At 58.7% G+C, this 114,835-nt stretch carries 104 protein-coding genes, 2 tRNA genes and 4 rRNA genes (2 of these 110 running past the window's edge); 64 read left to right on the top strand and 46 right to left on the bottom strand.

What is annotated here, in order from left to right; translation table 11 throughout:
* The 5 genes from BLW70_RS05925 to BLW70_RS05905 form a co-directional block, all read left to right on the top strand.
* Positions 1–157, top strand: the end of a protein-coding gene (locus BLW70_RS05925) for a GntR family transcriptional regulator (RefSeq protein ID WP_074872406.1). It extends 554 nt beyond the left edge of the window; only the last 157 of its 711 coding nucleotides appear in the window; its start codon lies beyond the left edge, outside the window; it ends in the stop codon at positions 155–157.
* A gap of 678 nt (positions 158–835) precedes the next feature.
* Entirely contained in the window at positions 836–1,612 is a 777-nt protein-coding gene (locus BLW70_RS05920; RefSeq protein ID WP_074872404.1) for a DUF3050 domain-containing protein, read from the top strand.
* A complete protein-coding gene (locus BLW70_RS05915) occupies positions 1,609–2,538 on the top strand; it encodes a diiron oxygenase (protein ID WP_074872402.1) in 930 nt (309 codons plus the stop codon). Before BLW70_RS05920 ends, BLW70_RS05915 begins: the two co-directional genes overlap by 4 nt.
* 13 nt (positions 2,539–2,551) lie before the next feature.
* On the top strand, positions 2,552–5,968 hold the full coding sequence (locus tag BLW70_RS05910) for a non-ribosomal peptide synthetase (RefSeq protein WP_074872400.1): 3,417 nt from the start codon (positions 2,552–2,554) through the stop codon (positions 5,966–5,968).
* A 22-nt stretch (positions 5,969–5,990) separates the two neighbouring features.
* Positions 5,991–6,458, top strand: coding sequence for an SRPBCC family protein (locus BLW70_RS05905; protein ID WP_074872399.1), 468 nt, complete (start codon positions 5,991–5,993; stop codon positions 6,456–6,458).
* A 56-nt stretch (positions 6,459–6,514) separates the two neighbouring features.
* Here the strand turns inward: BLW70_RS05905 and BLW70_RS05900 are convergent, their stop codons facing one another.
* Positions 6,515–8,395 (bottom strand): methyl-accepting chemotaxis protein, encoded by a 1,881-nt coding sequence (locus BLW70_RS05900; protein ID WP_074872397.1) that lies wholly within the window; start codon positions 8,393–8,395, stop codon positions 6,515–6,517.
* Between the two features lie 314 nt (positions 8,396–8,709).
* On the opposite strand from BLW70_RS05900, the gene BLW70_RS05895 reads away from it, so the two are divergent.
* The 3 genes from BLW70_RS05895 (at position 8,710) to BLW70_RS05885 (ending at position 12,813) form a co-directional block, all read left to right on the top strand.
* Positions 8,710–9,210 (top strand): sigma-70 family RNA polymerase sigma factor, encoded by a 501-nt coding sequence (locus BLW70_RS05895; protein WP_074872395.1) that lies wholly within the window; start codon positions 8,710–8,712, stop codon positions 9,208–9,210.
* Positions 9,210–10,223, top strand: a complete 1,014-nt coding sequence (locus BLW70_RS05890) for a FecR domain-containing protein (protein WP_074872394.1) — start codon at positions 9,210–9,212, stop codon at positions 10,221–10,223. The genes BLW70_RS05895 and BLW70_RS05890 overlap by 1 nt, the downstream gene beginning before the upstream one ends.
* Positions 10,224–10,311: 88 nt before the next feature.
* Complete coding sequence (locus tag BLW70_RS05885) at positions 10,312–12,813, top strand: TonB-dependent siderophore receptor (protein WP_074872392.1); 2,502 nt, start codon at positions 10,312–10,314, stop codon at positions 12,811–12,813.
* A gap of 162 nt (positions 12,814–12,975) precedes the next feature.
* On the opposite strand, the gene rrf (BLW70_RS05880) is transcribed toward BLW70_RS05885, so the two are convergent.
* From rrf (BLW70_RS05880) to BLW70_RS05840, 8 genes are all read right to left on the bottom strand, one after another.
* A 5S ribosomal RNA gene (gene rrf, locus BLW70_RS05880) occupies positions 12,976–13,091 on the bottom strand.
* Positions 13,092–13,197: 106 nt separating this feature from the next.
* Positions 13,198–13,313, bottom strand: a 5S ribosomal RNA gene (gene rrf / locus BLW70_RS05875).
* A gap of 173 nt (positions 13,314–13,486) precedes the next feature.
* Positions 13,487–16,378, bottom strand: a 23S ribosomal RNA gene (locus BLW70_RS05870).
* A 248-nt stretch (positions 16,379–16,626) separates the two neighbouring features.
* Positions 16,627–16,702: transfer RNA gene (locus BLW70_RS05865), tRNA-Ala, on the bottom strand.
* Between the two features lie 30 nt (positions 16,703–16,732).
* Positions 16,733–16,809: transfer RNA gene (locus tag BLW70_RS05860), tRNA-Ile, on the bottom strand.
* 82 nt (positions 16,810–16,891) lie between these two features.
* A 16S ribosomal RNA gene (locus BLW70_RS05855) occupies positions 16,892–18,430 on the bottom strand.
* The 16S, 23S and 5S rRNA genes sit together here with 2 tRNA genes alongside, the layout of an rRNA operon.
* Before the next feature lie 641 nt (positions 18,431–19,071).
* Complete coding sequence (locus tag BLW70_RS05845; RefSeq protein WP_074872390.1) at positions 19,072–20,292, bottom strand: CaiB/BaiF CoA transferase family protein; 1,221 nt, start codon at positions 20,290–20,292, stop codon at positions 19,072–19,074.
* A gap of 13 nt (positions 20,293–20,305) precedes the next feature.
* Positions 20,306–21,487, bottom strand: a complete 1,182-nt coding sequence (locus BLW70_RS05840; protein ID WP_008154475.1) for an acyl-CoA dehydrogenase — start codon at positions 21,485–21,487, stop codon at positions 20,306–20,308.
* Positions 21,488–21,644: 157 nt separating this feature from the next.
* Here BLW70_RS05840 and BLW70_RS05835 point away from each other — a divergent pair, with 157 nt between their 5' ends.
* The 11 genes from BLW70_RS05835 to BLW70_RS05785 all read left to right on the top strand — a co-directional run bounded on the left by BLW70_RS05835 (position 21,645) and on the right by BLW70_RS05785 (position 31,745).
* The gene (locus tag BLW70_RS05835; protein WP_074872388.1) at positions 21,645–22,544 is read left to right on the top strand and encodes a LysR family transcriptional regulator; all 900 of its coding nucleotides are present in this window, start codon (positions 21,645–21,647) and stop codon (positions 22,542–22,544) included.
* A gap of 435 nt (positions 22,545–22,979) precedes the next feature.
* Positions 22,980–24,101 (top strand): Re/Si-specific NAD(P)(+) transhydrogenase subunit alpha, encoded by a 1,122-nt coding sequence (locus tag BLW70_RS05830; protein ID WP_074872386.1) that lies wholly within the window; start codon positions 22,980–22,982, stop codon positions 24,099–24,101.
* Between the two features lie 15 nt (positions 24,102–24,116).
* Positions 24,117–24,440: an NAD(P) transhydrogenase subunit alpha part 2 gene (locus BLW70_RS05825; protein ID WP_003187010.1), complete on the top strand. Its 324-nt coding sequence runs from the start codon at positions 24,117–24,119 to the stop codon at positions 24,438–24,440.
* Positions 24,440–25,876, top strand: a complete 1,437-nt coding sequence (locus tag BLW70_RS05820) for an NAD(P)(+) transhydrogenase (Re/Si-specific) subunit beta (protein ID WP_074872384.1) — start codon at positions 24,440–24,442, stop codon at positions 25,874–25,876. The genes BLW70_RS05825 and BLW70_RS05820 overlap by 1 nt, the downstream gene beginning before the upstream one ends.
* Before the next feature lie 180 nt (positions 25,877–26,056).
* Positions 26,057–27,550, top strand: coding sequence for an acetyl-CoA hydrolase/transferase family protein (locus BLW70_RS05815; RefSeq protein ID WP_074872382.1), 1,494 nt, complete (start codon positions 26,057–26,059; stop codon positions 27,548–27,550).
* Positions 27,551–27,869: 319 nt separating this feature from the next.
* The gene (locus BLW70_RS05810; RefSeq protein WP_008154465.1) at positions 27,870–28,085 is read left to right on the top strand and encodes a DUF1127 domain-containing protein; all 216 of its coding nucleotides are present in this window, start codon (positions 27,870–27,872) and stop codon (positions 28,083–28,085) included.
* Between the two features lie 258 nt (positions 28,086–28,343).
* Positions 28,344–28,553 carry a DUF1127 domain-containing protein gene (locus BLW70_RS05805; protein ID WP_074872381.1) on the top strand — a complete coding sequence of 70 codons (210 nt, stop codon included), beginning with the start codon at positions 28,344–28,346 and terminating at the stop codon, positions 28,551–28,553.
* A 143-nt stretch (positions 28,554–28,696) separates the two neighbouring features.
* On the top strand, positions 28,697–29,014 hold the full coding sequence (locus tag BLW70_RS05800; RefSeq protein ID WP_074872379.1) for a DUF2388 domain-containing protein: 318 nt from the start codon (positions 28,697–28,699) through the stop codon (positions 29,012–29,014).
* Positions 29,015–29,121: 107 nt separating this feature from the next.
* A complete protein-coding gene (locus tag BLW70_RS05795; protein ID WP_074872377.1) occupies positions 29,122–29,439 on the top strand; it encodes a DUF2388 domain-containing protein in 318 nt (105 codons plus the stop codon).
* Positions 29,440–29,466: 27 nt separating this feature from the next.
* The gene (locus BLW70_RS05790) at positions 29,467–29,787 is read left to right on the top strand and encodes a DUF2388 domain-containing protein (RefSeq protein WP_074872375.1); all 321 of its coding nucleotides are present in this window, start codon (positions 29,467–29,469) and stop codon (positions 29,785–29,787) included.
* Positions 29,784–31,745 carry a DUF7844 domain-containing protein gene (locus BLW70_RS05785; protein ID WP_074872373.1) on the top strand — a complete coding sequence of 654 codons (1,962 nt, stop codon included), beginning with the start codon at positions 29,784–29,786 and terminating at the stop codon, positions 31,743–31,745. The genes BLW70_RS05790 and BLW70_RS05785 overlap by 4 nt, the downstream gene beginning before the upstream one ends.
* Before the next feature lie 110 nt (positions 31,746–31,855).
* Here BLW70_RS05785 and trpA read toward each other — a convergent pair whose 3' ends face one another.
* On the bottom strand, positions 31,856–32,668 hold the full coding sequence (trpA, locus tag BLW70_RS05780) for a tryptophan synthase subunit alpha (RefSeq protein ID WP_074872371.1): 813 nt from the start codon (positions 32,666–32,668) through the stop codon (positions 31,856–31,858).
* The gene (gene trpB, locus BLW70_RS05775) at positions 32,668–33,903 is read right to left on the bottom strand and encodes a tryptophan synthase subunit beta (protein ID WP_074872370.1); all 1,236 of its coding nucleotides are present in this window, start codon (positions 33,901–33,903) and stop codon (positions 32,668–32,670) included. Before trpB ends, trpA begins: the two co-directional genes overlap by 1 nt.
* A 122-nt stretch (positions 33,904–34,025) precedes the next feature.
* On the opposite strand from trpB, the gene BLW70_RS05770 reads away from it, so the two are divergent.
* Positions 34,026–34,919, top strand: a complete 894-nt coding sequence (locus tag BLW70_RS05770; protein ID WP_074872368.1) for a LysR family transcriptional regulator — start codon at positions 34,026–34,028, stop codon at positions 34,917–34,919.
* Here BLW70_RS05770 and BLW70_RS05765 read toward each other — a convergent pair.
* Complete coding sequence (locus BLW70_RS05765; RefSeq protein ID WP_074872366.1) at positions 34,916–35,242, bottom strand: ElaB/YgaM/YqjD family protein; 327 nt, start codon at positions 35,240–35,242, stop codon at positions 34,916–34,918. The genes BLW70_RS05770 and BLW70_RS05765 overlap by 4 nt on opposite strands.
* Before the next feature lie 155 nt (positions 35,243–35,397).
* On the opposite strand from BLW70_RS05765, the gene BLW70_RS05760 reads away from it, so the two are divergent.
* The gene (locus tag BLW70_RS05760; RefSeq protein ID WP_008027736.1) at positions 35,398–35,613 is read left to right on the top strand and encodes a dodecin; all 216 of its coding nucleotides are present in this window, start codon (positions 35,398–35,400) and stop codon (positions 35,611–35,613) included.
* Between the two features lie 121 nt (positions 35,614–35,734).
* Positions 35,735–35,959, top strand: coding sequence for a DUF1161 domain-containing protein (locus tag BLW70_RS05755; RefSeq protein ID WP_074872364.1), 225 nt, complete (start codon positions 35,735–35,737; stop codon positions 35,957–35,959).
* Positions 35,960–36,023: 64 nt separating this feature from the next.
* Here BLW70_RS05755 and BLW70_RS05750 read toward each other — a convergent pair whose 3' ends face one another.
* Positions 36,024–37,025 carry an LLM class flavin-dependent oxidoreductase gene (locus BLW70_RS05750; RefSeq protein ID WP_074872362.1) on the bottom strand — a complete coding sequence of 334 codons (1,002 nt, stop codon included), beginning with the start codon at positions 37,023–37,025 and terminating at the stop codon, positions 36,024–36,026.
* Between the two features lie 242 nt (positions 37,026–37,267).
* Between BLW70_RS05750 and BLW70_RS05745 the strand changes: the two genes are divergently transcribed.
* Positions 37,268–37,699 carry an OsmC family protein gene (locus BLW70_RS05745; RefSeq protein ID WP_008152515.1) on the top strand — a complete coding sequence of 144 codons (432 nt, stop codon included), beginning with the start codon at positions 37,268–37,270 and terminating at the stop codon, positions 37,697–37,699.
* Between the two features lie 156 nt (positions 37,700–37,855).
* Entirely contained in the window at positions 37,856–38,089 is a 234-nt protein-coding gene (locus tag BLW70_RS05740) for a DUF1161 domain-containing protein (protein ID WP_074872359.1), read from the top strand.
* A gap of 6 nt (positions 38,090–38,095) precedes the next feature.
* Here BLW70_RS05740 and BLW70_RS05735 read toward each other — a convergent pair whose 3' ends face one another.
* Complete coding sequence (locus BLW70_RS05735; RefSeq protein WP_074872356.1) at positions 38,096–38,518, bottom strand: PA0061/PA0062 family lipoprotein; 423 nt, start codon at positions 38,516–38,518, stop codon at positions 38,096–38,098.
* A 40-nt stretch (positions 38,519–38,558) separates the two neighbouring features.
* Complete coding sequence (locus BLW70_RS05730) at positions 38,559–38,981, bottom strand: PA0061/PA0062 family lipoprotein (protein WP_074872354.1); 423 nt, start codon at positions 38,979–38,981, stop codon at positions 38,559–38,561.
* A 59-nt stretch (positions 38,982–39,040) separates the two neighbouring features.
* On the opposite strand from BLW70_RS05730, the gene BLW70_RS05725 reads away from it, so the two are divergent.
* Positions 39,041–40,117: an aminopeptidase gene (locus tag BLW70_RS05725; RefSeq protein WP_074872353.1), complete on the top strand. Its 1,077-nt coding sequence runs from the start codon at positions 39,041–39,043 to the stop codon at positions 40,115–40,117.
* A gap of 124 nt (positions 40,118–40,241) precedes the next feature.
* Here BLW70_RS05725 and BLW70_RS05720 read toward each other — a convergent pair whose 3' ends face one another.
* A complete protein-coding gene (locus BLW70_RS05720; protein ID WP_074872351.1) occupies positions 40,242–40,892 on the bottom strand; it encodes an HAD family hydrolase in 651 nt (216 codons plus the stop codon).
* A 26-nt stretch (positions 40,893–40,918) separates the two neighbouring features.
* The gene (locus BLW70_RS05715) at positions 40,919–41,464 is read right to left on the bottom strand and encodes a gamma carbonic anhydrase family protein (protein ID WP_074872349.1); all 546 of its coding nucleotides are present in this window, start codon (positions 41,462–41,464) and stop codon (positions 40,919–40,921) included.
* Between the two features lie 62 nt (positions 41,465–41,526).
* Here BLW70_RS05715 and prlC point away from each other — a divergent pair, with 62 nt between their 5' ends.
* The 3 genes from prlC (at position 41,527) to BLW70_RS05700 (ending at position 46,079) form a co-directional block, all read left to right on the top strand.
* On the top strand, positions 41,527–43,605 hold the full coding sequence (gene prlC / locus BLW70_RS05710) for an oligopeptidase A (RefSeq protein WP_162842848.1): 2,079 nt from the start codon (positions 41,527–41,529) through the stop codon (positions 43,603–43,605).
* The gene (locus BLW70_RS05705; protein ID WP_074872347.1) at positions 43,602–43,889 is read left to right on the top strand and encodes a YheV family putative zinc ribbon protein; all 288 of its coding nucleotides are present in this window, start codon (positions 43,602–43,604) and stop codon (positions 43,887–43,889) included. The genes prlC and BLW70_RS05705 overlap by 4 nt, the downstream gene beginning before the upstream one ends.
* Positions 43,890–44,003: 114 nt before the next feature.
* A complete protein-coding gene (locus BLW70_RS05700; protein ID WP_074872346.1) occupies positions 44,004–46,079 on the top strand; it encodes a M3 family metallopeptidase in 2,076 nt (691 codons plus the stop codon).
* On the opposite strand, the gene BLW70_RS05695 is transcribed toward BLW70_RS05700, so the two are convergent.
* Complete coding sequence (locus BLW70_RS05695; RefSeq protein ID WP_074872344.1) at positions 46,057–46,701, bottom strand: phosphatase domain-containing protein; 645 nt, start codon at positions 46,699–46,701, stop codon at positions 46,057–46,059. The genes BLW70_RS05700 and BLW70_RS05695 overlap by 23 nt on opposite strands.
* A gap of 277 nt (positions 46,702–46,978) precedes the next feature.
* On the opposite strand from BLW70_RS05695, the gene BLW70_RS05690 reads away from it, so the two are divergent.
* From BLW70_RS05690 to BLW70_RS05680, 3 genes are read left to right on the top strand one after another with little or no spacing between them, the layout of a single operon-like run.
* Positions 46,979–47,719: a gluconate 2-dehydrogenase subunit 3 family protein gene (locus BLW70_RS05690; RefSeq protein WP_074872343.1), complete on the top strand. Its 741-nt coding sequence runs from the start codon at positions 46,979–46,981 to the stop codon at positions 47,717–47,719.
* A gap of 2 nt (positions 47,720–47,721) precedes the next feature.
* Positions 47,722–49,506: a GMC family oxidoreductase gene (locus BLW70_RS05685; RefSeq protein ID WP_074872341.1), complete on the top strand. Its 1,785-nt coding sequence runs from the start codon at positions 47,722–47,724 to the stop codon at positions 49,504–49,506.
* A gap of 12 nt (positions 49,507–49,518) precedes the next feature.
* On the top strand, positions 49,519–50,820 hold the full coding sequence (locus BLW70_RS05680; protein WP_074872339.1) for a c-type cytochrome: 1,302 nt from the start codon (positions 49,519–49,521) through the stop codon (positions 50,818–50,820).
* A 66-nt stretch (positions 50,821–50,886) separates the two neighbouring features.
* Here BLW70_RS05680 and BLW70_RS05675 read toward each other — a convergent pair whose 3' ends face one another.
* On the bottom strand, positions 50,887–51,192 hold the full coding sequence (locus tag BLW70_RS05675) for a hypothetical protein (protein ID WP_074872337.1): 306 nt from the start codon (positions 51,190–51,192) through the stop codon (positions 50,887–50,889).
* A 197-nt stretch (positions 51,193–51,389) separates the two neighbouring features.
* Between BLW70_RS05675 and BLW70_RS05670 the strand changes: the two genes are divergently transcribed.
* The 3 genes from BLW70_RS05670 (at position 51,390) to BLW70_RS05660 (ending at position 55,043) form a co-directional block, all read left to right on the top strand.
* Entirely contained in the window at positions 51,390–52,448 is a 1,059-nt protein-coding gene (locus BLW70_RS05670; RefSeq protein ID WP_074872335.1) for a PA0069 family radical SAM protein, read from the top strand.
* A 243-nt stretch (positions 52,449–52,691) separates the two neighbouring features.
* Entirely contained in the window at positions 52,692–53,423 is a 732-nt protein-coding gene (locus BLW70_RS05665; RefSeq protein ID WP_033059830.1) for a carbonic anhydrase, read from the top strand.
* Positions 53,424–53,513: 90 nt separating this feature from the next.
* A complete protein-coding gene (locus tag BLW70_RS05660) occupies positions 53,514–55,043 on the top strand; it encodes a SulP family inorganic anion transporter (RefSeq protein ID WP_074872333.1) in 1,530 nt (509 codons plus the stop codon).
* Positions 55,044–55,086: 43 nt separating this feature from the next.
* Here BLW70_RS05660 and BLW70_RS05655 read toward each other — a convergent pair whose 3' ends face one another.
* On the bottom strand, positions 55,087–55,737 hold the full coding sequence (locus tag BLW70_RS05655) for a hypothetical protein (protein WP_008152480.1): 651 nt from the start codon (positions 55,735–55,737) through the stop codon (positions 55,087–55,089).
* A gap of 371 nt (positions 55,738–56,108) precedes the next feature.
* Between BLW70_RS05655 and coxB the strand changes: the two genes are divergently transcribed.
* The 4 genes from coxB (at position 56,109) to BLW70_RS05635 (ending at position 60,555) form a co-directional block, all read left to right on the top strand.
* Entirely contained in the window at positions 56,109–57,236 is a 1,128-nt protein-coding gene (gene coxB, locus BLW70_RS05650) for a cytochrome c oxidase subunit II (RefSeq protein WP_074872331.1), read from the top strand.
* A gap of 82 nt (positions 57,237–57,318) precedes the next feature.
* Positions 57,319–58,911 carry a cytochrome c oxidase subunit I gene (gene ctaD, locus BLW70_RS05645; RefSeq protein WP_074872329.1) on the top strand — a complete coding sequence of 531 codons (1,593 nt, stop codon included), beginning with the start codon at positions 57,319–57,321 and terminating at the stop codon, positions 58,909–58,911.
* A gap of 165 nt (positions 58,912–59,076) precedes the next feature.
* On the top strand, positions 59,077–59,634 hold the full coding sequence (locus BLW70_RS05640; RefSeq protein ID WP_074872327.1) for a cytochrome c oxidase assembly protein: 558 nt from the start codon (positions 59,077–59,079) through the stop codon (positions 59,632–59,634).
* A gap of 33 nt (positions 59,635–59,667) precedes the next feature.
* A complete protein-coding gene (locus BLW70_RS05635; RefSeq protein WP_074872326.1) occupies positions 59,668–60,555 on the top strand; it encodes a cytochrome c oxidase subunit 3 in 888 nt (295 codons plus the stop codon).
* 3 nt (positions 60,556–60,558) lie between these two features.
* Here the strand turns inward: BLW70_RS05635 and BLW70_RS05630 are convergent, their stop codons facing one another.
* Positions 60,559–60,762 (bottom strand): twin transmembrane helix small protein, encoded by a 204-nt coding sequence (locus BLW70_RS05630; RefSeq protein ID WP_008152470.1) that lies wholly within the window; start codon positions 60,760–60,762, stop codon positions 60,559–60,561.
* A 70-nt stretch (positions 60,763–60,832) separates the two neighbouring features.
* Here BLW70_RS05630 and BLW70_RS05625 point away from each other — a divergent pair, with 70 nt between their 5' ends.
* The 5 genes from BLW70_RS05625 to BLW70_RS05605 are packed head-to-tail and all read left to right on the top strand — an operon-like array spanning position 60,833 to position 64,741.
* On the top strand, positions 60,833–61,573 hold the full coding sequence (locus tag BLW70_RS05625) for an SURF1 family protein (protein ID WP_074872324.1): 741 nt from the start codon (positions 60,833–60,835) through the stop codon (positions 61,571–61,573).
* The gene (locus BLW70_RS05620; protein WP_074872323.1) at positions 61,539–62,132 is read left to right on the top strand and encodes a hypothetical protein; all 594 of its coding nucleotides are present in this window, start codon (positions 61,539–61,541) and stop codon (positions 62,130–62,132) included. The genes BLW70_RS05625 and BLW70_RS05620 overlap by 35 nt, the downstream gene beginning before the upstream one ends.
* A gap of 10 nt (positions 62,133–62,142) precedes the next feature.
* Entirely contained in the window at positions 62,143–63,222 is a 1,080-nt protein-coding gene (locus BLW70_RS05615) for a COX15/CtaA family protein (RefSeq protein WP_074872321.1), read from the top strand.
* The gene (gene cyoE / locus BLW70_RS05610; protein ID WP_074872319.1) at positions 63,210–64,109 is read left to right on the top strand and encodes a heme o synthase; all 900 of its coding nucleotides are present in this window, start codon (positions 63,210–63,212) and stop codon (positions 64,107–64,109) included. The genes BLW70_RS05615 and cyoE overlap by 13 nt, the downstream gene beginning before the upstream one ends.
* Positions 64,106–64,741 carry an SCO family protein gene (locus BLW70_RS05605; protein ID WP_074872317.1) on the top strand — a complete coding sequence of 212 codons (636 nt, stop codon included), beginning with the start codon at positions 64,106–64,108 and terminating at the stop codon, positions 64,739–64,741. The genes cyoE and BLW70_RS05605 overlap by 4 nt, the downstream gene beginning before the upstream one ends.
* Positions 64,742–64,915: 174 nt before the next feature.
* Here the strand turns inward: BLW70_RS05605 and BLW70_RS05600 are convergent, their stop codons facing one another.
* The 3 genes from BLW70_RS05600 to BLW70_RS05590 form a co-directional block, all read right to left on the bottom strand.
* Positions 64,916–65,689, bottom strand: a complete 774-nt coding sequence (locus BLW70_RS05600; protein ID WP_074872315.1) for a MetQ/NlpA family ABC transporter substrate-binding protein — start codon at positions 65,687–65,689, stop codon at positions 64,916–64,918.
* Positions 65,690–65,768: 79 nt separating this feature from the next.
* Positions 65,769–66,443, bottom strand: a complete 675-nt coding sequence (locus tag BLW70_RS05595; protein WP_074872313.1) for a methionine ABC transporter permease — start codon at positions 66,441–66,443, stop codon at positions 65,769–65,771.
* A complete protein-coding gene (locus tag BLW70_RS05590; RefSeq protein WP_074872312.1) occupies positions 66,443–67,450 on the bottom strand; it encodes a methionine ABC transporter ATP-binding protein in 1,008 nt (335 codons plus the stop codon). Before BLW70_RS05590 ends, BLW70_RS05595 begins: the two co-directional genes overlap by 1 nt.
* 263 nt (positions 67,451–67,713) lie before the next feature.
* On the opposite strand from BLW70_RS05590, the gene katE reads away from it, so the two are divergent.
* Complete coding sequence (gene katE / locus BLW70_RS05585; protein WP_074872310.1) at positions 67,714–69,852, top strand: catalase HPII; 2,139 nt, start codon at positions 67,714–67,716, stop codon at positions 69,850–69,852.
* Between the two features lie 121 nt (positions 69,853–69,973).
* Here the strand turns inward: katE and BLW70_RS05580 are convergent, their stop codons facing one another.
* Genes BLW70_RS05580 through zur form a run of 4 tightly spaced genes read right to left on the bottom strand, consistent with a single transcriptional unit; the run spans position 69,974 to position 72,776 of the window.
* Positions 69,974–70,690 carry a PA5502 family lipoprotein gene (locus tag BLW70_RS05580; RefSeq protein WP_074872309.1) on the bottom strand — a complete coding sequence of 239 codons (717 nt, stop codon included), beginning with the start codon at positions 70,688–70,690 and terminating at the stop codon, positions 69,974–69,976.
* Positions 70,691–70,727: 37 nt separating this feature from the next.
* Positions 70,728–71,516, bottom strand: coding sequence for a zinc ABC transporter permease subunit ZnuB (znuB, locus tag BLW70_RS05575; RefSeq protein WP_074872307.1), 789 nt, complete (start codon positions 71,514–71,516; stop codon positions 70,728–70,730).
* The gene (gene znuC / locus BLW70_RS05570; protein ID WP_074872306.1) at positions 71,509–72,294 is read right to left on the bottom strand and encodes a zinc ABC transporter ATP-binding protein ZnuC; all 786 of its coding nucleotides are present in this window, start codon (positions 72,292–72,294) and stop codon (positions 71,509–71,511) included. The genes znuB and znuC overlap by 8 nt, the downstream gene beginning before the upstream one ends.
* Complete coding sequence (gene zur, locus BLW70_RS05565; RefSeq protein ID WP_074872304.1) at positions 72,294–72,776, bottom strand: zinc uptake transcriptional repressor Zur; 483 nt, start codon at positions 72,774–72,776, stop codon at positions 72,294–72,296. The genes znuC and zur overlap by 1 nt, the downstream gene beginning before the upstream one ends.
* Before the next feature lie 66 nt (positions 72,777–72,842).
* Here zur and BLW70_RS05560 point away from each other — a divergent pair, with 66 nt between their 5' ends.
* A complete protein-coding gene (locus BLW70_RS05560) occupies positions 72,843–73,763 on the top strand; it encodes a zinc ABC transporter substrate-binding protein ZnuA (RefSeq protein WP_074880420.1) in 921 nt (306 codons plus the stop codon).
* A 119-nt stretch (positions 73,764–73,882) separates the two neighbouring features.
* Here the strand turns inward: BLW70_RS05560 and BLW70_RS05555 are convergent, their stop codons facing one another.
* Positions 73,883–74,833: a homoserine kinase gene (locus tag BLW70_RS05555; RefSeq protein WP_046044879.1), complete on the bottom strand. Its 951-nt coding sequence runs from the start codon at positions 74,831–74,833 to the stop codon at positions 73,883–73,885.
* Between the two features lie 58 nt (positions 74,834–74,891).
* Positions 74,892–75,182, bottom strand: a complete 291-nt coding sequence (locus tag BLW70_RS05550) for a DUF2782 domain-containing protein (RefSeq protein WP_074872303.1) — start codon at positions 75,180–75,182, stop codon at positions 74,892–74,894.
* 74 nt (positions 75,183–75,256) lie between these two features.
* Here BLW70_RS05550 and polA point away from each other — a divergent pair, with 74 nt between their 5' ends.
* Entirely contained in the window at positions 75,257–78,028 is a 2,772-nt protein-coding gene (gene polA, locus BLW70_RS05545; RefSeq protein WP_074872301.1) for a DNA polymerase I, read from the top strand.
* A 302-nt stretch (positions 78,029–78,330) separates the two neighbouring features.
* Here polA and yihA read toward each other — a convergent pair whose 3' ends face one another.
* Positions 78,331–78,972 (bottom strand): ribosome biogenesis GTP-binding protein YihA/YsxC, encoded by a 642-nt coding sequence (gene yihA, locus BLW70_RS05540; protein ID WP_074872299.1) that lies wholly within the window; start codon positions 78,970–78,972, stop codon positions 78,331–78,333.
* A gap of 191 nt (positions 78,973–79,163) precedes the next feature.
* Between yihA and BLW70_RS05535 the strand changes: the two genes are divergently transcribed.
* From BLW70_RS05535 to BLW70_RS05500, 7 genes are all read left to right on the top strand, one after another.
* Entirely contained in the window at positions 79,164–79,454 is a 291-nt protein-coding gene (locus BLW70_RS05535; protein WP_074872298.1) for a c-type cytochrome, read from the top strand.
* Between the two features lie 46 nt (positions 79,455–79,500).
* Positions 79,501–80,112, top strand: a complete 612-nt coding sequence (locus tag BLW70_RS05530; RefSeq protein WP_074872296.1) for a c-type cytochrome — start codon at positions 79,501–79,503, stop codon at positions 80,110–80,112.
* Positions 80,113–80,312: 200 nt separating this feature from the next.
* Entirely contained in the window at positions 80,313–80,954 is a 642-nt protein-coding gene (locus BLW70_RS05520) for a thiol:disulfide interchange protein DsbA/DsbL (protein WP_074872292.1), read from the top strand.
* A gap of 14 nt (positions 80,955–80,968) precedes the next feature.
* Positions 80,969–81,847, top strand: coding sequence for an endonuclease/exonuclease/phosphatase family protein (locus BLW70_RS05515; RefSeq protein ID WP_074872291.1), 879 nt, complete (start codon positions 80,969–80,971; stop codon positions 81,845–81,847).
* A complete protein-coding gene (locus tag BLW70_RS05510; protein ID WP_074872289.1) occupies positions 81,844–83,910 on the top strand; it encodes a GGDEF domain-containing protein in 2,067 nt (688 codons plus the stop codon). The genes BLW70_RS05515 and BLW70_RS05510 overlap by 4 nt, the downstream gene beginning before the upstream one ends.
* 103 nt (positions 83,911–84,013) lie before the next feature.
* Positions 84,014–84,796 (top strand): N-acetylmuramoyl-L-alanine amidase, encoded by a 783-nt coding sequence (locus tag BLW70_RS05505; RefSeq protein ID WP_074872287.1) that lies wholly within the window; start codon positions 84,014–84,016, stop codon positions 84,794–84,796.
* Positions 84,797–84,867: 71 nt separating this feature from the next.
* A complete protein-coding gene (locus tag BLW70_RS05500; RefSeq protein ID WP_074872286.1) occupies positions 84,868–86,481 on the top strand; it encodes an EAL domain-containing protein in 1,614 nt (537 codons plus the stop codon).
* Between the two features lie 12 nt (positions 86,482–86,493).
* Here BLW70_RS05500 and BLW70_RS05495 read toward each other — a convergent pair whose 3' ends face one another.
* Positions 86,494–88,284 carry a KinB sensor domain-containing domain gene (locus BLW70_RS05495; RefSeq protein ID WP_074872284.1) on the bottom strand — a complete coding sequence of 597 codons (1,791 nt, stop codon included), beginning with the start codon at positions 88,282–88,284 and terminating at the stop codon, positions 86,494–86,496.
* Between the two features lie 10 nt (positions 88,285–88,294).
* Positions 88,295–89,641 (bottom strand): sigma-54-dependent response regulator transcription factor AlgB, encoded by a 1,347-nt coding sequence (algB, locus tag BLW70_RS05490; RefSeq protein ID WP_074872282.1) that lies wholly within the window; start codon positions 89,639–89,641, stop codon positions 88,295–88,297.
* Between the two features lie 436 nt (positions 89,642–90,077).
* Here algB and BLW70_RS05485 point away from each other — a divergent pair, with 436 nt between their 5' ends.
* From BLW70_RS05485 to BLW70_RS05465, 5 genes are all read left to right on the top strand, one after another.
* Entirely contained in the window at positions 90,078–90,365 is a 288-nt protein-coding gene (locus tag BLW70_RS05485; protein ID WP_074872280.1) for a hypothetical protein, read from the top strand.
* An 80-nt stretch (positions 90,366–90,445) separates the two neighbouring features.
* Positions 90,446–90,610, top strand: a complete 165-nt coding sequence (locus BLW70_RS05480; protein ID WP_003177151.1) for a DUF1328 domain-containing protein — start codon at positions 90,446–90,448, stop codon at positions 90,608–90,610.
* Between the two features lie 2 nt (positions 90,611–90,612).
* Positions 90,613–91,077 (top strand): inhibitor of vertebrate lysozyme family protein, encoded by a 465-nt coding sequence (locus BLW70_RS05475; RefSeq protein WP_074872278.1) that lies wholly within the window; start codon positions 90,613–90,615, stop codon positions 91,075–91,077.
* Between the two features lie 707 nt (positions 91,078–91,784).
* Positions 91,785–93,116: a glutamate/aspartate:proton symporter GltP gene (gene gltP, locus BLW70_RS05470; RefSeq protein ID WP_074872276.1), complete on the top strand. Its 1,332-nt coding sequence runs from the start codon at positions 91,785–91,787 to the stop codon at positions 93,114–93,116.
* 221 nt (positions 93,117–93,337) lie between these two features.
* A complete protein-coding gene (locus BLW70_RS05465; RefSeq protein WP_074872274.1) occupies positions 93,338–94,567 on the top strand; it encodes a nucleoside recognition domain-containing protein in 1,230 nt (409 codons plus the stop codon).
* A 138-nt stretch (positions 94,568–94,705) separates the two neighbouring features.
* On the opposite strand, the gene BLW70_RS05460 is transcribed toward BLW70_RS05465, so the two are convergent.
* The 9 genes from BLW70_RS05460 to BLW70_RS05420 all read right to left on the bottom strand — a co-directional run bounded on the left by BLW70_RS05460 (position 94,706) and on the right by BLW70_RS05420 (position 105,157).
* A complete protein-coding gene (locus tag BLW70_RS05460) occupies positions 94,706–95,347 on the bottom strand; it encodes an ABC-type transport auxiliary lipoprotein family protein (RefSeq protein ID WP_074872273.1) in 642 nt (213 codons plus the stop codon).
* The gene (locus BLW70_RS05455; RefSeq protein WP_074872271.1) at positions 95,344–96,282 is read right to left on the bottom strand and encodes an MlaD family protein; all 939 of its coding nucleotides are present in this window, start codon (positions 96,280–96,282) and stop codon (positions 95,344–95,346) included. Before BLW70_RS05455 ends, BLW70_RS05460 begins: the two co-directional genes overlap by 4 nt.
* 1 nt (position 96,283) lies before the next feature.
* Positions 96,284–97,087 (bottom strand): ABC transporter ATP-binding protein, encoded by an 804-nt coding sequence (locus tag BLW70_RS05450; RefSeq protein ID WP_074872269.1) that lies wholly within the window; start codon positions 97,085–97,087, stop codon positions 96,284–96,286.
* Positions 97,084–98,232, bottom strand: coding sequence for an ABC transporter permease (locus BLW70_RS05445; protein WP_074872268.1), 1,149 nt, complete (start codon positions 98,230–98,232; stop codon positions 97,084–97,086). The genes BLW70_RS05450 and BLW70_RS05445 overlap by 4 nt, the downstream gene beginning before the upstream one ends.
* A gap of 54 nt (positions 98,233–98,286) precedes the next feature.
* On the bottom strand, positions 98,287–99,315 hold the full coding sequence (locus tag BLW70_RS05440) for a DUF5924 family protein (RefSeq protein WP_074872266.1): 1,029 nt from the start codon (positions 99,313–99,315) through the stop codon (positions 98,287–98,289).
* 237 nt (positions 99,316–99,552) lie between these two features.
* Positions 99,553–100,929: a M16 family metallopeptidase gene (locus BLW70_RS05435; protein WP_074872265.1), complete on the bottom strand. Its 1,377-nt coding sequence runs from the start codon at positions 100,927–100,929 to the stop codon at positions 99,553–99,555.
* Positions 100,930–101,124: 195 nt separating this feature from the next.
* On the bottom strand, positions 101,125–102,783 hold the full coding sequence (locus tag BLW70_RS05430) for a Na/Pi cotransporter family protein (protein WP_074872263.1): 1,659 nt from the start codon (positions 102,781–102,783) through the stop codon (positions 101,125–101,127).
* Between the two features lie 213 nt (positions 102,784–102,996).
* Entirely contained in the window at positions 102,997–103,764 is a 768-nt protein-coding gene (locus tag BLW70_RS05425) for a TerC family protein (protein ID WP_074872261.1), read from the bottom strand.
* Between the two features lie 85 nt (positions 103,765–103,849).
* Positions 103,850–105,157: a CitMHS family transporter gene (locus BLW70_RS05420; RefSeq protein ID WP_074872260.1), complete on the bottom strand. Its 1,308-nt coding sequence runs from the start codon at positions 105,155–105,157 to the stop codon at positions 103,850–103,852.
* Positions 105,158–105,476: 319 nt separating this feature from the next.
* Between BLW70_RS05420 and BLW70_RS05415 the strand changes: the two genes are divergently transcribed.
* Positions 105,477–105,878 carry a GFA family protein gene (locus BLW70_RS05415; RefSeq protein WP_074872258.1) on the top strand — a complete coding sequence of 134 codons (402 nt, stop codon included), beginning with the start codon at positions 105,477–105,479 and terminating at the stop codon, positions 105,876–105,878.
* Positions 105,879–105,883: 5 nt separating this feature from the next.
* On the opposite strand, the gene BLW70_RS05410 is transcribed toward BLW70_RS05415, so the two are convergent.
* The gene (locus BLW70_RS05410) at positions 105,884–106,210 is read right to left on the bottom strand and encodes a DOPA 4,5-dioxygenase family protein (RefSeq protein ID WP_074872256.1); all 327 of its coding nucleotides are present in this window, start codon (positions 106,208–106,210) and stop codon (positions 105,884–105,886) included.
* A gap of 82 nt (positions 106,211–106,292) precedes the next feature.
* Here BLW70_RS05410 and BLW70_RS05405 point away from each other — a divergent pair, with 82 nt between their 5' ends.
* The gene (locus tag BLW70_RS05405; RefSeq protein ID WP_074872254.1) at positions 106,293–106,964 is read left to right on the top strand and encodes an NAD(P)-dependent oxidoreductase; all 672 of its coding nucleotides are present in this window, start codon (positions 106,293–106,295) and stop codon (positions 106,962–106,964) included.
* Here the strand turns inward: BLW70_RS05405 and BLW70_RS05400 are convergent.
* On the bottom strand, positions 106,951–107,901 hold the full coding sequence (locus tag BLW70_RS05400; protein WP_074872252.1) for a choline sulfate utilization transcriptional regulator: 951 nt from the start codon (positions 107,899–107,901) through the stop codon (positions 106,951–106,953). The genes BLW70_RS05405 and BLW70_RS05400 overlap by 14 nt on opposite strands.
* A 114-nt stretch (positions 107,902–108,015) precedes the next feature.
* Here BLW70_RS05400 and betC point away from each other — a divergent pair, with 114 nt between their 5' ends.
* The 3 genes from betC (at position 108,016) to BLW70_RS05385 (ending at position 112,207) form a co-directional block, all read left to right on the top strand.
* Entirely contained in the window at positions 108,016–109,530 is a 1,515-nt protein-coding gene (gene betC, locus BLW70_RS05395; protein ID WP_074872250.1) for a choline-sulfatase, read from the top strand.
* A 16-nt stretch (positions 109,531–109,546) separates the two neighbouring features.
* A complete protein-coding gene (gene choX, locus BLW70_RS05390; protein WP_074872249.1) occupies positions 109,547–110,467 on the top strand; it encodes a choline ABC transporter substrate-binding protein in 921 nt (306 codons plus the stop codon).
* A gap of 171 nt (positions 110,468–110,638) precedes the next feature.
* Positions 110,639–112,207 (top strand): SulP family inorganic anion transporter, encoded by a 1,569-nt coding sequence (locus tag BLW70_RS05385; protein ID WP_074872247.1) that lies wholly within the window; start codon positions 110,639–110,641, stop codon positions 112,205–112,207.
* 89 nt (positions 112,208–112,296) lie between these two features.
* Here the strand turns inward: BLW70_RS05385 and aroE are convergent, their stop codons facing one another.
* On the bottom strand, positions 112,297–113,118 hold the full coding sequence (gene aroE / locus BLW70_RS05380) for a shikimate dehydrogenase (protein WP_074872246.1): 822 nt from the start codon (positions 113,116–113,118) through the stop codon (positions 112,297–112,299).
* 13 nt (positions 113,119–113,131) lie between these two features.
* The gene (gene hemF / locus BLW70_RS05375) at positions 113,132–114,046 is read right to left on the bottom strand and encodes an oxygen-dependent coproporphyrinogen oxidase (RefSeq protein ID WP_008155665.1); all 915 of its coding nucleotides are present in this window, start codon (positions 114,044–114,046) and stop codon (positions 113,132–113,134) included.
* Between the two features lie 178 nt (positions 114,047–114,224).
* On the opposite strand from hemF, the gene BLW70_RS05370 reads away from it, so the two are divergent.
* Positions 114,225–114,835, top strand: partial view of an NADPH:quinone reductase gene (locus BLW70_RS05370; RefSeq protein ID WP_074872244.1) — the 5' portion only. 367 nt of this gene lie beyond the right edge of the window; only the first 611 of its 978 coding nucleotides appear in the window; its start codon is at positions 114,225–114,227; the stop codon falls past the right edge of the window.

The raw sequence follows: 114,835 nt of genomic DNA, 5'->3' as shown, positions 1-114,835 counted from the left end.
CTCCCAGGAAGACCACCGGGCGCTGTTGCGGGCCGTCGAAGAGCGGGACGTCGAGCGCGCGGTGAAATTGCTCGAACAACACCTCAACCGGGGCGTCGAGGTCATCACCCGCTACCTCAACAGCCCCGAAGCGCTGAACAAGAAAATCTCCAGATAAACCACGCCGGCAAGCCTGAGCGAGCAGATTGAACTGCTCACTCTCGCTTGCCGCGTTGCGCTGCGCCCCTCTCCAAAGCCCCGCCCTCGATTTACCCCTCTCAAAACCCACAACGACTCCGCGTCGATAACGCGCCGATGATAGCGGCTGTCGTGATTTACGCTCACTCTTGGGCTGCCAACAAATAATGAACGGGTGACGCACCGCATCAGCGGAGCAGTCTCCGCACCAAGAACCTACGGAAGGAGTCTTGCCACGGGAAAGGAAGAACCTGCGTTGATCCCAGTCAACTTCCACCCCCTCTGACCACTTCAGAAATTCAACTGGAAAGTTACTTCGAGTGAGGCATTCACTCTTTACTTTAATTCTGACTTATATAAGCCGGAAGGAGTAACTGCATCTAAATAAAACTCAAATCAAAAGTTTTATTGGAACTTGTCGCGCGCGAAAAAGTTGAACTTTCAAATAATATAAAAATAACTTGCCCAGCACTTTATTCATGTATTAGTTTTTCTCCGCCGCCTTGAATACGGGCGCCAGACCGTCACATAACGACGCATTGCAACTTACCCATATCAATTCGCTTGAGGCCTGCGCTCGTCAGCAGAAAGTTTTAACTAACGATCGCTTATTCATTAAACCGCAACGGTTATATCCAACTCATTTATAGGCTCGCCCATGAAATCGACTAAAGACCGTCTCACCCAGAAGAAAGCAGAACTTAGTGCTCATCCGATCTTTTCCGAAATCAACTCGATGCCGGTATTGCAACGTTTCATGGAAACCCATGTGTTTGCGGTATGGGATTTCATGTCGCTGACCAAACGCCTGCAACAGGAACTGACCTGCGTTCGTTTGCCCTGGCTACCACCGCGAGATCCACAGGCGGCGCGCTTGATCAACGAGATCGTGCTGGGTGAAGAGTCTGATGATCGCCCAGCCCAGGGTCACTACAGCCATTTCGAGTTGTACCTGGATGCGATGCGTGAAGTCGGCGCCAGCACGGCGGTGGTCGAACGCTTCGTCGCGCTGCAAAAAGAAGGCGTGAGCTATGACGTGGCGCTGCAAAGCGTGGACGTTGATCCGGCAGCAGCGCAGTTCGTGCGCAATACGTTGCACACCGCGTTGCATGCGCCGGGGCACAGTGTTGCGGCAGCATTTCTGCATGGTCGCGAGAGCGTCATCCCGCAGATGTTCCAGCGAATTCTTGATGATTGGGGCATCGGCATCGAACAGGCACCGACCTTTCGTTACTACCTCGAACGGCACATCGAAGTCGATTCCGAAGACCACGGCCCCGCCGCTGAAAAACTCCTCGCCCGGCTGGTCGATGGCGATGCGCAACGCGAAGAAGACGTCTACGCCAGCGCCCTCGCTGCCGTGGAAAGCCGCATCGCGTTGTGGGACGGCCTGCGCCTGAGCATGAGCGAACCGGTTGCCGAGGTGAACGCATGAACGCCGCCGACTACCAATCTTTTGCCGACGCCTGGGAAAGCCGCGCGACCATCCGTACCCGTCCCCGGCGAATGCTTGAGAACGACGACAAACTGATCTACCCGTTGAGCCGCCAACCGTTGGTGCTGAGCGAAACCTTCCTGCGTGAATGCCCGGAACAGCGCGACTTTGCGCTGGTGCAGACGCTCTACAAATTCATCAACGACGTGGTGATTTTCGAAACCGAAATCGTCGACAAGACGGCCCGCAGCATCGCCAAGAATCGCTTCGCCGTGGCCTTCCCGTTCGCCTGCCGCTACGACGCCATGACCGTGGTGGTGGACGAGGATTACCACGCGCTGGTGGCCATGGATTTCATGCAACAGACCGTCGCCATGACCGGCATCACGCCCATCGAACTGCCGGACGAAATCGAACTCAGCCGAGCCATTCCAGCGGCCGTGGCGCTCGCGCCGGAACACCTGCGCAGCGCCGTGGAATTGATCTGCGTGGCCATCGCCGAGAACACCGTGACCGGTGATGTCGCGGCGTTCGCCAAGGACGACACGGTCAAGCAGTCGATCAAGGGCCTGATGGCCGACCACTTGCTCGACGAAGGTCGCCACTCCGGGTTCTGGGCGCGGCTGGTGCGCATCTACTGGCACACCGCGAGCGAGGACGACCGCCAATGCATCGCGCAAATCCTGCCGGTGTTCATCGGCCATTACCTGACCAACGACATCCAGAAGTCGTTCGACTTTCGCCTGATCGAGTCCTTGCAGATCAGCGACGCCGCACGCCACGCCCTCAAGAGCGAAGTGTCGGGGCTGGCCTTCCCGATCAATCGCCATCACCCGCTGGTCGCCAACATCGTGCGGTTTTTCCGCAGCAGTTCGCTGCTCGATTCGCCGTGCGTGCAAGACGCCCTCAGCGATTACCTGGTTTAACGAGGAGCCCATCATGAGACGTCTCGACATTCTGCTCATTGGACAAAGCCAGGCCCTGACCGACCTGGCGCTGGAACTTGAACAACACGGTCATTCTCTGGTGCGCCTGACAGCCGTCGACGAGCAGCCGTTGGCTAGCGCTGACTTGCTGATCGACGACGCCAGCCTGCCGATTCAAGACTTTGGTGATACACCGCGACTGACGCTGCAACTGGGTATCGGTGAGCCTGGAGTTTCTGACCTGCCGCCGCTGGATTTGCTGTGTAACTACGGTTCGAAACTGTTCACTCGCGTACCGATCAGCGACGAACCTTCGGGCAACGGCCAGGCATTGCGCCTGCGGGCAGTGGCAGAACTGGTCGATCACGTGGCGCTGCTGGTCAGCCGGTTCTCTCGCGATGCCGACTATTTTCTGCTGGCCGGTCCTGCTGCTCCCGTTCACTTCGAGTACGTGGAAAACCTGCTCTATCTCGAGAGCCTGGCGTTTTTCCATCGGCTCAACCTCACGGCGGCGCCCGCGCTGCTGGCGCTCAGTCAAATCCCGATGATCGAGCGCCTTGAGCAGCGCTTCATCCAGTGTGCCGAGCGACCCGCGCTGAACATTGCCGGCACGTCCCTGAGCTATCGGCATTTGCACGCCCACAGCCGCGCCATCCAGCAACGTTTGCAACCGTTGCTCGCGCAGCATCAGGGGCCGTTGGTGATCGGGATCTGCCTGCCAAAATGCAGCGCGTTGTATGCGGGAATTCTGGCGATTCTTGGCAGTGGCGCGGTGTATCTGCCACTGGAGCCGAGCCATCCTCTGCAACGTCAGCAGTACATTTTGGAAAACGCCGGGGCCGTCTTGCTGCTGCATGACGGTGAACATCCGCTTGCGGCGCAAATGCCGGGGCTCGACATCAGCCGCATTGACATTGGTGATGTGGATCTCGATCAACCCTTGATGCGCCAGCGACCCGATCCAGAGGCGCCGTGCATGGCGCTCTACACCTCGGGCACCACCGGCCATCCCAAAGGCGTACTGCTCAGCCAGGCCAATCTCGCGCACTTCACCGCGTGGTACGCCGACTATGTGCAACTGACCGAACAGAGTCGGGTGCTGCAGTTTTCGTCGTTGAGTTTCGACTCGTCACTGATCGATATCTTCCCGACCCTGCTCCAGGGCGCCGAACTGATCGTGCCCGGCGACGATCAGCGCCGCGATCCGTTGCAACTGGTCGAGCTGATCCGCCATCGACAACTGAGCCACGCCTTTTTGCCGCCAGCGTTGTTGAGCATCCTGCCGCTGGATCAATTGCAATGCCTCGATCACGTGATGACCGGTGGCGATGTCTGCGAACCCTACGTCATCGAGCAGCTCACCCGTCAGGGCAACCTCTACAACCTCTATGGCCCCACCGAAGCGACGGTGTTGATCACCGCGCGGCAACTGCGTACCGGCGACAGCAATCGCACCCTCGGCGCGCCTATCGCTAACAGTCAGGTGCTGATTCTCGACGAGGATTTTCAACCGGTGGCCGAGCAAACCGTCGGCGAGTTGTACATCGTCGGGCCGGGTGTGTGCCTGGGCTACCTGAACAACCCGCAGCAGACCGCCGAACGTTATCTGAACCTGAACCTGCCCAATGGCCAGAGCCTGCGCGCCTACCGCACCGGCGACATGGCGAAGTGGACCCGCGATGGCATCGAGCTGTGCGGGCGACGAGACAATCAGGTGAAGATTCGCGGCTTTCGCGTTGAGCCGGAAGAGATCGAACGCTGCCTGCGTGACAGTCAGTTGTACCGCCAGGTGGCGGTGGTCATCGACAGCCATCGACGGATTCTGGCCTTCCTCGCGCAGCCTCAGGAGGATCAACCCGGCACCGCTCGCGAAACCCTGAAGGCTCATGCGATGCAGTTCCTGCCGGATTACATGCAGCCCACAGCGTGGACCGAACTGCCGAGCATGCCGTTCGCCAGCAACGGCAAGGTCGACCGCAAGGCGCTGCTGGCAATGCCCGTGAATGTGTCCGAAAACACACTGCGGCGCTTGCCCGCCAGTGCCGACGAGGCGCTGCTGCTGGAGATCTGGGCTGAGCTGCTGGAGCTGCCGGCCAGCGATATTTCCACCGATGAAAGTTTCTTCAACCTGGGCGGCCACTCGATCCTGCTGTCGCGCATGCTTTTACGTTTGCGTGAAGAGTTTGGTCGCAGCATCTCGATTAACCGCTTCATCGAATTGCCGACCATCGCCAAGTTGGCGACCTTGGTGCGCGGTTCCGGCACCGAAGAGGTATTGAGCGAAAAGGCCTTGGCCGATGCCTTCCGCGAACTGGATATCCAGCCGTTGCCAGTCAACCGCATGGGCGATGTGCACAAGGTGATCGTGACCGGCGCCAACAGCTTTGTCGGCGTGCACATCGTCGAAGCATTGCTCGCCTGGGGCGCCAGCGAAGTCGCCTGCCTGGTGCGCGATGGCGGCGGGCAATCGGCGGCCGAGCGATTTGCCCATGCGTTGCGAGAAAACCGCCTGGAGCATCTGGACCTGAGCCGGGTGCGGGTCTACGCGGCGGACATCACGCGTCCGTCATTGGGGCTCGAAGCGGATGTTTACGAGCGACTGGATCGGCAGTTCGGCGCGTTGGTGCATAACGCCGCGAACGTCAATCACGTACTCGATTACGAGTCGCTGGCGCGGGACAACGTCGAGCCGATTTTCGAGTGCCTTCGGTTGTGCGAAGGGCGCAGCAAAAAGATCTTCAATTTCGTCTCGACGCTCTCGGCTTCCAGCACGATTTCCGCCGATGGCCGGGTGCTGGAATTGCCCGCCGCGCAGACCCCGCCGATCTACATCAAGAACGGCTACAACCTGTCCAAATGGGTCGGTGAGCGAATCCTCGAACGGGCTCGCGAACGTGGCGTACGGGTCAATCTTTATCGTCCCGGCAACATCAGTTTCAACAGCCTCACCGGTGTCTGCCAGCCGCACAAGAATCGCTTGATGCTGATGCTCAAAGGCTCGATCCAGCTCGGCCAGGTGCCGGAGTTCGCGCTGAATTTCGACCTGATGCCGGTGGACTTTCTCGCCCGGTTCATCGCCTTCCATGCCAGCCGTTATTCAGCGGAAAAAGCGGTGTTCAACCTGCACAACCCCGAGCCTCTGAGCTGGGACAACTACGTCGCGTCATTCCGTGAGGCAGGTCGGGAGTTTTCCATGGTCAGCGTCGCCGACTGGCAGCAGCAACTGGGTCGGGTCGACAGCGACAACGCGTTGTTTGGCGTGCTCGGTTTCTACCTCAACGGCTTCGAGGAAGACATCGGCGACATCTCAATGATCGGCCACGCCAACGCTCAGGCGGGCGTGCGGCAGATGGGCGCGCATTACCCGGAAAAATCCCCGGCGCTGCTGCGTCGCGGCTGCGACTACCTCAAAGAAATCAACTTCATCTGATTCACTCAACCGGAGCAAAACCATGAAAACCCTACAACCCGACACCCTGATCAAAAATCCGCAAGGCTGCCACGTGGAGTCCTCGGTGGAAGTGCCCGCCGATGCCAGGAAGGTCTGGGCAGTGGTCGGTAACTTCGCCGGCTTCGATCAATTCATTCCAGCGCTGTCGCACATCGAGATGACTGGCGAAGGCGTGTCGTCCCTGCGCAAGAAATTCTTCAAGGACGGCAACCTGGTGGTCGAGCAACTCAACTCCCGGGATGACCAGGCGCTGAACATGACCTGGACCACGATTTACAACACCTTGGGCGTAGCCAATTTATGGGCGGCGATGAGTGTCGAACCGCTGGGCGCGAACAAATCCCGAGCGACCTGGACGATCATCGCCGAACCCGTACAGGGTGGCGCCGAGGCACTGCCGGGGTTCACGGATTTCGTGCAGGGCTTTGCCGATGACTCGATGAACAATGTGTTGAAGCTGTTTGCGTAAGGCATGAAAAAGCCCGCTGTGGATGACTCCACAGCGGGCTCTTTTACATCGCTCGATCAGATTTTGAAGCTGTCGACCAACTGCTTCAACCGGTTCGCCTGCAGGGACAACGCATCGCAATCCTTCAACGTTTCATTGAGGTTGGCCACGCTCTGCTGGTTCAGCAGGTTGATCTGGTTTACGTCGACATTGAGGGTTTCCACCACCGCCGTCTGCTCTTCGGTCGCCGCGGCCACCGACTGGTTCATGCCGTCGATTTCGCCGATGCGCTGGGTCACGCTGACCAGGCGCAAACCAGCCTGGTTCGCCACTTCGACGCTCTGTTCGCTGGAGACCTGACTGGCGTTCATCGTGGTCACCGCTTCGCGAGAACCGATCTGCAGCGAGGTGATCATCTTGTGAATCTCCTCCGCCGATTCCTGAGTTCGGTGAGCGAGGTTACGCACCTCGTCCGCCACCACCGCAAAACCACGCCCGGCTTCACCGGCGCGGGCCGCTTCAATGGCCGCGTTGAGTGCGAGCAAGTTGGTCTGCTGGGAGATGCCTTTGATCACATCCAGAATGTGCCCGATGTTGTCGGTGCTCGCGTTCAGGGTTTCGATCTGCGTGCAGGACAAGCTGATTTTCTGCGACAACTCGGTCATCGCCAGAATGGTTTTCTCCACCACCTGACGACCGTCGTCGGCCTGCTCGCTCGCGCCGCTGGCGTGCTGGGAAGCATCGGCGGCGTTGCGGGCGATTTCCTGGGTGGCGGCGCCCAACTGGTTGATCGCCGCGGCGACACTGTTGGTGCGGGCGCTTTGCTCGTCGGAACCGACGATCGAGGCGTTGGACGAGGCCATTACCCGCTGCGACAGGTCGTGAACCTGGCGGGTGGCCGACGACACTTCGGAAATCGATGCGTGAATTCGCTCAACGAACTGGTTGAAAGAACCGCCCAGCTCACCGAATTCGTCTTTGCTTTCCACGGCCAGACGTCGGGTAAGGTCGCCCTCACCCTGAGCGATGTCCTGCATCGCACGGCCCATGGTGGTCAGCGGACGCATCAGCACGTTGATCAACAGGCTCAGCAGCACGGCAATGGCCGTCACGGCGATGAACATCGCGATCAGCGCAGAAGTGCGGAACTGGCTGAGTGGCGCGTAGGCCTTGTCCTTGTCGATCGACAGACCGATGTACCACTCGGCATTCGGCAAACCACTGACCGGCGTGAACGAAAGAATACGGTCCTGCTTGTTCAGGGTGACTTCCTGATTACCCTTCTCGATGCGCACGCCGGCGTTCGGGTAAATATCCTTCAGGTTTTTCATCACCTGGTCCTTGTCCGGGCTGACGATCACCTGACCGTCGGCGCTGACCAGGAATGCGTGACCGATGCCACCGAAGTCCACTGAGTTGATGATCTTCACCAGGGTTTCCAGGCTCAGGTCACCACCGACCACGCCGAGCAACTCGCCGTTCTTTTTCACCGGCAGGGCGATGGTCACCACCAGGCCACCGACGGCGGCCATGTAAGGCGGGGTCAACATGGTCTTGTCGGCAGCCACGGCCTGTTTGTACCAGGGACGCTGACGCGGGTCGTAACCGTCGGGCATCTTCGCGTCCGGACGCTGAGTGAACACGCCGTTGGCCTGGCCTACGTAGGTGAACTGGAAGTTCGAGGTCAGGGACGGTTGATTGACCAGCCCGGGAAGGTCGGCATTGGCGCCTTGATGGGCGACGTTTTGCGCGAGGTTTTCCAGCACCAGCACGCGGCCGCTCATCCAGTTCTGCACGCTGCTGGCGGTCAGGTCGCCGGCCTGCTGGACGCTCGATTCAAGGTTTTGACGGATGGTGTTTCGCTGCAGATAGTCGTTGTACAAAGTGAACAACGCAAAAGCCAGCACCACGACGCCGGAGGCGGCCAGAAGGATTTTATGGCTGAATTTGAGATTCATTTCATGGGACTTCTTATGCAAAAAGTGGGGATGCGTTCCGGGATGCAACATTCCATGTAACAGCGCAGGCAGGACTCTGGAGCCGCTCTACTTTGGTGCACGCATGTCTCATCAGGCTGTCGGCACAAACCGGAGAAAACTTAGGCGTTTGTACGAAATGGTCGGCATTCCTGTCAGATACCCGCCGAACGGCGTGCCAAAGCGCCTGATCAGCCTTTTTGGAGTGGCGACTGTTTGTCCGGCTGTTGCAAATTCCCGGACCCTTGATGACAATGCGACTAATTATCATTTGTGATGTTCGGGCTGTCGCATCCATGTCCTCACCTGAGTTTGCAGTACAGGCGCTTTACAGTAGCCATCACGGTTGGCTCAACACGTGGCTGCGCGCGCGTTTGGGTAATGCAGCCGATGCGGCGGATCTGGCTCAAGACACGTTTGTGCGGCTGCTGCACAGAACCGAACGCCTGGAGCTCAAGGCTCCCCGCGCCTTTCTTCGAACGATCGCCCGTGGGCTGGTGATCGACCATTGGCGTCGTGAAGAAATCGAACGCGCCTACCTGGAAACCATCGCCCATTTGCCCGAGTCCGAAACCCCGAGCGTCGAAGCGCGGGCATTAGTGCTTGAGTTGCTGGAAAGCATCGCGCGCATGCTCGAAGGCCTGAAGCCGAAAGTGCGTCAGGCGTTTCTGCTGGCGCAGTGCGAAGGACTTACCCACAAACACATCGCCGAGCAGATGGGCTTGTCTCTGCGTTCAGTTGAGCGCTATGTCGCCGACGCGCTGTATCACTGCTACGTGCTGCGGTATGAAACGTGATGCCTGTGGATAACTTGTCGCTGACTCGACGCGGGGAACCGCATCAGCAGGTCGTCAAACAAGCCATCCATTGGCTGCTGCGTCTGCGTAACAACTCGGCTAATGCCAGGCTACGTCAGCAATGCGAGGTCTGGCGGGCTGAACACCATGAACACGAACTGGCTTGGCAGCGGGTGCAGTCGCTGCAAGCCGAGTTGAGCAGCAACCTGCGGGCAGTGCCCGGTGCTCAAGTGGCCTTCAATACGTTGGAAAACAGCGCCCAGGGACTGGGTCGCCGCCAGGCCTTGAAGCTGCTATCAGGAGCGTTGCTGATAGGGTCGGTGGCGTGGATGGGCAAAGATGCGGTGGGCTGGCAACAGTGGACCGCCGACTTCGCCACCGCCACGGGCGAACGGCGCGGTTTCCAATTGCCCGATGGCACGCGACTGGAACTCAACACCGCCAGTGCAGTGGATCTGGATTACAACGCGCAGCAGCGGCTGATCAAACTGACTCGCGGCGAGGTCATCGTGACGTGCGGCGGGATCGACGAAGGATCTCCGTTTGATCGACCGCTGCGGGTACACAGTCGCCAGGGTGTGTATGAAGGCGTGGGGGCACGTTTCATCCTGCGGCAGGACGACGACTGCACGCGGCTCAGCGTTACCGGCGGCATGGTCCTCATACATTCACCGCTTGCCGCCGATGGCACGCCGACCCAGGTGCAGGCCGGGCAGAGTTATCTGATCGATCATCACCAGGCGAAGCTGGCGCCGCCGCTGGACATGGATGCCGGCGCTTGGGTCGACGGGCTGATCGTGACTCGCAATATGCGGCTGGGGGATTTCCTGGATGAAGTCGGGCGCTATCGCCACGGCTATCTGACGTGCGCAGCGGACATTGCCGACTTACGGCTGTCCGGGGTTTTCCGACTGGAGAACACCGACAGGTTGCTGGCCATCCTGCCGCAAACCCTGCCGGTGCAACTGCGCTATCGCACTCGCTGGTGGGTGACGCTGGAGCGACAGGCCTGAATTATTTTTGGCGGGTTTTGCGGACAAGTCCGGCTTAGTCAGTAAGCACTTCAATCCTGACTTCAGCGACTTCCTACGGAAACCTACAATGACTGTCCGCGCCACCAGTAAGAATCCTCTTCATTTCGCCGCCGATTCAGGCGTCCTGCGCTACGCCGTACGTGCTGCGCTGTTCTCCACCGCGCTGGGTGTCGGCGTATTGCCGACACTGGGCGTAGCGGCAGCGGGCAGCGAGGTCAGCAGCCACCGTTACAACATTGCCGCAGGCTCGTTGAGCGATGTGCTCAACCAGTTTGCGCGTCAGGCGGGGATCACCTTGTCGACAACGCCTTCGCAAACCGGGGGTCTTCAGTCACCCGGCGTGCAGGGCGAATATTCGGCAGATCAGGCTTTGCGACGTTTACTCAGCGGTTCGGGTCTGGAGGCCGTGAGTCAGGATGGCAACAGCTACGTGTTGCGCCCGGTCGCCGAAACCGAAGCGCTGGCATTGCCCACCACCGACATCAAAGGCTTTGCCCTCGGTAATGCGCTGGGCAGCATGGACGGTTACAACGCGACACATAGCCAGATCGCCACCAAGACCAGTACTGCGTTGCTGGAAACCTCGCAAAGCGTCTCGGTGGTAACCCGCGAGCAAATGGACGATCAAGGTTCGCAAACCGTCTCCCAGGCCATGCGTTACACCCCCGGCGTGTTGACCAACCCTTATGGCGCAACCCACCGTTATGACTACGTGGCGCTGCGCGGCTTCAACGATGGTTCGGTGGATAACATTTATCTGGATGGCTTGAAGTCCATGGGTGACAGTGGCACCTACAGCACCATGCAGGTAGACCCGTACTTTCTGGAGCGCCTCGATATCCTCAAAGGGCCGTCATCGGTGCTCTATGGTCGCAGCTCACCCGGCGGCCTGGTGGCGCTGACCAGTAAGAGGCCGCTGTATGAGGCCTATCATCAGGTTCAAGCTACGGTGGGCACTCAGGGTCAGCGTGGCATGGGTTTCGACTTCAGCGGCCCGGTGAATGACGACAAACGCGTAGCCTATCGCCTGACAGGGCTGGCGGATCAGTCCGACACACAGTTCGATCACAACAAAGAAAAACGCTTCGCCCTCGCGCCTACGGTGAGCATCGATTTCACCGAAGACACCTCGCTGACCCTACAAGCGTATTTGCAGCACGATCCAGACGGTGGTTATCACGGTGGCGTGCCGGCCGACGGCACCATTCATCAGCGCAATGGGAATCGAATTTCCCCACACTTCTTCGAGGGCGAACCGAGCATTGATGGCTTCCAGCGTGATCAGCAGTCCTTCGGTTACCAGTTCGAGCATCGCTTCAACAATGTCTTCACGGCACGACAGAACTTCCGTTACCTCGACTCCAAAGTGAAGCTGGATCAGGTCTATGCCTATGGCTGGACCACACCGTCCAGTAATGAGTTGAATCGTTATTACACCGGTGGCGACGAGAAACTTCATGCATTCATTGTCGATAACATGCTGCAAGCAGAGTTCTTCACCGATGCAACCAAACACACCGTACTGATGGGTGCGGACTATCAGCGTCGCAAAACCGTGGTCGACTGGACCAGCGGTGGTCTTGCCCCTATTGATGCGTTCAACCCGGTGTATGGAAATTCCGATATCGAGTTCTACAGTCCGACCAGCTATCTGCGTCGCCTGGAACAAACCGGCGTGTACCTTCAAGATTTGATCGAGATGGATAAGTGGCGCTTCTCGCTCGGGCTGCGCCAGGACTGGGTGGAAACGTCCGATGAGAATCGGCTGGCTGAAACCGACCGGGCGGTCGGCACCGAAATCAGTGACAAACGCACCAAGCTGACGGGGCGCGCCGGGGCGTTGTACCTGTTCGATAACGGCATTGCGCCTTACATCAGCTACTCCGAGTCGTTCAACCCGAACTCCTACTCGGACAGTGCGGGTAATCCCCTGGCACCGACCGATGGTACGCAATGGGAGGTGGGCCTGAAGTACCAACCGCTGGGCACCGACAATTTGTTCACCGCGTCGCTGTTCCGCATTGATCAGGAAAACCTGGCGACCAAACTGCCGCAGGAAAACTTCTATCGCGCCGTAGGGGCTGTCCGCTCCCAGGGCCTGGAACTGGAAGCGCACATGCAGGTGACTGACAACCTTAAAGTCCTCGGCAGCTACACCTTCACCGACATCGAATACGCAAAGTCGATGATCAGCACCTTGAGTACGGCCACTGACGTGATCGAGAACAAGGGCAACTCGCCGACCCAGGCGCCACGGCACATGGCTTCGTTCTGGGCTGACTACACGTTCGATAGCGCGGCACTCGATGGTCTGCGATTGGGTGGTGGTGTGCGATATGTCGGCTATAGCTGGGCCGACGCGGAAAACACCATGAAGGTGCCGGCCTACACGTTGTTTGATGCGTCTGTTGGTTACGACTTAGGCAAAGTAGGGATGAAGGGTGTGGATGTTCGCCTGAATGCGAACAACCTGACGAATGAGTCCTACGTGGCCTCCTGTGCCAGCCTGAACTTCTGCTACTTGGGCGAAGAACGCAATGTCGCCGCGACAGTGAGCTACCAGTTCTAAATCTCTCGTCATTCCAACAAAGCCAGCGCCTGAATTCGGGGGCTGGCTTTGTCGTCTCTGCGGAAACATTCCACTGTTTGGCGATGGCGCTCCTGAGCGTTTAGCGAGCCCACAACGACAAAACCCCTGTCTGCGTTAGCAGACAGGGGTTTCGGAATTCAATCTTGACGATGACCTACTCTCACATGGGGAAACCCCACACTACCATCGGCGATGCATCGTTTCACTGCTGAGTTCGGGATGGGATCAGGTGGTTCCAATGCTCTATGGTCGTCAAGAAATTCTGTGACCAGCCCGTTACAGCGTAACGTGCCAGCAAAACTGGTGACTTCTACTAAAACAAAACCCCTACCTGCATACGCAGATAGGGGTTTCGGAATTTGATCTTGACGATGACCTACTCTCACATGGGGAAACCCCACACTACCATCGGCGATGCATCGTTTCACTGCTGAGTTCGGGATGGGATCAGGTGGTTCCAATGCTCTATGGTCGTCAAGAAATTCGGTAGCCAGGTCGTGGGCCTTTGCAGGTTCACGCTCCAGCGAATGGGTATGTGATAGCCAGGTGTTTTGTGAGTATCTCGAACTTTCGGTTCGTTTCGTCTTCACACACCGCAATCTGGTGCCCTTTCGCCTTTCAGCTCGAAGCATGCAAATTGCTTGGGTGTTATATGGTCAAGCCTCACGGGCAATTAGTATTGGTTAGCTCAACGCCTCACAGCGCTTACACACCCAACCTATCAACGTCGTAGTCTTCGACGGCCCTTCAGGGGACTCAAGGTCCCAGTGAGATCTCATCTTGAGGCTAGTTTCCCGCTTAGATGCTTTCAGCGGTTATCTATTCCGAACATAGCTACCCGGCAATGCCACTGGCGTGACAACCGGAACACCAGAGGTTCGTCCACTCCGGTCCTCTCGTACTAGGAGCAGCCCCTCTCAAATCTCAAACGTCCACGGCAGATAGGGACCGAACTGTCTCACGACGTTCTAAACCCAGCTCGCGTACCACTTTAAATGGCGAACAGCCATACCCTTGGGACCGGCTTCAGCCCCAGGATGTGATGAGCCGACATCGAGGTGCCAAACACCGCCGTCGATATGAACTCTTGGGCGGTATCAGCCTGTTATCCCCGGAGTACCTTTTATCCGTTGAGCGATGGCCCTTCCATACAGAACCACCGGATCACTAAGACCTACTTTCGTACCTGCTCGACGTGTCTGTCTCGCAGTCAAGCGCGCTTTTGCCTTTATACTCTACGACCGATTTCCGACCGGTCTGAGCGCACCTTCGTACTCCTCCGTTACTCTTTAGGAGGAGACCGCCCCAGTCAAACTACCCACCATACACTGTCCTCGATCCGGATAACGGACCTGAGTTAGAACCTCAAAGTTGCCAGGGTGGTATTTCAAGGTTGGCTCCACGCGAACTGGCGTCCACGCTTCAAAGCCTCCCACCTATCCTACACAAGCAAATTCAAAGTCCAGTGCAAAGCTATAGTAAAGGTTCACGGGGTCTTTCCGTCTAGCCGCGGATACACTGCATCTTCACAGCGATTTCAATTTCACTGAGTCTCGGGTGGAGACAGCGCCGCCATCGTTACGCCATTCGTGCAGGTCGGAACTTACCCGACAAGGAATTTCGCTACCTTAGGACCGTTATAGTTACGGCCGCCGTTTACCGGGGCTTCGATCAAGAGCTTCGCGTTAGCTAACCCCATCAATTAACCTTCCGGCACCGGGCAGGCGTCACACCCTATACGTCCACTTTCGTGTTTGCAGAGTGCTGTGTTTTTAATAAACAGTCGCAGCGGCCTGGTATCTTCGACCGGCATGGGCTTACGCAGTAAATGCTTCACCCTCACCGGCGCACCTTCTCCCGAAGTTACGGTGCCATTTTGCCTAGTTCCTTCACCCGAGTTCTCTCAAGCGCCTTGGTATTCTCTACCCAACCACCTGTGTCGGTTTGGGGTACGGTTCCTGGTTACCTGAAGCTTAGAAGCTTTTCTTGGAAGCATGGCATCAACCACTTCGTGTTCTAAAAGAACACTCGTCATCAGCTCTCGGCCTTGGAATCCCGGATTTACCTAAGATTCCAGCCTACCACCTTAAACTTGGACAACCAACGCCAAGCTGGCCTAGCCTTCTCCGTCCCTCCATCGCAATAACCAGAAGTACAGGAATATTAACCTGTTTTCCATCGACTACGCTTTTCAGCCTCGCCTTAGGGACCGACTAACCCTGCGTCGATTAACGTTGCGCAGGAAACCTTGGTCTTTCGGCGTGGGTGTTTTTCACACCCATTGTCGTTACTCATGTCAGCATTCGCACTTCTGATACCTCCAGCAAGCTTCTCAACTCACCTTCACAGGCTTACAGAACGCTCCTCTACCGCATCACCTAAGTGATACCCGTAGCTTCGGTGTATGGTTTGAGCCCCGTTACATCTTCCGCGCAGGCCGACTCGACTAGTGAGCTATTACGCTTTCTTTAAAGGGTGGCTGCTTCTAAGCCAACCTCCTAGCTGTCTAAGCCTTCCCACATCGTTTCCCACTTAACCATAACTTTGGGACCTTAGCTGACGGTCTGGGTTGTTTCCCTTTTCACGACGGACGTTAGCACCCGCCGTGTGTCTCCCATGCTCGGCACTTGTAGGTATTCGGAGTTTGCATCGGTTTGGTAAGTCGGGATGACCCCCTAGCCGAAACAGTGCTCTACCCCCTACAGTGATACATGAGGCGCTACCTAAATAGCTTTCGAGGAGAACCAGCTATCTCCGAGCTTGATTAGCCTTTCACTCCGATCCACAGGTCATCCGCTAACTTTTCAACGGTAGTCGGTTCGGTCCTCCAGTTAGTGTTACCCAACCTTCAACCTGCCCATGGATAGATCGCCCGGTTTCGGGTCTATTCCCAGCGACTAGACGCCCTATTAAGACTCGCTTTCGCTACGCCTCCCCTATTCGGTTAAGCTCGCCACTGAAAATAAGTCGCTGACCCATTATACAAAAGGTACGCAGTCACCCAACAAAGTGGGCTCCCACTGCTTGTACGCATACGGTTTCAGGATCTATTTCACTCCCCTCTCCGGGGTTCTTTTCGCCTTTCCCTCACGGTACTAGTTCACTATCGGTCAGTCAGTAGTATTTAGCCTTGGAGGATGGTCCCCCCATATTCAGACAAAGTTTCTCGTGCTCCGTCCTACTCGATTTCATGACTAAGAGATTTTCGCGTACAGGGCTATCACCCACTATGGCCGCACTTTCCAGAGCGTTCCGCTAATCTCAAAGCCACTTAAGGGCTAGTCCCCGTTCGCTCGCCACTACTAAGGGAATCTCGGTTGATTTCTTTTCCTCAGGGTACTTAGATGTTTCAGTTCCCCTGGTTCGCCTCTTAAGCCTATGTATTCAGCTTAAGATAACCATCTTATGATGGCTGGGTTCCCCCATTCAGACATCTCCGGATCAAAGTCTGTTTGCCGACTCCCCGAAGCTTTTCGCAGGCTACCACGTCTTTCATCGCCTCTGACTGCCAAGGCATCCACCGTATGCGCTTCTTCACTTGACCATATAACCCCAAGCAATCTGGTTATACTGTGAAGACGACATTCGCCGAAAATTCGATTCTTGCTCCAAAGAGCAACTCACAAATTTTACCTTAGCCTGATCCGTTACCAGTGAAAGTAACGTCCAGTCTATCTTTCTATCACATACCCAAATTTTTAAAGAACGATCTAATCAAAGACTAGAAATCAACATTCATCACCGTCTTGGTGGAATGCTCATTTCTAAGCTTTCAACAAACAGAAGCAGTAGTGGTGGAGCCAAACGGGATCGAACCGTTGACCTCCTGCGTGCAAGGCAGGCGCTCTCCCAGCTGAGCTATGGCCCCGTATTTCTACAGGTGTTTCCCACACAAAATTGGTGGGTCTGGGCAGATTCGAACTGCCGACCTCACCCTTATCAGGGGTGCGCTCTAACCAACTGAGCTACAGACCCAATTTCGGGCTGCTTCTTATCGTCTTCTTCAATGAATCAAGCAATTCGTGTGGGAACTTATGGAGCAGCTGATGTCGTCGATTAAGGAGGTGATCCAGCCGCAGGTTCCCCTACGGCTACCTTGTTACGACTTCACCCCAGTCATGAATCACACCGTGGTAACCGTCCTCCCGAAGGTTAGACTAGCTACTTCTGGTGCAACCCACTCCCATGGTGTGACGGGCGGTGTGTACAAGGCCCGGGAACGTATTCACCGCGACATTCTGATTCGCGATTACTAGCGATTCCGACTTCACGCAGTCGAGTTGCAGACTGCGATCCGGACTACGATCGGTTTTCTGGGATTAGCTCCACCTCGCGGCTTGGCAACCCTCTGTACCGACCATTGTAGCACGTGTGTAGCCCAGGCCGTAAGGGCCATGATGACTTGACGTCATCCCCACCTTCCTCCGGTTTGTCACCGGCAGTCTCCTTAGAGTGCCCACCATTACGTGCTGGTAACTAAGGACAAGGGTTGCGCTCGTTACGGGACTTAACCCAACATCTCACGACACGAGCTGACGACAGCCATGCAGCACCTGTCTCAATGTTCCCGAAGGCACCAATCCATCTCTGGAAAGTTCATTGGATGTCAAGGCCTGGTAAGGTTCTTCGCGTTGCTTCGAATTAAACCACATGCTCCACCGCTTGTGCGGGCCCCCGTCAATTCATTTGAGTTTTAACCTTGCGGCCGTACTCCCCAGGCGGTCAACTTAATGCGTTAGCTGCGCCACTAAGAGCTCAAGGCTCCCAACGGCTAGTTGACATCGTTTACGGCGTGGACTACCAGGGTATCTAATCCTGTTTGCTCCCCACGCTTTCGCACCTCAGTGTCAGTATCAGTCCAGGTGGTCGCCTTCGCCACTGGTGTTCCTTCCTATATCTACGCATTTCACCGCTACACAGGAAATTCCACCACCCTCTACCATACTCTAGCTCGACAGTTTTGAATGCAGTTCCCAGGTTGAGCCCGGGGATTTCACATCCAACTTAACGAACCACCTACGCGCGCTTTACGCCCAGTAATTCCGATTAACGCTTGCACCCTCTGTATTACCGCGGCTGCTGGCACAGAGTTAGCCGGTGCTTATTCTGTCGGTAACGTCAAAACACTTACGTATTAGGTAAATGCCCTTCCTCCCAACTTAAAGTGCTTTACAATCCGAAGACCTTCTTCACACACGCGGCATGGCTGGATCAGGCTTTCGCCCATTGTCCAATATTCCCCACTGCTGCCTCCCGTAGGAGTCTGGACCGTGTCTCAGTTCCAGTGTGACTGATCATCCTCTCAGACCAGTTACGGATCGTCGCCTTGGTGAGCCATTACCTCACCAACTAGCTAATCCGACCTAGGCTCATCTGATAGCGCAAGGCCCGAAGGTCCCCTGCTTTCTCCCGTAGGACGTATGCGGTATTAGCGTCCGTTTCCGAGCGTTATCCCCCACTACCAGGCAGATTCCTAGGCATTACTCACCCGTCCGCCGCTCGCCACCAGGTACAAGTACCCGTGCTGCCGCTCGACTTGCATGTGTTAGGCCTGCCGCCAGCGTTCAATCTGAGCCATGATCAAACTCTTCAGTTCAAACATCTTTGGGTTTTTAAGAAACCCTAAACTTGGCTCAGCAATCGTTGGTTACATCTTTGATTTCTCGCGGAGTAACTTGTGATGCTGATAATCTTGTTGACTATCAGTCTGACTCCACAAGCACCCACACGAATTGCTTGATTCAGTTGTTAAAGAGCGGTTGGTTAAGATCTTTCGTCTCAACCGAGGCGCGCATTCTACAGCAGCCTCTGTTGCTGTCAAGCGGTTATTTTTCGAAGTTTTCAAAGTTTCCTTTGCAACTTCAACCACTTGCGCTTTCGATCTCTCGTTAGCGGGAGGCGAATTCTACAGCGTTACTCGCTGCTGTCAACACCTCTTTTACACCGCTTTCGACCGAGAAGATCGAACCGTCAAAAGAGCCAAACCACCTCGCTCTTTCAACTCCTTCTGGACTTCGATGACCTGAAGCAACTCGCTGCCGAAAACCGCATAACTCATTGTTTACCAAGGAGTTTTCCGTTTCGACTGCGCCGGAAGTGGGGCGAATTATAGACTTCCAGGATCTGCCGTCAACCCCTAATTGCATTTTTCTATCAAGTACTTGCAGAGCGCTCAAAACAGCTCACACCCTCTTCTATATAGAAGACCAAACCACTTCTTCTATATAGAAGAAGTCCTCAGAGCACTCCGGCCTCTTTGAATGCCGCCACAGCACCAGCATCCAGACCCAACACCCGCTGCAGAACCTCCAGCGTATGCTCCCCTAATAGAGGAGGTGCATTGCGATACTCCACAGGCGTTTCGGACAGGCGAATCGGACTCGCCACTTGCGGCACCATCCCGGCCAGCACATGGGGCAGTTCGATGGCCAACCCGCGCGCCTTAACCTGAGGATCAGCAAACATCTGAGCCAGATCATTGATCGGCCCGCACGGCACACCTGCCTGCTCCAGCTGCAGCACCCACTCAGCAGTCGTCTTGAATACAGTCGCCTGGCGAATAAGTGGGATCAACTCCGCGCGATTCGCCACCCGCAATTTATTGGTCGCAAAGCGTGGATCATCTGCCCATTGCGGCTGTCCAGCCACTTCAGCGAATTTGCGAAACTGCCCGTCATTACCCACGGTGAGGATGAAGTCTCCATCCGCCGTAGGAAAGTCCTGATAAGGCACGATATTCGGATGAGCATTGCCCAGGCGCTTAGGAGCATTGCCGGTAGTCAGGTAATTCATTGCCTGGTTAGCCAGGCAAGCCACCTGAACATCCAGCAACGCCATATCAATATGCTGACCGCCACCGTCATGATCCCGATGCGCAAGCGCTGCAAGGATCGCCACAGTGGAATAGAGACCGGTCAAAATGTCCGTCAGCGCCACGCCAACCTTCACCGGCCCGGCACCCTCATCCCCCTCGGGTCGCCCCGTCAGACTCATCAGGCCGCCCAACCCCTGGATCATGAAGTCATAACCTGCGCGCTTGGCATAAGGGCCGGTCTGACCAAACCCGGTAATCGAGCAATAAATCAGATTTGGATTAATCGCTTTTAGCGACTCATAGTCCAAACCATAGGCCGCCAACCCACCGACCTTGAAGTTCTCGATCAGGATGTCCGACTTCGCCGCCAGATCACGCACCAGCTTCTGCCCTTCAGGCCGAGTGAAGTCGATGGTGACCGATTGCTTGTTGCGATTGGCCGACAAGTAATAGGCGGCCTCGCTAGTGTTCTCGCCATAAGCGTCTTTAAGGAAGGGAGGCCCCCAGGCGCGCGTGTCATCGCCATTACCCGGGCGCTCGACCTTGATCACTTCGGCGCCAAGGTCAGCAAGGATCTGCCCGGCCCAAGGCCCAGCCAGCACCCGCGATAAATCCAGTACCCGTAGATGCGAAAGCGCGCCCATGGCCGTTCTCCTATTAATAGAACGCCTGAATGCCAGTCTGCGCACGACCGAGGATCAGCGCATGGACGTCATGCGTACCTTCGTAGGTATTCACCACTTCCAGGTTGACCAAGTGGCGAGCAACACCGAATTCATCGGAAATACCGTTACCACCCAGCATGTCGCGCGCCATGCGAGCAATGTCCAGGGACTTGCCGCAGGAATTGCGTTTCATCATCGAAGTGATCTCTACCGCTGCAGTACCCTCGTCCTTCATACGACCCAGACGCAGGCAGCCTTGCAGCGCCATGGTGATCTCGGTCTGCATGTCGGCCAGCTTCTTCTGGATCAGCTGAGTGGCGGCCAATGGGCGACCGAACTGCTTGCGATCCAGAGTGTACTGGCGAGCGGTATGCCAGCAGAACTCGGCAGCACCCAGCGCACCCCAGGAGATGCCATAGCGTGCGGAGTTGAGGCAGGTGAACGGACCTTTCAGACCGCGCACATCCGGGAAAATGTTTTCTTCGGGGACAAACACGTTATCCATGACGATCTCGCCCGTGATGGATGCACGCAGGCCGACCTTGCCGTGAATCGCTGGAGCGCTCAGGCCTTTCCAGCCCTTCTCCAGAACGAAGCCACGGATGTCACCCGCATCGTCCTTGCCCCATACGACGAACACATCGGCGATCGGGCTGTTGGTGATCCACATCTTGCTGCCGGTCAGGCTGTAGCCGCCTTCCACTTTGCGGGCACGAGTAATCATCGCGCCTGGGTCGGAGCCGTGGTCAGGTTCGGTCAGACCAAAGCAACCGATCCATTCACCCGAAGCCAGTTTCGGCAGGTACTTTTGCTTCTGCGCTTCGGTGCCGAATTCATTGATCGGCACCATGACCAGCGAGGACTGCACACTCATCATAGAGCGATAGCCGGAGTCGACGCGTTCGACTTCACGGGCAATCAGGCCGTAGCTGACGTAGTTCAGGCCGCTGCCACCATACTGCTCAGGGATAGTCGCGCCCAACAGGCCTACTTCTCCCATCTCGCGGAAGATTGCCGGGTCGGTCTTTTCATGGCGGAAAGCTTCGAGAACACGCGGCGCGAGCTTCTGCTGAGCGAATTGCTCAGCGGTGTCGCGGATCATGCGTTCTTCTTCGGTGAGCTGTTGATCCAGCAGCAGGGGATCGATCCAGTTGAAGCTAGCTTTACCGCCCATGAGTGTGTCCTCTCGAATCGGGTCAAATAACGTGGGCTGATCCTAGGCCGGGTTCGGCATTACGGCAAACGAGGATTTTGCATACTGTTGTGCTAATTTCTCACTCCGAAACATCGCAAAATAGCTTTTATGCGATGTATTAGTGAGGTTGACGTACATGCGCAGGAAAATCCCCAGCACAACGGCCCTGATCAGCTTTGAAGCGGCCGCGCGGCACGAAAGTTTTACCAAGGCAGCTCAGGAACTTTCGCTCACTCAAGGCGCCATTTGCCGACAGATCGCCAGCCTTGAGGAGTTCCTCAGCGTAGAACTGTTCCGACGCTCGCGACGTGGGGTCAAGCTGACGGAGGCCGGTCTTTCCTACAGCCGCCGGGTGGCCACCCAACTCGATGCCGTTGAACGGGACACCTTGTCAGTGATGGGCCAGCAAGGAGCCAACGTGATTGAGCTGGCGGTGGTTCCAACCTTCGGCACTCAATGGCTGCTGCCAAGACTCAAGGATTTCCAGCAAAAACACCCGGAAGTGACGGTCAACCTCACTAACCGAACGCGGCCCTTTCTGTTTGCCGACACCGACTTCGATGCCGCGATCTATTTTGGCGACGCGGACTGGTCGGGTACCGAATCCCACAGGCTGATGGGCGAAAATCCGATGCCGGTGTGCAGCCCCAATCTCATGGGGAAAAACACAACCCTGTCTCCCGGCGACATCGCCGAATTGCCCCTGTTGCAGCAGACCACTCGCCCTTATGCCTGGCGCCAGTGGTTCAACTCTCAAAACCTAAATATCCCGCGAGACATGACAGGGCCGCGCTACGAGCTATTCTCCATGCTTGCCCAAGCGGCCATGCACGATATGGGAATAGCACTGATTCCGCCGTTCCTGATTCAACGCGAATTGGCCGAGAAGCGCCTGGTCATTGCCAACCCCCAGGCGCTATCAAGTATCAAGGCGTATTACTTGATGATTCCCGAGCGAAAGGTCGAATCAGCCTCTTTAAGGGCATTTCGCGATTGGTTGGTCAATCAGGCACAGAGCTACAGCCTAGAAGGATAAAGGCTTTTCGCAACAATCTGACTGCGTAGTCAACAAAACCAAAACACTACAGATATAAGTATTTGTCGCATATTTGATAACTGTACCGACAAGCAGTACAAACGTCCCACAAGCGCCTGAAAACGTGGCCTTGAGCCTCTATTGCGGAGCAATAACGCCTCATTCACCTGACCGATGCGTAAATTCTCCAATTTTTATAAAAATCCTTACAAGGCACGGCCTGCAAGGGATTGAACCGGTCAGTTGCGACATTCGGTCACGGGGTGACTTGTAGTTAATTTTCCGTCACCCCTCATAAACCCTTGAAGGGCACTAAGTTCGCCTGCAAAATGCCGCGCCCCGCCCTGATTTAGCGGGATCGTGCTGATCGGCCGCCCCAGCCGCACCATCCGAAGTGCCTGGGTTTACTCAATAAGATCACGCAGGAGATTTGACGTGCACATTGGTGTTCCTCTCGAAACCCAGACGGGTGAAACGCGGGTTGCTGCAACCCCGGAAACCATCAAGAAGCTGATCGGCCAGGGTCATAAGGTCACTGTGCAAAGCGGCGCCGGTATTAATGCCAGCGTTGTCGACAGTGCCTATGAAGCGGCAGGCGCAATTATTGGCAGCGCCAACGATGCGTTTGGTGCCGAACTGATTCTCAAGGTGGTCGCCCCCAGCGACAGCGAGCTGACGCTGATTAAGAGCGGCACCGTTGTGGTGGGCATGCTCAATCCGTTCAGCAATGAAACCATTGCCAAGCTGGCCGAGTGCGGCATTACCGCGTTTGCGCTGGAAGCCGCGCCACGCACCTCCCGCGCTCAGAGCCTGGATGTTCTGTCCTCCCAGGCAAACATCGCCGGTTATAAAGCCGTGTTGCTGGCCGCTCACCACTATCCACGCTTCATGCCGATGCTGATGACGGCTGCGGGTACCGTGAAAGCGGCGCGCGTGCTGATTCTTGGCGCAGGTGTAGCCGGTTTGCAGGCGATAGCTACAGCGAAACGTCTGGGTGCAGTGATCGAAGCGTCTGATGTACGCCCTGCGGTAAAAGAGCAGATCGAATCCCTCGGCGCCAAGTTCGTCGACGTGCCTTACGAAACCGATGAAGAGCGCGAATGTGCCGTTGGTGTCGGTGGTTACGCGCGACCAATGCCTGCCAGCTGGATGCAACGTCAGGCCCTGGCCGTGCACGAACGCGCCAAACAGGCTGACATTGTCATCACCACCGCACTGATCCCGGGCCGTAAGGCGCCAGTATTGTTGAGCGCGGAAACCGTGGCGCAGATGAAGCCGGGCTCGGTGGTCATCGACCTCGCGGCAGCCCAGGGCGGCAACTGCCCGCTGACCGTGGCGGACCAGGTTGTGGTCGAGAACGGCGTGATCATTTGCGGCCCGACCAACCTGGCCGGCGCCGTCGCCGCAGACGCTTCGGCCCTGTACGCACGCAACCTGCTGGACTTCCTGAAGCTGGTCTTCAACAAAGAAGGCCAGTTCGAGATCAACCTCGAAGACGACATCGTCGCCGCGTGCCTGATGTGCCGCGACGGCCAAGTCATCCGTAAAAACGCCTAAGCAGGGATTCAGACGATGGAAGAGCTTATCTCCCCCGGTATCTACAACCTGATCATCTTCGTGCTGGCGATTTATGTCGGTTATCACGTGGTCTGGAACGTTACGCCCGCACTGCACACGCCTTTGATGGCGGTAACCAACGCAATCTCGGCGATCGTGATCGTCGGCGCCATGCTGGCCGCGGCTTTGACCGTAACGCCACTGGGCAAGACCATGGGCACCCTGGCGGTAGCCCTGGCAGCGGTGAACGTATTTGGCGGCTTCCTGGTTACCCGCAGGATGCTTGAGATGTTCAAGAAAAAAGCCCCGAAAGCAGTAAAAGAAGAGGCGCCTAAGTAATGAGCATGAATCTCGTAACGACGCTCTACTTGATCGCGTCGATCTGCTTCATCCAGGCCCTGAAAGGCCTGTCGCACCCGACCACCTCGCGGCGCGGCAATGTGTACGGCATGCTCGGCATGGCTTTGGCAATTCTCACCACAGTGGGTCTCGTCTATAAGCTAGGTGCCGAATTGGCCACCGCCGGCATCGGCTACGTCATCGTAGGCCTGTTGGTCGGAGGTACCGCCGGGTCGATCATGGCCAAGCGCGTTGAAATGACCAAAATGCCGGAACTGGTCGCCTTCATGCACAGCATGATCGGTATGGCCGCGGTGTTCATTGCCATTGCAGCAGTTGTCGAGCCGCAATCGCTGGGCATCGTCAAGCAACTGGGCGATGCGATTCCTGCCGGTAACCGTCTGGAGCTGTTCCTCGGTGCGGCCATCGGTGCAATCACCTTCTCCGGTTCGGTGATCGCCTTCGGCAAGCTGTCGGGCAAGTACAAGTTCCGCCTGTTCCAGGGCGCCCCCGTACAGTTCGGCGGTCAGCACAAGCTGAACCTGCTGCTGGGCCTGGCGACACTGGGCCTCGGCGTGACTTTCATGCTGACTGGTAACCTGAACGCCTTCGCGCTGATGCTGGCCTTGGCCTTCGTGCTGGGCGTGCTGATCATCATCCCGATCGGCGGCGCGGATATGCCGGTGGTTGTGTCGATGCTCAACAGTTACTCCGGCTGGGCAGCAGCAGGCATCGGCTTCTCGCTGAACAACTCGATGCTGATCATCGCCGGCTCGCTGGTAGGTTCGTCCGGTGCGATTCTCTCGTACATCATGTGCAAAGCGATGAACCGCTCGTTCTTCAACGTGCTGCTCGGTGGTTTCGGCAACACCGCGGACGCCGCCGGCCCTGCTGGCTCGAAAGAAGCCCGCCCGGTGAAATCCGGTTCGGCTGACGATGCAACCTTCCTGTTGACCAACGCCGACACCGTGATCATCGTTCCGGGCTACGGCCTGGCGGTAGCACGGGCGCAGCACGCGCTGAAAGAGCTGACCGAGAAGCTGACCCATCGCGGCGTGACCGTGAAGTATGCGATCCACCCGGTCGCCGGTCGTATGCCTGGCCACATGAACGTATTGCTGGCCGAGGCCGAAGTGCCTTACGACCAGGTGTTCGAGATGGAAGACATCAACTCCGAGTTTGGCCAGGCCGACGTGGTGCTGGTACTGGGCGCCAACGACGTGGTCAACCCGGCTGCCAAGAACGATCCGAAATCGCCAATTGCCGGCATGCCGATTCTCGAAGCGTTCAAAGCCAAAACCATCATCGTCAACAAGCGCTCGATGGCCAGCGGATATGCCGGTCTGGACAACGAACTGTTCTACCTCGACAAAACCATGATGGTCTTCGGCGACGCCAAGAAAGTCATCGAAGACATGGTCAAAGCCGTCGAGTAAAACCTGCTCCAGCGCAATACCCAAAACCTCAGCCTTTAGTAGGCTGGGGTTTTTTATTGCCCGCTAAAAACCGACCAAAGGCTCTAAATCGGGGCTCTGCATTCGACCATGGTAGCGGGAGGATTTTTTTTGAAATCACTAGACTGCACTCCTTGCTTTCGTTGCCCGAGATAACAATCCATGTACCGTGACCGTATCCGCTTGCCTTCGTTGTTGGATAAAGTGATGAGCGCTGCTGACGCCGCCGCTCTGATTGAGGACGGCATGACCGTCGGCATGAGTGGCTTCACCCGCGCCGGCGAAGCCAAAGCCGTGCCCCACGCACTGGCCGAACGCGCCAAAATCACCCCGCTGAAAATCACCCTGATGACCGGCGCCAGCCTGGGCAACGACCTCGATAAACAGCTCACCGAAGCTGGCGTATTGTCACGACGCATGCCCTTCCAGGTCGACAGCACCCTGCGCAAGGCTATTAATGCCGGCGAAGTGATGTTCATCGATCAGCACCTGTCGGAAACCGTGGAGTCGCTGCGCAATCAGCAACTCAAGCTGCCGGACATCGCAGTGATTGAGGCTGTGGCGATCACGGAGCAGGGCCATATCGTGCCGACCACGTCGGTGGGTAACTCGGCCAGCTTCGCGATTTTCGCCAAGCAGGTGATCGTCGAGATCAACCTCGCGCACAACCCGAATCTCGAAGGTCTGCACGACATCTATATCCCGACCTATCGGCCGACCCGCACACCGATTCCGCTGGTCAAGGTCGACGATCGCATTGGCAGCACTGCCATCCCGATTCCGCCGGAAAAGATCGTCGCGATCGTGATCACCAATCAGTCCGACTCGCCGTCCACCGTGCTGCCGCCGGACGTTGATACCCAGGCCATTGCCGACCACCTGATCGACTTCTTCAAGCAGGAAGTGGCTGCCGGGCGCATGACCAATAAGCTCGGCCCGCTGCAAGCCGGGATTGGCAACATCGCCAACTCGGTGATGTGCGGGCTGATCGACTCGCCGTTCGAAGACCTGACGATGTACTCCGAAGTGCTTCAGGACTCGACCTTCGACCTGATCGACGCCGGCAAGCTGAGCTTTGCTTCAGGCAGTTCAATCACCTTGTCGAGCCGTCGCAATACCGATGTTTTTGGCAACCTTGAGCGCTACAAGGACAAACTGGTCCTGCGCCCGCAGGAGATTTCCAACCACCCGGAAGTGGTGCGCCGGCTCGGCATCATCGGCATCAACACGGCGCTTGAGTTCGACTTGTATGGCAACGTCAACTCCACCCACATCTGTGGCACGCGGATGATGAACGGTATCGGCGGCTCGGGCGACTTTGCGCGCAATGCTCACTTGGCAATCTTCGTGACCAAGTCGATCGCCAAGGGCGGTGCGATTTCCAGCGTGGTGCCGATGGTCAGCCACGTTGACCACACTGAGCATGACGTCGACATCCTTGTCACCGAGATCGGCCTGGCGGACTTGCGTGGCCTGGCGCCGCGAGAACGCGCCCGGGTCATCATCGACAACTGCGTGCACCCGGACTATCGCCAAGCCCTGGATGACTACTTCACAGCCGCTTGTGCGCTCGGCGGTCACACACCGCACATCCTGCGTGATGCCCTTAGCTGGCACATCAACCTGGAAGAAACCGGGCGAATGCTCGCGGTGTAATTGGTACAGATAGCAGCTGACGCAAACACAGTTTCGTCAGCTTGCTGTTGCCAGACCAAATACTGAATAAAACTGTACTGCTGTACCGGTCTTTTCCTACCGTAATTGCCTACCTTTCCAAGTCAATCCAGCAAAAACGCACGATATTAGTGCAGACAAGTACAGTTGCCTCAATTTCGACCAGTACACCACCCTTTAACAGTTAACTGGTACCTCACAATACAGGTGAACTGTATCTAGAGAGACTGGCCAAACGAGAGGATCATTGGCATCAGTTAAACCACTACCTAATCCCGCCATAAGCGGAAGGATGTCAACCATGGAACGTACACTCAGTTCCGAGCTGTTTTTCGAAGACAACGCTGTAAAAACCCAGGCTTCCACGCCTCTTCGCGTTCTCGCCAACCTGATGCTGTGGCAGCGCCGCATCTCCAGCCGCCATCAACTGGCTCGTCTGGATTCGCGTCTGCTGGCTGACGCAGGGATTAGCGAAGCACAACGCTACGAAGAGCTGAGCAAGCCGTTCTGGCGCTAAGTTAGCGTCGCTGGCTCTGACCCACCGGGTCCACCGCCAGCACTCCAAATTGAAAAAACAAAGCCCGTCGTGGGAAACCACGACGGGCTTTGTCGTTTTGGCCCCTCAAAACGGGTAATACAGTAGAGACCCTGCTCGACAGGTACAGTTTTACTATTTAAACAATTGAACCAGTACAATTTTAGCGCGGTGTATCTGTTGCGGAAGAGAGGACGGGATCACCATGAAATCCTCAACTGCCAGCAAAAGGACCGCGCCATGAATCACTTACTGGATGTTTCCGTTTCTACGCCCCAAACAACGCCTCGCTTCCTTGGGTTTCGTAGATGGCTGAGGGGCGTTGCCAACCACCTGGAAAGGGCCCGAACCCGGCGTTTGCTGGGCCAACTGGATGACCGGCAACTCTCGGACCTGAACATCAGCCACGCGGATCGTCTCCACGAAATGAATAAACCGTTCTGGCGTTAACTTCCTGCTTGAACAGACGGGACTGTGCGAACCGATACCATAGGCCTAATATCCAAATGGAGCGTGGCGAACGCTGCACGACTGGCGTCTGAATAAACAGACACTGCGCCACCTCTCAATCGGTTTTCCAAAGGAGTTCCACCATGTCCCGTCTTCGTCTGCTCAGCGCTGCAGCCCTGCTTGCCGTGGCCGCCAATTCCCACGCCACCAGCTTTATCGTGACCACCGATGCCGTCGTCGGCGCGCTCAAGGCCACGTCCGATGCGACCTCCGATGTCACTTCTTCCTTTCGCGATGACAAAATCGTACGTGCCGCACGCGACGACGCCGCCAGCTTCGTGGCCAGCGAAGGCGCCATTCGTGGCGTGAAACTGGAAAGTGCACTCGACCATATTCGCCACCAGGCACCTCAGTTGAACGCGAGTGACGCACAACTGGCGCAAGCCATACTGACTATCTAAGCGTCACCACTGAAGTGGGACACGCCCGCCGTGTCCCAATGTTTTGGCGCTGGCTCTAGATCGGGCGTTGCGCTAGCCTTGGGACTCGCCTTCAGCTATCGAGTCTCATGCGTTTTCTTTCAAATCTGCTGATCTCCCCGCTTTTCGTGGCAGCCTGCTGGGTGGGCTCGGTCCATGCCTATGACGCCTTCAATCTGTCTACCCAAGGCATCGTGGCTACCGGCTACGCCTCAAGCATGGTGACCTCCGCCCCCTTCGACCGTAAGCTGCTACTCGCGGCACACGATGACGCTGCGGCGTTCATCGCCAGTGACGGCCAACTGCGAGGAGCACAACTGGAGTCCGCCCTGGTTTATCTGCGCCGGACCCAGCCAAAACTTCGTGCCAGCGACCTTGAACTGGCGCAGGCAATTCTCGTCCAATAGTTATCCTTGTTCTTGCGGAGTCGTTCCATGCGTAGCCCTCTGATTGTTGCCGCCCTTGGCCTTCTGTTCCTGGTCGATGTGGCCCAGGCGCACACTCTGGTCGCCACCAGTAACATCCTCATCAATGCCACCCAGCGCACACTTGATTTCACTTCCGATACCACGACGTCCATCCGAGACTCAAAGATCGTTCGTGAAGCCCACGACGATGCGGCCAGTTTCGTCGCCAGCGATGGCGAGATTCGTGGCGCGCACCTGGAAGCGGCCTTCAACACGTTGCGTACCCGCGTACCGGAAGCTCGCGACGCCAGTGATCAGGTTCTCGCCGAAGCCATCCTCGCACTGTGAGGTCGACAGGCGCCTGGCTGTTGGCCGGGGTCATGTTGCTGCTCGGCAACGTGGCCCAGGCTGACTTGCAATTAAGGCTTAAAACCGAAGGCCTCAGCCCCGCTCAACAACAGGCCAGCCAGGCGCTGCTGGATGAAGCCATGCAGGCGCTGCCGCCGCGGTTCATCGAGCAGCTCGACCGACGCATCGACGTCGGCTGGACCGATAACATGCCGAGCAACGCTTATGGCCAGGCGTCGCTGGTGTCGGAGCTCGACCTGAACCGCAACCTGCTTGCCAGCCTCACTGACGGCAGCGCCGCGACCAAAAAGACTTATCGCCCCCATGGCACCGTGCGCCGCGAAATGCTTGCCACGGTGTTGCACGAGCTCACCCACATTTATGACCGCTCGCGCCTGTGGCCAGATGCGGAGCGCAGGCTGATTCAACGCTGCACCCGCCGTAACAGCAGCTCAGGGTTGATTGGCATTCCCGATCAATGCCGCGGCCAGTTCGACCGACGCTTTACGCTCAGCGACGACCCGCGCCTGCTGGACCTCGCCGGCTGGCCGCAATACGTAGGCCGTCGTGGCGAGCGCGAACAGCACAACCGGCAAATTGCTCGCAGCCCGGACATTTACGAGACGAGCAGCCCCAAGGAGTTCGTCGCGGTCAACATGGAGTATTTCCTTCTCGACCCGGCATACGCCTGTCGCCGTCCTGCGCTGTACCGTTATTACAAAGAACATTTCGGCTGGGCGCCCGCCGCTAAAGACACCTGCGGCAAATCCTTTTCCTTCCTCAATGCCGGCAATGATTTCGCCAAAACGCCCCTGGGCCAGGTCGATCCGGAACGGGTCTACGCCGTCGACTATCTGCTGGCTGAAGCCAACCAGAACTGGGTCAGCCGCTGGGGTCACAGCATGTTGCGGTTGGTGATCTGTGCACCCGGACGACCACGCGGGCCGGATTGTCGATTGGATCTGGATCAGCACCTGGTGTTGTCCTACCGCGCCTTCGTCGGTGATGTTCAACTGTCGAGCTGGGACGGATTGGTAGGCAAATATCCGTCACGCCTGTTTGTCCTGCCGTTGGCCCAGGTGATCGATGAATACACCAAGACCGAATTGCGCAGCCTGGCCTCGGTGCCGCTGACCCTGTCGCGCAGCGAGATCGAAGACGTGGTGGAACACGCCGCCGAAATGCACTGGAGTTACGACGGCAACTACTTCTTCCTGTCCAATAACTGCGCGGTAGAGGGCCTGAAGCTACTGCGTAGCAGCACCAACAATACAAAACTGGTCGGGTTGGACAGCATCATGCCCAACGGTTTGCTGGAAGTGCTCAAGGGCCGTGGGCTGGCGGACACCAGCGTGCTGGATGATCCCCGCGAAGCGCTGCGCCTGGGTTATCGTTTCGACTCCTTCCGCGATCGTTATCAAGCGATGTTCGAAGTGCTGAAGAAGCACTTGCCGATCAAGCAGGAAAAGGTCGAAGACTGGCTCGCCTTAAAAGCTGAAGAGCGCCGGCAATGGATCGACCAAGCCGATTTGCGCACCAGCGCAGCCCTGCTGTTACTGGAGCAGGCAGCCTTCCGCCAACAATTGGTGCTGGCCCAGGACGAAGTAAAGCAGCGCTATCTGGGCGCTCGGGAACTGAAAAATGGCGGCATGGACAAGGCCAACGCGACTTTGCAGCAAATCCTTGCCAACAGCGGCTTCCTCAGCCGTCCGGCAGAACTGCTCGGCACCGGTGGTTATGGATTGCCGCAGCCGAGCGAGTGGCAACGTCTGGAATCGGAAAGCAGTCTGCGCCAGAAACAGCTTCAGGCGCTCACAGGCGATCTGGACAAAGAGGTAAGAGCGTTGCTCGAACCGAGTCGTGCAGCCGAGATGGCCGCCAACGAAGCCAACGTGAAACAGGTGGGTGAGCACCTGCGAAAGCTGCACAAAGCGTCAGGCGGATTGGAGTTGCCGTGATAGAAACACCGCGGACTTGTAGCAACTGCACATACAACAAAAAGGGCTTCAGAACGTAGTCCTGAAGCCCTTGATCTTGCTGTTTGTCTGTGACGCGAGCTCTGATTTCTCTAGCTGATGCGGGCTTTACGCACGCCATCTGCCAGCGCCGAGCAAAGGCTCAACACGCCATCAACTGCCTGATCCGGCGTCGAGGCATTGGCGATGTGATCGATCAACGCCGAACCCACCACCACGCCATCAGCCAGGCGCGCGATGGACGCCGCTTGCTCCGGTGTCCGAATGCCGAAACCGATGCTGATCGGCAGATCGGTATGGCGGCGCAGACGGGCAACGGCTTCCTCAACGTGTTCCAGCGTCGCCGCGCCCGCACCGGTCACACCGGCGACAGACACGTAATAGACGAAGCCTGAGCTGCCGTTCAAGACGGTCGGCAGGCGCACATCATCGGTCGTCGGGGTGGTCAGGCGGATGAAGTCCAGACCGGCAGCCTGAGCTGGGTCGCACAGCTCGCCGTTATGCTCGGGCGGCAGGTCGACCACGATCAGACCATCAACGCCGGCCTCTTTTGCGTCCGCGATGAAACGCGGCACGCCGTACATGTGGATCGGGTTGAAATAACCCATCAGCACCAGCGGCGTCTCGGTATTGCCTTCACGGAACTCACGAACCATTTGCAGGGTTTTCGCCAGGTTCTGCTTGGCGCCGAGGGCGCGGATGTTGGCCAACTGGATGGCCGGGCCATCGGCCATTGGATCGGTGAAGGGCATGCCCAGCTCGATCACATCGGCACCCGCGCCGGGCAAACCTTTGAGGATCGCCAGGGAGGTGTCATAGCTCGGGTCGCCAGCGGTCACGAAGGTCACCAGGGCGGCACGATTCTGTTCCTTGAGTTCGGCAAAACGCGTTTGCAGGCGGCTCATCAGTGTTTCTCCTGCTTGGATTGCTCTTGTTGAGACTGTTCCATGTGGTGCATCACGGTTTGCATGTCTTTGTCGCCACGACCGGACAGGTTGACCACCATCAGGTGATCTTTTGGCAGGGTCGGTGCACGCTTGAACACTTCGGCCAGGGCATGAGCGCTTTCCAGTGCAGGAATAATCCCTTCCAGGCGGCAGCATTTGTGGAATGCATCGAGGGCTTCGTCGTCGGTTACCGAGGTGTACTGAACGCGGCCGATGTCATGCAACCAGGCGTGTTCCGGGCCGATGCCTGGATAGTCGAGGCCGGCAGAGATCGAGTGAGCGTCGATGATCTGACCATCGTCGTCCTGCAGCAGGAAGGTACGGTTGCCGTGCAGTACGCCCGGTACGCCGCCGTTCAGGCTGGCCGCGTGTTTACCGGTTTCGATGCCGTAGCCGGCCGCTTCAACGCCAATGATCTCGACGCTCTTGTCGTCCAGGAACGGGTGAAACAGGCCCATGGCGTTGGAGCCGCCACCGATGCACGCCACCAGGCTGTCCGGCAGACGACCTTCCTGATCTTGCAGTTGAGTACGGGTTTCTTTGCCGATAACGGACTGGAAGTCGCGAACCATCGCCGGATAAGGGTGCGGGCCGGCCACAGTGCCGATCAGGTAGAAGGTGCTGTCAACGTTGGTCACCCAGTCACGCAGGGCTTCGTTCATCGCATCTTTCAAGGTGCCGGTACCGGCCACGACCGGGATCACTTCGGCACCCAGCAGCTTCATGCGGAACACGTTGGCCTGCTGACGTTCGATGTCAGTGGTGCCCATGTAGATCACGCAATCAAGGCCGAAACGTGCAGCAACGGTGGCGGTCGCCACGCCGTGCATGCCAGCGCCGGTCTCGGCGATGATGCGTTTCTTGCCCATGCGCCGCGCCAGCAGGATCTGGCCGATGCAGTTGTTGATCTTGTGCGCGCCGGTATGGTTCAGCTCTTCGCGCTTGAGGTAAATCTTCGCGCCGCCGCAGAACTCTGTCAGACGCTCGGCAAAGTACAGTGGGCTTGGACGACCCACATAGTCGCGCTGGAAGTAGGCCAATTCCTCTTTGAATGCAGGATCATCCTTGGCCAATTCGTATTCACGGGCCAGATCGAGGATCAACGGCATCAGGGTTTCGGCGACATAACGGCCGCCGAACGCGCCGAACAGGCCGTTGGCGTCGGGGCCGTTGCGCAGGTTAGTCTGGGTCATGGGTCGCTCCAGTTGAATGCGTGGGATGCGTTTGAAGAGAGAGTGGGCTAACTCTACCCCTGACGCCTCAGGCTGAAAACCGATAAGATCGCGTCAACCTGTCAGGAAAACTCACAGATCTCATGAGCCATGACCTTCCCCCGCTAAACGCCCTCCGGGCCTTCGAAGCGACTGCCCGCCTGAACAGCGTCAGCAAGGCCGCCGAACAGCTGCACGTCACCCATGGCGCGGTCAGCCGACAACTCAAGGTGCTTGAAGAACACTTGGGCGTAAGCCTGCTGATCAAGGACGGGCGCGGCCTGAAACTCACAGATGCCGGAATTCGCTTGCGCGATGCCAGTGGCGAGGCGTTCGAGCGATTACGGACGGTTTGTGCAGAGCTGACCCAAAGCACCGCCGATGCACCGTTCGTGCTGGGTTGCTCGGGCAGCTTGTTGGCACGCTGGTTTATTCCCAGGTTGGGACGATTGAATACCGACCTGCCGGACTTGCGCCTGCACCTGTCGGCTGGTGAGGGTGATCTCGATCCGCGCCGGCCGGGGCTGGACGCCTTGCTGGTATTTGCCGAGCCACCGTGGCCTGCGGACATGCAGGTCTATGAGTTGGCGAGCGAACGGATTGGCCCGGTCATGAGCCCGCGATTCGCGGGCTACGAACGACTGCAAAACGCACCGCCTGCAGCGCTGTTGGGCGAGCCATTGCTGCATACGACCTCCCGCCCTCAGGCCTGGCCAAGTTGGGCACAGCAAAGCAGCCTCAACACCAAAGCATTGAAGTACGGACAGGGTTTCGAGCATTTGTATTATTTGCTGGAGGCCGCAGTGGCCGGCCTGGGTGTGGCGATTGCGCCCGAACCGCTGGTGGCCGAGGACTTGAAAGCCGGGCGCCTGGTTGCGCCTTGGGGCTTCAGTGAAACCCCGGCGCAACTGGCGTTGTGGCTACCCAAGCGCGCCGCGGACGGCCGCGCTCGGCAACTGGCGCAGTGGCTCAAAAACGAGCTGCGCCAGACGGATTAGTCACCGCGTTTGAACAGCAGATAAGCCGCGAGCAAACCCAATGCACCGACAGCCACACCCGCTGTCGTCCAAGGGTGTTCCTGGGCGTAGTCCCGCGTGGCAATCCCGGTTTCACGGGTTTTGACTTTGACTTCTTCGTAGGCATCGCTGAGCAGATGGCGCGAATGCTTCAGCGCGTTCTCGGCGTTGCTTTTCAGGACTTTCAGGGTTTTACGCGACTCGTCCGAGGCGTCGTCCTTCAGATTTTCCAAAGACTTCAGCAGACTCTCGATTTCGGCTTCCATGCTTTGCAATGAGGCTTTACGTAAAGAGGTGTTGGCCATGGTGGCTCTCCTGCATTGATTGAGTTGCGTGTGTTGGTTGGGACTTCAGGGCTTCGAGAAAGTGCAGTAAATCTGAACTTTCACTTCGGATTGGCCGACAGAAGTAATACGAAAAATCACTGCTAGGCTGTATTTCACACCCTGAGGAGAACGCCATGACCGACCATCACACCTACAAAAAAGTCGAACTCGTCGGTTCGTCCACCAGCAGCATTGAAGACGCCATCAACAACGCACTGGCCGAGGCCAGCAAAAGCCTTAAATATATGGAATGGTTCGAAGTGACCGAAACCCGCGGGCACATCAAGGACGGTAAGGCAGCGCACTTTCAGGTGACGCTCAAGGTCGGGTTCCGGATTGCCAGTAGCTGAGGTTGAGCTAATCTTCTGAGCCTGCGCGCTGGCCGAGCGCCATAGGGAATGGCAAAGCGCTACATATTTACACCCGCTGATTGCTGGGTGCCCCTATTGATCCGACCAGGGAATGCGACCGATGAAGCATTTTATTTTAGCGGTAGGTTTGTTGAGTCTTGCGGGAACAGCCCTGGCTCAGAGCAAGTCGTGCGAAGAACTGAAAGCCGAAATCACAGCGAAACTCGATGCCAAGGGCATTTCTAATTATTCACTGGAAATCATCGATAAAGGCGCCGCTGCTGACGGGAAAGTCGTCGGCACCTGTGAAAAAGGCTCCAAGCAAATCGTCTACAAGCAAGGCTGACCACCCTCGAAAATGAAAAAACCGACGCAACGACGTCGGCTTTTTTGGGCTCGCTATTTGAACGTCAACCCATCATGACCTGCGCCAGCAGCTCATAGGAATGCACGCGATCGGCATGTTCGTACAAGTCGCAGGTAAAAATCAGCTCGTCCGCCTGGGTCTGCTCGATCAGCACGTCCAGTTTGGCGCGGATTTTCTGCGGACTGCCAACCATCGCCAGGCCAAGGAAATCGCCGACGGCTTCTTTTTCATGAGGCAGCCACAGGCCGTCCATGGTTTTTACCGGCGGACGTTGCACCAGGCTCTGGCCACGCATCAACGCCAGGATGCGCTGATAGACCGAGGTCGCCAGATAATCGGCCTGCTCGTCGGTATCGGCCGCCACCAACGGCACACCGAGCATCACGTAGGGCTTATCCAATACCGCTGAAGGCTTGAAGTGATTGCGATAGACGCGAATGGCCTCATGCATGAAACGCGGTGCGAAATGTGAAGCGAAGGCGTAGGGCAAACCGCGTTCACCTGCCAGTTGTGCACTGAACAGGCTGGAGCCCAACAGCCAGACCGGGACATTGGTGCCGGTGCCTGGCATTGCGATAATCCGTTGGTCCGGGGTGCGCGGGCCGAGGTAGCGCATCAGCTCCGCCACGTCTTCCGGAAACTCGTCGGCGCTGCCAGAGCGTTCACGACGCAAGGCGCGAGCGGTCATCTGGTCGGAACCGGGAGCACGGCCCAGACCCAGGTCGATCCGGCCCGGGTACAGGCTTTCGAGCGTGCCGAACTGCTCGGCGATCACCAGCGGCGCGTGGTTTGGCAGCATCACACCGCCCGAGCCAACTCGAATGGTCGAAGTGCCGCCGGCCAGGTAGCCAAGCAGTACCGAAGTCGCCGAACTGGCAATGCCGTCCATGTTGTGGTGTTCGGCAACCCAGAAACGGTTGTAACCGAACTTTTCGACGTGCTGCGCCAGGTCCAGGGAATTGCGCAGCGACTGGGCCGCGCTGCCGTTCTCCCGCACGGGCACCAGATCGAGGGTGGAAAACTTGATATCGGACAGTCGTTTCATAAGCCTGCTTCTCCAATTGGGGGGCGCAGGTTTTTTCTTACAAACGAAAACCTGCCGAATCTATAAGCGTGATTCATGCAATGAGGGCATATACCCGAGTTTCAATGGCAGAGCCAAAATTCCTACGAAATAAGAGGAACAATCAGATCAGGTGAACTTTGCACCACGGTCTATCCTCAGAACCCTAGCAACCGAAAACCACGAAGGCGCGACGCTCGCGCCGGAATCTTGAGGAGGCATTCATGGCTATCACAAAGAAAGCATCAGCTCATTGGGAAGGTGATCTGAAAACCGGCATCGGCTCGATTTCCACGGAAACCGGTGTTCTCAGAGAAGCGCCCTACGGCTTCAAGGCGCGCTTCGAAGGCGGCAAGGGGACCAATCCGGAAGAGCTGATCGGCGCAGCGCATGCGGGCTGTTTCTCCATGGCATTTTCGATGATTCTCGGCGATGCCGGTCTCAAGGCTGACAGCATCGATACCAATGCCGAAGTCACTCTGGACCAGGTGGACGGCGGATTCGCGATCACGGCGGTGAAACTGATCCTCAAGGCGAAGATTCCTGGGGCGACCCAGGCGCAATTTGAGGAACTGAGCAATAAAGCCAAAGAAGGCTGCCCGGTTTCCAAAGTTCTGAATGCAAAAATCAGTCTGGATGCAACGTTGGTCAGCTGATAGCGGGTTATCGCAATCCCCGATAAAAAGATCGCAGCCTCGCCGGGCTGCGATCTTTATTGCCCTGAAACAAACAGGGCTGGCGAAATTGTGGTCGAATAAATGGCAGCAGCTAACGCGCATTACTCTGCGCGCTGCCTCAAAGGAGCTTCAACCATGAAACGTTTTGCCTTGGCGATTATCTGTTGCGCGCTGGCCACATCGGCCCTGGCGGCAACGAAATCCTGTGAAGAACTCAAGGCCGAGATCGAAGCCAAGATCCAGGCCAACAACGTCTCGTCCTACACGCTGGAAATCGTCACCAACGACGAAGTACACGATCAGAACATGGTCGTCGGTTCATGCGAAGGCGGCACGAAGAAAATCATCTACCAGAAGAACGACCGCTGATTCTCCTCACATGAGGCAATAGGACTCTCGATCTTGCGCGACGATTTCACGCTTGGCGTTGTACAACCGGGCGCCAGGGGTGAACGCTATCGAACGGCCTTCGAGCACATAACGCTGGCCGGCTTCGAAATGATCGTAGTTGATGGTCAGGTAGCACAAGCGTTCCGAGGGGCCGTTCATCATGCCCAGGCCACCACCACCGGGCACTTCAAAGTCGAATCGAACAGTCAGCTCATGGCTACCGGGGGTGACCTGGAAAAAACGCCCGTCGGTCAACCGCTGATTGTCCAGGCGTTCGGCCATCAGCAATTTATCGTTGGGGAATGGTGTAGAAAACTCGACCCAGGCCATCTGCGGATTAACCGCTGGCAACGGGCTCTGACAGCCTGCAACGATGATTGCAGCAAGCAATAGCGGTAACCTGCGCATGATGATTTTCTCAAGGACCAGTCCTTTAGAATAGCGCCGATCAGGTGCGCTGGCAGCCTGCCGGTACACCTTGGCCAATCACTTTTCGCTGCTGATCATAAAGTTTTGCCCATGGCCGAAAGCCGATATTTCCTGCTTTGAGCTGATACCGCTCGCCGGCGTTGAAGTCGTTGAATTTCACGTTTAGCTGGCAGTCACGCCATAGCGGCTCGGCGTCTGGACCGATATTGGTGGGTGCGACCGGGAATTGATAACGAACCGTCAACTCATGGCTACCCGGCTGAACCTCGAAATAGCGTTTGTCGATGGCGGCCTTGTCATCGACTTCCAGCGCTTGCAGCGCGGTGTCTTCCTGCTTCGAATCCAGGTCGATCCACGCTTGAGACGGATCATGGGGGGGTAATCCGAATCCAGCACAACCTGCCAGCATCAACAGGGTTCCTGTCAGCATCAACGTGCGCATAGCGGAGCTCCAGTCAGGCGGGATAGTCTTGCGGGCAGACTCTCCAGGGATGATTCATTTTGATCAGGCCGCTTCCAAGCCTTGGGTTACTTGATCGCGTTTTACGCATTTTGTTTCCGGGCGTGCTGTTTTTGTTTCTCAACGGTTGCGCCGGCGTCAGCTATTACGGCCAATTGGCCAGTGGTCAGCTGCAATTGCTGCGGGCGCGTGAGCCGGTTTCCAAAGTGATTGCCGATCCCGGTCGCGATCCGCTATTGCGTGCGCACCTGACTCAATCGCAAAGGGCCCGCACGTTCGCCAGCCAACAGCTGCGGCTGCCGGATAACCAGAGTTACCGTTTGTACGCCGACATTGGCCGGCCGTTCGTAGTCTGGAACGTGTTTGCCACGCCGGAATTTTCCCTGACCCCACAGAACCATTGCTTCCCGATCGCCGGTTGCGTTGCCTATCGCGGTTATTACAGTCAGAGCGCGGCCCGCGGTGAGGCTGCGTTGCAACGTTTGCAAGGTATGGACGTGTCGATCGGTGGCGTCGAGGCTTATTCGACGCTCGGCTGGTTCAATGATCCGATTATCAGTTCGATGATGGCCTGGGGTGACGAACGATTGGCCACGCTGATCTTCCATGAGCTGGCGCATCAACGTTTTTATGTGAAGGACGACACGGAGTTCAATGAGTCTTTCGCCACCTTCGTCGAACAGGAAGGCACCCGCCAATGGCGTGCATTCCGCGGCCTCGCACCGGACAGCGGCGCGAAGGTGCAACAACGCAACCAGTTCGTTCAATTGGTTCTGGATACCCGCTCGCGACTTGAACGGCTGTACACCCTGCCCCTGCCCGCCGACCAGATGCGTCAGCGCAAAGCCGACGAGTTCGAACGCTTGCGGGATGAATACCGGCAGCTGCGCGACAGCCAATGGGCTGGGGACAAACGCTATGACGCGTGGATCAATGCACCGATGAACAATGCCCGTCTGTTGCCATTTGGGCTGTACGACCAATGGGTGCCGGCGTTTGCGGCGTTGTTCAGGCAGGTGGGCGGGGATTGGGTGAAGTTTTATGCAGCAGTCGAGCAGCTTGGTGCGTTGCCGGTCGGGGAGCGCAAGGCGGCGTTGAAGGCTTTGGCGGGATCATAAAATTTCAGTGGCTGAACGGGCGCCTTCGCGGGCAAGCCCGCTCCCACAGGATCCGTGTCGTATACGAAAAATGTGGACGACACGGATCCTGTGGGAGCGTGGCTTGCCCGCGAAAGCAATTTCATTAGCGCCGCAAAAACGCCTGGTGCATCTCCTCCAGCGTCTCGAAGTGCCAGGTCGGGGCTTCTGCGCTCAACTCTTCCCGGCTGCCAAAGCCATAACCAACCGCCGCGGCATCCAGCCCGTTACTGCGCGCCCCGATCAGGTCGTGTTTACGATCACCGATCATCAGGGTGCTGGCCGGGTCCAGGCCTTGTTCGGCCATCAAGTGGGCGATCAGCTCGACTTTGTTGGTCCGGGTACCATCCAGTTCGCTGCCATAGATCACTTTGAAGTGCTTGGCAAAGTCGAAGTGCCGGGCAATTTCCCGGGCAAAAATCCACGGTTTGGACGTCGCGATGTACAGCTGTCGCCCTTGCCCGCCGAGGGTTTGCAACAGGGGAGTGACGCCGTCGAATACGCGGTTCTCGTACAGGCCGGTGACCTTGAAGCGTTCGCGATAGAAGTTCACCGCTTCCCAGGCCTTGGGCTCGTCGAAGTCGTAGAACTGCATGAACGCCTGCAACAACGGCGGACCGATGAAGTGTTCAAGTTTGCTCAGGTCGGGCTCATCGATCCCCAGTTTGCTCAAGGCGTACTGGATCGAACGGGTGATGCCCTCGCGTGGATCGGTCAGGGTGCCATCGAGGTCGAACAATACGGTTTGGTAATGCATGTTGAATCCTGAATAAGGGCGCAGGGTCAGAGCTGGTCGTAGCCTTCGGCCAAGTGCAAATTCTTGAGCTTCACGTAGTTCGCCGCGCTGTAGGTGAAAAAGGCTTTTTCCTTGTCAGTCAGTGGCCGAATCTGCTTCACCGGGCTGCCCACATAAAGGAAGCCGCTTTCCAGGCGTTTGCCCGGTGGCACCAGGCTGTCAGCACCGATGATCACATCGTCCTCGACCACCGCACCGTCCATGACGATGCTGCCCATGCCGATCAGAATCCGATTGCCCACGGTGCAGCCGTGGAGCATGACTTTATGCGCGATGGTCACATCGTCGCCAATCAGCAACGGAAAGCCATCGGGATTGAACGGCCCTGCGTGGGTGATGTGCAGCACACAGCCGTCCTGCACGCTGGTGCGCGCGCCGATACGGATGCGGTGCATGTCGCCACGGATCACCGTCAGCGGCCAGACCGAGCTGTCTTCGCCGATTTCAACGTCGCCGATCACCACCGCCGAACCGTCGACAAAGGCGCCTTTGCCCAGTAGCGGCGTGTGGTTCTGATACTTGCGAAGGGTCACGATAGGCTCTCTCTCTTTTGCTGATAGCTGCGGTGAGCGTCGATTGTAATTAAGATGGCGCAATGTTTCTTCCAGCCAAGGTGCCAACCGTGAGCGTGAACAACCCTCTTTTGCAGTCCTACGACCTGCCGCCGTTCTCGGCGATCCGTGCCGAACACGTGCAACCGGCCATCGAACAGATCCTGGCTGACAACCGCGCCGCCATTACCGAGATCCTCAAAACCCAAGGCAAACAACCGACCTGGGCCGGCCTGGTGCTGGCGATGGACGAGCTGAACGATCGACTGGGCGCCGCCTGGAGCCCGGTCAGTCACCTGAACGCCGTGTGCAATAGCGCCGAATTGCGCGAAGCCTATGAGTCCTGTCTGCCGGCCTTGAGTGCCTACTCCACCGAATTGGGCCAGAACCGCGAGTTGTTCGAGGCATTCGAAGCGCTGGCCAACAGCCCTGAAGCGGCCGGTTTCGAGGTGGCGCAGAAAACTATCCTGGAACACTCCCTGCGTGACTTCCGTCTGTCGGGTATCGACCTGCCGGAAGCCGAACAAAAGCGTTACGCCGAAGTGCAGAGCAAATTGTCGGAGCTGGGCAGCCGTTTCTCCAACCAGCTGCTCGACGCCACTCAGGCCTGGACCAAGCACGTCACCGATGAAGCCGCCCTCGCCGGCCTGACCGATTCGGCCAAGGCGCAAATGGCCGCGGCGGCACAGGCCAAAGGCCTGGAAGGCTTCCTGATCACCCTGGAATTCCCGAGCTACTACGCGGTGATGACCTACGCCCAGGACCGCACCCTGCGCGAAGAAGTCTACGCCGCCTACTGCACCCGTGCGTCGGACCAAGGCCCGAATGCCGGTCAGAACGATAACGGCCCGGTCATGGAAGAAATCCTCGACCTGCGTCAGGAATTGGCGAAGCTGCTCGGTTTCGCCAGCTTCTCGGAGCTGAGCCTGGCCACCAAAATGGCCGAATCCAGCGATCAGGTGCTGAGTTTCCTGCGCGATCTGGCCAAGCGCAGCAAGCCGTTCGCCGCCCTGGATCTGGAACAGCTCAAGGCGTACGCCGCCGAACAAGGCTGCCCGGATCTGCAAAGCTGGGACAGCGGTTTCTACGGTGAAAAGCTTCGCGAGCAGCGCTACAGCGTTGCCCAGGAAGCCCTTCGCGCTTACTTCCCGATCGATAAAGTGCTGGGCGGTCTGTTCGCTATCGTTCAGCGCCTGTACGGCATCGAAATTGCCGAACTGAAAGGCTTCGACACCTGGCACCCGGATGTTCGCCTGTTCGAGATCAAGGAAAACGGCCAGCACGTCGGCCGCTTCTTCTTCGACCTCTACGCCCGCGCCAACAAGCGCGGCGGTGCCTGGATGGACGGCGCCCGTGACCGTCGCCGCACGATCAGCGGCGTACTGCAAAGTCCGGTGGCGAACCTGGTGTGCAACTTCACCCCGGCCGACAGCGGCAAGCCAGCACTGCTGACCCACGATGAAGTGACCACCCTGTTCCACGAATTCGGTCACGGCTTGCATCACTTGTTGACCCGCGTTGAACACGCCGGCGTATCCGGCATCAACGGCGTGGCCTGGGATGCGGTCGAGCTGCCAAGCCAGTTCATGGAGAACTGGTGCTGGGAGCCTGAAGGTCTGGCGCTGATCTCCGGTCACTATGAAACCGGCGAACCGCTGCCTCAGGACCTGCTGGAGAAAATGCTCGCCGCGAAGAACTTCCAGTCCGGTCTGATGATGGTCCGCCAACTGGAGTTCTCGCTGTTCGACTTCGACCTGCACGCCACCCACGGTGATGGCCGTAGCGTGGCGCAGGTACTTGAAGGCGTACGCGACGAGGTCTCGGTCATGCGTCCGCCGGCCTACAACCGTTTCCCCAACAGCTTCGCCCACATTTTCGCCGGCGGTTATGCGGCGGGCTACTACAGCTACAAATGGGCTGAAGTGCTGTCGGCCGATGCCTTCTCGAAATTCGAAGAAGAAGGCGTACTCAACGCCGAAACCGGCCGCGCCTTCCGCGAAGCGATCCTGGCGCGCGGTGGCTCCCAGGAACCGATGGTGCTGTTCGTCGACTTCCGCGGACGTCCGCCGTCGATTGACGCACTCTTGCGCCACAGCGGCCTGAGTGAGGTCGCGGCAGCATGAGCGAGGGTCCTGTGATCACGAAAAAACGCTTTATCGCCGGGGCAGTCTGCCCGGCCTGCAGCGAGCCGGACAAGTTGATGATGTGGAACGAAGACGCAGTCCCGCACCGTGAGTGCGTGGCCTGCGGTTATTCCGACACGCTGAATGAACAAGGCCTGTCCGTGCCCAAGGAGTTGGGCACGCGGGTCAACACTTCGGCGCTGAAGGTCCCGGACGCCAAGGTTCAGGCCGTGCAGTTTTTCCCCAATCCGAAGCTGAAGAAAAAACCTGACGAGCAACACTGAGTCACCGCCACCTTCCACTTCAGAACGGAGTGGAAGGTGGTATCTATCTACCACCTTTGCCCTGCGCTTCCTTTATAGGCTGACCACATTCAGCCTCTACTCAAGGAAGACGCCATGCCCGACACCAATCCGCTTTTGCAGGCCTGGGACCTGCCGCCCTGGTCGCAGATCCGCACCGAACACCTCGTGCCGGCAATCACAACGATCATCACCGACAACCGACAGGTCATTGCCGAAACCATCATCAGCCAATCCGTACTTCCCAATTGGGATGATCTGGTTCTGGCCATCGATGAAGTCGATGCACGGCTGAGCGAGGCTTTGGACATCATCCAGACCCTGGCGATGACGAAACACGACGATACCGCCTGGAACACGGCAGTTGCTGCATGCAATGACGCCGGAGCGAAGTACCAATCCGAAAAAATGAGCAATCGCGCGTTGTTTGAGGCATACCAGCGGTTGGCGAACAGTTCGATCGCCCTCAACTTCGATGAGCCACGCAAGGCCGCGCTGGCCAAGATTCTGCGCAAATTTCAATTGGCGGGAATCGAATTGCCCCGGGCGCAACGGGAAAAGCTGGCCCGGTTGAACCTCGACATTAATCGACTCGAAGAGCTGTTTCTCATCCATCTGAAAAGTGCCAACGCTGCCTGGACCAAGCACGTCGATGACGTTGCGGTTCTGGAAGGTTTATACCCCACCGTAAAAAATCGCCTGAAACACCTGGCCAAAGAAGCAGGACATGAAGGCTGGCTGATTCCCCTGGATGAAAACACCTGCCAGCAAATCATGATGTACGCCGAAAATCGGGCATTGCGAGAAGAATATTTCGTGGCGTATTCCACGCGCGCGTCCGATCAAGGCCCGAATACCGACGAGTTCGATAATGATCCTGTACTGACGCTGATGCTTTCGCTGCGCCACCAGAAAGCCGAACTGCTTGGTTTCGACAATTTCGCGCAACTGCGTCTGGCCACCGCAGCGGCTGAGTCCACCGATCAGGTTCAGCGTTTTCTGCGTCGGCAAGTTACGTTGAACACACCGTCACTTGCACAGGATTCAAAGGAGCTACAAGCGTTTGCGCTCGAACGGGGCATTTCGGAAGTACAGGCCTGGGACCACGAATTTCTCGCTGAAAAACTGCGCCACCATCGTTTCCCTCAAGCCCTGGAGAATCTGCGCGACTATTTTCCCCTGGACGGCACCTTGCGACGACTCTGCCTGTTCTGCGAACGCCTGTTCGGGATCCGGATTCTCGAGCAGGCTGAATTCAGTCGCTGGCATAACGATGTGCGACTGTTTGAGATCAGCGAGCATGGCCAAACCCTCGGGCATATTTATCTTGACCCGTACCACCGCAAGGAAGCCCCGGATTACGCCTGGACCGGCACGCTGCGAAACCGACGAAGAAACGCCGAAGGCCGCGTAGCACTACCGATTGCCGATCTTCACTGCAACTTCACACCAGGGGTCGACGGCCATCCGTGCCTGCTTGAGCACAAGGATCTGCGGGTGCTTTTTCATGAGTTCGGTCATTGTCTGCAGCATGTGCTGACGAGTTCGCCGCATCACAACCTCTCCGGCATTTTCCAACTGGGGCGCGACAGTGCGGAATTTGCAGGGCAAGTATTCGAGCAATGGTGCCTGTCACGGGAGTTTCTGTTATGGCTGGGTGCCCACCACCAAAGCGCTGAACGCTTGACCGAGGCACGGGTAGACGCGGCATTGTCAGCCCTCGAAACCCAGACCAGCCGACAAACCGCACTCTTGCTGTTGGGCGCAATGTTCGATTTCGAAGTGCATCGCAGCCAAGGCGATGGTCGTAGCATCCAGCAAGTATTCGAAGAGGTTCAGCGGGAGCTTCCCCACGTGCAACTGCCGTCTTATTGTCGGTTCGCAAACAGCTTCGATTACCTGGTGACCGGTTACGCCGCCTCCGTTTACGCCTACCAATGGTCACACGTACTGGCTATCGAAGCCTTCAAGCGATTCCAACAGGATTGGGTTTTCAATGCGCAAACAGGGCGAGCCTTTCGCGAGGCGTTTTTTTCCTCGGGCGATTCGCGTTCTTTGCTGACTGCTCTGGAAGCGTTTCTTGAACGGCCGATTGCCGAAGATCTGTTCGCGCTTTCGTCAGAGGCCGTTACCCCGCTGAGGCAACGATTTACTCGACATGGGCTGATTTGAACCAGTTCTTCATCGAACAACTGGCGAACGGACTGGTGCTGCAATCGCCGTTGGCCAACGCGGTGCGGAGCTTGTCGACATCGGCTTGCATCATGTAACGGACGCTGTCCTTGAAATGAGTGCTGTCACCAAAGCCGCCCTGGGTCATTTCGTTCAGGGCGTCTTCCTTGCTCCAGCCTTGCAACACGACCCGGTACATCGCCGCCATCAAGCCCGTGCGGTCCGAGCCATGTTTGCAGTGCATCAGCACCGGCCCCTTGGCTTCAGCGGTCTGGATCGTTCGAAGGGCATTGAGTACATCCGCGTCATCCACATGGTTGGTGCGGTAGGGCAGCTGTATTTGCGCGATTCCTGGCGTTGATAACCAGCTTGAATCCGACTCGGGCAAGAACGAGATAACCGTCCCGACCTTGAGTTTTTCCAGTAACGGCACAGCGCCCCTGTCTGGCAATGCACTGCGATAGAGCGTCGGGGACATTTTGAAAAGGTTGTACTGCACCTCGACCGATTGAGCCCATTCCTCAGGTCGGGGTAATGCACTGTCGTCGGCAAGGGCCAGCGGCAGGTTTAAAAGTGCGGCCAAGGACAGGCAGATCGCCTGGGTACAACGCAATAGAGACATGCTCGGGATGACCGTTCAGGAATCGGGAAGATGACACTGAGCTTCTACTCCCAGCGGTCAAAGGCCTGTGACTCCTCTGTCAAAGAATCGTGAATCAGCCGATCGCTTTCGTTGCAAAACCGAGGTTTTTCAGCTGAATCGGTTCATCTTGATGCTTAGCCTGCTACCATTTGTTTCTCAATATTACCGATGCGGGGCGATCTTCATCGGTGCCAAAACGAAAAGTCGTCCTGCGAGACGGCTGAAAAACCGCTACTGCCTGATGAGGTGCCACCCTATGTCCGATCAAGATCGAGACAACCCGCGGCGTGAGTTTTTGCGCAAATCCCTGACCTTGATCCCGGTGGTCACCGTTGCCAGCAGCGGTCTGGGCAGCGCAGTCCTGATGGCCGCGCCCGAAGCAGCCCCGGCCGGTTCCGTCAAAGCGCCGGTCAGCACCAGCACCTATGAACCCAGCTACTTCACCGCCGAAGAATGGGCGTTCATCAACGCCGCTGTCGCCCAATTGATTCCGAGCGATGCCCAAGGGCCAGGCGCTCTGGAAGCCGGTGTGCCTGAATACATCGACCGCCAGATGAACACGCCTTACGCGGCCGGCGCGTTGTGGTTCATGCAGGGACCGTTCAACGCAGACGCCGCTCCGGAAATGGGCTGGCAGAGCAAATTGGTGCCCAAAGAGATTTATCGCCTGGGCATCGCCGCGACGGATGCGTGGTCGAAAACGCTCAACGGTAAAGTATTTGCTGAGCAAGACAGCGCTACCCGAGACGATTTGCTCAAGCAACTCGAAGTCGGAAAACCGCAGTTCGACAGTGTCCCCGCGAAGATTTTCTTCAACCTGCTGCTGCAAAACACCAAAGAAGGGTTCTTCTGCGACCCGATTCACGGCGGCAATAAAGGCATGGTCGGCTGGACCATGATCGGCTTCCCCGGCGCCCGCGCCGATTTCATGGATTGGGTGGACCGCAACGAGCAATACCCCTTCCCGGCAGTTTCAATTCGCGGCGAGAGGGCGTGAGCATGGCAACGGTAATGAAGAAGGTCGACGCAGTGATCGTCGGTTTTGGCTGGACGGGCGCAATCATGGCCAAGGAGCTGACAGAAGCCGGCCTGAATGTGCTGGCGCTGGAGCGCGGGCCGATGCAGGACACTTACCCCGATGGCAACTATCCACAGGTGATCGACGAACTCACCTACAGCGTGCGGAAAAAACTCTTTCAGGACATTTCCAAAGAGACCGTGACCATTCGCCACAGCGTGAATGACATCGCGCTGCCGAACCGCCAACTGGGCGCCTTCCTGCCCGGCAACGGTGTCGGCGGCGCCGGTTTGCACTGGTCCGGCGTGCACTTTCGGGTCGACCCGATCGAGTTGCGCATGCGTAGCCACTACGAAGAACGCTACGGCAAAAGCTTCATTCCCAAGGACATGACCATCCAGGACTTCGGCGTCAGCTATGAAGAGCTGGAACCGTTTTTCGATTACGCCGAGAAGGTTTTCGGCACGTCGGGACAGGCCTGGACGGTGAAGGGTCAATTGGTCGGCGAAGGCAAGGGCGGCAACCCGTACGCGCCGGATCGCTCCGATCATTTCCCGCTGGAATCGCAGAAGAACACTGTTTCCGCACAGCTGTTTCAGAAAGCGGCCACCGCAGTGGGTTACAAACCCTACAACCTGCCGTCGGCCAATACGTCAGGCCCCTACACCAACCCCTACGGCGCACAAATGGGCCCGTGCAACTTCTGCGGCTTTTGCAGTGGTTATGTCTGCTACATGTATTCCAAGGCATCGCCGAACGTAAACATTCTGCCGGCGCTCAAGCCGCTGCCCAATTTCGAGCTGCGGCCCAACTCCCATGTACTGCGGGTCAATCTCGACAGCACCAAGCGCAAGGCAACAGGCGTCACCTACATCGACGGCCAGGGCCGGGAAATCGAGCAGCCGGCAGACCTGGTGATCCTCGGTGCCTTCCAGTTTCACAATGTTCGGCTGATGCTGCTTTCGGGTATCGGCAAGCCGTATGACCCAATCAGCGGCGAAGGCGTGGTCGGCAAGAACTTCGCCTACCAGAACATGGCCACCATCAAGGCCTACTTCGACAAAGACACCCACACCAACAACTTTATTGGTGCCGGCGGTAACGGCGTGGCGGTGGACGACTTCAACGCCGACAACTTTGATCATGGCCCCCATGGTTTCGTCGGCGGCTCACCGATGTGGGTCAACCAGGCCGGCAGCCGACCGATCGCTGGCACATCCAACCCACCGGGCACCCCGGCCTGGGGCAGTGCCTGGAAACGTGCCACCGCCGATTACTACACCCATCAAGTGTCGATGGATGCCCACGGCGCGCATCAATCCTACCGTGGCAATTACCTCGATCTGGACCCGGTGTACCGCGATGCCTACGGCTTGCCACTGTTGCGGATGACCTTCGACTGGCAGGAAAACGACATCAAGATGAACCGTTTCATGGTCGAGAAAATGGGCAAGATCGCCGAAGCAATGAGCCCCAAGGCCATCGCCGTGCTGGGCAAGAAGGTTGGCGATCACTTCAACACCGCGTCTTACCAGACCACCCACCTCAACGGTGGCGCGATCATGGGCACCGATCCGAAAACCAGCGCCCTGAACCGATACTTGCAGAGCTGGGACGTACACAACGTTTTCGTCCCCGGAGCGTCAGCTTTCCCACAAGGTTTGGGCTACAACCCTACCGGCCTGGTGGCCGCATTGACCTACTGGTCGGCCCGGGCGATCCGCGAGCAGTACCTGAAAAACCCCGGCCCGCTGGTTCAGGCTTAAGGAGCGATGACCATGAAAGCACTTGTTATCGCGACCCTGGCGCTGCTCGGTTGTGGCTCGATCAACGCCGCAGAAATCGATCAAAACCTGATCAAACAAGGCGAGTACCTCGCCCGCGCAGGTGACTGCGTGGCCTGTCATACCGCCAAGGACGGCAAGCCGTTCGCCGGTGGTTTGCCGATGGAAACGCCGATCGGGACAATCTACTCCACCAATATCACGCCGGACAAAACCGGCCTGGGTGACTACAGCCTTGAGGATTTCGACAAGGCCGTGCGCCATGGCGTCGCCAAAAACGGTAGTACGTTGTACCCGGCGATGCCGTATCCGTCCTACGCCAGCGTCACCGAAACCGACATGAACGCCTTGTACGCCTACTTCATGCATGGCGTGGCGCCTGTCGCTCAGGCGAACAAGGCCAGCGACATTCCCTGGCCTTTGAGCATGCGCTGGCCGCTTGCGGGTTGGCGCTGGATGTTCGCCCCGGCTGTGGCGGACTACAAAGCGCCACCCGGCGAAGATGCCGTGGTCAGTCGTGGGGCGTATCTGGTGGAAGGTCTCGGACATTGCGGCGCGTGCCATACGCCGCGTGCCCTGACCATGCAGGAAAAATCCCTGAATGCAGGCGAAGGCAGCGCATTTCTGTCAGGCAGTGCGCCATTGGAAGGCTGGATCGCGAAAAGTCTGCGCGGTGATCACAAAGACGGCCTCGGCAGCTGGAGCGAAGAACAATTGGTGCAGTTCCTCAAGACCGGCCGCAGTGATCGCAGCGCCGTGTTTGGCGGCATGAGTGATGTGGTGACACACAGCATGCAGTACATGACCGACAACGATCTGACCGCGATTGCCCGTTACCTCAAGTCCCTGCCGGCGAATGATCCCAATGATCAGCCGCACCAGTACGACAAACAGGTGGCACAGGCGCTGTGGAACGGGGACGACAGCAAGCCCGGCGCTTCGGTGTACATCGACAACTGCGCGGCCTGTCACCGTACCGATGGCCATGGCTACACTAAAGTATTCCCGGCGCTGGCAGGCAACCCGGTGTTGCAGTCGCAGGATCCGACGTCGCTGATTCACATCGTACTCAAGGGCGGCACGCTGCCGGCGACTCACACGGCACCTTCGACCTTTACCATGCCCGGTTTCGCCTGGCGCTTGTCGGATCAGGAAGTAGCGGATGTGGTGAGTTTCATTGCCACTAGTTGGGGAAACAAAGGGGGCCCTGTTAAAGCCAGTGATGTAATGGCGGTAAGGGAAGACTATTTGAGAACAACTTCAAGTGATGACAAGGGCGAAACGACGACTCATTAAATAAAAAAGCGGTATGGGAAATTCCATACCGCTTTTTTTAGATTTCAGTTACAACCTCAATCGCGATTAAGGTTTGACGATCTTCGAATAGGCACTCGCCAAGGCCAGCAGAACAGCCTTGTCTTGTGCGTCGATGTCACCATCGCCGTCCACATCAGCAGGGGCGGTACCCATGGTGAAAGTCACGCCGCCGTCGTTCGATACGGCCTCGCGGGTGCTCGAGTCCAGCAGAGCGTAAGTGACAGCACGGTTTTCCGGATCGTAACCCTCTTCCTTTAGTGCAAACTGCATGGAAACCCGAACTTCTTTTGGACTAACAGTAGAGGCTCGCATCAGTTGCAAAAAAATACCGCGCTGATTGTAATTCGACATTGATTAATTCCATTTAATAGTTGGTCACGACAACTTCGTGCGAGGTGATATTACTAATAGCTCTTAAAATTATTCCAGTCGTTATATGTATCTCATAGTGACGAACGTTTAATACAAAGAACCAGGCGCCGAACGGCACTGGCCGAATCTGCCGAGCCCCTATACTGTATGAACATACAGCCAAAGGACCCTTGTCGATGTCTACTCCCGTGCCACCTCGCGGCCGCGGCACCGCCACCAACCCGCACAACCGTTTCGCGCCGAATCGCTCGGTGGCCGAGGATGACGGCTGGTATCAGGAAGCGCCGATCACCCAGGGCACCGAGGTGCGCATCGAAACGGCGAAAACCATCATCACGCGCAACAACTCGCCGGACTTGCCCTTCGATCGCTCGATCAATCCCTATCGCGGCTGCGAGCACGGTTGCATCTATTGCTACGCACGGCCCAGCCACGCTTATTGGGACATGTCGCCAGGGCTGGATTTCGAAACCAAACTGATCGCCAAGACCAACGCCGCCGATGTACTGGAAGAACAACTGTCCAAGCGCGGCTATCAATGTGCGCCGATCAATCTGGGCTCCAATACGGATCCTTATCAACCGATCGAACGCGAACACAAAATCACCCGAAAAACCCTCGAAGTGCTGCTGCGCTATCGCCATCCCGTGACCATCATCACCAAGGGCTCGCTGATTCTTCGGGATCTGGACCTGCTGGCCGAACTCGCCGAGCAGAGGCTGGTAGCAGTGATGATCAGCCTCACTACCCTGGACGATGAGCTCAAACGCATCCTCGAACCGCGCGCCGCGGCACCCAAGGCTCGGTTGCGGGCAATCCGCGTGATGCGTGAAGCGGGAATTCAGGTGGGCGTTCTGTGCTCGCCGATGATTCCGATGATCAACGACAGTGAACTCGAAAGCCTGCTCACCGAAGCTCATGCCGCCGGGGCGCAAAGTGCGGCCTACATGATGCTGCGCTTGCCGCTGGAGGTTGCACCGCTGTTCGAAGAATGGCTGGCGGCCCACTATCCTCAGCGTGCCGCGCATGTGTTGAGCCTGATTCGCCAAAGCCGTGGCGGCGAGCTCTACGACAGTCGCTTCGGTGCCCGGATGCGTGGCGAAGGGCCGTTTGCCGATCTGCTGGCGCAGCGCTTTGCCAAAACCATCAAACGCCTGGGACTCAATCGTCGGGAAGGTTTTAATCTGGACTGCGAAGCCTTCTGTCCGCCCGGTCGCCAGATGTCGTTGATTTGAGGACAATTGGCCTATGGTTGAGTAGGGTGAAATGCACTTTGCCACTACGCCAGTCACGTTTTTTGTGAGCTGTAACACACGTTCTAGAGCGTTTTATTCAGTTTGAGTTAAGTTTCGACCGCTACCTTGTTCATCGAGTGACTGATGGGTCGAGGCTCTCGACCTGGATGTTTTTTAAACAGCCACTGGCTTCACACCGGACAAAACGGGAAAATTCCCTGACTCCGCCAAAGAGGATGAATCATGAGTGACAAGGATAAACAGCCGTTGGCTGCGTCGGCTTCAGCCCAACCGGAGGCGGAAACCGCCGATGCAGCGCTGCAGCATATCGTTGACGGCTTTTTGCATTTTCATCACGAAGTTTTTCCACAGCAGGAAGAACTCTTCAAAAAACTCGCCACGGCCCAGAGCCCCAGAGCGATGTTCATCGCCTGCGCCGATTCGCGCATCGTTCCCGAGCTGATCACCCAAAGCGCCCCCGGCGATCTGTTCGTCACCCGTAACGTCGGCAACGTTGTGCCGCCTTATGGGCAAATGAATGGCGGTGTATCCACGGCGATCGAATACGCCGTCCTGGCCCTCGGCGTGCAGCACATCATCATTTGCGGGCACTCCGACTGTGGCGCGATGCGCGCAGTGCTCAACCCGCAAAGCCTGGAAAAAATGCCGACGGTCAAAGCCTGGTTGCGTCATGCCGAAGTGGCAAAAACCATGGTCCAGGAAAACTGCCATTGCGCTGACGAAAACGAAAGCATGCACGTCCTCACCGAGGAGAATGTGATCGCCCAGCTGCAGCATTTGCGCACGCACCCGTCGGTAGCCTCGCGCATGGCCAATGGTCAGTTGTTTATCCATGGCTGGATCTACAACATCGAAACCAGCGAAATCAGAGCTTACGACGCGGACAAGGGTTGTTTCCTGCCGCTCGATGGCAGCCATCCGATTCCGGTGGCGACGCCTAAAGCGCGCTTCTAAATCTTCCTAAATCATTGTGTGGTTTAGCCGAGGCTGCCGATCAGGCAGCCTGGCTTCGCCATGCCTGAAGAAAACTTCGGGAGAGTCACCATGCGTGCTGCTCAACTTAAAGCTGTTCTGCCACGGGAGCTACTAGCATCCGTGGTTGTGTTTCTCGTCGCCCTGCCCTTGTGCATGGGCATCGCCATCGCCTCGGGGCTGCCGCCGTCCAAAGGCTTGATCACCGGCATCATCGGTGGCCTGGTGGTGGGCTGGCTTGCCGGTTCGCCACTGCAAGTCAGCGGCCCGGCGGCCGGTTTGGCGGTTCTGGTGTTCGAACTGGTGCGCCAGCATGGTATCGCCATGCTCGGGCCGATCCTGTTACTGGCGGGTTTTCTGCAGTTGCTGGCCGGGCGCTTTAAATTGGGCTGCTGGTTCCGAGTGACGGCGCCAGCAGTGGTCTACGGCATGCTCGCCGGGATTGGTGTACTGATCGTGTTGTCACAGGTGCATGTGATGCTCGACGCCGTGCCCAAGCCTTCGGGGCTGGACAACCTGGCAGCCTTCCCCGCTGCCGTCGTGCAGGCCTTGCCCTCCTTCGGTTGGCAAGCCGGGTTGCTCGGACTGTCGACGATTGCGGTGATGTGGCTGTGGGAGAAATTCCGTCCCCATTCCCTGCGCTTCATTCCCGGCGCACTGCTGGGTGTAGGCCTGGCGACGGTCGCCAGCCTGATGCTCGCCTTGCAGGTCAAACGCGTGGAAGTCCCGGCCAACCTCGCAGAAGCCATCGACTGGCTGAAGCCTGCCGACTTGCTCAATCTGGCTGACCCGACCTTGCTGATCGCCGCATTTGCCGTGGCGTTTATCGCCAGCGCCGAAACCCTGCTTTCAGCCGCTGCGGTGGACCGCATGCACAGCGGCCAGCGCTCAGACTTCGACCGGGAATTGTCGGCTCAAGGCGTAGGCAACATGCTTTGCGGCCTGCTCGGAGCGCTGCCAATGACCGGCGTGATCGTACGCAGTTCGGCCAACGTCCAGGCAGGGGCCACCACGCGACTGTCGGCGATCTTCCATGGCTTGTGGCTGCTGGCTTTCGTGTTGCTGTTGTCTAGCGTGCTGCAAAGCATTCCGGTGGCGAGCCTGGCGGGCGTTCTGGTTTACACCGGTTTCAAACTGGTCGACCTCAAGGCCTTCCGCGGTCTGGGCCGTTATGGCCGGATGCCGATGTTCACCTACGCGGCAACAGCCCTGGCGATCATCTTCACCGACCTGCTGACTGGCGTGCTGATCGGCTTCGGCCTGACCCTGGCCAAACTGGCCTGGAAGGCTTCGCGGTTGAAAATCAGCCTGATCGACCTGCCCAAGGACGGCGAAATGGAATTGCGGTTGATCGGTGCAGCGACCTTTCTCAAAGTGCCGGCGCTGACCCAGGTGCTGGGAACCATTCCGGCTGGCGCGACGGTGCATGTGCCGCTCAATAACCTGAGCTACATCGATCACTCGTGCCTGGAGTTGCTGGAAGAATGGAGTCGGGCCAATGCGGCCAAGGGGTCAAAACTGTTGATTGAAGCGCGGGGGTTGAAGCGCAGGCTGGAAGGGCGATTGCGGACCACGACGGGCGTCGGCTCCGCAGCCGCTTAAAAAAATCGCAGCCAACAGGCTGCGATTTTTTATGGGCAACGAATCAAGCCGCTGGCTGATCCAGCTCCAGGCCGACGCCCAACTGGCGCGACAGGCACGGCCAGCGCTTCCATGCAGCGCCGGTGTCGGGGCTGTTGAGTTTCTCGCGGTAGGCCTCGACGGACTCCAGCGCGAAACTGTCTTCATTGAGCATCTCGTCCACGGCGTGATGCACCGCCTCATCCAGTTGATTGGCGAACTCTTCGCCGATCAGTTGGTGGGCAATCAGGTTGGCAACCGTCATGTCCAAGGGGATCAGTGGCTGGCCAAAATGCTTGATGTACAGGTCATTGACCTCTTCGACCAGGCGGTGTGCCAGATAGGCTTCGTCCAGCAGGCTGTCCAGACCCACGTGACCGGCCATGATCGCTGGCGGCTGAAGGAAGAACTGCTCGGCGATTTTCAGCACCGGTTTGATCTGTGATTCGATACCCGCTTCCCTGGCGACTTCATTGGCTGCGTCCAGCAGGTCCGGCACTTGCTCTATATACGCGGCCACAAAACGCGTCATCACGCCGTTGGCGTCGACATCCGGCAATTGGATGGCGGAGTGAAGGTGTGGCAATTGGGTTTCCAGCTGACGAGTCAGCAGGCCGGTTTCGGCTTCGTGTTGTTGGGCTTTTTGGATCTGCTCGCGCAATGCGGCGGTGTTCATGAAAACTCCAGGAAACAAAGGCAATGAAATAGGGAAGACATAACTTAGCTGGCATACGAAAAATGCTAAGACGCATTTGTCATAATTATTTCATCCTTGAGACATCAAAGTTATATCGATTTGCCACCACTCGTCTGCATCCTTCTCCATTCGTGCCCTGGAACGCAAGTCCCAGCTGTTTCAGATGATTTACGCCATCACGTTGCGAGGTGGCAGTCGCTGTCTATACTCGGGTGGGAATGGAGTTAGCTGATGACGCCCGACTGCACACGCAGCAAGGCTCGGCGATTCAAGTTCGTAGTCTGAAAAAGCCGCTCCCTTGCCGCAGGTGAAAGCCGGCGGGATAAAAAGAACTATAAGGGGAACCCGCAATGATGCGACATCCACATGTCTGGATGGGCCTCCTGTTGTGGTCGATTTTCAGTCAGGCGCAAGCGGCCTGGACTGTGAATATGGCGCCTGGAGCGACTGAAATCAGTCACGCAGTATTTGACCTGCACATGACCATTTTCTGGATCTGTGTAGTGATCGGCGTCATCGTCTTCGGCGCCATGTTCTGGTCGATGATTCTCCACCGCCGCTCGACCGGGCAGGTGGCCGCAAAATTTCATGAAAGTACCACCGTCGAAATCCTCTGGACCATCGTGCCCTTCCTGATCCTGGTGGCCATGGCGGTTCCCGCGACCGCAACCCTGATCAAGATGTACGACGCCAGTGAGCCGGATATCGATATCCAGGTCACCGGCTATCAGTGGAAGTGGCACTACAAATACCTGGGCCAGGATGTCGAGTTCTTCAGCAACCTGACCACGCCTGCCGATCAGATCAACAACAAGGAAGCCAAGAGCGAGCACTACTTGCTGGAGGTCGACAAGCCTTTGGTGCTGCCGATCGGCGCCAAGGTGCGCTTCCTGGTGACTTCCGCCGACGTTATCCACTCCTGGTGGGTGCCGGCCTTTGCAGTCAAGCGCGATGCGATTCCGGGGTTCGTCAACGAAGCCTGGACCCGTGTCGACAAACCCGGCCTCTACCGCGGTCAATGCGCCGAATTGTGCGGCAAGGACCACGGTTTCATGCCGATCGTGGTCGAGGTCAAGGAAAAGGCCGATTACGAAAAATGGCTGGCCGAACGCAAGGCTGAAGCCCTCCAACTCAAAGAGCTGACCAGCAAGGAATGGACCCTCGAGGAGCTCAAGGAGCGCGGCGACAAGGTCTATCACACCACCTGCGTCGCCTGTCACCAGGCCGAAGGTCAGGGCCTGCCGCCGATGTTCCCGGCGCTCAAGGGCTCGAAAATCGCTACCGGACCGATCAAGGATCACTTGGGCATTGTCTTCCACGGCAAGCCCGGAACCTCCATGGCGGCGTTCGGCAAGCAGCTCTCGGAAGTCGATATCGCAGCGGTCGTGACCTACGAACGTAACGCCTGGGGCAACAATAAAGGCGACATGGTCACCCCTAAAGAAGTGCTGGAGCTGAAACAGGCGGAAAGCAAATGACCCGGTCTATTGCGCACGTAAGCAACCCGTCGGGGCATCGCGCCCCGGCCTGCCCAGCCCATCTGTTTGCAGGAGACAGGACATGACTGCTGTCGTCGACGACCATGTTCATACCGGCACCGCCCACGCCCACGGCCCAGCCAAAGGCCTGATGCGCTGGGTGCTGACGACCAACCACAAGGATATCGGCACGCTGTACCTGTGGTTCGCGTTCTCCATGTTCCTGCTGGGCGGCTCGTTCGCGATGGTGATTCGTGCCGAGTTGTTCCAGCCGGGACTGCAAATCGTCCAGCCGGAATTCTTCAACCAGATGACCACCATGCACGGTCTGGTGATGGTCTTCGGTGCGGTGATGCCGGCCTTCGTCGGCCTCGCCAACTGGATGATCCCGTTGATGATCGGCGCGCCGGATATGGCACTGCCACGGATGAACAACTTCAGCTTCTGGCTATTGCCGGCGGCGTTCATCCTGCTGGTATCGACCCTGTTCACCCCCGGCGGCGGACCGAACTTCGGCTGGACGTTCTACGCCCCACTGTCGACGACCTACGCACCGGAAAGCGTGACCTTCTTCATCTTCGCCATCCACTTGATGGGGATCAGTTCGATCATGGGCGCGATCAACGTGATCGCCACCATCCTCAACCTGCGCGCCCCCGGCATGACGTTGATGAAAATGCCGCTGTTCGTCTGGACCTGGCTGATTACCGCGTTCCTGCTGATCGCGGTGATGCCGGTACTGGCCGGCTGCGTGACGATGATGCTGATGGACATCCACTTCGGCACCAGTTTCTTCAGTGCCGCCGGTGGTGGTGACCCGGTGTTGTTCCAGCACGTGTTCTGGTTCTTCGGTCACCCCGAGGTGTACATCATGATCCTGCCGGCCTTCGGTGCCGTCAGCTCGATCATTCCGGCCTTCTCGCGCAAGCCGCTGTTCGGCTACACCTCGATGGTCTATGCGACGGCGAGTATCGCGTTCCTGTCGTTCATCGTCTGGGCGCACCACATGTTCGTGGTTGGCATTCCGCTGGTGGGCGAGTTGTTCTTCATGTACGCCACATTGCTGATCGCGGTGCCGACCGGCGTGAAGGTGTTCAACTGGGCCAGCACCATGTGGCAAGGCTCGCTGACCTTCGAGACACCGATGCTGTTTGCGGTGGCGTTCGTGATCCTGTTTTCCATCGGCGGGTTCTCCGGGTTGATGCTGGCCATCGCCCCGGCGGACTTCCAGTACCAGGACACCTACTTTGTGGTCGCGCACTTCCATTACGTACTGGTACCGGGGGCGATCTTCGGGATCTTCGCCTCGGCCTACTACTGGCTGCCGAAATGGACCGGCCACATGTACGACGAAACCCTCGGCAAGCTGCACTTCTGGCTCTCGTTCATCGGCATGAACCTGGCGTTCTTCCCGATGCACTTCGTAGGGCTGGCGGGCATGCCACGGCGGATTCCCGACTACAACCTGCAGTTCGCCGACTTCAACATGGTCTCGTCGATCGGCGCATTCATGTTCGGCGCCACGCAGATCTTCTTCCTGTTCATCGTGATCAAGACCATCCGTGGTGGCGAGCCGGCACCGGCCAAGCCGTGGGATGGAGCAGAAGGCCTGGAGTGGAGCATTCCGTCGCCGGCGCCGTATCACACCTTCACCACGCCGCCGGAAGTGAAATGAACACTGCGACCTTTGTGGGGGCGAGCCTGTGTGGCGAGGGAGCTTGCTCCCGCTGCGTCGCGAAGCGGCCCCAAAAGGTTTGCGTCTGCTTCGCAGCCGAGCGGGAGCAAGCTCCCTCGCCACAAAGGGCAGCTCCCATAGGGTTCTCTGCGGAGGTTAGAAGCGATGGCTGACTCTATTTCTTTGAAGAAACTGGTCACGCGCCTGTTGCTGGTGGTGGTGGCGATGTTTGTCTTCGGGTTTGCCCTGGTGCCGATCTACGACGTGATGTGCAAGGCATTCGGCATCAACGGCAAGACCGGCGGGCAGTATGAGGGCGAGCAAACGGTCGACACCTCGCGGCAGGTTCGCGTGCAGTTTCTGTCGACCAATTCCGCCGACATGTCGTGGGATTTCTACCCCAAGAGCGATGAGCTGACGGCGAATCCGGGAGCGGTGAACGAGATGATCTTCATCGCCCACAACCCTACAGATCAGCCGATGAGCGCCCAGGCGGTTCCGAGCATCGCGCCCAGCGCCGCGGCGGCGTATTTCCACAAGACCGAATGTTTCTGCTTTACCCAGCAAGTGCTGCAGCCCGGTCAACGGATCGAGATGCCGGTACGTTTCATCGTTGACCGTGACATGCCCAAGGATGTGAAGCACCTGACGCTTTCCTACACGCTGTTCGATATCACCGCACGTCATCCGCCCGCAGCTGTTGCTGCAAACACTGGTGGCTAGGCGTTAAAGCGTGCCCGATAAGGAGAACAATAAATGGCAACTCATGAGCATTATTACGTTCCGGCACAGAGCAAATGGCCGATCATTGCCACGATCGGTATGTTCGTCACCGTGTTCGGCCTGGCCACCTGGTTCAACGACCTGAAGGCGGCGCGGCCGGAGTCCCACGGCCCGCTGATCTTTTTCGTCGGTGGCCTGCTGCTGGCGTACATGCTGTTCGGCTGGTTTGGCACGGTCATCAAGGAAAGCCGCCAGGGCTTGTACAGCGCACAGATGGATCGCTCGTTCCGCTGGGGCATGAGCTGGTTCATCTTCTCGGAGGTGATGTTCTTCATCGCGTTCTTCGGCGCGCTGTTTTATGTCAGAGCCATTTCCGGCCCGGCGCTCGGGGGTGAAGGGGCCAAAGGCCTCGCTCATATGCTCTGGCCTAATTTCGAGTTCGTCTGGCCGTTGCTGAACAACCCTGATTCGAAACTGTTTCCGCCGCCCAAGGACGTCATCAGTCCCTGGGGCCTGCCGTTGCTCAACACCGTCTTGCTGGTGAGTTCCAGCGTCACCGTGACCATCGCTCACCACGCCTTGAAAAAGGGCCATCGCGGCGCGCTGAAAATCTGGCTGGCGCTCACCGTGCTACTGGGCTGCGCGTTCCTTGGTTTTCAGGCCGAAGAATACATACACGCGTACCACGAACTGGGCCTGACGCTCGGTTCGGGCATCTACGGCGCGACCTTCTTCATGCTCACCGGTTTCCACGGCGCCCACGTGACCATCGGCACCATCATCCTGTTTGTGATGTTGATGCGGGTCATGCGCGGGCACTTCGATGCCGACCATCAGTTCGCGTTTGAAGCGGCGAGTTGGTACTGGCACTTCGTAGACGTGGTGTGGATCGGTCTTTTCGTTTTCGTCTACGTGCTCTGAGGCTTACCAAGGTACGTGCGACACCAGTTGGCCGCTGAAAAAACCCCAGGCAATCAAGCCGACGGTAATGGCGGCCAGCGCAACACGAACACTCAAGGCAATGACGAGGCGGTTCGAGCTGCTGTCGTCCTTGACCAGAAAAAACAGGCCGCTGAACAGGCTGACAACCGTGGCAATCAGCATCAGGACGATGGCTGCTTTGAGCATGGTGAAACTCCGGGGGAAAGGCGATGCACTTGAGTATAGCTATCGCGACTACCGACTTTCTGGCGACGCCATGAAGCGTTTCCGGCCGGGCATCGTGCCGACCCTGGTGGTCGCGGTGTTGTTGCCCATGCTGGTGTCACTCGGGTTCTGGCAATTGAGCCGGGGCGCAGAGAAAAGTGCGCTGCTGCAAAGCTACGCCGAGCGCCGCGCCGCCGAACCGATGGCCAGCACCGAACTGCAACACGCCGCAGATCCGGCCTTCCGCCGGGTTCACCTGCACGGCCAGTTCGATGCCGCCCACAGCCTGTTGCTGGATAACCGTCAGCGCGACGGCAAGGTTGGTGTCGAACTGCTGCAACCGTTTCAGGATCAGGCGACCGGGCTCTGGCTGCTGGTCAATCGCGGCTGGCTGCCGTGGCCGGATCGCCGCATCCCACCGCAATTCACCACGCCGACTCAGGCCTTGAGTCTCGTTGCCTGGGTCTACGTCTCCCCCGGCGCTACCTTCCAGTTGCACGCCGACCCGAACAGCACGACCTGGCCACAACTGATCACCGCGGTCGAACCGGCCAGGCTCTGGACGGCGCTGGATCGTGAAGGTTTTGCCTACGAATTACGCGCAGAAAGCGCTCCCGCGACTTACCAGGCTGACTGGCCGGTAGTCGCCATGGGACCGGAAAAACACCTGGCTTATGCCGTGCAGTGGTTCGCCATGTCGATCGCCCTGTTCGGCCTCTATCTCTATCTCGGCTGGCACAACGCAAAGGAGAAACACCATGGGAGCGGCCATGAATCCACCCAGCATGTCTGAAGCGAAATCGCCGGTGAGTCGGCGCAAGGGGCGATTGCAGTTGCTGCTGATCCTGCTTGGGGTGATCGGTCCGATGATCCTCGCCACCGGCATGTACAAATTGCAGTTCTGGGTGCCGGAAGGTCGCAGCTATCACGGCGAACTGATCGGCAACGGCCAGACCCGCGCCGACCTCGGCGTGCAGGCGCAGGAGGATCGTTGGCAGATACTGGTGACCGCGCCCAAGGAGTGCTCGGTGGACTGCCAGCAACTGGTGTACCTGGCGCGGCAGATCCAGATCGGCCTCGGCCGTGATGCCGGGCGCGCCAGTCATGCCTTGGCCATGGCGCAACCGCTGAGCAGTGAGTACGACGCCAAGCTGACGCGCGAGTATCCTCAATTGCAGCGCTATCCACTGAGCCTGACCGAGTTCCACAAAACTGCCGGCGACAAGGCTGTGCCGCAGCTGTGGATCATCGACCCTCACGGCAATCTGGTGCTGCGCTACGACCCGACGGTGAAAGGCAAGGATCTGCTCAACGACCTGCGCCATTTGCTGAAACTGTCGAACATCGGATAAGGGCATCGTCATGGCCAAACCTGGATTTCGCCTCGCGCTGTTTGCCACCTTGCTGGCACTGATTGTGGTGTTGCTCGGGGCCTACACCCGCCTGACCCACGCCGGCCTCGGCTGCCCGGACTGGCCGGGTTGCTATGGCTTTATCAGCGTGCCGCAAAGCGAAGTTCAATTGGCCCATGCCGAACTGCATTTTCCCGACGCTCCCGTGGAAGCCCATAAGGGCTGGAACGAGATGGTTCACCGCTACTTCGCCGGCACGTTGGGGCTGCTGATCTCGGTGCTGGCGGGTCGCGCCTGGGTTCATCGTCGTCACCCGGGGCAGCCGGTGAAGTTGCCGTTGTTTTTGCTGGCGGTGGTGATTGCCCAAGCGGCATTCGGCATGTGGACGGTGACGCTCAAGCTCTGGCCGCAAGTGGTCACCGGGCATTTGCTCGGCGGCTTTGCGACGTTGAGCCTGTTGTTTTTGCTGACGTTGCGCCTGTCCGGCGTACTGCCAGCGCTGACCGTGCCCCGACGTTTGCAGTACTGGGCGACTGCCGGGTTGCTGCTGGTGATCCTGCAAATTGCCTTGGGTGGCTGGGTCAGTTCCAACTACGCGGCGGTGGCCTGTATCGACTTCCCGACCTGTCATGGGCAATGGCTGCCGCCCGCAGACTTCGCCAACGGCTTTCATCTGAGTCAACACATCGGTCCCAATTACCTCGGCGGGCAACTGGACAGCGATGCGCGTACGGCGATTCATCTGACTCACCGCATCGGTGCATTGCTGGTAACCCTGGTGTTGCTGGGGTTGGCCTGGCAACTGAAAGTCGTCGGCATGACGCGGTTGGCCGGGTTGGTGCTGATCGCCCTCGCCGCACAAATCACCCTTGGCATCAGCAACGTGCTGTTTCACCTGCCACTGCCAGTGGCCGTCGCGCATAACGCGGGTGGCGCGGCGCTGTTGCTGACGTTGGTGCTGGTCAATTATCACGCGCGAACCAGTCTGGTTCGGGTCAAGCAGCAACCCCCTGCGCGCTGGCGGTTCAGCCCGCGCAAACACTCAGCCGGGCCCATAACAATAAAAGGAGAGATGCCATGGCGACTCTGATCGGCGCACGTCACAGTCAGGCGATCTGGCGTGACTATCTGGAGCTGACCAAGCCGAAAGTGGTGGTGCTGATGCTCATCACCTCGCTGGTCGGCATGTTCCTCGCGACTCGCGCCGGGGTGCCGTGGACGGTGCTGGTGTTCGGCAATCTGGGGATCGCCCTGTGTGCCGGTGGTGCAGCGGCGGTCAACCATGTGGTGGACCGGCGCATCGATGCGGTCATGGCCCGCACACACAAACGTCCCTTGGCCGAGGGCCGGGTGTCGCCGGCGGCCGCGCTGACATTTGCCTTGGTATTGGCGGTGCTTGGGCAAGCCGTACTGCTGATCTTCACCAATGCGCTGACGGCGTGGCTGACCCTGGCCTCGCTGCTCGGCTATGCGGTGGTCTACACCGGTTTCCTCAAACGCGCGACGCCGCAAAACATCGTCATCGGAGGCCTGGCCGGCGCCGCCCCGCCCCTGCTCGGCTGGACCGCCGCCACCGGGCATGTCAGCGCCGAACCCTTGCTGTTGGTGCTGATCATCTTCGCCTGGACCCCGCCGCACTTCTGGGCCCTGGCCATTCACCGCAAAGAGGAATACGCCAAGGCCGACATCCCGATGCTGCCGGTGACCCATGGTGAGCACTACACCAAGGTCCACATCCTGCTTTATACCTTCGCGCTGCTGGCCGTGAGCTTGATGCCGTACGTGATCCACATGAGCGGCGTGCTCTACCTGGTTTGCGCGCTGGGACTGGGCGCGAGGTTTCTGCAATGGGCCGTGGTGCTGTACCGTGGCACTCGGCCGCACGCGGCGATCAACACCTTCAAGTACTCTATTTACTACTTGTTCCTGCTGTTTATCGCCCTGCTCGTAGACCACTACTTACTGTTGAACCTATGACTCGAACCCAGAAAACCGTCTTCATCCTCGTCGCCCTGATCGCGCTGGTCCTGGGCCTGACCATCAACAAAGTGCTGTCCGGCAAAGGCGAGGGCGATCCGACGGCCCTGATCGATGCCGGGATCATTCTGCTACCGCAAAGCCGCAACCTGCCGACCGTCACCATGACCGATCAAAACGGCAAGCCAGTGGCGGTCAACGAGCTGAAAGACAAATGGTCGCTGCTGTTCTTCGGCTACACCTTCTGCCCCGACATCTGCCCGACCACCCTCGCCCAACTGCGTCAGATCAAAAGCGAGCTGCCGCCAGAGGCTGTGGCCAAGTTGCAGATCATTCTGGTCAGCGTCGACCCGAATCGCGACACGCCCCAGCAGCTCAAGCAGTACCTCGGCTACTTCGATCCACAGTTCCAGGGGCTGACGGCTTCGTCGGTGGAAGACATCCAGAAACTGGCCAATGCGGTGAGCATTCCGTTCATTCCGGCGGATACCAGCAAGCCGAACTACACCGTCGACCACAGCGGCAACCTGGCGGTGATCGGGCCGGACGGGACGCAGCGTGGGTTCATTCGGGCGCCGTTGAACAACGTGAAACTGGTAGAGCAGTTGCCGGTGATGCTTAACCGCAAATAAATCGACAAGCCAAAAAAAACCGCAGCCCATGGCTGCGGTTTTTTGTATCTGATCGTTCCCACGCTCCGCGTGGGAATGCCTCACCGGACGCTCTGCGTCCGCTCTTGGGACGCAGAGCGTCCCTGGCTGCATTCCCACGCAGAGCGTGGGAACGATCGGTTGTAGCGGGTTAATTCAGAACGCCGGCACTACCGCGCCTTTGTACTTCTCGAGGATGAAGGCTTTCACTTCCGGGCTGTGCAAGGCAGCAACCAGTTTCTGCATCGCGGCGCTGTCCTTGTCGTCCGGACGAGCAACGAGGATGTTCACGTAAGGCGAGTCGCTGCCTTCGATGACCAGCGCGTCCTTGGACGGATCAAGCTTGGCTTCCAGCGCGTAGTTGGTGTTGATCAGGGCCAGGTCGACCTGGGTCAGCACGCGCGGGATGGTCGCGGCCTCCAGTTCACGGAATTTCAGGTCCTTGGTGTTCTCGGTGATGTCCTTCACGGTCGCGAGGATGTTATTCGAATCCTTCAACTTGATCAGGCCAGCCTTCGCCAGCAGCAACAGCGCACGGCCGCCGTTGGTGGCGTCGTTCGGGATCACCACGTTGGCGCCGCCTGGCAGCTCGGTCAGCGCTTTGTACTTGCTGGAGTAAGCGCCCAGCGGTTCCAGGTGCACGCCAGCAACGGCCACCAGATTGGTGCCCTTGGCCTTGTTGAATTCATCGAGGTACGGCTGGTGCTGGAAGAAGTTGGCGTCCAGACGTTTTTCCGCCACCTGCACATTCGGCTGGATGTAGTCGGTGAAGACTTTGACCTTCAGGTCCACGCCTTCCTTGGCCAGGGCCGGTTTCACGAATTCGAGGATTTCTGCGTGCGGGACCGGGGTCGCCGCGACAGTCAGGGTATCGGCAGCGTGAGCGGAAAAGGCTGCAACGGCAGCGAACGCGACGAGTAGTTTTTTCATTCAGCTAACTCCTTTTGAGGCGCCTGAATTCGGCGCCTGCCAGCGAATGGCCGGCTCAATTGTCATTTACGAGAACTGTTTATTTCCTGGAAAAATGTACAACCAACTTGTCGCCAACGGTTTGCAGCACCTGAACGATCACCAGCAGCAACATCACCGTCACGACCATCACATCAGGCTGGAAACGCTGGTAACCGAAACGGATCGCCAGGTCGCCCAAACCACCCGCGCCGACGACACCCGCCATCGCCGTGTAGGACACCAGTGTAATGGCTGTCACCGTAATCGCCGCGAAGATGCCTGGGCGGGCTTCCGGCAGCAAGGCATTGGTGATGATCTGCCGGGTCGTCGCGCCCATGGCCTGGGTCGCCTCGATGATGCCGCGATCCACTTCACGCAGGGCGGTTTCCACCAGCCGCGCGAAGAATGGCGTAGCGCCCACTACCAGCGGCGGGATCGCACCAGCGACACCGAGGGACGTACCGGTGATCAACACCGTGAACGGAATCATCACGATCAGCAGAATGATGAACGGCAGCGAACGCAGGATGTTCACCACCAGCGACAGCATCGCGTAGACGCCCCTGGCTTCCAGCAACTGACGCGGGCTGCAGAGGAACAACAGCACGCCCAGGGGCAGGCCGAGCAAAACGGTAAACAACAGCGAACCGAAGAGCATCAGAAAGGTATCGCCGGTGGCCAGCCAGATTTCGTACCAGTCGATATTGACGAAGAAACTTGTCAGGACTTCCATCAGCGCAGCACCTCCATGTGGACGTCAGCTGCAGTGAAGTGGGCGAACGCCGCTTCCATGTCGCCACCGGTAACAGCCAGGGTCAACTGCCCGTAGGGCACGTCTTTGATGCGGTCGATACGACCGGCCAGGATGCTGTAGTCCACACCCGTTTCGCGAGCGACAGTGCCTAGCAATGGTGCGTAGGTCGATTCGCCCTGGAAGGTCAGACGCACGATACGCCCTGGAACATGAGCAAAGTCGTCGCGCTGTTCGCTTTCGTCGATCTGCTCGTCTTCTTGCACGAAGCGCTTGGTGGTCGGGTGTTTCGGATGCAGGAACACCTCAGCCACCGAACCTTGCTCGACGATCACGCCAGCGTCCATCACCGCAACCTGGTCGCAGACGCGGCGGATCACGTCCATCTCGTGGGTGATCAACACGATGGTCAGCTTCAGCTCGCGATTGATCTCGGCCAGCAATTGCAGGACCGACGCCGTGGTCTGCGGGTCCAGTGCGCTGGTGGCTTCGTCGCACAGCAGGATTTTCGGCTTGGTCGCCAGGGCGCGGGCAATGCCGACGCGTTGCTTCTGGCCGCCGGACAACTGCGCCGGGTACTTCCTGGCGTGGTCGGACAGGCCGACTCGTTTCAGCAATTCGGCCACACGCTGGTCGATCTCGCTACGGGACATTTCGCCGGCCAGGGTCAGCGGCAGCGCGACGTTGTCGGCCACGGTCTTGGACGCCAGCAAGTTGAAGTGCTGGAAGATCATCCCGACCTGCTGACGGAAGCGCCGCAGGCTGTTGGCGTCGAGCGCGGTGACTTCTTCGCCGTCGACCAATATCTTGCCGCCACTGGACTCTTCCAGGCGATTGATCAGACGCAGCAGGGTACTTTTTCCCGCGCCGGAATGGCCGATCAGGCCAAAGACCTGACCGTTCTCAATCGTCAGACTGGTCGGATGCAGGGCGGGAATATCCTTACCGGCGACGCGGTAGGTTTTGTGGACGTTTTGAAACTCGATCACGTAGCGAACCTTGTGGGGCGCGTTGGAAAAGGATCAGCGGTTAGCCGGGCGCGCATTTTAGCCTGTCCGTATAGAGGTTATTAGCATTTATTCCGTATTCAACCTTCCATTTGGCAATAACGCGATCAAAGGTTAGAAAAAAGGAACGGCGCAAAACGACATCAGTCACTAATTAGGCAACTCGAAAACGCCCCCGGTCCGTGCCTGGGGTATTGCTCAAGAATCCTGGCTACGGCGGGAATCGCAACGAGGAGTTTTGTCTGATGAGTATTAAAAAACCTGCCGCAACCAAAAGCGCACTGGCCGGGACCGATACCCCGGACCGCGGGAACACCAATGCCAAGCTCGACAGCCTGGAGCAATTTCGTTCCGACGCCACTGATCAGGCCTTGCGCACCAACCAGGGCGTGAAAATCTCGGACAACCAGAACACGTTGAAGGCCGGCGCCCGCGGGCCATCATTGCTGGAAGACTTCATCATGCGTGAAAAGATCACGCATTTTGACCATGAGCGCATTCCCGAGCGCATCGTCCACGCTCGCGGCACCGGTGCTCACGGTTACTTCCAGAGCTATGAAACCCATTCCGTGCTGACCAAGGCCGGGTTCCTACAAGACCCAAACCAAAAAACCCCGGTCTTCGCCCGTTTCTCCACGGTGCAGGGCCCTCGTGGGTCGGGCGATACCGTGCGGGACGTACGAGGTTTCGCGGTGAAGTTTTTCACCGACGAAGGCAACTTCGACCTGGTGGGCAACAACATGCCGGTGTTTTTCATTCAGGATGCGATCAAGTTTCCGGACTTCGTGCATGCGGTAAAACCCGAGCCGCACAATGAGATCCCTACCGGTGGCTCGGCTCACGATACCTTTTGGGATTTTGTCTCTCTGGTGCCGGAGTCGGCGCACATGGTGATCTGGACCATGTCCGACCGGGCGATCCCGAAAAGCCTGCGCAGCATGCAAGGGTTCGGCGTGCACACCTTCCGCCTCATCAATGCCGAAGGTAAATCGCGCTTCGTCAAATTCCACTGGCGCCCCACTGCCGGGACCTGTTCGCTGGTGTGGGATGAAGCGCAGAAACTCGCCGGTAAAGACACCGATTACCACCGCCGCGATCTCTGGGAGTCGATCGAGATGGGCGACTACCCGCAATGGGAACTGGGCGTACAGATCATCGAGGAGGAGAACGAACATACATTCGACTTCGACATCCTCGACCCGACCAAGCTGATCCCGGAAGAACTGGTGCCGATCACCCCACTGGGCAAAATGACCCTCAACCGTAACCCCGACAACTTCTTTGCCGAAACCGAACAGGTCGCCTTCTGCCCTGGACATATCGTGCCGGGAATCGACTTTTCCAACGATCCATTGCTGCAAGGTCGGCTATTTTCCTACACCGATACGCAAATCAGCCGACTCGGTGGACCGAACTTTCACGAGATCCCGATCAACCGTCCGGTGGCACCGTTCCACAATGGTCAACGGGACGCGTTGCATCGCTCCACCATCGACAAGGGCCGCGCGTCTTACGAGCCGAACTCCATTGATAGCGGCTGGCCGAAAGAAACGCCGCCGGCAGCACAAGATGGCGGTTTCGAAAGTTATCCAGAGCGCATTGACGCCAACAAGATCCGTCAGCGCAGCGAATCGTTCAGCGACCACTTCTCCCAGGCGCGGCTGTTTTTCCACAGCATGAGCAAGCACGAGCAAGAGCACATCATCTCGGCGTACAGCTTCGAGCTGGGCAAGGTCGAGAGGGAGTTTATCCGCGCGCGCCAGGTGAATGAGATTCTGGCCAACATTGATCTGGAACTGGCCAAGCGCGTGGCGCAGAACCTGGGGTTGCCCGCGCCCAAAGCCGGGACGGTCGAAGTACGCAAAACCTCACTGGATCGCTCGCCGGCGCTGAGTCAGGCCAACTTGCTGCCGGCGGACATAAAAACCCGCAAAGTGGCCATCCTGGCAGCCAATGGCGTCGATGGTGCGGCGATTGATGCCATGAAGAAAGCGCTGACGGCCGAAGGTGCCCACGCCAAACTGCTCGGCCCGACGTCTGCGCCTGTGACCACCGCCGATGGCAAGCCATTGCCGGTCGATGCGTCGATGGAAGGCTTGCCGTCGGTGGCGTTTGATGCGGTGTTTGTGCCCGGTGGCGCGGCGTCGATCAAGGCGTTGAGCACTGACGGCGTGGCGCTGCATTACGTGCTGGAGGCGTACAAGCACTTGAAAGCGATTGCGCTGCAGGGCGAGGCCAAACAGTTGCTGGATGTGTTGAAGCTCGAGGCTGATGCGGGGTTGATCGTGGGCACGGATGCGAAGTTGATCAAACCGTTTTTTGCCGCGATCGGGCAGCATCGGGTGTGGGACAGGGAGCCGAAAGCCAAGGCGATTCCGGCTTAAGGTTTTGTATCGGTAGTCAGGACGCCATCGCGGGCAAGCCCGCTCCCACAGGGTATGTGGTTGATCACAGACTTGTGATCACCGCCGATCCATTGTGGGAGCGGGCTTGCCCGCGATGCTTTTAGGGTTTACGCGGACTCAAAACCATCTGCGCCGGCACATTGTGCAAAATCTGCTTCTCCAGATTCAGATCAAAATCCGAATCGAGCTTCTTCACGCGTTTGGTCAGCAACGTGGTCAACCAAGGGAAGTCCTGGGTGCGTGGCGCCTGAATGCTCACATCGCACTGGTAATTCACCACATCGGCGGCGATCGCATCCAGTTGGCGACGAAGCTTGGTCATATCCGTCAGGTTCAACGCTACCGTGGTGCTTTCAGCCGTCGGATCAATAACCTTGGCCTGTGGCTTGGCTTCGGCAGCCATGAGCGCAGCTTCGGCTCTATCGAGTTCAGCTTTGCGGGCATCAACAATGGCATTGTTGACCCCACCGGTCAGCGCCGGAGCCTTCGGCATCAACGCCCGAGCACGGCTCAACGCCGTGGCAGCGGCATTCACATCACCTTTTTGCAGCACGATCCGACTGCGGTGCAGATAGGCTTCGGCCAGTTGCCGCTGGTATTGCTCAAGGGATGGATCATTGGGCGACTCGGCCTGCAAGGCCGCCAATTGATCTTCGGCAGTCGCCAGTTCGCTGCTGGCCAGGCTTTGTTGCAGCTGTGCGATGGCCGTGGCCCGTGCACCGCTAGCCTCGGGGGCCGCCGGTGGCGTGCTTTGACAAGCGCCCAGTAGCAATGAAAATGCGACAAGGAGCAGATAACGGGAGGGGAACAGCTTCATTCCTGCGACTCTCTATTTGCGCAAAAAACGAGCAAGTCTACACCCCTCGACGGGGCAGGACAAAACTCAGCAGAAACAGTGCGGCGGCCGTCACAACAATCGATGGGCCCGCCGGGGTGTCCTTGAACCATGACAATGCCAGCCCGCCACAGACCGCGAGCATACCCAGCAGGCTCGCGCCCAGCGCCATCTGCTCCGGTGACCGGGCGTGACGTTGTGCCGCAGCCGCCGGGATGATCAGCAATGACGTAATCAACAACACCCCGACGATTTTCATCGCCACCGCGATCACCACGGCGATCAGCAACATCAGGGTCAAACGCAACGCCGCCACCGGCAGGCCTTCAACCCTGGCCAGCTCTTCATGCACCGTGATGGCCAGCAATGGCCGCCACAACGTCACCAGCAACGCCAGAACGGCCGTGCTGCCGCCGAGTATCCAGGCCAGATCGGTCGGGCTGATCGCCAGCAAGTCGCCGAACAGATAAGCCATCAGGTCGATCCGCACTTCGTGCATGAAGCTTAGTACGACCAGGCCCAAAGAGAGCGTGCTCGGTGCGAGAATTCCCAAAAGCGTGTCAGACGCCAGCGGTTGGCGCTGTTGCAAGGTCACCAGCAACACCGCCAGCAGCAAACAGCCTACGGTGACCGCCACGGTCGGGCTGACATCCAGCAGAAACCCCAGCGCCACGCCGAGCAGCGCGGCATGGGAAAGGGTGTCGCCGAAATAGGCCATGCGCCGCCAGACCACGAACGAACCCAGAGGGCCCGCGACCAACGCCAGGGCCAGGCCTGCAAGCAGGGCGTAGAGCAGAAAATCAGCCATGCTTGCAGCTATCTCCGTGAACGTGGGTAGAGACCGATGGGACGGCGCTGACCACCGAGCCATGCAAGTCATGGGCGTGGTCGTGATGGTGGTGATAAATCGCCAGGCTTTGTGCGTTCTTTCCGAACAGCTCGACGAAAGCCGGATCACTACTGACTTGCTCGGGATGACCGGAGCAGCAGACGTGACGGTTGAGGCAGACCACCTGGTCGGTGGTACTCATTACCAGGTGCAGATCGTGAGACACCATCAACACGCCGCAGCCGTGACGGTCGCGCAATCGCGTGATCAGGCTGTAGAGCTCGGCCTGTCCGGCCACATCGACGCCTTGCACAGGTTCGTCGAGCACCAGCAGTTCCGGCTCGCGCAGCAATGCCCGGGCCAGCAGCACCCGCTGCATTTCGCCGCCGGAAACACTTTGCACCGGACTGTCGATCACCTGTTCGGCGCCGACTTCCTTGAGTGCCGACAAGGCCATGGCGCGGTCCACGCCCGGCACCAGACGCAAGAAGCGCAGCACCGACAGCGGCAGCGTCGGATCGACGTGAAGTTTTTGCGGCATGTAGCCGACCCGCAGTTTCGGCTTGCGCCACACGCTGCCACTGTCCGGTTTCAACAGACCAAGTACAGCGCGAACCAGCGTGGTCTTGCCGGCGCCGTTAGGGCCGATCAGGGTGACGATCTGCCCGGGCTCGACGCTCAGCTCGATGTTATCCAGCACGTTTTGCCCGGCAAAGGTGACGGCAACCTGCTCGAGGCGGATCAGCGCGTTGCTCATCAAACCCCCTGGCAACCCGAACAGAGGCCGACCACTTCAACAGTCTGGCCTTCAACGACAAATCCGACATCCTTGGCGCTACTGATGATCGCGTCGCTGATGGATTTCTGTTCGAGCTCGATGGCGGCGTGGCATTCGCGGCAAATCAGGAACTGGCCTTGGTGAGCGTGTCCCGGGTGATTGCAGCCGACAAAGGCGTTCAGCGAGGAGATGCGGTGTACCAGGCCGTTTTCCAGCAGGAAGTCCAGCGCACGGTACACAGTGGGCGGCGCCGCACGGCGGCCATCCTGCTCGCTGAGTACGGCGAGAATGTCGTAGGCACCCAACGGTTTGTGGCTTTGCCAGACCAGTTCCAGCACCCGTCGGCGCAAGGCGGTCAGGCGCAGGCCTTGACGTGCGCACAGGACATCGGCCTCAGACAATGCGCTATGGACGCAATGAGAGTGGTCGTGGGGACGGCTGGCAATCGGTGTTTTAGGCATGAGCGGCGACGAGTTTTGTGAGAGACGTTATTATGTTACCCGTTCTCGCCTCTTCGAGTGGTCATCGTGTCCCGACTTTTTTCTATCTTTGTCGCATTTGTCGCCAGTTTTCTGCTGATCGGTTCAGCTCATGCCGAAGTCAAAGTTCTCACCAGTATCAAGCCTCTACAGCTGATCGCCGCGGCGGTGCAGGACGGCGTGGCGATTCCGGAAGTCTTGCTGCCGCCCGGTGCCTCGCCTCATAACTATGCCTTGCGCCCATCCGACGTACGGAAGGTGCAATCGGTGGATCTGGTTTACTGGATCGGTCCGAGCATGGAAGGTTTCCTGCCCCGCGTGCTGAATGGTCGTACGCTACCCAGCGTCGCCGTGCAGGATCTGCCGGGCCTGAAACTGCGACATTTCGCCGAAGAAAGCCACTCACACGCCGATGAAGCCGACGAGCATGATCACGATCACCGCCCCGGCAGCCTGGACGCGCACTTGTGGCTTTCGCCGGTCAACGCCCGTGTCATTGCCACAAAAATGGCCGCTGATTTGAGTGCAGCCGATCCGGCCAATGCCGCGCGTTATCAGAGCAACCTCAAGGCGTTCGATGAGCGCCTGGACGCCATGGATCTTCGCTTGAAGGCGCGCCTGGCCGGCATCGCGGGCAAACCGTACTTCGTATTCCACGAGGCCTTCGACTACTTTGAAGACGCCTACGGCCTCAAGCATGCCGGCGTATTCAGCGTCGCCGCCGAGGTCCAGCCCGGTGCCCAGCACGTCGCGGCGATGCGCACTCGATTAGAGGAAGTCGGCAAAACCTGCGTGTTCAGCGAACCGCCTCTGCGCCCGCGCCTGGCGGAAACCCTGGTGGCGGGTCTGCCGGTGAAGCTGGCGGAACTGGACGCGCTGGGCGGTTACACGCCAGCGACCGCCCAGGGGTATGAGCAGGTGCTGGAGAAATTGGGGAATGATTTGGCGGGGTGTCTGGAGTCGTTGTAAGCGTCCCGTAGACCTGTGGCGAGGGGGCTTGCCCCCGTTGGAGCGCGAAGCGCTCCCCTGCAAATTCATTAAGCGGGGCTGCTTCGCAACCCGACGGGGGCAAGCCCCCTCACCACAATTTAAAGCGCGAACGGCAGCGGCGTGCTGACCTTCTGCCGCTGCGCCAGACGCTGCTGAAATTCCATCGGATCGTGAATCAACACGTCCTGCCCGGCAAACGACTCGGCGGCGATCAACCGCGACAACCAGAACCGCACACACGCCACTCGGAGCATGGTCGGCCACAATTCCGCCTCGGCCGCCGTGAACGGTCGCAGCGCTGCATAAGCGCCAAGCAACGCCCTAGCCCGCGGCCCGTCGATCAACCCGCTCTCGTCCGAACACCAGTCGTTCAAGGCGATCGCCACGTCGTAGAGCATTGGCCCCGAACACGCGTTATAGAAGTCGATCAACCCGGTCAGGTGCGTGCCTTCGAACATCGCGTTATCGCGGAACAGGTCGGCGTGGATATTGGCTCGCGGCAGCGCCAGAATTTTCGTCTTCTGTTGTGTAATTTCGTCCAGCGCCCGTTGCAGCAAATCGCTTTGCTCGGCATTGAGGTGCGACAGCAACTGCGTGCCCTCTTCCAGCATCCAGTCCAGGCCGCGATCGGTCTTGCGCTTGATCATGTTGGCCTGGGTCGCCAGATGCAGATGGCCGAGCAACTCGCCCACTTGAGCGCAATGCTGCGCATTGGCTTCCTTGATGTGCTTGCCGGCCAGACGTGGCTGCAACAGCGCAGGTTTGCCGGCCAGTTCGCGCAAGGCGACGCCATCGGTGGTGCGCAAGGCATAAGGCACAGGCAGGTCGGCGTCATGCAGCACGTCGAGCAGTTCAATGAAGAACGGCATCTCCTGAACCGGACCGCGCTCAACCAGGGTCAGGACAAATTCGCCCTGCTCCAGGCTGATGAAGAAATTGGTGTTTTCGCTACCGGCGGCAATCCCCTGGAAATCAAGCAGGCGGCCGAGCCCGTAAGGGGCGAGAAAGGTTTCCAGCTCGGGCCGAGCCAGCGGGGTGAACACAGACATGTTTGAACTGCCAGTACGGGCGCCGCTGCTTGAGCCAGCGCCGATTGAAATTAAGAAACTACTTCCACTCAAAGATCTTCCACGACGGAATCAGCATATCCGGCTGATCCGAGCGGATGAAATTTGCATCGGTCCCGTCCGCGCGCACCAGGAAATACGGTGGTGCGCCCTTCGGGGTGACCTTGATTGCATACAGGAAACCGTTTTGACGGTACTCCTGGATGGTTTTATCCCCTTCCGTGCGGATAGTGACTTCCGGCTCTGGTGTCGGTGCATCGTCCGCCGCCATGACGGCCAACGGAACGGTTACAAACAAGCCAGCCAGCAACAGGCGATTTAGTGTGCGCATGATAACCTTGTCCCTTTGTCGTCAACGGTCCCGCTATTCTAGCGCCGGACCCGCCGAAAAGGTTGATCCTGCTCATGAGCCAAGCCCCCCTCGTCCTGGTGGACGGTTCTTCTTACCTGTACCGCGCCTTTCATGCCCTCCCACCACTGACCACGTCCAAAGGTCTGCCGACCGGTGCGGTCAAGGGCGTATTGAACATGCTCAAGAGTCTGCGCAAGCAGTATCCGGACAGTCCGTTCGCTGTGGTGTTCGACGCCAAGGGCGGGACATTCCGCGACGAGATGTTCGCCGAATACAAGGCCAACCGCCCGAGCATGCCCGACGACATGCGGGTTCAGATCGAGCCGCTGCACCAGAGCGTGATCGCCCTGGGCTTTCCATTGTTGTGCGTCGAAGGCGTCGAAGCCGATGACGTGATCGGCACCCTGGCCCGCAGCAGTGCGGCAGCCGACCGTCCGGTGGTGATCTCCACTGGCGACAAGGACATGGCACAGCTGGTCGACGGCCACATTACCTTGGTCAATACCATGACCGGTAGCGCGCTGGACGTGGAAGGCGTGAAGGAGAAATTCGGCGTCGCTCCCGAGCAGATCATCGATTACCTGGCACTCATGGGCGATTCTTCCGACAACATTCCGGGCGTTCCGGGCATTGGCCCGAAGACTGCTTCCGGCCTGTTGGTCGGTGTGAACGGCGGCCTGACCGAGCTCTATGCGCAGCTCGACATCGTCCCGACCTTGCCGATTCGCGGGGCCAAAACCCTGCCGGCCAAGCTCGAAGAGCACAAGGAGATGGCCTTTCTCTCCTATCAGTTGGCAACCATCAAGATCGACGTGCCGCTGGATATCGGCCTCGACGACCTGCGAATGGGCAAGCCGGATCACGACAAGCTCGCCGAACTCTACACCTTGCTGGAGTTCAAGAGCTGGTTCGAAGAGAACCAGCGCGACGCCAAGCGTTCCGGCCAGGAAGTCGTCGCGCCGGTGGCTGAAGAAGCGGCTGTCGGCACCGAACTCAACTACACAACGATCCTCACCCAGGCTGATTTCGACCTGTGGCTGAAGAAGCTCAACGACGCCAAGCTGATTGCCTTCGACACCGAAACCACCGGCATCGATGCGCAGCAGGCGCAACTGGTGGGCCTGTCTTTCGCTGTACAAGCCAACGAAGCGGCCTACATCCCGCTGACTCATTCCTACATGGGTGTGCCGGATCAGCTCGATCGCGACACCGTGCTGCGCGCGCTGAAGCCAATCCTGGAAGACCCGAGCAAACTCAAGGTCGGACAGCACGCCAAGTTCGACATGAACATCCTGGCCAACTGTGCCATCGGTGGCGATCAGAGTTGTGGCATCACCGTGCAAGGCGTCGCTTTCGACACGATGCTCGAATCCTACGTGCTGGACTCCACCGCGACCCGCCACGACATGGACAGCCTGGCGCTCAAGTACCTGAATCACACCACCACCGGTTTTCAGGACATCGCCGGCAAAGGCGCCAAACAGCTGACATTTGACCAAATCTCCCTGGAACTGGCCGGACCTTACGCCGCCGAAGACGCCGACGTAACGCTGCGCCTGCATCAAACCCTGCTGGAAAAACTCGACGCCATCCCGAGCCTGAGCAAGGTCCTGAGCGAAATCGAAATGCCGTTAGTGCCGGTGCTGGCGCGGATCGAACGCCAAGGCGCGCTGGTCGATGCCAACCTGCTGGGCATTCAGAGCGTTGAGCTGGGCGAGAAAATGGTCGCCCTCGAGCGTGAGGCGTTCGCCATTGCCGGGGAAGAATTCAACCTCGGCTCACCGAAGCAATTGGGCGTGATCCTGTACGAAAAGCTCGGCCTGCCAATCCTCAGCAAAACCGCCAAGGGCCAGGCGTCTACCGCCGAAGCCGTGCTGGCGGAACTGGCCGAACAGGATTTCCCGCTGCCCAAAGTGCTGATGCAGTACCGCTCGATGAGCAAGCTGAAAAGCACCTACACCGATCGTCTACCAGAGCAGATCAACCCGCGCACCGGGCGAATTCATACCTCTTACCATCAGGCCGTCGCGGCAACCGGGCGCTTGTCGTCCAGTGACCCGAACCTGCAGAACATTCCGATCCGCACCGCTGAAGGGCGGCGGATTCGTCAGGCGTTCGTCGCCCCCAAAGGCTACAAGCTGCTGGCAGCAGACTATTCGCAAATCGAATTGCGAATCATGGCTCACCTGGCCAAGGATGAAGGTTTGCTGCACGCGTTCCGCAACAATCTGGACGTGCACAAAGCCACCGCCGCGGAAGTCTTCGGGGTTGAACTGGCAGACGTCACCACCGACCAACGGCGCAGCGCCAAGGCGATCAACTTCGGTTTGATCTACGGAATGAGCGCGTTTGGCCTGGCCAAACAGATTGGTGTTGATCGCAAGCAATCCCAGGCCTACATCGACCGTTACTTCGCCCGTTACCCAGGCGTGCTGGAATACATGGAGCGCACCCGCGCCCAGGCCGCCGAACAAGGTTTCGTCGAAACCATCTTCGGTCGTCGCCTGTACCTGCCGGAAATCAACGCGAAAAACCCGGCACTGCGAAAAGGTGCCGAACGCACGGCGATCAACGCCCCGATGCAAGGCACTGCGGCGGACATCATAAAGAAAGCCATGATTGCCGTGGACAGCTGGCTGACAGCGTCAGGCCTCGACGCCAAAGTCATCCTGCAGGTGCACGATGAATTGGTTCTGGAAGTGCGTGAGGATTTGGTCGATCAGGTCCGCGATGAAATTCGCGTGCACATGAGCGACGCAGCGAAGCTTGATGTGCCGTTGCTGGTAGAGGTTGGCGTAGGAAATAACTGGGATGAGGCTCACTGAACCGTCTGAAAAAAGTGTTTTCCGCTGCGGCATAGTGCCGCGGCAGAAAGACCGAAGGGCGCTTAGTTCGGAAAATTCGAAGGCCTATTCCAAAGGCTTTTTAAAAAATTCTGAACTAATCGTCGGAATCGCCACTCAGAGTTACTGAATGGGTGGTGAAGCCCTTCGATGCTCCTAATGTTGTGTTAAGTGTTGGCAGATATCTGGACCCCGCCCTAGCGGTCCGGAACTTGAACCCCGGAACTTCCCCCTCCCCATAAGAAGTCCGGGGTTTTTTTTGCCCGCGGTTTTTATAAACGAGCTTACTCCGCGAGCTCGGAGCCCTTGTCCGCCAGCTCCATCCAACCTGCCAGTACAGTGTAGGCGTCTTCCAGACCCAGGCGTTTTGGCGCCGAGAACAGCTGGATGCTGATCGCATCTCCCCAACCCTTGCGGATGTCTGCCTGAACCTTGAGCAGGACATTTTTTGCCGCGCCGTAAGTCAGCTTGTCGGCTTTGGTCAGCAAAATGTGCATCGGCATGCCGCTGGCGACAGCCCAGTCGAGCATCAGCAGGTCGAAGTCGGTCATTGGATGACGGATGTCCATCATCAAAATCAGCCCTTTCAAACTCTCACGACCACCCAGATAGGCTTCCAGGTGACGCTGCCAGTGCAGCTTCAACGGGATAGGCACTTTCGCGTAACCGTACCCCGGCAAGTCGACCAGACGACGATCATCGTCTAGCTTGAAGAAGTTCAAGAGCTGTGTGCGACCTGGAGTTTTCGAGGTCCGCGCAAGGCTGGCGTGCGTCAGGGTGTTCAGCGCACTGGACTTGCCGGCGTTGGAACGCCCGGCGAAGGCCACTTCAAAGCCTTCGTCGTCGGGGCATTGATCGACTTTGGCAGCGCTGAGCATGAAGGTGGACTGTTGGCACAGGCCGAGGATGGGGTTCTTGAGTTGCATGGGATTTCCGATGTGGGCGGCGCCGGGAATGGACGCGGCGAGCAGTGTCGTTTCCGTTTCAGTGACGCCAGTATATAATGCCGCAGATTTTGTGTGCGCTTTGTCCCAGCGTAGGATGAAGTTCACGAGAGCGATTGACCTTGATTGCGCACTAGAACGCAGAACGCTCTCAACCCTGAAAAGGTCGTTTTATGACGAAATGGCTGCTAGCTGCCGGTATCTTGATGCCGCTTTACAGCGCTCAGGCTACACAGGATCCGGAAGCTGTGTACAACCGTGTTTGTGGTGCCTGTCATTCCGGCCAACTACCCATGGCCCCCAAAAAGGGCGATCAGGAAGCTTGGACGCCGAGGTTGGCGAAAGGTATGGAGACGCTGGTGCAACACGTGACCCAGGGTTTCAAGGCGATGCCGCCGCGTGGTTTGTGCATGGACTGCAGTGCCGAGGATTACCAAGCAATCATCCAGTGGATGAGCGAGTGATCCCGGTCCATAACTCTTTAACCCTTAGCCGTAGTTGGATTAGCTGATGAACAAATTGATCGTGAGTCTGCTGTTGACCGTGGGGATCTCCGGCATTGCCCATGCTGCAGGTGATGCGACTGCTGGTCAGGCGAAAGCCGCAGTATGTGGCGCCTGTCATGGCCCGGATGGCAACAGTATGGCGCCTAACTTTCCGAAACTGGCAGGCCAGGGCGAGCGTTATCTGAACAAGCAGCTACACGACATCAAGTCCGGCAAACGCACGGTACTGGAAATGACAGGCCTGCTGACCAACCTGAGCGATCAGGACCTGGCCGATATCTCCGCCTACTTCGCCAGCCAGAAAGGCAGCGTTGGCGCCGCCGATCCGAAAGTCGTCTCTCGCGGTGAAGCACTGTTCCGCGGCGGCGATCTGGCCAAGGGCCTGCCAGCCTGCACCGGTTGCCACTCGCCGGATGGTAAAGGCAACGCAGCTGCCGGCTTCCCGCACCTGGGCGGCCAACATGCTCAATACATCGCCAAGCAACTGACCGACTTCCGCAAGGAAGAGGCCGGCCGCACCAACGATGGCGATACCAAGCCAATGCAGAGCATTTCCAAAAAGCTGAGCGACGAAGATATCGCAGCGGTGTCCAGCTACATTCAAGGCCTGCACTAAGACCGACGAATCGGGCGTTGCGCGAGGTGTACACCTCTCGCAACGTTAACGCTCGATTAATCCGTCGATGCAAGCATAAAAAGGGTGGCTTTGGCCGCCCTTTTTTGTGGCCGCTGCCGTTACACTACAGAACTCAAGCCCGCCAGTACCTGTCTGAAAACAGGTCGCGCGAGGCGACCAAAATTGTCCAGGAGTAAAGCATGCGTAATCTGATCATCAGCGCCGCACTCGTCGCTGCCAGCCTGTTCGGCATGACCGCCCAGGCTGCTGAAGCACCCGCCGCCCCATACGTCGAACTGACTAACGCGGTTCCGGTGGCTGTACCTGGCAAGATCGAAGTGGTGGAGTTGTTCTGGTACGGCTGCCCGCACTGCTATTCATTCGAACCGGTGATCAATCCTTGGGTTGAAAAACTCCCTTCCGATGTCAATTTCGTGCGTATTCCGGCCCTGTTCGGCGGCCCTTGGGACGCCCACGGGCAAATGTTTCTGACCCTGCAAAGCATGGGTGTCGAGCATAGCGTGCACGCTGCGGTGTTCAACGCCATCCAGAAGGAACACAAGAAACTGACCGACAAGGACGAAATGGCTGACTTCCTGGCGACCCAAGGCGTAGACAAGGACAAGTTCCTCGCTACCTTCGACTCCTTCGCCATCAAGGGTCAGATGACCAAGGCTCGCGAACTGGCCAAGAAGTATGAAATCTCGGGTGTTCCAACCATGATCGTCAACGGCAAGTATCGCTTCGACGTTGGCTCTGCCGGCGGTGCCGAACAAGCTCTGCAGTTGGCCGACAAACTGGTCGACAAAGAGCGAGCGGCTAACAAGGCTGCTGCCAACTAAGCGCGGCGACCACCATGCGCCGCTGGGGCAGTGAACGCGTCGTTGGCCTGCATGATCCGCGGGTCAACGAACATCATCTGGAATCGACGGGCCTGCCCGCAGACAGTCGTCTGCGCTTGCTTAGTTTCAATATCCAGGTCGGTATCAGTACCGAGCGCTATCACCACTACCTGACCCGGGGCTGGCAGCACCTGCTGCCGCACACCGGGCGTGCCGACAATCTGCAAAAGATCGGCAATCTGCTGGGCGACTTCGATCTGGTCGCCTTGCAGGAAGCCGATGGCGGCAGCCTGCGATCAGGCTACGTCAACCAGGTTGAACACCTGGCCCAGCTCGGCGCATTCCCCTACTGGTATCAACAACTCAATCGCAATCTCGGACGCCTCGGCCAGCACAGCAATGGTGTGCTCAGTCGCCTGCGCCCGTGGGCCATTGAAGATCATCCGCTACCGGGGCCCAAGGGTCGCGGGGCGATTCTGGTGCGCTTTGGCGAAGGTCCTGAGGCGCTGGTGGTGGTCATGATGCACCTGGCGCTGGGCGCTCGCGCCCGCAGCATGCAACTGGCTTATATCCGCGAGCTGATCGGCGGCTATAAACACCAGGTGCTGATGGGCGACATGAATACCCACGCCAGTGACTTGCTGCAAAACTCCCCGTTGCGTGACCTCGGCCTGCTCGCGCCGCAACTGGAAGCGACCTTCCCCAGCTGGCGCCCGCAGCGCTGTCTGGACCATATTCTGCTGAGCCCCACCCTGACCCTTGAAAAGGTCGAGGTGCTGGCACAACCCATTTCCGATCACCTGCCGGTCGCGGTAGAGATTCGTCTGCCGGGTTCGCTCACGGCCGATGCATTGCCCGCGTTGAGTCCTGCCCCTCGCGGATCCCATGAATGAGCGACGAAGCACAGCGCTGGAAAGAGAAATACCTCAAAAGCATCGAACAACAGGAAAAGCTCGAACGTCGATGGGACGCCCGGCTCGACCTGCTGCGTCGTGGCCTGGTACGCAGCACGCTGGCAGCCGAGGGCACCGACCGCGCCGTTGACCAATGCATGAAGGAAATGCGTGAAGTCGTGCGCACCGACGACATGGACGCCGGCCTGGCCGCCCTGCTTCCGCGGCTGGAAAAAGCCGTCCTCGACTCCGAACAACGCCGGGAAACCCGGGTTAATCAGACCAGCGCTGCATTGACCGCGCTGGTCTCGCAGCTGCAAACATTACCGCTGCCCCGCGAAGTAAGCAGGCCGCTGAAAAACTTCGCCAAGCAACTGGATGCAAGAGTCGGGCAGGCGCGCGAAATTCCGTTGCTGCTCAGCGAACTGAGTGGCCTGCAAGGCAAAGCCCTGAATCAGCTTGAAAACCCGGCAGAGCCCGGCCGCCCTGGTTTGCTGCAACGACTGTTTGGCAGCCGTGAAGCGGATGAAGCGGCATTGCAGGTTGCCTCCGGCACCTTCTCGACGCCCGCCCCGCAGCCAGCCAAAGCGGTTGCCGCGCCTCATGCCGCAACTCCACAGGTCACGGTCGATCTCGCACCAGGGATCGATATACCGCAAGTGCCCGCCGCACATGTTGCCGCGTCGGCTACGGCATCCGAGCCGACAATCGAGGCGCCGCCGCCCTCTCCTGAAGTTGTAACGTTTGTCCCGCCGGTACTCGAGTTCGAGCAAGCACGCGCCCAGACTCCAGAGGCGCAACCGCAACCAGACATAGAACATCCAGAAACCCCCGCTCCATCGATCATCGAGCCAGAAATACCGGCTCAATTGGCGATCAATCCTGACGAATTGACTCCGGTGGTCTATCTCGACAGCCTGCCGCTGCCTCCGGCCATGGCCGAGGTGTTGGCCGCCGCAGGCTCTGAACAATCCGAGCCGGATGCTCTCTACGCCCTGCCGGACTCACCCGAGCCGTCCTACAGCTCGGTGGCCAAGCATATCGAAGACACGCTACTGGGCCTGCTGGACGACCTGACGCTGCCCGAGCGTCATCGTCCACAAGCCGAAGCGATGCGCGATCGTCTGCAAAACGGATTGAACTGGTACGAATTGCTGCCAATCCTCGACGATCTAGCCACCTTGATGCTGGCAATCACCGACAGCGGCCAGCATGAATTCGAAGCCTACTTGCAACAGCTGAACGAACGTCTCGAGTCGTTCCAAAGCAACTTGCAAGCCGCCAGCGAAGGCCATGCCGACAATCGCTCCGCCGCCCGCGACATGGACACGCAGATCCGTGAACAAGTGGACGGCTTGCAGAGCAGCATGCAGGAAGCCGCCGACCTGGACGATCTCAAGCACGTCCTGGAAAACCATCTGGAAGGCCTGCTCGGCACCATGGACCAGCACCAGAAGCAGCGGGACGAGCGCGAGCAAGAAGTCGCCGCCCGCCTTCACAGCCTGGCCGAACGCGTTGCGCACATGGAGCAGGAAGCCCTGGGCTACCGCGAGCACCTTGAGGAGCAGCGTCAGAAAGCCTTGATCGACCCGCTGACCGGCCTGCCTAACCGGGCCGCCTGGAGCGAACGGCTGGATCACGAAATCAACCTATGGCAGCAACACGGCAACAGCCTGTTGCTGGCCATGCTCGACCTCGACCATTTCAAACGCATTAACGATAACTACGGTCACCTGGCGGGCGACAAAGTACTGAAAATCATCGCCAACGTGCTGCGCAAGCGCCTGCGCGGGACGGATTTCATTGCCCGGTTCGGTGGTGAGGAGTTTGTGCTGTTGATGCCAGACACTGGGCCAACCGCTGGTGCGAAATTGCTGGAAAAGCTGCGCGCCTCGATCGAAGCCTGCCCTTTCCACTTCAAGGGTGAGCCGGTAACCATCACCATTTCCATGGGCCTGACGGCCTTCAAACCCGGAGAACATAGCGATCTGGTGCTTAAAAGAGCCGATCAGGCCCTATATCGCGCAAAACATGCCGGTCGCAACCAAGTGGCACTGGGCTGAGAATCAATTGTTCCATTTTGTTTAAAATTGCCCGGCGGCCGTTTGCGTGCAAGGCCGTACGTTACACTGTTGCATTACTGTCTTGCGTGTATTGCCTTCTGCCATGAAATATCTAGCGTTTATCGTGTCTCTGATTCTGTTGGCCGGCTGTGCCAGCGGCCCCCGGTTCAACACCAGTCACCCTTCACCCAACTTTGACAGCCGAATTCAGTTCGTGGTCGTGCACTACACCTCCGCGTCACTGGAGCGTTCGCTGCAACTGCTGACTCACGGCGACGTCAGCAGCCACTATCTGATTGGCGACGACAAGGGCGCCACCATTTACAAGCTGATGGATGAAAACGTCCGAGCCTGGCACGCCGGGGAAAGCGAATGGCAAGGCCGGACCTGGTTGAACTCCAGCTCCATTGGCATCGAAATCGTCAACCCGGGTTTTAAAGACACCCCTGCCGGGCGCCTTTGGTATCCCTACAGCGAAGACCAGATCCAGTCCCTGATCGTCCTGCTCAAGGACATCAGCAAGCGTTACGCCATCAATCCCCGCAGCATCATCGGCCATAGCGACATCGCCCCGCTGCGCAAGCTTGATCCGGGGCCGCTGTTCCCCTGGAAGCGTCTGGCTGCCGAAGGCCTGGGAGTCTGGCCGAATGAGCAGGCCGTAACGCGTCAGCAAGTACAGTTCGAAGTACAACTGCCAACCATCAGCTGGTTTCAGGCACAGCTGGCCCGCGCGGGTTATCCCACGCCGCAAACCGGCGAACTGGATGTGGCGACACGTCATGTGATTGCGGCCTTCCAGATGCATTTCCGACCGACACGTTTCGATGGCACACCGGATGCGCAAACCGCGGCGCTTCTACAAGTCTTGAACCAGACAAAATACTGACGCCCGCCCGACGGTCAGGGCTTTTTTTCAATCAGCAGCTATAACTCATTGGTAATACTTCGGATATTCCTATGACGGCTGCTCGAGAGACACTACGTAGTTGGTTCTTTCGCCCTTGGTTTTTGGCGATGCTGGCTGCTGCCTTGAGCGCGATACTCCTGATGACCGGCAGCCTGTTCGTGGCCATGCATCAAGTCGAGCAGAACGAAAGCGCAGAGATGAACGCCCAGGGCGAGCGCTTCCTTGCTCGCCTGGAGCAGCTGTTCGGGCAATTGCGGGAAAGTCTCGACGACCTTGAAGCCCAGCCGTTACGCGGCTGCGATGACGAAATGATCGCGACCTTGCAACAGGTCAGCTTCAACTACCGTTTCGTTTACGAAGCCGCTTATATGGACGCCTCGCGGATCTGTTCCAACCGCCCCCGCCAGGAAGGGCTGTCGATGATAAGACCGCCCGACATCAAAGGGCCGACCTATAGTTATTGGCTGAACACCACCACCGAACCCGATGAAAACCGCGCCGCGCTGATGCTCGGACGCGGTAATTTTCGCGTCGCGACGTCTCGCGGGCATTTGACCGACATGGTCGACTTGCCACCGGGAAGCAGCCTGCTGGTGGTGCTCGACCACGGTACGCGAGCGATTCCGGTACTGGGTGTCCCCCAGGTCTGGCCACCAACAGAACCCTGGCCCCCGAGAAGCCTCGACGCACTACAAGTAACGCATTCCCGCTTGATCTACCGCATGCCCACCAACAACCCGGAATACCAATTGGTGCTGATCAGCCCGCGCACCGGCATGCATGTGCCCGCCGTCTGGTGGTGGTTGCTGCCGGCCAGCCTGTTACTCGCCTTATGCGTGGGTTTTCTGGTGCTTCTGCTGGTGCGCCAGCGACAGTCGCTGGACGCCGAACTGAGTGGCGCCATACGACGAGGCGAATTGCAGGTGCTGTATCAGCCGATATTCGACCTCGACAGCCGCAACTGTGTCGGGGCCGAAGCCTTGCTGCGCTGGCGAAGACCGGACGGCACCCTGACCAGCCCCGACCTGTTTATTCCAATGGCGGAGAACACCGGCCAGATCCGCCAGATGACCGATTTCGTCCTGCAACGTCTGCTTGAACAGCTGGGACACTTGTTGCGGGCCAATCCGCAGCTGTATATCTCGGTCAACCTGGCGGCCTGCGACGTCATGGTGCCGCGTATCGGCCAGGTAATGGCGCGCCTGCTGACCTTGCACCGCGTCGCGGCCAAGCAAATTGCCTTTGAGGTTACCGAGCGGGGATTGATCGATGTTGTGGTCGCCCGGGAAAACCTGCAAGCCTTGCGGGATGTCGGGCATCAAGTGCTGATCGATGACTTTGGCACCGGCTATTGCAGCCTCGCCTATCTGCAAACCCTGCCAGTCGATTGCTTGAAAATCGACAAGGCGTTTATCGATGCACTGGGTCATGACGCTGCAAGTAGCGGTGTCGCACCGCACATCATTCACATGGCCCAGGCCCTGCAGCTCAAGGTGATCGCTGAAGGCATCGAACTTGAATCCCAGGCGGCGCTTCTGAGCAGCGAAGGTGTGAAGTTCGGTCAGGGCTGGCTGTTCGCCCATGCATTAAGTGCGGTGCAATTCATCGAGCTGATTACCCGTGGCCGCCGATTGGCCGCCCGCCGTCTCGATGATGAAGCCTGAAGCGATTGTGGCTTAAACCGACAACGCCATATAAAACTGAGTACCCTGCCCTGGCCGCGAATAAACACCCATCCGACCGCCGTGCAACTGCACGATTTCCTTGCACAGTGCCAGACCGAGCCCGGCACCGCCCTTCTTGCGACCCACCTGGACAAAGGGTTCGAAAATCCGTCCCTGCTGGCCATAGGCAATGCCTTCGCCGTTGTCCTCGACGCTGATAATCACCCGCTCCCCATGGCGTCGAGCCTGCAAACGTATTTGCCCGCCGGTGGCGGTATGGCGCAACGCGTTGTCGATCAGGTTGTCGAGCACCCGATCCAGCTGCGGCTGATCGGCCTGCAATCGCGGTAATGGCCCTTGCACTTCCACTAGAAGTTCGAGGCCCTGCTCTTGTGCCTGGCCGGCAAAACGTGTCCGGGCCTGCTCCAGCAAATCCTCGATGGAGCACGGTGCCAATGTGAGTTTCTGCAATCCGTTCTGGTAGCGGGAGAAGTTCAGCAGGTCATTGATCAACTGCATCAAGCGCTGCATTTCCTCATTCACGGTGTCCAGCAGATCAGCTTCACGCGAGTCCTTGGCAAAGTGCGCGCGCTCGCGGAACAGGCCGAACGCCATGTGCATTCCAGTGACCGGCGTTCGCAATTCATGGGAGGCGCGCAGCACGAACTCGCTGCGCACCCGCTCAAACGCCCGCTGCTCGGTGACGTCATGCAGCACCATCACGGCGCCCAGAATATGCCCTTGGGTGTGGCTGACTGGCGTCAGGCTAAAGGTCAGCAACCGCGACTCCCCGTCGACCTCGATACTCAGGTCCTCAGGCGCGCGCTCCAGGGTGCCCCCGCGCAGTACCAGTTGCAGCTGATCATCGAGTTCGGGGCGCTCAAGCGCCACCCCCAGACCTTGACCGAGACGATCGCTTTCCCAGCCCAATTGACGTTGCGCAACCGGATTGAGGTGTTCCAGACGGCCATCGCGGTCGATCATCAGCAAGCCATCGTCGATGCTGTCGAGTACGGCCTGCAACCGCTGCTGGCCTGCGAGCAGCTCATCGATATTGGTGGCCTGGTGCTCACGCAGGGCCTCGGCCATGATCCCGAAACGCTTGGTCAGCAGGTTCATTTCCACGGCCGAGGAAATCGGCAGCGTCACTTCGAAATTGCCTTGGCCGATGTTGTCCGCCGCTTGGGCCAGCGCCTCGATCGGCGCACCAAAACGCTGAGCGATAGCGTGGGCGGTGACGAAGCCGATGATCAACACTGCCAGCCCCACCAGCCCGAGCAGGCCGGCAACCAGCAGCGCCCTCTCCCGGGCCTGCCGTTCGGTGGCATTGATGTTATCCAGCGCACGCTTTTGCTCGGCGATCAGACTATTGCGCAGCGCATTGAGTTTTTCGGTGAGCTCTTTGTTGCCACTCAACACCTGCGTCGAGTCACGCGACAGGTCGTACGCCTGGAGAAAGCTCAGGTAGTCCGTCCTGGCCCGTTCGAAACCTTGCTGATGCTCATCGCCAGCCTTGGCTTGGACAATGCCGTCGTCAAGCAACTGGAAATACTGCTGTTTGGACGCCTCGAACGCTACGGGATCCGGCTTCTCACTGAGCATGATCATCATCTGATCACCCAAGCTCTGGCGCAATTTCAGTCCCAGGTCGAGCGTGGCGAAATTGTTGCGAATCAGCGCTTCCTGGGAACTCGCCATCTGCATCACGCTGACCAGCCCGAGCAACAGCCCGAGCAGTGCCACGGTGATCAGCGCGGAAATACTCAAGAACAGCCGCGTGCGCAATTTCATTGCCAGTCTCATCGGAGACAGCTCACAAGTTGTACTGCTTGCGTTTTCGGTACAGCGTCGAGGCATCGATACCCAGGGTCTTGGCGGCCTGGTCCAGCGTATCTGCCGTGGCGAGGACCGCTCCGATGTGGGCTTTTTCCAATTCATCCAGGCTCAGCGCAGCGCCGATGCGAGGCGCGTTGTTCACCGGGGTTTCAGCCATGCCCAAGTGAGTGATCTCGACCCGTTCCTGTGGGCAAATGATGCTTGCCCGCTCCACAACGTTGCGCAGTTCGCGAATATTCCCCGGCCAGCGGTAACCGAGCAGCGCTTCACGGGCGTCATCGCTGAAACCCCGAGCCGGGCGTGCGTATTCCTTGACGAAACGGGCCAGAAAGCGATCGGCCAGATTCAGGATATCCTCCCTGCGCTCGCGCAGTGGCGGCAGGTGCAAGGTGATGACGTTCAGGCGGTAGAGCAAATCTTCACGGAAACGGCCGTCGCGGACCATGTCTTCGAGGTTCTGGTTAGTGGCCGCGAGGATGCGCACATCGGCGCGGCGGGTGATGGGGTCGCCCACCCGTTCGTATTCTTTATCCTGGATAAAACGCAACAGTTTTGGTTGCAAAACCAATGGAAAATCGCCGATCTCGTCAAGAAACAGCGTCCCCCCGTCGGCCTGATTGACACGCCCCAGAGTACTTTCGCTAGCTCCGGTGAACGCGCCACGACTGTGGCCGAAGAGCTCGCTTTCCATGAGTTCGGCGGTGAGGGACGGGCAGTTGATCGTGATGCAGGATTTCTTCGAGCGCTTGCTCCAGCCGTGAATGGCCTGGGACAGCTCGCCTTTACCGGTGCCAGACTCGCCGAGAATCAAAATGTTGGCATCGGTGTTGGCCACCTGGCGGGCGGTTTCGAGCACGACTTTCATCGCCGGGCTGTGAGAGTCCAGGCCATCCTTGGGTTTGCGCACTTCGCCTTCAAGAGCTTCCAGGCGTGCCGACAGTTGCCGCACTTCCAGTTGCTTGGCGGTGGCCAGGCGTAATTGGTCGGGGCTGCAAGGCTTGACCAGATAGTCAGCGGCCCCGGCCTGAATGGCATCGACCGCCGTGTCCACGGCCGAGTGAGCGGTGACGATCACTACTCTCATCCAGGGCGCCTGAATGCGCATTTGAGCCAGCACATCAAGGCCGTTGTCTTCCCCCAGGCGCAGATCGAGGAAACACAGGTCGAACACTTGACGCTGAAGCAGTGCATCAGCCTGAGCGGCGCTGTTGGCGGTAGCGACGCTGTAGCCTTCATCTTCGAGGCAATAACGAAACGTACGCAGGATGGCGGACTCATCGTCCACCAGCAGAATGCGGCCTTGATGCTCAGTGGCTGACTCCATTTTCCTACGCTCCTTAATGAATAATCTTGGTTAGTCCCGGAATAATCGGGCAAGTTGCATGGTTGATTCTGGTCGATTTCAGCCACAGCAGCGTAGCTTTCCCCTCACCCTACGGCTAATCGCCTGATTTTGTTGTTTTTTTATCAGATAGCCGGTTCGCAGGCGATTGCCGGTGTCCCCTTGTGACATCCATGTCCCCCTCGCAATTCAAAAATGTTGAAAGTTCCTACACAGCCCATCGTGCATTACGCACGACTTCCAAAGGACCATCGTGCAGGATGCGTCCGCCACGTTTTCCACACCACTGATAACTAATTGATTTAATTGGATTTTTTTATCTCAAAAAGCTGGCATGGCGCCTGCAACACTCTGATTACCCGGGGCCTTCAAGATGACGCCCCTAACAAAATCACCACAGAGTGGGAGGAGCTTCAGGATGAGTCGCCAACGTGCCGCCCAGTTGCGTATCTCGCCACTGCATATCCAGCAAGGTCTGTTTGCTGTTCTGGCGCTACTGATCACCTTGATCGCCGGCCAGCAGTTTCAGCGTTGGGAGCAGAACCAACAGCAAGAAGCGCCACGCTTGTCGTTTCAACAACCGACCCAAACCCATTTCAGTGCGGCCAGCAGCAACCAGGCTGACAGCCCCCCAATGCGAATGATGGACGTCGACCAGGCTCAGCCTGCGGATGAGATGCCTCACCAGGAACGTTGGGTGTTCTAAATACATGAACTTGGCGCGCTCGATGCGCCGGGAAACGCACCACAAGCAACACCTCTAATAGAAGTGTAAGGAGAATCACCATGTTGAGCTGGGCAATCACATTCTTGATCATTGCCATCATCGCTGCAGTACTGGGCTTCGGTGGTATCGCGGGCACCGCCACGGGTATCGCCAAGATTCTCTTTGTCGTGTTCCTGGTGATGTTCATTGCTTCCTTCTTCTTTGGCCGTCGCGGTCGAGGGTGAATATGAGCGTTTTGTTAAAGACACTGGCAGCCGCCCTGCTTCTGGGCGGTAGTGCCATGGCAACAGCGGCCAATGACGGCCAGGCGCGGGTCAATGAGTTGCTGACGGCAGACCCGCAGTACCGCGAAACCTGGCAAGGCGTGGTGAAGAAGGAAGAACGCTTGCCGGAATGGGTCATGAACCTGTCCGGCGACGCCGAGCAAATGAATGCCGTTGAAGAAGATGGTGAAAAGTATCTGGTTGGGCCGTTGTGCGAATTGCAGTCGACGTGCCTCAACAAGCGCTTGATCGTCGCCGTCAGCTTCGACAAGAAGGAAGCCTACGCCATGCTGGTCGAAGTGCCTGCGGGGCTGCCGGCCGACAAGTCGCCCACGCGGCATGCCGACTACCGCTTTCTTGGAAAGCCAGACCAGGGCATGCAGGACTTGTTGATGGAACAACTGAAGAAAGATCCGAACTGGTACTGAATTCGTAACATGAAAGAAGCAGCATGGCTTCTTCCACTGCGCTACCCGAGGAGGGTAGGCGCATGATCAGGGGGCCGGGACGTTCTGCCTGTTGCAGGGGCGGAGTGACCTACGGGTACAGGGAGTGCCTGCGCAAAGGGCCGGATCAGGCAGAAGCTGCGACGCAAGTTCGTCGGTCCCTCGTGGATCGACGGACTTGCGAAGAGCTTCCTCGGCGCAAAGTATTGTCCTAGAGCGTTCTGCTCGCCTCCTCCGCGCCCTCTTCGCTAATTCCTCGCAAAACCATTTCGCCGTGTTTCGTTGGTGACCGTATATCGAGAAAACTGCCACTCAAAGGCCGAGAGTTTTCGCCCTAGAACGTAGGCTTTTTCCCAAGTTTCAGTCCTCATTCCCGTGATCAAAAAACAACCAACCTCCTCTGCGATGGCCGGTTCACGGCACTTATGCCTGCCGAAATGTCGTATTCGAACCGGTTGGGACGCGAGTTTCAGTTGAAAAAGCTCATGCCGATTCGGCATAGGGTAGGCGTTTACGGCATTAGACGTCGCTTCCTTGCATCTGAATAGTTGCGCCTTTTTTCGCCTGCCAGAGAGCCGATAACAAGCGCTCCGGGGCACCTTATACGGGGGTAGATGCACAAGACTTTTTCGCCACAAGCGTTCCAGTTCTTGCATCTGCCTGAGTCAAACGCAAGTAAGGGTAAAGATATGAAGAAGGCAAAGCTTAGCCTCGCCTGGCAGATCCTCATCGGTCTGGTATTGGGGATTGCAATCGGTGCGCTGCTCAACCATTTCAGTGCCGAAAAAGCCTGGTGGATCAGCAACGTCCTGCAACCAGCAGGCGATATCTTTATCCGTCTGATCAAGATGATTGTGATCCCGATCGTGATCTCTTCACTGATCGTCGGTATTGCAGGCGTCGGCGACGCGAAAAAGCTCGGGCGTATCGGTCTGAAGACCATCATTTACTTCGAGATCGTCACCACCATTGCCATCGTGGTCGGTCTGGTGCTGGCCAACGTGTTCCATCCGGGCACCGGCATCGACATGAGCACCCTGGGTACCGTGGATATTTCCAAGTACCAGGCCACTGCCGCCGAGGTTCAGCATGAACATGCGTTCATCCAGACCATCCTCAACCTGATCCCGTCGAACATCTTCGCGGCCATGGCCCGCGGCGAAATGCTGCCGATCATCTTCTTCTCCGTATTGTTCGGCCTCGGTCTGTCGAGCCTGCAATCGGACCTGCGCGAGCCGCTGGTGAAGATGTTCCAGGGCGTGTCGGAAAGCATGTTCAAAGTCACCCACATGATCATGAACTACGCCCCGATCGGCGTGTTCGCACTGATCGCGGTGACCGTGGCCAACTTCGGCTTCGCCTCTTTGATTCCGCTGGCCAAACTGGTGATCCTGGTTTACGTCGCCATCGCCTTCTTCGCCTTCGTGGTGCTGGGCCTGATCGCTCGCCTGTTCGGCTTCTCGGTGCTCAAGCTGATGCGCATCTTCAAGGATGAGCTGGTGCTGGCCTACTCCACCGCCAGTTCCGAAACCGTGCTGCCGCGCGTGATCGAGAAAATGGAAGCCTACGGCGCGCCGAAAGCCATTTGCAGCTTCGTGGTACCGACCGGCTACTCGTTCAACCTCGACGGTTCGACCCTGTACCAGAGCATTGCGGCCATCTTCATTGCCCAGCTCTACGGCATCGACCTGTCGATCAGCCAGCAATTGCTGCTGGTACTGACCCTGATGGTTACCTCCAAAGGTATCGCCGGCGTACCGGGTGTGTCCTTTGTGGTGCTGCTGGCCACCTTGGGCAGCGTGGGTATTCCGCTCGAAGGCCTGGCGTTCATCGCCGGTGTCGACCGCATCATGGACATGGCCCGTACCGCGCTGAACGTGATCGGTAATGCCTTGGCCGTGCTGGTCATCGCACGCTGGGAAGGCATGTACGACGATGCCAAGGGCCAGCGCTACTGGAACTCCTTGCCGCACTGGCGCAGCAAGGAAAAATTGCCAGTGGGTGAAGTTTCCAAGGGCTGATGCGTTGCCCTTGTAGGAGCGAGGCTTGTGTGGCGAGGGGGCTTGCCCCCGTTCGAGTCCGCAGCGCTCGCAAATCCGGGTCCGCTGCGCGACCCAACGGGGGCAAGCCCCCTCGCCACAGTCGCTCCCACAAGAGCCAAAACAAACCCCGGAGAAATCCGGGGTTTGTCGTTTCTGGCTACCCCGCTATCATTCGCCGCATTCTTCGGGGGATTTAACTGATGCTCAATGGCCTGTGGCTAAGCTTCTTCATCGTGGCTGCCGTTTCGGCGCTGGCGCAATGGCTGATCGGCGGTAACGCCGGGATCTTCGCGGCGATGGTGGAAAGCATTTTTGCCATGGCCAAGTTGTCGGTCGAAGTCATGGTCCTGTTGTTCGGCACCCTGACGCTCTGGCTGGGCTTTCTGCGGATTGCCGAGAAGGCCGGGATCGTCGAGTGGCTGGCCAAAGCGTTGGGCCCGTTGTTCCTGCGGCTGATGCCGGGAGTGCCGGCCGGGCACCCGGCCATCGGCCTGATCACGCTGAACTTCGCCGCCAACGGCCTGGGCCTGGACAATGCCGCCACGCCAATCGGCCTCAAAGCCATGAAGGCGCTGCAAGAGCTCAACCCCAGCGACACCATCGCCAGCAACGCGCAGATTCTGTTCCTGGTGCTCAACGCCTCCTCCCTGACCCTGCTGCCGGTGACGATCTTCATGTACCGCGCCCAGCAAGGTGCGCCCGATCCGACCCTGGTGTTCCTGCCAATCCTGCTCGCCACCAGTTGCTCGACATTGGTCGGCCTGCTGTCGGTGGCGTTCATGCAGCGCCTGCGCCTGTGGGACCCGGTGGTGCTCGCCTACCTGATTCCCGGCGCCTTGGCCCTCGGTGCGTTCATGGCGCTGCTGGCGACGCTGTCAGCGACCGCTCTGGCCGGCCTGTCATCGATCCTCGGCAACGTGACGTTGTTCGGGCTGATCATGGTGTTTCTGGTGATCGGCGCGCTACGCAAAGTGAAGGTCTACGAAGCGTTCGTCGAAGGCGCCAAAGAAGGCTTCGACGTGGCCAAGAACCTGCTGCCGTATCTGGTGGCGATGCTGTGCGCCGTCGGCGTGCTGCGGGCATCCGGAGCGCTGGACTTTGGCCTGGACGGGATTCGGCACCTGGTGGAATGGGCCGGTTGGGACACGCGCTTCGTCGATGCGCTGCCGACCGCCATGGTCAAGCCATTTTCCGGCAGTGCCGCCCGGGCGATGCTGATCGAAACCATGAAAACCTCTGGCGTGGACAGCTTCCCGGCGCTGGTGGCGGCGACGATTCAGGGCAGTACTGAAACGACGTTCTATGTATTGGCGGTGTACTTCGGCGCGGTGGGGATCCAGCGGGCGCGGCATGCGGTGGGGTGCGCATTGCTGGCGGAGCTTGCCGGCGTTCTCGGCGCGATCGGCGTCTGCTACTGGTTCTTCGGCTAACCACAAAACCTGTAGCAGCTGGCACAGCCTGCGTTCGGTTGCGAAGCAGTCGCAAAACCAGACACCGCGATCCACCTGATAGATGCGGGATAACGGATTGACGACTGCTTCGCAGCCGAACGCAGGCTGCGCCAGCTGCTACAAGGGATTCGCGGCGTTTCTGGCGGGCGGCGCAACTTTCTGTCCTTGCTCCACCGCCCAGCTCACCACCTGCGCCGTCAACTGGTCACTGGCCTGGCCAAACCCGGCCACCACCGCCGGTACCTGAGCATCGCTCAACGGCTGGCGCACTTCGAAGCGTCGGCTGGCGAGGATTCGCTGGTCATAACCGCGCACCAGCAACGCATCCAGTCGCACGACGACATTCGCATGCGTTCCTTGGTATTCAGTCTGAAATGCCTGCAGGCTACCGCCCAGTTCAAGATCCGCCTGGAAATTGCTGTCATCGGTGCTCAGCAATGTCACCCGACCATCACGCTGGAAACCATCCAACAGACGATTGCGCAGTAACACCGGTGCCGGGTCGCTCCAGCGTGAGGCCTTGTAGCTGCTGATCAGGTCACCTTGAGGGATCACGGCGATCCTCGAGCTGTTCAAGGCTTCGCTGGTCTGCGGCTTGGACAGGCGCAATGACCAGCGCTGCGGCGTCCCGTGACTGGCCGATGCGCTGCCCTGGGCCGAAGGCAACCGATAGACATCGGACGGCTCGGACTTGGGCAGGATCGAGCAGGCGCTGAGCACCATGAAGCTGGCGAGGAGGGTGAGGTGAAGCAGTTTCATGGCGTGAACTCCTTGTCCTTGTCATTGCCCAGCAAATAACCGGCGGGGTTGGCTTCCAGACGCTGGGAAATAGCCCGCAACGACGTCAGGGTGTCGCGCAGTTCACGCACCGCCGGGGCCAGGCCATTGAGGCCTTGCATGCCGCTGTTGATCGAGTCCTGATTGGTCGTGAGCAATGTGTTGATGGTCGCGCTGCTCTGTTCCAGCGACTTCATTGCCTGCTCGGCACTGCCGAACATCTGCTTGCCTTGATCGTTGAGCATGCCATTGGCGTTGCGCATCAGCGCCGACGTCTGCTCCAGCATGGCGCCGGCCTGCTTGCCGACCGAGGCCAGTTGCTGCATCGCCTGGCGAATATCGCCGCGCTGGTCGGCGATGGTGCCGGTGGTTTGATCCAGATGCTCAAGGGTCTTGCTAATGCGCTCGACGTTCTGCGAAGAAAACACCTGATTGGCGTTGTGCAGCAGCATATTCACGCCAGCCACAAGGTCGCCGCTGTCATTGAGCAAACGGGCGATGGGCGAGGGCGATGCAATGATCGTCGGCAAGTTACCGTCCTTGCCCTTGAGTGTCGGACTTTGCGGCGTACCACCGCTGAGCTGGATTATCGAAGTGCCGGTGATCCCGGTCAGCGCCAATATGGCCTGGGTGTCTTCCTTGATCGGTGTGTCACCGCCCAGGCGGATCCGCGCCAGCACCCGGCGCGGGTCTTTCGGGTCCAGACGCAAGGTCACCACGTCACCGACCTTGATACCGCTGTACTGCACGGCGCTGCCCTTGGACAGGCCGCTGACGGCCTCGTTGAAGACGACTTCGTAATCCTTGAATTCGGTGTCGACGCTGGACTTGGCCAGCCACAAGCCGAAGAGCAGGGCGCCCGCCACCACAATTACGGTGAACAGGCCAATCAATACATGATGAGCTCGGGTTTCCATGTCAGACCTCCTTGAGCTGTTGAGCGGCAGTCAGTGCCGCGCGGCCGCGAGGGCCATGGAAGTATTCGTGAATCCACGGATCGTCGGTTTCCGAGACCTTGTCGATGGCGTCCGCCACCAGCACTTTCTTCTGCGCCAGCACCGCCACGCGGTCGGTGATGGTGTAGAGCGTGTCGAGGTCGTGGGTCACCAGAAACACACTCAGGCCCAACGCATCGCGCAGGGTCAGGATCAATTGATCGAACGCAGCCGCGCCAATCGGATCGAGGCCGGCGGTGGGTTCGTCGAGAAACAGGATGTCCGGGTCCAGCGCCAGCGCGCGGGCCAGTGCCGCACGCTTGATCATGCCGCCGGACAGCGAAGCGGGGTACTTGTCGGCCGCCGACAGCGGCAGCCCGGCCAAGGCCATTTTCACTGCCGCCAGGTGCTCGGCGTCCTCTCGGCTCAAACCGGCGTGCTCGATCAGGGGCAGGGCGACGTTCTCGGTCACGGTCAGCGAAGAGAACAGGGCGCCTTTCTGGAACAGCACGCCAAAGCGTCGTTCGACCATCGAGCGTTCGTGTTCAGGCAGCGTCGGCAGGTTTTTGCCGAAGACCTTCACCATCCCTTCGCTGGGCTGGCGCAAGCCGACGATGCTGCGCAACAGCACTGACTTGCCGCTGCCGGACCCGCCGACCACCGCCAGGATTTCGCCCTTGTGCAAATCCAGATCGAGGTTCTCGTGCACGCTCTGACGGCCGAAGCGATTACACAGACCACGGACTTCGATCACCGCCTCGGAGGGCGCTCGGGTTAGACGACTCACCAGCCCATCTCCATGAAAAACAGCGCAGCCACGGCGTCGAGCACGATCACCACGAAAATGGACTGGACCACGCTCGACGTGGTGTGCGCGCCGACGGACTCGGCACTACCGCTGACCTTGAAGCCTTCAAGACAGCCGATGGCGGCGATCAGAAACGCGAAGATCGGCGCTTTGACCATCCCCACCAGAAAGTGCTGAACACCGATGTCGGTTTGCAGCAATGACAGGAACATCGCCGGTGAGATATCCAGCGACAGCGCGCAGACTACGCCGCCGCCGATGATCCCCGACAGCATCGCCAGAAAGGTCAGCATCGGCAGCGCGACCAGCAGGGCCAACACGCGCGGCACCACCAGCAGCTCCATCGGGTCGAGGCCCAGGGTGCGGATAGCGTCGATTTCTTCGTTGGCTTTCATCGAACCGATCTGCGCGGTGAAGGCACTGGCAGTGCGGCCGGCCATCAGGATCGCGGTCAGCAACACCCCGAATTCGCGCAGGAAGGAGAACGCCACCAGGTCCACGGTGAAAATACTCGCGCCGAAACTCGCCAGCACCGTCGCCCCGAGAAACGCCACCACGGCGCCCACCAGAAAGGTCAGCAGGGCGACGATGGGGGCGGCGTCGAGGCCGGTCTGTTCGATGTGCGCGACCATCGGCGTAACGCGCCAGCGTTTGGGGCGAAACAGGCCGCGAGCGATGGTTTCCAGAATCAGGCCGACGAAACCCAGCAGTTGCAGGGTGTCCTGCCAGACCGCGTCGACCGCACGGCCGATGCGGGTCAGCAGTTGAATGCCGACGTTGATTTCCGGTTCCTTGATCGGCACGCAGAAGTCGGTCAGCGAGCAATAGACGGTCTGCAACAACGCGCGGTCGGCCGAGGACAGTGTGCAATCGGGATGCTCGGCGGATCGACCCAAACGCTCGGAACCCAGCAACTCCACCAGCAGCGATGCGCCAGCGGTGTCGAGCGCGCCGAGGCCGTTGAGGTCGATGTGGGTGTTGTTGTCGTATTGGCCGCGGAGCTTTTCGCTCAGGCGGCTGAGATCGGTGTAATGGGCGAGCGTCCAGTCACCCGTGACCCGCAACAGGGCAGGGCTTTGCGAGGTGTCCAGTCGGGCACTGCCGGGCAATGTGCTGCTAGTCATAAGCTCCGTGCTTGTTCGGCTATTACGCAGATCTGACTAATAGCACGAACCGCGTTACTTTTCTTTGATGGGTGTGCTGTCCTTGACCTTGAAGCGCAGCACGCCAATCAACTGACCGTCCTCGGTCAGCACCCGGACCTGCCATTTGCCTGCGGGGTTGCCGGGGAAGTTCTGCTTGTGGGTCCAGGCGCGATAGCCTTCCTTGCGCCCTCCATTGATATCCAGAGGGATACGGTCGACTTCTTTACCGTTGAACATCCAGACGTGATAAATCCGTTCGGCCAGACCTCGCGGGGCGTTGATCGCGGTGTACGCGTACAGCCCACCCCCGCGAATCTGCTCGGCGCTGACTTCTTCCAGGCTCTTGCCGGGGGTGCGGTCCTGCATTTGGGTGCTGATCGCCACATCGGTCATCCACAGGGTCGCCGGCGGAACCCAGGAGCGCAGCACCCAACCGGCGGCGCCGATGCCGACGGTGATGCTGAGAATCGCCAACGCATTGCGCACCGTGCGAATCGGGAAGATCGAGGCCAGGCTCGGGAACGACAACAACATGGCAATGCCCAGCGCCAGCTTGAAGCTCTGGGCGGTGGTGAGGTGCAAAATGACGGGCAGGGCGGTCAGCAGGGCCGCGAACAGGGTCAGGGTGTGCAGCGCCAGGAACGCCCAGCGGCGCGGTGCCAGCCATTTGTAGTAGAGCGGGTCGATGATCGAAATCAGCGCCGCCATGCTCAGTAATCCAGTGAAGAACAACTGGCCGCTGTTCCAGGTGGTGGTGATCAAAAAGAACGGCAGGACGAAGAACAGGCTTTCCTGATGGATCATCTGCGTTGCATAACGCAGCAATGGCTGGGGTATTTCGCGCTTGAAGACCCTGGCGAACAGCTTGGTGAGGCTGTTTTCCAGCATCAGCCAGACCCAGCTGACCAGCATGATGGTGGTGATCCAGGTCGCCAGCCCCTGTTGGCGATCCACCAGCATGAAGCTGCCGACCCCTGAAATGAACCCACCGAGCGCAATGGCCCCCGGGTAGCGCTTCATCAGCTCCAGGATGCGCTGGACGTATAGGGTCAGATTAGGCATTCGGCGGTTCACAATAGTCGTGGGAAAAATCCTCGACAGGGTAACCGCCGAGAGGGCGGCGTGGCGAGGGGCTACGTCCGATTGCCCCATACAGCATTGTGGCGAGGGAGCTTGCTCCCGCTGGGGTGCGAAGCGCCCCCAAAACTAATCGACGCGTATTTTCAGGCCGGTCTAGGATGCCGATTTACGACTGCTGCGCAGCCGAGCGGGAGCAAGCTCCCTCGCCACAGGGAATACTCACTTTCGGCGATGGACGCGCCAAGCCAACAGACTGAGTACAAGCAAACCGAGCACCCCGGCAATCATCCACACAAACTGATCATCACTGATCAACGGCTGTTCGATGCGCAGGTAGCCCGGCTGCATCAGCAATTCACGCATGGCCTTGTTTGCTTCTTCCAGCGTCACCCCTTGGAGTTCCTTGGCCGGGTTGGCGAAGCGGCCATTCTCATAGTCCCCAAGGGCACTCCAGTAATAATCGGCCAGCGCGCTGTTGCCTTGCACGGCCCAGGCCTGGCGGGCGATGGCGGCCTGCTTGATGCGGTTGAAAGTGTCGGCATTCAGACCGTCCCTGAGCAACCCGGCCTTCAGTTCATCCAGAACCCGTTTGGCTTGGAGCACGTCGTCGCGCTCAAGGTCCGCGTTCAGGCTCATGAAGCCCACACCGCCAAACACCTCGCGCTCGGCCGAAGGCCCGTAGGACAGGCCATGGGCCAGGCGCAACTGGCGGTAGAGCGCCCAGTCCAGATAATCCTTGAGCAAGTCGAAGGTTTGGTCGTGCTGATCTTCCAGCACCGGTTCTGGCACCAGCCAATGCAACTTGGCACTGCCGCCAACCAGACCGCGACTCAGGGTGCGTTCATGGGCAGCACTGGCCTGGATCGCCGGCAGGGGCAGGTGATCAGTCGGATCGACCGCTTCAAGCGCGCCATAAGACCGCTCCAGATAGGCCGGCAGCAACCGCTCAAGGTCGCCGACGACGATCAGGGTCATGTTGTTGGGCGCGTACCAGGCCTCGCGCACCTTTTCCAGCTGATCGCGGCTCAGGTGATCGACCTCAGGCCGCTCGGGGCATTTGAGGCCCAGTTCCACCGCCAGCTGATTACTCGCCGTGTGGCCAAGATCCTGGCGATCCAGCCAGCGTTGCAGGTGCGTGTAATGGCCGCCGTCTTCACGCTCGACCACTTGTTTGGCGGCGTTGATGGCGTTGTCGTCGATTCGGGTCTGGGTCAGCAGCGCCAGCAGCAGGTCGAGGACCTTGCGCTGGTTTTTCGCCGGGGCTTCGATGACGAACGTCGTATCGGCATTGCTGGTGTAAGCGTTCCACTCGCCACCCAGGGCCTGCATGCGCTCTTCCAGCCCGCCTTCGCCGGTGGCGTCGATGCCGCTGAACAGCAAGTGCTCAAGCAGGTGCGGCAGCGCCTTTTCGGCGCAGCTGAAATCATCGATGCCGACGCCGACCACCAGACGAATCGCCACATGCCCGCGCTCGGTACCGGGCTTGAGCAGCAACTGCAGGCCGTTGGGCAGCGTGTAGCCCTCGACCTGAAAGCGATCCAGGGCAAATGAAGGGAATGAGCCAAGCAACAGACAAGCGAACAACAGACAACGCATAACAAGCTTCCAGGCAACCCATCGGAGATCCGTGTCGTCAGCCAGGCCGCCATCGCGAGCAGGCTCGCTCCCACAGAGGATCTCCGGTGAAATCGGAAAGTGTGTCCGACTCAGATCACCTGCGGGAGCGAGCCTGCTCGCGATGGCGGCCTTAATGCTGAATCAATGTTACTGACTGACCACTCTGCCAGACGTTCAAGGTGAATGTGTGATGTCAGCCAAATCGTCGACCGCCAGGGCTCCGGTGTCGGAAGTTTCCAGCACCACATAGGCGCTGCTGCAAAACAGCGAATTCAGACGTTTCATGTCGGCAATCAACTCAAGGTGCAACGAGCTGGTCTCGATACTCTGCATGATCTTACGTTGCAGTCGGCTGACGTGAGCATGGGCCAGGCGCCGTTCCTGTGCGCGAAAGCGCCGTTTCTCACGCAATAACTGGCGGGCACTTTCCTTATCGGCACTAAGGAACACCGACAACCCCAGGCGCAGGTTGGATATCAATTGACTGTGCAGCCCCGCCAACTCTTCCAGGCCAGCCTCGGAAAAAGACCGACGCTGCGAGGTTTTCTGCTGCTGAACCTTGCGCAGCATGCGTTCGATGAGGTCGCTGGCGAGTTTAAGGTTGATCGCCAGCTCGATGATTTCCGCCCAACGCCGGCTGTCCTGCTCGCTGAGGTCTTCGCGGGGCATTTGCGCCAGATACAGTTTGATCGCACCGTAGAGCGATTCCACATCATCGGTCAGGCGCCGCATTTCCTGGGTCACGGCGGTTTGTTTGCCGTGCAGCACGTCGAGCATGGCTTCGAGCATGTTGTCGATCAGGTCGCCGATGCGCAGGGTTTCCCGGGCGGCATTGGCCAGTGCCAGGCTGGGCGTAACCAGCGCTGTTGGATCAAGATGCCGCGGTTTGGCAGTACCGTTGATTTGCGGGCGCTCCGGCAGCACCCACGCACAGAATTTGGCCATCGGTCCGACGCTGGGCAGCAAGATCAGGCAACGCGTGGTGTTGTAGAGCAGGTGAAAGCCAATGACCATTTCCTGAGGGCTGAAGTCCAGGCTGTCGATCCAGTGCACCAACGGTTCAAGCACCGGAATGATCAGCAACAGGCCGATCAGTTTGTAGAGCAGGCTGCCCAACGCCACCTGGCGGCCGGCAGCGTTCTGCATGCTGGTGCTGAGGAAGGCAAGGATACCGCTGCCGATGTTGGCGCCGATCACCAGACCGATGGCCACGGGCAGACTGATCACCGCAGCACCGGCCAGGGTCGCGGTCAGCAGGACGGCGGCGAGGCTGGAGTAGGAAACCATCGCAAACAGCGCGCCGACCAGGGCATCGAGCAAGATGTCGCCGGTGAGCGAAGCGAAAATCACCTTCACGCCTTGGGCCTGGGTGATCGGCGCGGCAGCCTCGACGATCAGCTGCAGCGCCAGGATGATCAGCCCCAGGCCGATACTCACCCGGCCCATCTGTCCTGCCCGGGTCTGTTTGCGCGACAGGAAGAAAATCACCCCGAGAAAGATCAGCAGCGGCGACAGCCATGACAGGTCCAGGGTCAGCACCCGCGCCATCAGCGCGGTACCGACGTCGGCCCCGAGCATGGTCGCCAGGGCCGGGGTCAGCGCCATCAGGCCCTGACCGACAAAGGAAGTGACGAGCATGGCGGTGGCGTTGCTGCTCTGGACCATCGCTGTCACGACGATCCCCGAGATGAACGCCAGCCAGCGCTTGGACATGTTCCGCCCAATCACATGGCGCAGGTTGGAGCCGTAGACCCGCAGAATGCCGGTTCGGACGATATGCGTGCCCCAAATCAACAAGGCCACGGCGGATAACAAATTGAGCAGGGTGAGCATATAGACCCCCTGTGGTGGTAGCGCCCCAAAGGGGCAAGTTGACGGTGCGGCGTGTTCTTCTACGTTCTGTACTTAAGCTGTAGTTGGCTAACGGTCTGCGCGCCAGCATCGCACAGCTAAAGAAGCGATTGAAACAAAACTGTCATGAAAACAGCTTGATGCAGATATGAAAAAGGGACCCGAAGGTCCCTTTGTCATCACATGGCATTCGGGTTACTGCCCCGGAATGTCCTTGCGCAGCTTCACCGGATCCTGCTGTTTGCGCTTTCTCGCCATGGCGGTGCGCATCTTGATGTTGATCGCTTCCACCGCCAGCGAGAACGCCATGGCGAAGTAGACGTAGCCTTTTGGTACGTGAACGTCGAGGGATTCAGCAATCAGCACAGTACCGACAATCAACAGGAACGACAGCGCCAGCATCTTCAGCGACGGGTGCTTGTCGATGAACGCACTGATGGTGCCGGAAGCCCACATCATCACCAGCACGGCCACGATGATCGCCGCGACCATGACCGGTACGTGGGACACCATGCCAACAGCGGTGATGACCGAGTCCAGCGAAAACACGATGTCGATGATTGCGATCTGAATGATGGTGTAGAGGAAGTTGCCGCCTTTGCCGCCCGGCTCCTCATTGGTTTCGTCTTCACCTTCCAGCGCGTGGTACATCTCTTGCGAGCTCTTCCACAGCAGGAACAGGCCACCGAAGAACAGGATCAGGTCACGCCCGGAAATCCCCTGGCCGAACACTTCGAACAAGTCGGCGGTAAGGCGCATGACCCAGGTGATCGACAGCAGCAACAGGATCCGCGTGATCATGGCCAGTGCCAGGCCGAAAATCCGGGTGCGCTGTTGCATGTGCTTGGGCATGCGGCTGACCAGGATCGAAATCATGATGATGTTATCGATACCCAGGACGATTTCCAGGGCGGTCAGGGTAAAGAAGGCAACCCAGATTTCAGGGTTGGTCAGCCATTCCATGTGTATTCCTTTGTGCGAGTGTTAAACCACGAAGGGCCCAGGCTTCAAACAACAAAGCCTGGACCCGTCATGGTGAGTCTTGGGCTTATAGAGTGCTGAACAGCGGAAAAATCCCCATCAGCAAGGCGGCGACCAGTATGCACATGCAAACCAGTACTGCCCACTTCAGGGTGAAACGCTGGTGATCACCGAAGTCGATACCGGCCAGGGCCACCAACAGGTAGGTCGATGGTACCAGCGGGCTCAGCAAGTGGACGGGCTGACCGACGATCGAGGCACGTGCCATTTCAACCGCGGTTATACCGTAATGGCTGGCGGCTTCCGCAAGTACCGGTAACACGCCGTAATAAAATGCATCATTCGACATGAAGAACGTGAACGGCATGCTCACCAGTGCAGTGATTACCGCCAGGTACGGGCCGAGAAAGTCCGGGATGACTGCCAACAGGCTTTTCGACATCGCATCGACCATGCCGGTGCCCGTCAGGATACCGGTGAAGATACCGGCCGCGAAGATCAAGCCGACCACCGCCAGCACGCTACCGGCGTGGGCCGCGACGCGGTCCTTCTGCTGTTGCAGGCACGGGTAGTTGACGATCATCGCGATACTGAACGCCACCATGAACAGCACCGGCAGCGGCAACAGACCGGCGACCAGGGTGCACATCAGGGCCAGGGTCAGAGCGCCGTTGAACCAGATCAACTTCGGACGACGGGCATCCGGGAATTGCGAAACGCTGATTTCACTGTGATCGATTTCCTCGCCCACCAAGTGCAGCTCACCCAGGCGCGCACGTTCACGCTTGCCATAGAAGTAGGCAATCACGAGGATGGCCAGCACCCCGAAAGCCATCGCCGGAATCATCGGTACGAAGATGTCGGACGGGTCCACGTGCAGCGCACTGGCCGCACGAGCGGTCGGGCCGCCCCAGGGCGTCATGTTCATCACGCCACCGGCGAGGATGATCAAGCCGGCCATGATCCGCGGGCTCATGCCGATACGGGCGTAGAGCGGCAGCATGGCGGCCACGCAGATCATATAAGTGGTCGCGCCGTCCCCATCGAGGGAGACGACGAGCGCCAGTACGGCGGTGCCGACCGAAACTTTCAACGGGTCGCCCTTGACCAGTTTGAGGATCTTGCGCACGGCCGGGTCGAACAGGCCGGAATCGATCATCAGGGCGAAGTACAGAATGGCAAACATCAGCATCACACCGGTCGGTGCGAGCTTGGTGATGCCTTCGAGCATCATCGGGCCGATCTTCGGCGCAAAACCACCGAACAGAGCGAACAGGATCGGGATGATGATCAGAGCGATCAGCGCGGACAGGCGCTTGGTCATGATCAGGAACATGAACGTGATGACCATGGCAAAGCCAAGGAAAGTCAGCATGGGAATACTCCAGGCATAGCGCGGCTAGGGAATGGGCGAACCGGGTGGCTCAGCGCAGAACGGGAAGCACGAGGCGTATGGGTGGAGTGACAGCGAAGTGGCGGATAGCAGAGGACATCAGGATCACCATTGTTGTTGTTAAATGGGCTGTGCGAGCGATAAAACACTGGCATTGGCCGACCGGTCTGTTGCCGGTAGTGGGGGCGATCCTAATCGGGGAAGCTTTCACCCAGCTTTCGCGGATGAAAGCATTGACCAGATGTGCAACCGGTCGTCGGGCGGGTTCAAAGTCCCTGAATACGGGGCAGGAGGACAAAACATGGGCGAAGTTCATACGGGCGGCTGCCACTGCGGACATCTGCGCTATCAATTCAGCGGGCCTTTGCGCGACATCGCCCATTGTCATTGTTCGATTTGTCGGCGGGTCAGCGGCGGGATCGTGACCACTTGGATCACCGTACCTGCGTCAGCCTTTGAATGGGTGAAAGGAACGCCAGCGCAGTACGACTCTTCAACAACCTGCGTGCGCTATTTCTGCGGCAACTGTGGGGCGCAGCTGGCGCTGGTCACCGACCTGAGCCCGGACAGCATCGACGTGACCATCGCCACCCTCGATCATCCCGAGCACGCACCCGCCCAAAGGCATATCTGGACTGACAACCGACTGCCCTGGCTGCACCTGGATGAACATTTGCCCGGCGAAGCCGAGGAACAGTTGTAAACTGATCAAAAAATAGACAGATCCAGTGGCCGAATCGCGCCCATCCAGATCGCGTGCTCAGTGTGGTCGAGCAGATCGTCGCCGGTGTCCGGGTGCAGGAACACCACCAAACCCTTGCGGTTGAGCGCAAGCCAGGGCAGCACGTCGCCGATGTATTGCGGCTCGAACGCCAACTGGCAGCTCCAGTCGGGGTGCGGGCCCACCGGGCGTTCATGGACGCGCCCCATCTTCACTGGAAACAATTGCGCTGCTTCCTCACACAAGGCTCGCGCCTGAGCAAGGGTGTTGGCGTCGAAGTAGACATGGGCGTGGTAGCCCTTGATCTGCTGCATTTGAAACCCTCTGAACCGAGTCGAACCGGCGTTGTTGCCCACAGGTCACACGCCATAGAGATAGAAAGAGCGGAGCACGGCCATGAAAAATGCCGAAACCCCCGTAGTGAAAGTAGTGCTTTATGGTGCCATGAGTAGCCTGGGCAGTGCGCTGATGGCTGAAATGCTGCGGCGCCAACATGAAGTGATCGCCATTCTTGATGACCTGACAGCGCTCGCGCCGCGCCCGGGATTGCGCACCAAGACCGGTGATTTGTTCGACGCCAAGCGGGTCAAGCAGAGCGTCGCCGGATGTTCTGCGGTGATCTGCCTGCTGGATGCACCCGGATTGCCGATGAGCAGCGAGCACGTGGAAAAATCCATTGTGCCCGGCCCGGTCGAGCAAGTGCTCGCGGTGGACGCTCTGATCGATGGCATGCAGGCCTCAGGGATTGCCCGGCTGTTTCTGGTCGGTGATTTCGAGGCACTGGACGATCCGGAGATAGAAGATCGACTGCAACGCCACGCCGCCGAAGAAATCCGCGAGGCCCTGCAAAGCAGCACCTTGCACTGGACGCTGGTGAATGCGCCGCGCGGGGTGCCAGGGCTGACCATCGAGCATTTCAGCCACGTCAGCCGCAGCCTGGAGCCGGGCCTCGCCGAGCCGCTTGAACGGCTGAGCCGGGTGGCGGTGGGGATTGCCGATGAATTGCGGTTGAACCTGCATGTCGGCGAACACGTGACCTTTGTCGCGACCGAGGCTATACAGCAATAGACGGCAACGGTAAGCCATTGAGCGATTGCGCACTACTGGCCTGCTCGGCCATCAGCCAGTCCACGAACTGTTGAATCAGCGCACCACGCCGTTTCCGCTGGGGCAGGACCACGTAATAGCCGAGTTTGGAGATCACTGTTTCCGCGATCGGTCGGCACAACAAACCTTGCGCCAGCAAGTTATCCACAAGGTGCCGCCACCCAATCGCCACCCCTTGGCCGCCAATCGCGGCCTGGATCAGTAGCGTGTAATTGTCGAAGCGCAATTGCCCGGGCGCAGGTGCCGAAGCGATCCCCAACTCGCGAAACACGCCGCTCCAGTCGAACCAGTTGCTGCTGTTCTCGCCTCGAAGGTGCAGCAGCGGGAACTCGAGCAATGATTGGCAGGGCAAGGGCAGCGGACGATCCTTTAACAGCAGCGGGCTGCACACCGGAAACACTTCTTCGCTGAACAGCCAATGGCTTTCGCCCTGCTTGAATCGGCCATCCCCAAACAACACCGCCACATCGATATCGGTGCGCAGCATATTAAGGCTGCGTTCGCTGGTCACCAGGCTGACGTCCACCTGAGGATTGGCGGCATGGAAGCGGTGCAGGCGCGGCATCAGCCAATACGCGGCGAAGGCGAAATCGGTGGCGACCTGCAACACTTCATGTTGGTGCTGTGTGCTGATTGCGCTCAATCCTGCATCGATATTCTGCAATCCGAGCTGAACCTGCTCAAACAGGATGGTCCCGGCCTCGGTCAGTTCGATGCCGCGATAGATCCGGTCAAACAGCCGCGTCCCGAGTTGCTCTTCCAACCGTTTGATCTGCTGGCTGATGGCCGGTTGCGTGGTGCCGAGCTCCACCGCGGCCGCCGTGAAGCTGCGCTGACGGGCCGCCGCTTCAAAGGCGCGAAGCAAATCCAGAGACAAATCACCAAGGGCGTCATACATAAGCTGTGCTTATCCTAGTCATTGCCGTGCATGGGCTTTACCACAAATTGCTTGGGCTACATGCTCGATCGCAGCACTTTCGCATAAATATTCACTATGGAATGCCGCGATCACATGAAGCGCAAGAATATTCTTTTCATCATGGCCGATCAGATGGCCGCGCCAATGTTGCCGTTCTACGGCCCTTCGCCCATCAAACTGCCGAATCTCAGCCGCCTCGCCGCCGAAGGCGTGGTATTCGACGCCGCTTATTGCAACAGCCCATTGTGCGCGCCGTCGCGTTTTACCCTGGTCAGCGGTCAGTTACCGAGCAAGATCGGCGCCTACGACAACGCGGCCGATTTCCCTGCCGACGTACCGACTTATGCCCACTACCTGCGTCGACTCGGCTACCGCACCGCGCTGTCGGGCAAGATGCATTTCTGCGGACCGGATCAGTTGCATGGTTATGAAGAACGCCTGACCAGCGACATTTACCCGGCCGATTACGGTTGGTCTGTGAACTGGGACGAGCCAGACGTGCGTCCAACCTGGTTTCACAATATGTCATCGGTGTTGCAGGCCGGGCCGTGCGTACGCACCAATCAGTTGGATTTCGACGAAGAGGTGGTGTTCAAGGCCCAACAGTACCTGTTCGATCATATCCGCGAGGATGGCGATCAGCCGTTTTGCCTGACCGTTTCGATGACTCACCCACACGACCCGTACACCATTCCCAAGGCTTTCTGGGACCTGTACGACGATGCCGATATCCCGTTGCCCGAAACCCCGGCGCAGGCTGAACTGGATCCGCACTCCCAGCGTCTACTCAAGGTTTACGACCTGTGGGACAAACCGCTGCCTGTGGATAAGATTCGCGATGCGCGCCGTGCGTACTTCGGTGCGTGCAGCTATATAGACAGTAATGTCGGCAAACTCCTGCAAACACTCGAGGAAACCGGCCTGATCGAGGACACCATCATCGTCTTCTCCGGCGACCATGGCGACATGCTCGGCGAGCGTGGGCTCTGGTACAAGATGCACTGGTTCGAAATGGCCGCCCGCGTGCCGCTGTTGATCAGTGCGCCAGGACAATTCGGGGCTGGCCGGGTCAGCGCGGCGGTCTCGACTGCCGATCTGTTGCCGACCTTCGTCGAACTGGCCGGTGGGTCGCTGGAGCCTGGGTTGCCGCTGGATGGTCGCTCGCTGGTCTCGCACCTGCAAGGGCAGGGTGGTCACGACGAGGTCTTCGGCGAGTACATGGCTGAAGGCACCATCAGCCCGCTGATGATGATTCGCCGTGGCAACTACAAATTCATCTACAGCGAAGACGACCCTTGCCTACTCTTCGACGTACACAACGATCCGCGCGAACTGGAAGAACTCAGCCAATCGCCACAACATCAGTCGCTTTTCGATGAATTTCTCGCCGAAGCCCGGGCCAAATGGGATATCCCGGCGATCCATCAACAGGTGCTCGCCAGCCAGCGGCGCCGACGTTTTGTCGCCGAGGCATTAACCATCGGCAAGTTGAAGAGCTGGGATCACCAGCCGCTGGTGGACGCCAGTCAGCAGTACATGCGCAACCACATCGACCTCGACGATCTGGAGCGTAAAGCACGTTATCCACAACCCTGCCAAAACCAATAATGTTAAGGGGAATGCCATGCGTAGGTTATCCACAGCAATGACGGTCGGGCTTCTGGCTCTGGGCAGTGCATCGGCGTATGCCGAGCAGAGTTGCGAGACGGTAAAAATGGCCGACCCTGGCTGGAGCGACATTGCCGCCACCAACGCCATCACCGGGTTTCTGCTGGACGGCATGGGTTACAAGGCCAAGGTCGACACGCTTGCAGTGCCGATCACCTTTGGCGGCTTGAAAGATGGCCAGGTCGACGTGTTTCTCGGTAACTGGATGCCGGCGCAACAGGGTTTCTACGACAAATTCGTGGCCACCGGCGATGTCACGCAACTGGCGAAGAACCTCGACGGCACCGAATTCACCCTCGCGGTCCCGGATTACGTCTGGGACGCAGGTGTGCGTAATTTTTCCGACCTGAACAAATACGCCGACAAGTTCGACAAGAAAATCTACGGCATTGGCTCCGGCGCTCCTGCCAACATCTCCTTGCAGGAAATCATCAAGAAGAACGACTTCGACATGGGCCAGTGGAAACTGGTCGAGTCCAGCGAGCAGGCCATGCTGGCCGAAGTGTCTCGCGCGGTGAAAAAACAGAAGTTCGTGACCTTCCTCGGCTGGACCCCGCACCCGATGAACGTGCAACTGAAAATGCATTACCTCAAGGGCGGCGAGAAGTACTTTGGCGACACCGGCAGCGTTTACACCCTGACCCGCAAAGGTTATGCACAGGCCTGCCCGAATGTCGGCAAACTGCTCACCAACCTGAGTTTCACCCAGGAAATGGAGAACAGCATCATGGCCGAGGTGGTGAATAAAAAGATCAGCAATGCTGATGCAGCCAAGGCGTGGATCAAGGCGAATCCGGCGGTGCTGGATAAGTGGCTGGATGGGGTGAAGACCGTGGATGGGAAGGATGCGCTGGGGGCGGTGAAAGCCAAACTCTGAATCCCTGCCGCCGATCGTTCCCACGCTCTGCGTGGGAATGCCGCAATGGACGCTCCGCGTCCGCTCGGTAATGTGACGCGGAGCGTCACGGGATGCATTCCCACGCGGAGCGTGGGAACGATCAACGGCTAGTCCTGCTACCCTTGCGCAAAATCCCACCCGAGAGGACCCATGGCCTTCCCCAGCCGCCATTCACTCTTCCCTTTCCTGACCTGGATGCCCCGGCAAACCCGCGCCAGTGTCGGTCGTGACCTGATTGTCGGCCTCAGCGGTGCGATTCTCGCGTTGCCGCAATCCATTGCCTACGCGCTAATCGCCGGCCTCCCACCTGAATACGGCCTGTACGCGGCGATTATTCCGGTGCTGATCGCCTGTCTCTGGGGTTCTTCGTGGCACTTGATCTGCGGTCCTACGGCGGCGATTTCTATCGTCCTGTACGCCAGCGTCAGTCCGCTGGCCGTTCCGGCGTCAGAGGACTACGTCACCCTGATCCTGTTGCTGACGCTGCTCGCCGGCATTTTCCAGTGGCTGCTCGGTTTGCTGCGCTTCGGCGCCTTGGTCAATTTCGTCTCGCACTCGGTGGTGCTGGGTTTTACCCTCGGCGCGGCGGTGGTGATTGCCATCGGTCAACTGCCGAATCTGCTGGGGTTGGAGTTACCCAACCAGGCCACAGCGCTGAACAGCTTGGTGACGCTCTTCAGTCACCTCGGCGAAGTGGACAAACCGTCGCTGATGCTGGGCCTGGCGACGGTCGTCGTCGGCGTCATCCTCAAATTGCTCCTGCCGCGCTGGCCGACGCTATTGATCACCCTGGTGCTGAGCGGATTGCTGGTCTGGCTTTGGCCATCGATGTTCGGCCATGTGCAATTGGTCAGCGCATTTGTCGGGCGGCTGCCGCCTTTCAGCCCGCTGCCGCTGGATCTGGAGCTGATTCTACGTTTGCTACCCAGTGCAGTGGCGGTGGGCATGCTCGGGCTGGTCACCAGCCTGTCGATTGCCCGATCCTTGTCGGCCCGCTCCCAGCAGTTGCTCGACGCCAACCAAGAGGTCCGCGCCCAGGGTTTATCGAACATGGTCGGAGCGTTTTTTTCCGGATCGCTGTCAGCCGGTTCCTTCACCCGCTCCGGCCTGAGCTACGAAGCAGGCGCCTGTTCGCCGTTGGCCGGGGTTTTTTCGGCGATGTGGGTGGCGCTGTTCGCCATCTTCGGCGCGAATTTGATCGCGCACATTCCGATCCCGGCCATGGCCGGCAGCATTCTGTTGATCGCCTGGGGGCTAGTGGATCATCGCGGCATTCGCGCGTTGTTGCGGGTCAGCCGCGCCGAATTCCTGGTCATGGCGCTGACCTGCGTCGCCACACTACTGCTGGAATTGCAGACCGCGATCTACGCCGGGGTGCTGGCTTCGCTGTTCTTCTACCTCAAACGCACCTCGCAACCGCGGGTGCAGCATTGGCAGGATGGGGATGAAGACATTCTGCGGGTGGGCGGCTCGATCTTTTTCGGCGCCAGCCATTACCTGCAAGTACGCCTGCAACGGATGCACGGCGCGCGCGTGGTGATCGAAGCGCAGCAGATCAACTTCATCGACTATTCAGGTGTGGAGATGCTGCACCAGGAAGCGCGGCGGCTATTGCGCCAGGATCGCAGCCTGACCCTGCGGCGCGCGCGACCGCAGGTGGTGGAGGAATTGAGGAAGCTGGAAGGGGCGGAGAACTGCCCGATTCGGTTTGAGGACTGATCTAAATCGGTGTCGCAGCCATCGCGAGCAGGCTCGCTCCCACAGGTTTTCGGTGATCCCCTGTGGGAGCGAGCCTGCTCGCGATGCTTTTAAAGGGCCAACTGCCGACGCAACTCGGCCAGCACCGGCGCCGTATCCGGGCGCACACCGCGCCACAGGAAGAAGGCTTCTGCCGCTTGTTCAGCGAGCATTCCCAACCCATCCATCGACACCGCCGCGCCATGTTCACTGGCCCAACGGCAGAACGAGGTCGGCTCCTTGCCATACATCATGTCGTAGCACACCGTTTTGCCCGGCTCGATCAAACTGCTCGCAATCGGCGGTACATCCCCTGACAGGCTGGCGGACGTCGCGTTGATGATCAGGTCCACCGATTCCTTCAACCAATCAAAACCACTGGCCGACACCGGCCCCAGGTCCGCGAATAATTCCGCTAACAGTTCGGCTTTTTCCACCGTGCGGTTGGCGATGATCACCGAGGCGGGTTGCTCGGCCAGCAGCGGCTCCAGCGCGCCGCGCACCGCGCCACCGGCACCAAGCAGGAGGATGCGTTTGCCCTTGAGGCTGAAACCGGCGTTGACCGTCAGGTCCCGCACCAGCCCGGCGCCATCGGTGTTGTCACCCAGCAGGCTGCCATCGGCCAGTTTGCTCAGGGTGTTCACCGCGCCGGCACGTTGCGCCCGCGCCGTCAGACTGTTCGCCAGACGATAGGCTTCTTCCTTGAATGGCACTGTCACATTCGCCCCACGGCCGTCGAGGAAAAACGTCCGGGCGCAGGTGGAAAAATCGTCGAGGGGCGCCAGCAACGTGCTGTAGTCCAGTTTTTGACCCGTCTGCTCGGCGAACAGACGGTGGATCAGCGGCGACTTGCTGTGGCCAATCGGGTTACCGAATACGACGTAACGGTCCATCAGGATTCCTCGTTCAGGCCTTGGCCAACCAATCGCGGTCTTGCAGGAAGTACTCGGTCAGCCGCGCTTCTTCGCTGCCCGGCTCGGCTTTCCAATCGTAACTCCAGCGTACTTGCGGCGGCAGGGACATCAGGATCGACTCGGTGCGCCCGCCCGATTGCAGACCGAACAGCGTGCCGCGATCGTAGACCAGGTTGAATTCAACGTAGCGCCCACGGCGGAATTCCTGGAACTCACGCTGTTTGGCGGTAAACGCATCGTTTTTGCGGCGCTGCACGATCGGCAGGTAAGCGTCGATGAACGCGTCACCGATGGCACGCATGAAGGCGAAACTGGTGTCGAAGTCCCACTCGTTCAAGTCATCAAAGAACAGGCCACCAATGCCGCGTGGCTCGTGGCGATGCTTGATGTGGAAATAGCTGTCGCACCAGGCTTTGTAGCGCGAGTAGACGTCCGGACCGAACGGCGCGCAGGCCTGCTCGGCGACGCGGTGCCAATGCACGCAGTCTTCTTCATTGCCGTAGTAAGGGGTCAGGTCGAAGCCACCGCCAAACCACCACACCGGTTCTTCGCCTTCTTTTTCAGCGATGAAAAAGCGCACGTTGGCGTGGGACGTCGGCACATGCGGGTTGTGCGGGTGAATGACCAAAGACACGCCGAGGGCTTCGAAGCCACGGCCGGCCAGTTCTGGTCGATGGGCGCTGGCGGACGGTGGGAGGCCGCTGCCGAAGACGTGGGAAAAGTTGACGCCGCCCTTTTCGATGACCGCGCCGTTTTCGATCACCCGGGTGCGACCGCCACCGCCGGCAGGCCGGGTCCAGGCGTCTTCGACGAACTGCGTGCCGCCGTCTTCAGCTTCGAGGGCCGCGCAAATGCGGTCTTGCAGGTCGAGCAGGTAGGCTTTTACGGCCTCGGTGCGGGTCGTCATGTCATCACCTTGAATCGGGCAAAGCTACGCGGCGCTCCATGGGAGCGGGGCCGGCGCAAATGGGCGCGTAGCATAACATCGCAGATGGGCCTGCCGCAGTTGACGAAGATCAAGCATGGGAGTTCGATAGGGAGCTTCGCGCTACAACTCCAGTAGCCAAGACCTAAGGAGAGTTCTGATGGCTAAGCGTATCCAGTTCCGCGCCCATGGCGGCCCCGACGTACTCGAGCATGTCGATTACCAACCCGCCGAGCCCGGCCCGCAGCAGGTTCGCGTGACCAACAAGGCCATCGGCCTGAATTTCATCGACACCTATTACCGCAGCGGTCTCTATGCACCCCCAGCCCTGCCATCGGGTGTGGGCTCGGAAGGTGCAGGCGTGGTCGAGGCGGTGGGCAGTGAAGTCACCCGGTTCAAAGTGGGAGATCGCGTGGCGTACGGCAGCGGTCCGTTGGGCGCCTACAGCGATGTTCATGTGTTGCCGGAAGCCAATCTGGTGCATCTGCCGGACGCGATCAGCTTCGAACAGGCCGCCGGGGTCATGCTCAAGGGCCTGACCGTGCAGTACCTGCTGCGTCAGACCTATGAATTCAAGGGTGGCGAAACCATTCTGTTTCACGCCGCGGCCGGTGGCGTCGGCTCCCTGGCTTGCCAATGGGCCAAGGCCTTGGGCGTGAAGTTGATCGGCACGGTCAGCTCACCGGAAAAAGCCGCACTGGCCAAGGCCAACGGCGCTTGGGCGACCATCGATTACAGCCACGAAGACGTCGCACAACGCGTACTGGAATT

Origin of the sequence: Pseudomonas frederiksbergensis, assembly GCF_900105495.1 — a bacterium.
In the GTDB taxonomy this organism is placed as follows: Bacteria; Pseudomonadota; Gammaproteobacteria; order Pseudomonadales; family Pseudomonadaceae; genus Aquipseudomonas; species Aquipseudomonas frederiksbergensis.
The sequence above is the reverse complement of the archived record's forward strand: the minus strand, read 5'-3'. Positions and strand labels throughout refer to the sequence as shown.

Coding starts and splice junctions, on each gene's coding strand:
- BLW70_RS05520 (WP_074872292.1), top strand. CDS start 80,313: ATGCGTAATCTGATCATCAGCGCCGCACTCGTCGCTGCCAGCCTGTTC.
- betC (WP_074872250.1), top strand. CDS start 108,016: ATGAAGCGCAAGAATATTCTTTTCATCATGGCCGATCAGATGGCCGCG.
- BLW70_RS05485 (WP_074872280.1), top strand. CDS start 90,078: ATGAGTCGCCAACGTGCCGCCCAGTTGCGTATCTCGCCACTGCATATC.
- BLW70_RS05595 (WP_074872313.1), bottom strand. CDS start 66,443: ATGGAAGTCCTGACAAGTTTCTTCGTCAATATCGACTGGTACGAAATC.
- prlC (WP_162842848.1), top strand. CDS start 41,527: ATGTTTCTTCCAGCCAAGGTGCCAACCGTGAGCGTGAACAACCCTCTT.
- BLW70_RS05535 (WP_074872298.1), top strand. CDS start 79,164: ATGACGAAATGGCTGCTAGCTGCCGGTATCTTGATGCCGCTTTACAGC.
- BLW70_RS05670 (WP_074872335.1), top strand. CDS start 51,390: ATGTCTACTCCCGTGCCACCTCGCGGCCGCGGCACCGCCACCAACCCG.
- BLW70_RS05790 (WP_074872375.1), top strand. CDS start 29,467: ATGCGTAGCCCTCTGATTGTTGCCGCCCTTGGCCTTCTGTTCCTGGTC.
- coxB (WP_074872331.1), top strand. CDS start 56,109: ATGATGCGACATCCACATGTCTGGATGGGCCTCCTGTTGTGGTCGATT.
- BLW70_RS05900 (WP_074872397.1), bottom strand. CDS start 8,395: ATGAATCTCAAATTCAGCCATAAAATCCTTCTGGCCGCCTCCGGCGTC.
- aroE (WP_074872246.1), bottom strand. CDS start 113,118: ATGGACCGTTACGTCGTATTCGGTAACCCGATTGGCCACAGCAAGTCG.
- BLW70_RS05605 (WP_074872317.1), top strand. CDS start 64,106: ATGACTCGAACCCAGAAAACCGTCTTCATCCTCGTCGCCCTGATCGCG.
- BLW70_RS05460 (WP_074872273.1), bottom strand. CDS start 95,347: ATGAAACTGCTTCACCTCACCCTCCTCGCCAGCTTCATGGTGCTCAGC.
- BLW70_RS05510 (WP_074872289.1), top strand. CDS start 81,844: ATGAGCGACGAAGCACAGCGCTGGAAAGAGAAATACCTCAAAAGCATC.
- BLW70_RS05435 (WP_074872265.1), bottom strand. CDS start 100,929: ATGCGTTGTCTGTTGTTCGCTTGTCTGTTGCTTGGCTCATTCCCTTCA.
- BLW70_RS05425 (WP_074872261.1), bottom strand. CDS start 103,764: ATGGAATGGCTGACCAACCCTGAAATCTGGGTTGCCTTCTTTACCCTG.
- yihA (WP_074872299.1), bottom strand. CDS start 78,972: ATGCAACTCAAGAACCCCATCCTCGGCCTGTGCCAACAGTCCACCTTC.
- BLW70_RS05415 (WP_074872258.1), top strand. CDS start 105,477: ATGGGCGAAGTTCATACGGGCGGCTGCCACTGCGGACATCTGCGCTAT.
- gltP (WP_074872276.1), top strand. CDS start 91,785: ATGAAGAAGGCAAAGCTTAGCCTCGCCTGGCAGATCCTCATCGGTCTG.
- BLW70_RS05615 (WP_074872321.1), top strand. CDS start 62,143: ATGGCCAAACCTGGATTTCGCCTCGCGCTGTTTGCCACCTTGCTGGCA.
- BLW70_RS05405 (WP_074872254.1), top strand. CDS start 106,293: ATGAAAAATGCCGAAACCCCCGTAGTGAAAGTAGTGCTTTATGGTGCC.
- BLW70_RS05440 (WP_074872266.1), bottom strand. CDS start 99,315: ATGCCTAATCTGACCCTATACGTCCAGCGCATCCTGGAGCTGATGAAG.
- BLW70_RS05755 (WP_074872364.1), top strand. CDS start 35,735: ATGAAGCATTTTATTTTAGCGGTAGGTTTGTTGAGTCTTGCGGGAACA.
- BLW70_RS05700 (WP_074872346.1), top strand. CDS start 44,004: ATGCCCGACACCAATCCGCTTTTGCAGGCCTGGGACCTGCCGCCCTGG.
- BLW70_RS05910 (WP_074872400.1), top strand. CDS start 2,552: ATGAGACGTCTCGACATTCTGCTCATTGGACAAAGCCAGGCCCTGACC.
- BLW70_RS05600 (WP_074872315.1), bottom strand. CDS start 65,689: ATGAAAAAACTACTCGTCGCGTTCGCTGCCGTTGCAGCCTTTTCCGCT.
- BLW70_RS05675 (WP_074872337.1), bottom strand. CDS start 51,192: ATGTCGAATTACAATCAGCGCGGTATTTTTTTGCAACTGATGCGAGCC.
- znuB (WP_074872307.1), bottom strand. CDS start 71,516: ATGGCTGATTTTCTGCTCTACGCCCTGCTTGCAGGCCTGGCCCTGGCG.
- BLW70_RS05660 (WP_074872333.1), top strand. CDS start 53,514: ATGCGTGCTGCTCAACTTAAAGCTGTTCTGCCACGGGAGCTACTAGCA.
- algB (WP_074872282.1), bottom strand. CDS start 89,641: ATGGAGTCAGCCACTGAGCATCAAGGCCGCATTCTGCTGGTGGACGAT.
- BLW70_RS05905 (WP_074872399.1), top strand. CDS start 5,991: ATGAAAACCCTACAACCCGACACCCTGATCAAAAATCCGCAAGGCTGC.
- cyoE (WP_074872319.1), top strand. CDS start 63,210: ATGGCGACTCTGATCGGCGCACGTCACAGTCAGGCGATCTGGCGTGAC.
- BLW70_RS05530 (WP_074872296.1), top strand. CDS start 79,501: ATGAACAAATTGATCGTGAGTCTGCTGTTGACCGTGGGGATCTCCGGC.
- BLW70_RS05735 (WP_074872356.1), bottom strand. CDS start 38,518: ATGCGCAGGTTACCGCTATTGCTTGCTGCAATCATCGTTGCAGGCTGT.
- BLW70_RS05695 (WP_074872344.1), bottom strand. CDS start 46,701: ATGTCTCTATTGCGTTGTACCCAGGCGATCTGCCTGTCCTTGGCCGCA.
- BLW70_RS05885 (WP_074872392.1), top strand. CDS start 10,312: ATGACTGTCCGCGCCACCAGTAAGAATCCTCTTCATTTCGCCGCCGAT.
- BLW70_RS05515 (WP_074872291.1), top strand. CDS start 80,969: ATGCGCCGCTGGGGCAGTGAACGCGTCGTTGGCCTGCATGATCCGCGG.
- BLW70_RS05430 (WP_074872263.1), bottom strand. CDS start 102,783: ATGCTCACCCTGCTCAATTTGTTATCCGCCGTGGCCTTGTTGATTTGG.
- BLW70_RS05795 (WP_074872377.1), top strand. CDS start 29,122: ATGCGTTTTCTTTCAAATCTGCTGATCTCCCCGCTTTTCGTGGCAGCC.
- BLW70_RS05635 (WP_074872326.1), top strand. CDS start 59,668: ATGGCAACTCATGAGCATTATTACGTTCCGGCACAGAGCAAATGGCCG.
- trpB (WP_074872370.1), bottom strand. CDS start 33,903: ATGACCCAGACTAACCTGCGCAACGGCCCCGACGCCAACGGCCTGTTC.
- BLW70_RS05640 (WP_074872327.1), top strand. CDS start 59,077: ATGGCTGACTCTATTTCTTTGAAGAAACTGGTCACGCGCCTGTTGCTG.
- trpA (WP_074872371.1), bottom strand. CDS start 32,668: ATGAGCCGCCTGCAAACGCGTTTTGCCGAACTCAAGGAACAGAATCGT.
- BLW70_RS05750 (WP_074872362.1), bottom strand. CDS start 37,025: ATGAAACGACTGTCCGATATCAAGTTTTCCACCCTCGATCTGGTGCCC.
- BLW70_RS05820 (WP_074872384.1), top strand. CDS start 24,440: ATGAGCATGAATCTCGTAACGACGCTCTACTTGATCGCGTCGATCTGC.
- BLW70_RS05495 (WP_074872284.1), bottom strand. CDS start 88,284: ATGAGACTGGCAATGAAATTGCGCACGCGGCTGTTCTTGAGTATTTCC.
- BLW70_RS05480 (WP_003177151.1), top strand. CDS start 90,446: ATGTTGAGCTGGGCAATCACATTCTTGATCATTGCCATCATCGCTGCA.
- BLW70_RS05690 (WP_074872343.1), top strand. CDS start 46,979: ATGTCCGATCAAGATCGAGACAACCCGCGGCGTGAGTTTTTGCGCAAA.
- BLW70_RS05410 (WP_074872256.1), bottom strand. CDS start 106,210: ATGCAGCAGATCAAGGGCTACCACGCCCATGTCTACTTCGACGCCAAC.
- BLW70_RS05805 (WP_074872381.1), top strand. CDS start 28,344: ATGAATCACTTACTGGATGTTTCCGTTTCTACGCCCCAAACAACGCCT.
- BLW70_RS05655 (WP_008152480.1), bottom strand. CDS start 55,737: ATGAACACCGCCGCATTGCGCGAGCAGATCCAAAAAGCCCAACAACAC.
- BLW70_RS05800 (WP_074872379.1), top strand. CDS start 28,697: ATGTCCCGTCTTCGTCTGCTCAGCGCTGCAGCCCTGCTTGCCGTGGCC.
- BLW70_RS05505 (WP_074872287.1), top strand. CDS start 84,014: ATGAAATATCTAGCGTTTATCGTGTCTCTGATTCTGTTGGCCGGCTGT.
- BLW70_RS05890 (WP_074872394.1), top strand. CDS start 9,210: ATGCCTGTGGATAACTTGTCGCTGACTCGACGCGGGGAACCGCATCAG.
- znuC (WP_074872306.1), bottom strand. CDS start 72,294: ATGAGCAACGCGCTGATCCGCCTCGAGCAGGTTGCCGTCACCTTTGCC.
- hemF (WP_008155665.1), bottom strand. CDS start 114,046: ATGACGACCCGCACCGAGGCCGTAAAAGCCTACCTGCTCGACCTGCAA.
- ctaD (WP_074872329.1), top strand. CDS start 57,319: ATGACTGCTGTCGTCGACGACCATGTTCATACCGGCACCGCCCACGCC.
- BLW70_RS05720 (WP_074872351.1), bottom strand. CDS start 40,892: ATGCATTACCAAACCGTATTGTTCGACCTCGATGGCACCCTGACCGAT.
- zur (WP_074872304.1), bottom strand. CDS start 72,776: ATGCCTAAAACACCGATTGCCAGCCGTCCCCACGACCACTCTCATTGC.
- BLW70_RS05705 (WP_074872347.1), top strand. CDS start 43,602: ATGAGCGAGGGTCCTGTGATCACGAAAAAACGCTTTATCGCCGGGGCA.
- polA (WP_074872301.1), top strand. CDS start 75,257: ATGAGCCAAGCCCCCCTCGTCCTGGTGGACGGTTCTTCTTACCTGTAC.
- BLW70_RS05580 (WP_074872309.1), bottom strand. CDS start 70,690: ATGAAGCTGTTCCCCTCCCGTTATCTGCTCCTTGTCGCATTTTCATTG.
- BLW70_RS05920 (WP_074872404.1), top strand. CDS start 836: ATGAAATCGACTAAAGACCGTCTCACCCAGAAGAAAGCAGAACTTAGT.
- BLW70_RS05895 (WP_074872395.1), top strand. CDS start 8,710: ATGTCCTCACCTGAGTTTGCAGTACAGGCGCTTTACAGTAGCCATCAC.
- BLW70_RS05730 (WP_074872354.1), bottom strand. CDS start 38,981: ATGCGCACGTTGATGCTGACAGGAACCCTGTTGATGCTGGCAGGTTGT.
- BLW70_RS05385 (WP_074872247.1), top strand. CDS start 110,639: ATGGCCTTCCCCAGCCGCCATTCACTCTTCCCTTTCCTGACCTGGATG.
- BLW70_RS05445 (WP_074872268.1), bottom strand. CDS start 98,232: ATGACTAGCAGCACATTGCCCGGCAGTGCCCGACTGGACACCTCGCAA.
- BLW70_RS05555 (WP_046044879.1), bottom strand. CDS start 74,833: ATGTCTGTGTTCACCCCGCTGGCTCGGCCCGAGCTGGAAACCTTTCTC.
- BLW70_RS05455 (WP_074872271.1), bottom strand. CDS start 96,282: ATGGAAACCCGAGCTCATCATGTATTGATTGGCCTGTTCACCGTAATT.
- katE (WP_074872310.1), top strand. CDS start 67,714: ATGAGTATTAAAAAACCTGCCGCAACCAAAAGCGCACTGGCCGGGACC.
- BLW70_RS05740 (WP_074872359.1), top strand. CDS start 37,856: ATGAAACGTTTTGCCTTGGCGATTATCTGTTGCGCGCTGGCCACATCG.
- BLW70_RS05840 (WP_008154475.1), bottom strand. CDS start 21,487: ATGGGCGGTAAAGCTAGCTTCAACTGGATCGATCCCCTGCTGCTGGAT.
- BLW70_RS05630 (WP_008152470.1), bottom strand. CDS start 60,762: ATGCTCAAAGCAGCCATCGTCCTGATGCTGATTGCCACGGTTGTCAGC.
- BLW70_RS05465 (WP_074872274.1), top strand. CDS start 93,338: ATGCTCAATGGCCTGTGGCTAAGCTTCTTCATCGTGGCTGCCGTTTCG.
- choX (WP_074872249.1), top strand. CDS start 109,547: ATGCGTAGGTTATCCACAGCAATGACGGTCGGGCTTCTGGCTCTGGGC.
- BLW70_RS05835 (WP_074872388.1), top strand. CDS start 21,645: ATGCGCAGGAAAATCCCCAGCACAACGGCCCTGATCAGCTTTGAAGCG.
- BLW70_RS05915 (WP_074872402.1), top strand. CDS start 1,609: ATGAACGCCGCCGACTACCAATCTTTTGCCGACGCCTGGGAAAGCCGC.
- BLW70_RS05770 (WP_074872368.1), top strand. CDS start 34,026: ATGAGCCATGACCTTCCCCCGCTAAACGCCCTCCGGGCCTTCGAAGCG.
- BLW70_RS05765 (WP_074872366.1), bottom strand. CDS start 35,242: ATGGCCAACACCTCTTTACGTAAAGCCTCATTGCAAAGCATGGAAGCC.
- BLW70_RS05745 (WP_008152515.1), top strand. CDS start 37,268: ATGGCTATCACAAAGAAAGCATCAGCTCATTGGGAAGGTGATCTGAAA.
- BLW70_RS05550 (WP_074872303.1), bottom strand. CDS start 75,182: ATGCGCACACTAAATCGCCTGTTGCTGGCTGGCTTGTTTGTAACCGTT.
- BLW70_RS05500 (WP_074872286.1), top strand. CDS start 84,868: ATGACGGCTGCTCGAGAGACACTACGTAGTTGGTTCTTTCGCCCTTGG.
- BLW70_RS05620 (WP_074872323.1), top strand. CDS start 61,539: ATGGGAGCGGCCATGAATCCACCCAGCATGTCTGAAGCGAAATCGCCG.
- BLW70_RS05815 (WP_074872382.1), top strand. CDS start 26,057: ATGTACCGTGACCGTATCCGCTTGCCTTCGTTGTTGGATAAAGTGATG.
- BLW70_RS05625 (WP_074872324.1), top strand. CDS start 60,833: ATGAAGCGTTTCCGGCCGGGCATCGTGCCGACCCTGGTGGTCGCGGTG.
- BLW70_RS05680 (WP_074872339.1), top strand. CDS start 49,519: ATGAAAGCACTTGTTATCGCGACCCTGGCGCTGCTCGGTTGTGGCTCG.
- BLW70_RS05665 (WP_033059830.1), top strand. CDS start 52,692: ATGAGTGACAAGGATAAACAGCCGTTGGCTGCGTCGGCTTCAGCCCAA.
- BLW70_RS05400 (WP_074872252.1), bottom strand. CDS start 107,901: ATGTATGACGCCCTTGGTGATTTGTCTCTGGATTTGCTTCGCGCCTTT.
- BLW70_RS05825 (WP_003187010.1), top strand. CDS start 24,117: ATGGAAGAGCTTATCTCCCCCGGTATCTACAACCTGATCATCTTCGTG.
- BLW70_RS05685 (WP_074872341.1), top strand. CDS start 47,722: ATGGCAACGGTAATGAAGAAGGTCGACGCAGTGATCGTCGGTTTTGGC.
- BLW70_RS05810 (WP_008154465.1), top strand. CDS start 27,870: ATGGAACGTACACTCAGTTCCGAGCTGTTTTTCGAAGACAACGCTGTA.
- BLW70_RS05420 (WP_074872260.1), bottom strand. CDS start 105,157: ATGCTGACTTTCCTTGGCTTTGCCATGGTCATCACGTTCATGTTCCTG.
- BLW70_RS05845 (WP_074872390.1), bottom strand. CDS start 20,292: ATGGGCGCGCTTTCGCATCTACGGGTACTGGATTTATCGCGGGTGCTG.
- BLW70_RS05475 (WP_074872278.1), top strand. CDS start 90,613: ATGAGCGTTTTGTTAAAGACACTGGCAGCCGCCCTGCTTCTGGGCGGT.
- BLW70_RS05760 (WP_008027736.1), top strand. CDS start 35,398: ATGACCGACCATCACACCTACAAAAAAGTCGAACTCGTCGGTTCGTCC.